The organism is Chromobacterium sphagni (assembly GCF_001855575.1).
Taxonomy (GTDB): Bacteria; Pseudomonadota; Gammaproteobacteria; order Burkholderiales; family Chromobacteriaceae; genus Chromobacterium; species Chromobacterium sphagni.
Genome location: NZ_MKCS01000004.1, coordinates 55,711 through 163,981, shown reverse-complemented (window position 1 = coordinate 163,981; position 108,271 = coordinate 55,711). Strand labels below are relative to the sequence as shown.

Sequence of the window (108,271 nt, the reverse complement as noted above, 5' to 3'; positions counted from 1 at the left end):
CGCCTGAAACTTGACTGTCGCGCCCGACCGCGTCACCTGCCCCCGGCCTGGGCTATGGCACAGCCTGCGGCAATCCGCTGTCGCTCCGCAGCGACAGCGGCCTCCTCCCCCAGTTTGTTTGAATGAATCCGCCTCTGCGGCCATCGCCGAAATTCAGCGCAATCCCCCGCGCGCCAAATCCGGTCGAACGCAAGCCAAGCCGAGATTAATGTAAAAAATCAACCCCTGGTAAAAATCACACCCGGCAAGCTTTTCAAACCGGCTCTCACACGGGAATCAAACACTTACGCCCAACAGTCGAGTCGAGCTTTTACACCAATACAAACAAAGAAAGTAAACACTCATTTTGAATTAACAATTCAAAACACAAAGCGCGCTCCGGATAAAACCAAGCTAATACAATTCGGTCACTCTAAATACAACGCAGCCAGCATAGGCTGCCCGGCTTTTAGCATAAACGCAGCATAAAGCATGAAAAAATGTCATGCTCTGCCAGTTAATAACAAGTGAATCGTCCGTCCGGAGCACACCGCATGTCGACCCCCACATCCGCCAAGCCCAACCGCCTGCCTTTAATCATTGCCGCCGTCGCCGTTCTGGGGGGCGGCTGGTGGTGGCATCAGCACAGCCAAAGCGCAAAGGAAGCCGCCGCCAACGCCAAGGGCGGCGCGCCGATGGCGGTGGGCGTGGCTACGGCAAGAACCATGGATGCGCCGCTGCAGCTAAATGCACTGGGCACCGTCAACTCCACCTACACCGTCACCGTGCACAGCCGGGTGGATGGCCAACTGGAAAAGGTCCACTTTGAAGAAGGCCAGTTGGTCAAACAGGGCCAGTTGCTGGCCGAACTGGACCCGCGCCCCTATCTGGCGGCGCTGACCCAGGCCCAGGGCCAGTTGCTGCGCGACCAGGCCTTGCTGCAGAACGCCCAACTGGACCTGGCCCGCTACCGCCAGTTGCTGGGACAGAACTCCATCGCCAAGCAGCAGGTGGACACCCAGGAGGCACTGGTGAAACAGTATCAAGGCACCGTCAAGCTGGATCAGGGCGCGGTGGACAACGCCAAGCTGCAGCTGGACTACAGTCGTATCATCGCGCCGGTCGGCGGCCGCGTCGGCCTGCGCCAGGTTGACCCGGGCAACATCGTGCACGCCAGCGACGCCAACGGCGTGGTCATCATCACCCAGACCCAGCCGATCAACGTGGTATTCGCCATCCCGGAAGTCAGCCTGTCGCAGGTGCTGCAGGCCGCCGCCAACGACAAACGGCTGAGCGTGGAAGCGTGGGACCGCGACAACCGCCACAAGCTGGCCGACGGCAAGCTGCTGGCGATGGATAACCAGCTCAACACCAGCACCGGCACCATCAATATCAAGGCCAAGTTCGCCAACGAGAAACAGCAGCTGTTCCCCAACCAGTTCGTCAACGTCAACCTGCAGCTGGGCGTGCGCAAGGACGCGGTGGTGGTGCCGACCGTGGCGGTGCAACTGGGCAAGGTGGGCAACTACGTGTACACGGTGGGCGCCGATTCCACCGTCAGCATCAGCAAGATCAAGGTGGGCCCGGCCTCCGGCGACAACACCATCATCGAGCAGGGCTTGCAGGCCGGCCAGCAGGTGGTGATAGACGGCGTGGACAAGCTGCGCAACGGCGCCAAGGTCAAGGTGATAGACCGTGCCGCCCAGACCCGCGAAGCGGCTGCCGCCGCCAGCGAAAGCAAGCCGCATCGCAAGCACGGCGCCACCGGAGACTGGGGCAAACGTCACGCCTCGGCCGCCAACTAAGCGCAAGGACACGGCATGAATCCCTCTCGTCCGTTCATCCTGCGGCCGGTCGCCACCACCTTGCTGATGGTGGCCATCCTGCTGACCGGCCTGGTGGCCTGGCGCATGCTGCCGGTTTCGGCGCTGCCCGAAGTCGACTACCCCACCATCCAGGTAGTCACCCTCTATCCCGGCGCCAGCCCGGACGTGATGACGTCCTCGGTCACTGCGCCGCTGGAGCGCCAGTTCGGCCAGATGCCGGGCCTGTCGCAGATGTCCTCGTCCAGTTCCGGCGGCGCCTCGGTGATCACGCTGCAGTTCAGCCTGGACCTGACGCTGGACGTGGCCGAGCAGGAAGTGCAGGCGGCGATCAACGCCGCCGGCAACCTGCTGCCGGCCGACCTGCCCAGTCCTCCGATCTACAACAAAGTCAATCCGGCCGACACCCCCATCCTCACCATCTCGGTCAGCTCGCCCACCCTGCCGCTGACCAAGCTTGAGGACATGGTGGACACCCGGCTGGCGCAGAAGCTGTCGCAGGTGCCCGGCGTGGGCCTGGTCAGCATCAGCGGCGGCCAGCGTCCGGCCGTGCGCATCCAGAGCAATCCCAAGGCGCTGGCCTCGCGCGGACTGACGCTGGAAGACGTGCGCACCGCCATCGGCAACGCCAACGTCAACCAGGCCAAGGGCAGCTTCGACGGCCCGCTGCAGGCGTCCACCGTCGATGGCAACGACCAGCTGCAATCGGCGGAAGAATACAAGAACGTCGTCGTCGCCTATCAGAACGGCGCGCCGGTGCGCGTCAAGGACGTGGCCCGAGTGGTGGATTCGGCGGAAAACGTGCGCCTGGCCGCCTGGGCCGGCACCACGCCGGCCGTCATTCTCAACGTGCAGCGCCAGCCGGGCGCCAACGTGATCCAGGTCACCGACCGCATCAAGGCTCTGCTGCCCCAGCTCAAGTCCACCCTGCCCGGCTCGGTGGACGTGGCGGTGCTGAGCGACCGCACCGTCACCATCCGCGCCTCGGTGGAGGATGTGGAGTTCGAGCTGATGCTGGCCATCGGTCTGGTGGTGATGGTGATCTTCGTGTTCCTGCGCAACGTGCCGGCCACCATCATTCCCGCCGTCGCGGTGCCGCTGTCGCTGGTGGGCACCTTCGGCGTGATGTATCTGACCGGCTTCTCCATCAACAATCTGACGCTGATGGCTTTGACCATCGCCACCGGCTTCGTGGTGGACGACGCCATCGTGATGATCGAGAACATCGCCCGCTACATCGAAGAGGGCGAGCAGCCGCTGGCCGCGGCGCTGAAAGGCTCCAAGCAGATCGGCTTCACCATCATCTCGCTGACCATCTCGCTGATCGCGGTGTTGATTCCGCTGCTGTTCATGGGCGATGTGGTGGGCCGGCTGTTCCGCGAGTTCGCCATCACGCTGGCGGTGTCCATCCTGATTTCCGCCTTCATCTCGCTGACGCTGACGCCGATGATGTGCGCGCGCCTGCTCAAGCATGTGCCGGAAGAAAAACAGGGCCGCTTCTACCACGCCAGCGGCAAGTTCTTCGACGACATCATCGCCCGCTACGGCAAAATGCTCAGTTGGGTGCTGGACCGGCAGAAGACCACGCTGCTGGTGGCCGTGGCCACGCTGGCGTTGACGGCGGCGCTATATGTCTACGTGCCCAAGGGCTTCTTTCCGCTGCAGGACACCAGTTCGATCCAGGGCATCAGCGAGGCCTCGCAGTCCATTTCCTTCAGCGCGATGGCCGACCGCCAGGAAAAACTGGCCGAGGCGCTGCTGAAAGACCCGGCGGTGGAAAGCCTGTCGTCGTTCATCGGCGTCGACGGCACCAACACCACGCTCAACAGCGGCCGCCTGCTGATCAACCTCAAGCCCAAGGGCGAGCGCGACGACATCCGCACCGTGCTGGCGCGGCTGCAGCAGCGCGCCGACGAGATGCCCGGCATGGCGCTGTACCTGCAGGCGGTGCAGGACCTGACCATAGACGCCCGCGTCAGCCGCACCCAGTACCAGTTCACGCTGCAAGCCACCAGCCAGGACGACCTGTCCACCTGGGTGCCCAAGCTGGTGCACCGGCTGCAGCAGGAGCCGTCGCTGGCCGACGTCGCGAGCGACCTGCAGGACAAGGGCCTGCAAGCCTACGTCAACATCAACCGCGACACCGCCTCGCGCCTGGGCGTCACCACCGCCGCGGTGGACAACGCCCTGTACGACGCCTTCGGCCAACGGCTGATCTCCACCATCTTCACCCAGACCAACCAGTACCGCGTGGTGCTGGAGGTGGACCCGCAGCACCAGCGCGATCCGCTGTCGCTGAAAGGCATCTACGTGCCCACCGCCGCCGGCGGCCCGGTGCCGCTGGACGCGGTGGCGACGATTGAAGAGCGCTCCACTTCGCTGGCGATCAACCACCTGGGCCAGTTCCCCACCGCCACCATCTCCTTCAACTTGAAGCAGGGCGCGTCGCTGGGCGAAGCGGTGGAGGCCATCCGCCAGGCGGAAGCCGACCTGGGCCTGCCGGCCAGCATGGACACCAAGTTCCAGGGCGCGGCAATGGCCTTCCAGGCCTCGCTCAGCAACACGCTGTGGCTGATCCTGGCGGCCATCGTCACCATGTACATCGTGCTGGGCGTGCTGTACGAGAGCTATATCCACCCGATCACCATCCTGTCCACCCTGCCCTCCGCCGGCATCGGCGCGCTGTTGGCGCTGATGCTGTCCGGCACCGATCTGTCGGTAATCGCCATCATCGGCATCATCCTGCTGATCGGCATCGTCAAGAAGAACGCGATCATGATGATCGACTTCGCGCTGGAGGCGGAGCGGGAGCAAGGCATGCCGCCGCGCGAGGCCATCTACCAGGCCTGCCTGTTGCGCTTCCGGCCGATTTTGATGACGACGATGGCGGCGCTGTTGGGCGCGCTGCCGCTGATGGTGGGCGGCGGCATGGGCTCGGAATTGCGCGAACCGCTGGGCATCACCATGGTGGGCGGCCTGATGGTCAGCCAGGTGCTGACGCTGTTCACCACCCCGGTGATCTACTTGGCCTTCGACCGCCTGGCGCGCCGCTTCGGCCGCAAGGACAAGCCGGAGCTGGTGGAAGAGGCGGAAGCATGATCCCGTCGGCCCCCTTCATCCGCCGCCCGGTGGCCACCACGCTGTTGACGCTGGCCATACTGCTGGCCGGCCTGCTGGCCTTCAAGCTGCTGCCGGTGTCGCCGTTGCCGCAGGTCGACTTCCCCACCATCTCGGTGTCGGCCAAACTGCCCGGCGCCAGCCCGGAGACGATGGCCGCCACCGTGGCCACGCCGCTGGAGCGGGCGCTGGGCCGCATCGCCGGCATCACCGAGATGACATCCACCAGTTCGCTGGGCTCCACCAACATCACACTGCAGTTCGATCTGGACCGCGACATCAACGGCGCGGCGCGCGACGTGCAGGCGGCGATCAACGCCGCCCACTCGCTGCTGCCCACCGGCATGCCGTCCAACCCCACCTACCGCAAGGTGAACCCCGCCGACGCGCCGATCATGATCATGGCGCTGACCTCGGACTCGCTGACCCGCGGCCAGATGTACGACGCCGCCGATTCCATCCTGGGCCAGAAGCTGTCTCAGGTGGACGGCATAGGCAACGTCATCATCGGCGGCGGCGCCCAGCCGGCGGTGCGGGTGGAAATGAACCCGATGCAGCTGAACCACTACGGCATCGGCATGGAGACGGTGCGCGCCGCCATCACCAGCACCAACGCCAACCGGCCCAAGGGCTTTCTGGAAAACGAGGACCGCCACTGGCAGGTGCAGGCCAACGACCAGGCCGGCAAGGCCAGCGACTACCTGCCGCTGATCGTCAGCTATCAAAACGGCAACGCGGTGCGCATCTCCGACGTGGCCGAGGTCAAGGATTCGGTGGTGGACCTGCGCAACGCCGGCATGCTGGCCAAGCAGCCGGCGGTGATGCTGATCCTGTTCCGCCAGCCCGGCGCCAACATCATCGACACCGTGGACCGGGTCAAGGCGCTGCTGCCCAAGCTGCAGGCCTCCATCCCCGCCGCGATCAAGATCAACGAGGTGATGGACCGCACCCCCACCATCCGCGCCTCGCTCAGCGAAGTGGAGCGCTCGCTGGTAATCTCCATCGGCCTGGTGATCCTGGTGGTGTTCGTGTTCCTGCGCAGCGGCCGCGCCACCGCCATCCCGGCCATCACCGTGCCGGTATCGCTGGTGGGCACCTTCGCGGTGATGTACCTGGCCGGCTTCTCGCTGAACAACCTCAGCCTGATGGCGCTGACCATCGCCACCGGCTTCGTGGTGGACGACACCATCGTGGTGCTGGAAAACATCTCGCGCCATATCGAAGACGGCATGAAGCCGTTCCAGGCGGCGCTGCAGGGCGCGCGCGAGGTGGGCTTCACCGTGTTGTCGATGAGCATCTCGCTGATCGCGGTGTTCATCCCCATCCTGCTGATGGGCGGCATCATCGGCCGGCTGTTCCGCGAATTCGCCGTCACGCTGTCGGTGGCGATCCTGGTGTCGCTGGTGGTGTCGCTGACCACCACGCCGATGCTGTGCGCGCGCTGGCTGAAGGCGCATGACGAAAACCATAAGCCGGGCCGGCTGTTCCAATGGAGCGAGCGCATATTCGACGCCATGCTGGACGGCTACCGCCGCTCGCTGAGCTGGGCGTTGCGCCACAGCAAGCTGATGATGGCCATCCTAGCAGCCACCATCGCGCTCAACGTCTTCCTATACATCGTAGTGGCCAAGGGCTTCTTCCCGCAGCAGGACACCGGCCGCCTCACCGGCATGATCAAGGCCGACCAAAGCATCTCCTTCCAGGCGATGCAGGTGAAGCTGCAGCGTTTCATCAACGTGGTCAGCCAGGATCCGGCGGTAGACAAGGTGGTAGGCTTCACCGGCGGCGGCCAGCGCAACACCGCCAACATGTTCGTCAGCCTGAAGCCGCTGTCCGAGCGCCAGGACAACGCCGATCAGGTGATCGCGCGGCTGCGAAAAAAACTGGCCGGGGAATCCGGCGCCACGCTCTATCTGCAGTCGGTTCAGGACATTCGCATCGGCGGCCGCGCCAGCAACGCGCAGTACCAGTACACGCTGCAAGGCGACGACCTGAATGAATTGCGCGAATGGACGCCCAAGGTGCAACTGGCGCTGAACAAGATCCCCTTCCTGGCCGATCTGAACAGCGACCAAGAGGTGAAAGGCCTGCAAACTTCGCTGGTCTTCGACCGCAACGCGATGGCGCGGCTGGGTCTGACCCAGTCGCAAGTGGATTCGGTGCTGAACGACGCCTTCGGCCAGCGCCAGGTCTCCACCATCTACAACGCGCTCAACCAGTACCACGTGGTGCTGGAGGTGGCGCCGGAATACTGGCAAAGCCCGGAAGCCCTGCGCAACATCTACCTGCAGACGCCGGGCGGCCAGCCCACGCCGCTGTCGGCCTTCGCCAGCTGGAAACCGACCAACACCTCGCTGTCGGTCAACCACCAGAGCCAGTTCGCCGCCACCACCATCTCGTTCAACCTGCCGCCCGGCAAATCGCTGTCCGACGCCACCGCCGCCATCGACGCCGCGCTGGCCGACACCGGCCTGCCCAGCAGCATACACGCCAGCTTCCAGGGCACGGCCAAATCGTTCCAGGCCTCGCTGGACAGCCAGCCCATGCTGATCCTGGCGGCGCTGGTGGCGGTATACATCGTGCTGGGCATGCTGTACGAAAGCGTGGTGCATCCGATCACCATCATCTCCACCCTGCCCTCAGCCGGCGTGGGCGCGCTGCTGGCCTTGATGGCCACCGGCGGCGAGTTCAACATCATCGCGCTGATCGGCATCCTGCTCTTGATCGGCATCGTCAAGAAGAACGCCATCATGATGATTGATTTCGCGCTCTCCGCCGAGCGCGAGCACCATCTGCCGCCGGAAGAAGCCATCCTGCAGGCCTGCCTGCTGCGCTTCCGCCCCATCATGATGACCACGCTGGCGGCGCTGTTCGGCGCGCTGCCGCTGGCGCTGGGCCACGGCGACGGCGCCGAGATGCGCACCCCGCTGGGCATTTCCATCGTCGGCGGCCTGCTACTCAGCCAGCTGTTGACGCTGTACACCACCCCGATTGTTTACCTGTACCTGGATCGTTTCCGCCTGTGGTGCCTGAAATGGCGCGGCAGCTTCGGCAACGCGCTATCCGGCGGCAGCAAGGAATGATAGCCATGACGAAAACAACAATATCGCTGAAACACACGCTGTGCGGCGCGCTGTGCGCCGCCACGCTGGCCGGCTGCGCGGTCGGCCCGGATTACGTCAAGCCCAAGATGGAGGTTCCGGCCGCGTACAAGGAAGATGGCCGCTGGAAACCGGCGCAGCCGCAGGATGAAAGCCCGCGCGGCAACTGGTGGGAGGTTTACCAGGACGCCACGCTGAACCGGCTGATGGACACGCTCAACCAGCAAAGCCCCACCATCGCCCAGGCCGAGGCGCAATACCGCCAGGCCCAGGCCCTGCTCAGGCAGGCCGAGGCCGGACTGTATCCGTCGCTGTCGGCCAACGCCTCGCAAAGCCGCGGCGTCTCCTCCCCCGGCGTCACCAGCGCCACCGGCTACACGCTTGGCCTGAACGCCAGCTGGGAGGTCGACGTCTGGGGCGCGGTACGTCGCGATGTGGAAGCCGGCCAGGCCAAGCAGGCATCCAGCGCCGCGCAACTGGCCGCCACCCGCCTGAGCAGCCAGGCTCAGCTAGCCACCGCCTACCTGCAGCTGGTGGTAGCCGATGTGCAGCTCTCCAAACTCACGGACAGCGCAAAGCTGCTGGCGCAAACGCTGCAATTGACCCGCAACCAGTACGCCGTCGGCATCGTTGGCGACGACGCGGTGGCCTCGGCGGAAAGCCAGTGGAAAACCGCCCAGGCGGTAGTGGTGGACAAGCGGCTCACCCGCGCCCAGCTGGAACACTCCATCGCCGCGGCGCTCGGACAGCCGCCGGCCAGCTTCACCCTGCCGGCGGCCAGCCAACCGCCTCGCCTACCGCAAATCCCCGCCGGCCTGCCTTCCACCCTGCTGGAGCGCCGGCCCGACATCGCCGCCGCCGAACGCAACGCGGCCGCCGCCAATGCCCAGATCGGCATAGCAAAGGCCGCCTTCTTCCCCACCCTGACCCTGGGCGCCAGCGGCGGCTACCACAGCCCCAGCTTCGCCGACTGGATCAGCCTGCCCAACCGCGTCTGGTCTATCGGCCCGCAATTGGCGCTGACCCTATTCGACGCCGGCCTGCGCAAGGCCCAGACCGATCAGGCGATAGCCAGCTACGACGCCAGCGTGGCCAGCTACCGCCAAACCGTGCTGGCGGCATTCCAGGGCGTGGAAGACAATCTGTCCGCGCAAAGCCTGCTGCAGCAGGAGGCGGACATGCAGGCCGCGGCGCTGAATGCTGCCGCGCGGGCGGAAACCATCACCCTAAACCAGTATCAGGCCGGCACCGTCGCCTACCTGAACGTGCTGTCGGCGCAGAACAGCCGAATCAACGCGGAAAACAATCTGTGGAACGTGAAGAATCGCCAGTACGCAAGTAGCGTAGCGCTGATCGCCGCGCTGGGCGGCAGCTGGTAATTCCGCCCCGCCAATAGAAAAAACCGGGCATCCGCCCGGTTTTTTCTTTGCCGAACCATGCAGCATGGTTACTGCCGCGACAGACCCTGCCTCACCGCCGCCCAGAAACCGGCGTCTTCCATGCCCAGCGCGTAGGTGGAAGTGCCGCCCAAGCCATAGGCATTGACCAAGCTGGCCTTCAGCGCCACGCTGCGGCTGTTTTCCGTCCAGACGGTATGCTGGCCGCTGCCATCCCTGGCGATGTAGGCGAAATTGACGGAATTGGCGCCGGCATCATAGCGCGGCTTGACGCCATACTGGTTGATCAAGGCCTGGGTCTTGCTCCAGTACAGCTGCTGGCCGCTGTTATCCGCCTTCCAGTCGTAACCGTAAGCCGGAATGCCATTCAGTATCTTGCCCGGCACCACCAGCGACACCGCATAGTCCAGATCGTTTTCCATCCAGTCCGACCCCGCCACCGGACCTGGGGCCCAGGTGGGGATCGCTTCGTCGTAAGTCATGATCTGCAAGTAGTCGGCGGCTGCGCCCAAGGCTCGCAGATCGTAGCCGTAATTGGCCTCATGGTTGAAATCCTTGGCCGAGAACGCAGGCACGCTGACGATCAGCTTCAATCCCTTGGCGTGCAATGCCCGGCCCAGCGCTTGGATGAAGTTGCTGAAATTGTTGCGGTCGCCCTGAGCCACCGCTTCAAAGTCGATATTGATGCCGGCAAAGCCATTGGCCTGGGCGAATTTCACCAGGTTGGCCACCGACGGGTTCAGCGCGGTGGTGGACACCGCATGGGCGATATCCGCGCTCCAGTCGCCATCCACATTGGAAACGCAGCCGTAGGCGGCGATTTTCTTGGATCGGAGGAAGGAGAGCGCGTTGGTCGGCGCGTCCGCGCCGTTACCGGTGATCACGCCGTCCTTGGTGATGTTGTAGAAATCTACCGATGCGGCATTGAAATTCGAGTAGTACTTGGTCAACGCCGCGTAATTGCCCGGATAATCGGAGTAGTAGGTCAGCACCATCGGAGCCGCCATGGCCGCTGCGGACGAGAAAGCCAAGCCAGCCAGCAAAACAGCAATCGTTTTTTTCATGCATCCACCTTGAAATATTTCATAGCCAATCCTTTGCATTCAGCATGGCCGGCAATCGTTGACTTACAACCGTCCACACTCTACCGCTGCAACTTTAAATATTTCCTAAACAGCGTCCCACAATAATACTAAGTACTTATCAAAAATCAAGCCACCTGCCGCAATTTCCTCCAACAACCTCACCCCGTATTCGCCGCGTAGTCCTCTCTTTCCCTAGCCTTTCCTAGCTTCGCGCCGGGATTGCCAATCCGCGCTCAACCGCCGGCCGCTCGACGAAAGCTTGCAACACCCGCTGCACATTGGCAAAATCGGCAAAGCTCACCAACTCGCCGGCATCGTAAAAACCCACCAGATTGCGCACCCACGGCCAAATGGCGATGTCGGCGATGGTGTAGTCGTCGCCCATGATCCAGCAGCGGCCCGCCAGCCGCCCCTCCAGCACCTGCAGCAAACGCTTCGCCTCGGCCACATACCGGTCGCGCGGGCGCTTGTCCTCGTAGTCCTTGCCGGCAAACTTGTGGAAGAAGCCCACTTGGCCGAACATCGGCCCCACGCCGCCCATCTGGAACATCAGCCACTGGATGGCCTCGTAACGCGCGGCCGGGTCCTTGGGCAGCAACTGGCCGGTCTTGTCGGCCAGGTAGATGAGAATGGCGCCGGACTCGAACAATCCCAGCGGTTTGCCGCCCGGACCGTCGGGATCGAGTATCGCCGGGATTTTATTGTTCGGATTCAAGGACAGGAATTCGGGCGACAACTGATCATTGCGTTCGAAGCTGACCAGATGCGCCTCGTAGGGCAGCCCAGTCTCCTCCAACATGATGGAAACCTTGACGCCATTGGGCGTCGGCAACGAGTACAACTGCAGTTGATCAGGATGCTGCGCCGGCCATTTGCCGGTGATTGGGAAAGCAGACAGATCTGCCATGGCGTTATCCTTTGAGAAACGGCAAGACGCTCACTATACCCGCATGGCATCCTTGCGTCTTCCGCTTCGCCGCGCCGTACATCCCATGAGGATGCCGCTCCAGCAGTGGCGACGAACGGAGGCGCCCAGCTCGGGATGGCTCGCGCCTCGCCGCGGGTATATCATTGGGGCTTTGCGCAATGCGGCGGCGCTTCGCTGCCGCCACGGCTGAACACACAGGACAATTCCCTTGATGAACGTTACCCTCTCTCCCTCCATCAATGTCGGCAACCAGGCGCCGTTCACGCTGTTCGGCGGCATCAACGTGCTGGAGTCTCGCGACCTTGCCCTGCGCTCGGCGGAAGAATATGTCCGCGTCACCCAGAAGCTAGGCATTCCCTATGTGTTCAAGGGCAGTTTCGACAAGGCCAACCGCTCCTCCATCCACTCCTACCGCGGCCCCGGCCTGGAAGAGGGGATGAAAATCCTGCAGGCGGTGAAGGACGCCTTCGGCGTACCGGTGATCACCGACGTGCACGAGCCCTGGCAAGCCGCGCCGGTGGCGGAAGTGGCCGATATCCTGCAACTGCCGGCCTTCCTCGCCCGCCAGACCGACCTGGTGGTGGCGCTGGCCAAGACCGGCCGGGTGATCAACATCAAAAAACCGCAGTTCATGAGCCCGCCGCAGATTCAGAACGTGGTGGAAAAGTTTGTCGAGGCCGGCAATGAACAGCTGATCCTGTGCGATCGCGGCACCTGCCTGGGATACGACAACCTGGTGGTGGACATGCTGGGCTTTGGCGTAATGAAGAAAGTGACCGGCAACCGCCCGGTGATCTTCGACGTCACCCACTCGCTGCAACAGCGCGAAGCCGGCGCCGCCGCTTCCGGCGGCCGCCGCGAACAGGTGGCGGAACTGGCGCGGGCCGGCATGGCTGTCGGACTGGCCGGTCTGTTCCTCGAAGCACATCCGGACCCAGCCCAAGCCAAGTGCGACGGCCCGAGCGCGCTGCCGCTGCATCTGCTGGAACCTTTCCTGGCCGACCTCAAGGCTCTGGACGATCTGATCAAGTCGTTCGCTCCGTTGCAGGTGAGCTGATACAGCGCACCAGCACCGACAGCAGCCGTAAAAATGGCGCAGCTCCCGACTAGGACTGCGCCATTTCTTGTGGCCAGCGCTGCTGAGCCATCCGGCCGTCAGCGCCGGGGAAACCACCAGCTGCGCCGGAAAGCATCGCGGATGCGGGATTGCTCCAAGTCGCCCGTTTCCATCTGACGCGCAATCAGCGCATAGCGCAGCGCCAGCACCACGCCGGTGGCGGCCGCCATCACCAGATTGTACGCCAACAGATAAGGCAAACCCTTGATCAGCGCCAGAGTGGCCAACAACGGGCAGCACGCAGTGCAATACCAGATCAGCCTGGATGTCCTGGCAGCAACAAGGCGGATGGCCTCGTGATTGGCCGGCCTGGCCCAGGCGACAAAGCCGCCCTCTCTCTGCCCAGGCAAAGCCGAACGGCGGATGGCTGCCAAAGTCTTGAACGGCGCCAGCAGCGGGCTGATGATGAATCCAAAAAAGCGCATATCGATTCCCTGCAAGATTAAGATTGTTCGCCGCCTCTCCGCCGACCTCGATCAATCAGCGGGATTTTCCTCTGACACAAACAACTGGTTTCCGTCCACGCCAAACAATTTGGCGATGTCCCCCTCGGCAAGTTGGCCATCCCGGACTCCGGCCCGAAGAGGCGCCGGCGGAATATAGGCGGCGCGGCCATCGGGATCATGCGCGGCACGATTGATCGACATGAAGAATTGCTGCAAATCTGTCTGGCTCAACTCATCCTCCACCACCACTCCATGGCGACGATCCCGTCGCCCTGCTCCCGCAGCGCCGCGCGCCCGCACGCTGGCATAGGCTCGGCTGACCTGCTGCTTGCGTAATCTTCGCAGCTGGCTATAGGCACTTTCTTCCTTTTCAAAGCACCGGCGTTCTCGTTCGTATTGCCGCGCCTCTACCATGCGACGACGATCATCCCGATACGATTGCCAGGCAAGACAACCGGCCACAATGGCGACGATGGCGAAAGGGAAGCTCAATGGGCTGGCCACGACCGCCGCCAACAAGCCAAAACCCGCAGCGCCACCGGCCAACAATCGAGTCTGCAGCGATTGCGGCGCGTGGCGCGGCCCAAACTCCCGTGACAGCAAGGGGTCAGGCGCTAGCGGCACTCCCAGACAACGTTGCAATTCCGCCAGTCGGCAGGATGCCCTGCCGCGCCTCCTCGCATGCCCCCTATCTCCCCCCACGACGGCCTCGCCCATATTACCTCTAAATTGTTATATTAAAATATCAATCATAATAAACAAATTCTATCCTTGCCAATAACGAATGCGTCCGGTGTCAATATGAACGAAACCCTTGCCAGGATAATAACCCACTCCACCGGCCCGCAATGCGGCTGACATTTGCCACAGCTGGGTAGTGGTGAGTCCGCGCACCCGCACATCCGCCGCCTTGCCATAAGTGTGCATCGAATTTTTGACCGCACCTTCGATGCCGCGATTGCGCGCCGGATTGCGATACCCCGATGTCACCACCAGCGGCTCATACACGCCGTTGGCCAGATACCAGCTCTGTATCGCGTACAACATGTTGAGCAAACCCAGGTCGATCTGCCTCACTTCGCCCGCCACCACATCGCGCAATAGATTGCAGGCTTCGATATAGCCATCGCGCAACCAGCCTTGCTGCGGATGCCACAATAAGATGCGATGTCGCTCAGCAGTGGCCTGACGATGAATGACCACCTCGCGCGGACGCTCCCAAATTGCGGCAAAAGGATTTCCCGCCAGCCCCCGAGCCGCCAGCACCTCGGCATCGGACCTGTCGGCCAATGCGGACAAGCCGGAAAGCGCCAGAAACGCCCCGCCAGCCTGCCGCAGGAAACCGCGCCGGGACAAATCCGGCAATGCGATGGGCTTAATCACGGCTAAATCGCCAAAGAGGATGTAGGCTTCTTGGGAACACGGGCATCCTTCATGACATCCGCAGGCGACTCTCCATTCAGCAAGCGCTTCACCAGCCCCTGCTCGGCCTCGCCCAACGCGCCCATTCTGCGTTCAACCCGCTCCGCCAATCCCTTGGCGCCATGCGCTTCCTCCAGCGCCACATTGATCATCAGGTCCTTGCGGTACTTCGCATTGCCACGCATCTGGAAAAAGTCCAGCAAATTGCGATCCACATTCACGCTCTCCGGCTTTGCCTGCGAAGCTTGCTGCATGGCCGCCATTTTCTGCATTTCCCTGGGCGCCACCGGCGTAACATCGGCAGGACGAATGGCCATGTCGACCACCTCGCGGGTCAGGCTGGTATGGCCGGCAACCGCCGCACGGCGCACTGCGGCAGCATCCAGCGCCGTGATGGGCGCGCTGCTCATCGGAAACAGCGTGGACAAAGGCATCGCGCCCAGCGCATCCTGCTGCTTGAGGGCCTCGGCGCGCAAAAAGAATTTGGCGACATTGCTCTCCGTCATGGACGCGGGAGGTGCCCCATCCAGAAAGGCATGCTGCTTCCACTCATCGAAGCGTTCCCGCATTGACGCAGGCACTTCGCCTCTGAAATAGCTAGTCCGCAATTCCTCCGGCAGAACGGCCGCAAGTTGACGCTCATACACAGGTATGTTTACCGTAGACATCTATCACACCCTTTTGCGTTAGACCCGATCATTACCGAATAACACCTTGCTCTTTCAGGGCCGGCATTTCACCGGTGGCGACTTGCTCCATTCTGGATAACAGTTGCAACAACTTCGCTAGGCTGGCCACGCCAGACACCGACAGGCTGGGCATCGCGCTTTGCTGCAGCATGGTCGCCTCGGCCTCGCCTTTTGCCGCAACGAAATTCACCACCGGATCACGATCTGGCGAGTGATTCTTGGAAAAACCAACCACCACAAATACCTGATCCTCAGGCAGCCTGCCATTCTGACGCGCAACGCCCTCCTGCATCAGACAGATTTCGTCGCCGGAAACAATGCGCTTCATATAAGCGACATAACGGCGCACCTCGGCAAGGCTCATGACTCCAGCGGGCAGAAACTGCGGCATGCAGCGCTTTGCCAAACTGGACGCGATTGTCGCCGTGTCAGCGACAACATACACTGAAGCGGCGGCAAAAGCCTTCTTCAGCTTTGCCCAATACCCAGCCACCAGGAATACGCGACCGTCATCGTACATTTTCTTGTCCCTTCACTTGGCTGTCGCGAGCAGTCCAAAACTCTTGGCACCAAGGCCAGGAGATTGCTGTTTCTTTTAGTTTCATTACTATTAGAGTGTACCACAAGGCCACAAAAAGTCATTTCCCTGGAGTGCAAGCAGTTATTAAGCGCATCAGAGCAAAGATTTTCGCGCTGGCTGCGCGCCCGCCCCCAAGCCAAGACAAGGACATTCCCAAACATGGCGCCAACGCGGCAAGGCCGCCGCTCGGACCAGTCCACTCAAGAGGCAAACAGACAAATCAAAAGTCGACCACGCAATGGGGCCGGCCCGTCCCGACGGACACGCCCGACAAGCCTTTGAAGGCTCCCGCCATTATTTATGCGATCGTATTGTCATGCATTGCCGCCTGCAGCTTGCCGATCGTCTCATCCACCCATAACAGGAAATCCCGTATGCTGATAACCAGCTCCTGAAACTCCTCGGCCAGGGCCGGGTCATTGAGATCCTTGGCAGTCCAGTACGCCATGGTTTCGAGGCTGTTCGCCAGATGCCCCCTGATCCGCACGCCCTGCACCAAATCATTGGCCTGCTCCTGGCTCAACACCCCGGCGTGCGTTGCCTCATCGATCAAGTTGGCCAATAGCAAGGTTTTCTGTGCAATATCCTTGAGTACCGCTTGAATTTTTCTCATATGAACTCTTTTCCGCCCTTCGCGCCTCGTTAAAAGCCAACTGCCCGGTCAACGCAAGCCTCCCTCCACTCCGCGCGGCCCATACCGGACTAGCCACGCCCTTCGCCAACCCTGCGCATTAGGCGGCAAGAATAACATACTGTATAAATTTGTTATAGTTTAATACATATTATAGTACTATTTTTTAAAGGAAAATCACTCCATAGGACAGGGGGAAAAGCTCAATAAATTATCAAATTCCAATTTAAATCAATAACATACAAAACAATCCATCGACCCCAATGACAGCACGGCAAAACTGCAACACCGCGCTTGCCAACATCATCCACAGATGCAGAAATTTCTTGCTGCTCGTCAATACAAAAACATATACTATAGTTAGTATTATGATGAACTTTATTTTAATGCCCAAGTAAAATCGCATCTACAAAAGCCCCACCTCACGGGATGACCCTCGCCAGTCCGCGAGCAACTCAGGCATCGCTCAGCCACACCGACGGCGAGGCATGGCACACCGCATTCAGGAGATATCGATGACTTACAACAACTCACACTCCACGGCATCGGCTGAACACACCACGGAGGTTGTGCTGAATCTAGAGGACCGCAACCATTTCCTCCACATCGCCCATGAAGCTCAACGCGAAGTGACAAATGAACAGCAAAGCTCAGCCCCAACACGCAAAACCAGTCTCGACCATCAAACCCCACACCCCAAGAACGCAATATGATCTCTTGGCCACAATGATCAGAAATTATCCATGCGCCCGCAAAACGCACTTGAAAACTATCGACTTCAATGCCTTGCAGTCAGAATGCTCGAGCAGGCGGCTCTGGATATGGCGACCCACCTTCGAAGCCCTGACGAAGCTGGCATCACCAAACAAGAGCGCTACATGAGAAACCAGGCGGCAAGCCATCGGCTGGATGCGGAAAGGTGGCTATGCAATAACACCGAACAGGCGGATGGCCTGAATTTTCTGCTCTGCTCTGCCGTCATCGGGGATCACCTGAAACTGGACAGCCTACCCACCGATGAAATAGCCCGGTGCATACGAAAAGCAGTCATGCGGACCCCCAGCGAAATGGCATTGATCCTGAGTAATCTGCGTAGACAGATGATGAGCGAAACAGCCACCGCCGAATAGGCATCCGCTTCGACACCTCATGGAATATTTTGGCAAAATGAATACGAAAAAACTGAAGATATTTGATTACGATCCAGCGTTTCTCTATGCAGAAAAACCTGCCCTCACCCCATATCAGGTACGCCACCGGGGCAAGCCCGTCGCCGGTTCTGCCATCTTGCCCCATGGCACATTTGTTCTGATTGATCAACTCAATGGTTTTCTTTCATTGAAACATTTGGTCGTCAGAGCTTTCCTGCATCAAGAAGATCGGGAACTAAGCACAAGAGCCCTAGTCAGTGAACATCATGAACATCAAGATAAAAAATGGCACAGCTGCATTATTCAGCAAAAAGACGTAATCCAGGACTTTGGTTGCTACTCAAGCTATATCTCGCGAGCAGAAAATACCCAATGGCATGAAACTCTGCTGCGATATCAATCACAATGGCATGGCTCGCTTGACATGATACGACTGATTGAATTCCTGAAAAGCACCAATCCACCGACAACTCGAAATGCAATCCATGCCGCCGAGAACCAGCTGAATCACTGGTATCAACTTGCCGCCAGGGCCATTCACCATCTCGCGCCTCAAAACATGCCATATGCCTAATCAGCAACAAAGCTCCGTGCAATTCAAACGCACCAACCAGTTTTTACGCGCCACGTATGGCAATTTCCGGATTGAGCTATTCTCATCGGAATCATTTAAAAATACCATAATCATAAATATAGAAGTATTTGACGAGAATGGAATTTTCCAAAACTCTCTTGAAAAAAAGGCGGAATTCAGCACGCTGGATGCCGCCTTCATGATCGCCCACGGCACAACGGAAGATCTGCTGATGATACTTCACCGCTGCCAGCAACTAGCTTTGGGGGCCATTCACACCAGATCAAGCATAGGCCACAAGTCGGACGCCACGCTGACCGGGCTGAAAGAAACATTATCCCTCCCTTGGGGCATTGGCATCTGACGGCGCACCATTATCGTCTTGCCCGATAAAAAAACCCTCCACCAATAGCAGAGGGTTTTCGTTTGGGATGCGGGCATCTAGCCGCACGCACCGAGTAGAGTCAGTCGCGATTGCCGCCAAAGGCCAACAGCAGTTGCAGCAGACTGGTAAACAGGTTGTAGATACTGATGTAGATGGACAAGGCAGCGGAGATATAGCTGGTCTCGCCGCCATCCACCACCATCTTGACCTGCCACAGAATCATCAGCGAACTGAACAGGGCGAAAGCCGCGGACAGCATCAGTTGGAACGCAGGCATGCGCAGGAACAGGTTGGCCACAATCGCCACCATCAGCACGATACCGCCTACCATCAAGAAATTGCCCAGGCCACTCAGATCGCGCTTGGTGGTGGTGGCGATGCCCGCCATCACAAAGAAAACCACCGAAGTGGCCGCGCCGGCAGTCATGATCAACTGGCTACCGTTGGTGAACTTCAGTGCAAACTGCAGCAAGGGCCCCAGCAGCACGCCCATCATGAAGGTGAAGCCCAGCATCAGGAACACGCCAGCCGAGCTGTAACGGTTTTTCTCGATGGCGAACACCAAACCGTAGAAAACCGCCATGATCAGTAGCATGCCGATGATCGGGCTGCCTGCCAGGAAGGCGAAACTCATGTGGGTGCCCACAATGGCGCCCATCACGGTCGGGATCATCGACAGGCCCAGCAGGCCGTAGGTATTGCGCAGAACCTTATGGCGTACATCCGCCATAGGGGTCGATTGATAGGCCGTTTGAAAGTCCGGGTGCATGTGAAACTCTCCTGAGTTGGTTGTTCTGTAGAAACGCTTGGAATTGTAAGCAAGAGACCATGCCAAAGGGAATAAGTTTCCGCCATCCACCAAACACTTGTCTTGGCCGGGCACTTAGGTTAACATCAGGTCCTCTTCTAGCCAGAAGGTGGGTGGCAATATCCCCATTTTCAAGCCCTGAAGGATGCGAGAGTGGCGGAATTGGTAGACGCACTGGATTTAGGTTCCAGCGCCGCAAGGCGTGAGAGTTCGAGTCTCTCCTTTCGCACCAACCTAAAAGTTCTAAGTCCCCTCAAAACACCGCCCCCCCCATACAGAATAAGGCTTTTAAGCCAGCTCTAGCGGTTTACAAAATCAATATCCTACGCACTTTTACACCGTTTTCCGCTATAGTTTGTCCCACCAGTGACTCAGGAATGGCCGCCTACGAACAGCGCGGCGACAAATGGCGCGCCAAAGTGCGCAAAGCCGGCGCCATCCAAAAACGGAAACATTTAAGCGAAAATCTGACGCCGTTGCCTGGGCAACGAAGCGTGAAGCTGACATTGAGGCCGGGAAAGTGGGATTGATCCCGAACAAGTCCTTCGCTGAATTGCCAAAACGGTATGCGGACGAGGTCAGCATCAACAAGCGCGGCGCCCGTTGGGAGCAGATGCGCATCGCCATGCTCATCCGGGAGTACACGCAGCTTTGCGAGACTCGCCTTCCTGACCTGGGGCCGGAAACTTTCGCAGCCGCGCCTGCAATTGGTCAGCCCTCGCGCCGCAGCAGCACATGGATGCGTCGCGCGCCGTAGCGAATGCGCGTGGCGGCGATCTCGCAAATCCGCTGGCGCTCCGCACGGTCATCGCGGGATCGGGGTCGATAAAAATAGGTGCCTTGCCGCAGTTGAATGACGGCAGTCGCGCGGCGAATGCTGACGCGGTAGGCGGCGATCAGGAAGTTGGCCAGCTCGCGTCTGCGAGCCGGCTTCACAGCTTTTTTTGGATAAAGTCCTGCAGCATCTGCTTGTCCAGGCTCAGGTCGGCGACCATGCGCTTGAGCCGAGCGTTCTCTTCTTCCAACTGCTTGAAGCGGCGCAGCTCGCCGACGCCGAGACCGCCGTATTTCTTCTTCCAGTTGTAGAAAGTGGCCTCGGAGACGCCCATCTTGCGCCAGACCTCGTCGACGCTGGTGCCCGACTCCGCCTGGCGCAAGGCGAAGGCGATCTGTTCTTCGGTGAACTTCGATTTCTTCATGACAAATCTCCTGCCCGGATGGGCTTAAATTTGCCAGAAATCTCTACTTTTCGCCGCTACGTTTTTGCGGGAGGAGGTCATGATTTCTCGCTTGAGCAAAGCACATTCTGGCACCTGCTGATCATAAAAAAACCACCAAATATCATCCACACGACCATTTACCGACTTGCCAAGCTTATCGTGGACTTCCTTTGACAACACCATGCTGCCAGCGCTAGCTGTTTGATGTTTCCTTCAATTCATATGGCTCAAGCGTGTAGCCACAATACCGTTCCTACGTACACGCCGATAGCAATGATGCTGAGGCATGTACCGCAGGCGATCATGCTGGCGGAGCGACCACTCTTCATGTAGTGGGTCTCAAGTACAATGATATTGGCTGCCGGTGGCAAAAGCCCGATCAGGTACAGAGCTGGTTTGTTCTCGGTGACCAAGGTTATGTCGTAATGCTCGCAGACCAAGATAAACAAACTGGTCAGGGCCGACACAGTCAAGAGGCGTGCCACGAACGGTAGCAACGCTTTTTTGAAGTCAGCGGTTTTCAGTGGCGTCGCCGATAGCCAGATACCAAGTATTGCCATACCAAGGAAACCCATCAGGAATTTTAGCAAGTCGTATATAGGCTTGGCGTAGTGTTCAATCTGTCCACCAAAGGGGATGCAGGCGAGTCCCAGCAGCAGCGCCCATACAGGTGGGGCCTGTATTGTTTGACGAAGACGGGTCTTCAGGTCTTGGCCATGGGCCATGAGGCCTACGCCTACTGAGTTGCCGAACAGAGAGCTGCCCACATAGGCGGCGATGATGACCATCGCCGCTCCGTCGCCAAACAAGGTGCTGGCGATAGGGAGGCCTAGCCATCCGATGTTCAGGTAGCAGAAACACAGATTCTTCACTGGGTCGCGGGTAAAAACCCGGCTCAGTAGCAGCATCAGCCCCATCATGGCGATCATGCCGAGCATGATGGCAAAGACACCGGACCGATGCGTGGCAATGTTGTAGATAATGACCGATGGAATCACCCATTTGGTTAACATCGCAGATGCACGTCCCTTGATTTCAAACGGGACTCGGCTTAGCCCAAGCCCAACCAAGAGGTATAAGAGAGGAGCGAAGAGCGAAATTGACATGTCAAATACCTACCGAGTTCTTTTTGGTCATCTCAATGGCCCATTGCCTGGCCCAGTGCCCTGCACAACGTGCATTGAACCAAAATGCATTTGTTGAGAACAAACTTCCCTTGTTCAAAGGCCCCAAGCTATACAGCCCTGGTACTGGCTTGCCGTTCACCTGACATTGGAAGGTCAGCGGATGAATATCTATGCCGCCGCAAGGATGGGCCTCGATGAGTTGCTGTTCCGTTAGGTTGCGCAGCAAAGGTGAGTCGATCAAATCTAGCCGATTGGTACCCCCAGTACCATCTACCAAGTTCTGGGCACGAATGGTTTTCCCGGAAGTGGTTTCCAAGACGAACTGGCCATTTTCCCAATACGGTGAATTTTTCCCCTGATGGATGTGCAGACGCTGCTCTCTGGCTGCAGCAGCCAGTTCCGCGATGACTTCATAAGGAATAGGATGCCGCCAAGCCGCCCAACCCGCACCGTAATTAATGTTGAAGGAAATTCGGTCTTCAATTGGCATAGAACGCCAGAGTTTATGCATGTACGGTCTGGTAGATACCAGGATATCTTGATAAGGCAAATCCGCTGCCTGGGATCTCTCCATCAGATATTCAAAATATTGTGCTGGCCTGTGTTCTCGCAGAATCTGCATTGCCGGTATCCGCTCACCGCCATCCGGCAAGCGCTTGCATTCTTGTTTGAGTGTTTTCAGAAAGTACTGCAGCCGAACGGAGCCATTCTGCTCTTTCAGCAATGTGGTCCAATTCAGAACTACCGGTATGTAACGGTTTTCTTTGGTCAGGCAGGTGGGGGCAAAGCCCTGTCTCGAGAAAAGATGGATCTCGTTATTTTTCCCTTGGTTCAAGGAGCGGAATGCATCAACAGCAGTCAGGCCCGAACCTGCAACCAAAACCGGCCCTCCCTTGACCTTGGAAAATTTAGTGTGGTGATCGATAAAACCAGGCTGTTCCGACAGTTGCCTAAAGTTGGTTCCATGCAAAGAACCTAGACAAAGCATAATTTTATGCGCTGTTACAGTTTTGCCGCTCTCGCTGCGTAGTTGGTAGCCAGGAGTTTGAGCTGTTACCACTTGAACCGTTTCGTGAAACTCTTCGATTTCCAACAAACCGGAACGAGCAATGTCCTGATAAGTCTCCTGCAAGAATTTGGAATAGACCAACCGATTGGGATAGAGCTCGTTGGCGTTGCCCTTGGCGTTCATCCAGTGGGCGAATCCGACAGGTTCACTGTTGGAAACGGAAAGCATGCTGGGGGGGGTATTGACTTTATGGATAACGTCAGCATCTCCGAATGCGTGCCCACGGGCAAAAGCTGCTCGGGGACTGAATAGGGCAATCCGTGGGGCTCTTAGCCCGGATGCGTAAACTTCATCCTGAATTTGTTTGAGAAGGCTAACTCCAGTCGCTCCAAACCCGACAATGGCAAGATCAAACAATTGCAATCCTAACGACATAAATTGGGTGCGTATTCTATTTGCAAAAAATATCATCGTCAATTAAGTTGATGCAACTTTGGACTTGAAATGATGTGGGCGCACACGCCAATTTGGACCGCCCCGGGCTGGACTGTCCCGGGTACCGTAGACAAATTTCTGCCTCACGCCGAAGCCCTTTCAAAAGCCTCGGGGCTGATGCCGCCCAGGTAACTATGGCGGCGGGTTCGATTGTAAAAAACTTCGATGTAATCGAATACATCTGACTTGGCCAAGTCGCGGGTTTTGTAAATCCGTTTGCGGATACGCTCCTTCTTCAGACTGCTGAAGAAGGACTCAGCTACGGCGTTATCCCAGCAATTGCCACGTCGGCTCATGCTGGGTTCAAGGTCGTGGGAGACGCAGAAACGGTGCCAGTCATCACTGCCATATTGCGACCCTTGGTCCGAATGAACCAGCACGCGACCAGTCGGCTTGCGCCGCCACAGCGCCATCAGCAGGGCGTCCAGCGCCAATTCGCGGTTCAATGTCGGTTTCATCGACCAGCCCACCACCTTGCGTGAGAACAAGTCGATCACCACCGCTAGATAAAGCCAGCCCTGCCAGGTGCGGATGTAGGTAATGTCCGTTACCCAAGCTTGGTCAGGCTGTGATGTCGTGAATTCACGGTTCAGATGGTTGGGGGCCAACAAAGAGGGGCGCCCTGCAATGGGCCGTGGGGCTTTATAGCCGCGCTGAGCCTTGATTCTGTGTTGCCGCATGATTCTGGCGACACGATGCTTGCCACACTGCTCGCCGATTTCGCGCAGGTCACCCAGAACGCGGCGAGATCCATATACCCCACCACTGGCCCGCCACGAGTCACGAATCAGAGCCAGTAATCTAGCATCTTCCTTGGCGTGGTCGGACTCGGGGCGATGTAGCCATTGATAGAAGCCGGCGCGGGCAACTTGCAACAAACGACACATGGTCGTCAGTGGCCAGGCATGACGATGCTCGTTCATGAAGCGGTACTTCACTCGGACTCCCTGGCAAAGTACCGCGCGGCTTTTTTTAGAATATCTCGCTCTTCTTCTGTGCGCCGCAGTTGCGCCTTCAGGCGAAGGATTTCGCTCTTGGCCTCGATCAGCTCGGCAGCCTGTTTCTCCGAGTTATCCGGACTGACTGCTTTCACCCATTTGTACAGGCTGTGGCTGGAACCCCCAAGCCGAGCAGAAACTTCGGCTACGGAGTAGCCACGCTCGGTGACTTGTTTGACGGCTTCCTCTTTGAATTCTGGGGTGAAACGCGGTGTGCTCATGGACATCCTCCTATGCTCAAATCATAAGGCAGGAATGCCTACAGGAGCCGGGGCAGTCCACAAAGCGCTTTGCGCCGGCCAAGAAAACCGGGCTTCAGCAACAATGAATCGCGACCTCCTCAAAACTACGCACTAAAATTCACCCCGTATACAAGGCGAAAATGGCGACTGGTTCAACTCTGGGCGCCGACAGCCGCCCATCAGCGCCAACACATGCCGGATAGTCGCGCCGAATACGGGAGTTATTAGTCGAAAAGAGAGGAATCTCATGGGCATCGTCACCACAACTGAGCAGCTGGGCCGCATTGTTCAGGAACACCGCGCCTATACCCACCCGATATTCCAGCACTGGTCGCATGCCGCGCCGAATGCGGAAGAATGCGCAGCGTTGCTCCACCAAATATTGACGCTATGCGCCGCCACCCGCCCCGGACAAGCCTTCCCAACGGCGCTGGAAGCCATCGGCCTGGTCCGCCAGGCTCAGTTGATGGACGAGATCGCGCTCTCCAGGCAAGGAAATGGCGCGGAGCTTGCCAGAATGGCCGGCCACATTGTCAACCGCAGCGGCATGCATGCCAAATTTGCCGATATCGAAGACCAGCAGCAACTGGAAGCCGGCCTGCGGGATGCATCGAACAGGCTGTTGGGCGATCAGCCCGGCTATGAGCATGCCACCGGCCTCATGCAGCAGACACGCCGCGCCATGGCCGCTTTCCAGCGCCGCGCGCGCAGCGATTTCGATTCCAGCATGCGGAATCTGGGCACCGCCTTCGCGCTGGAGATCATCTTCAATCGCTCGCTGATACCCGGCGCAAAACAGGCCCTGGTGGACGCCGGACACTACGGCGTCAAGCTGGACGACCCGGAGATGCGCTATCTGCGGAACCACTGGAAAGAGGGTGGCGGCGAAAGCCGCGACGAGCACTGCGCTCGCGAAGCTCTGGCCGCCACCTTGACGGCAACAACCGCTCCGCTGATTCTGGAAGGCATGCTGGATTTTCTCGATTCGCTGGCGGAGTTATGGGATGCGCTGGACCAAAGCCTGCTGCACTCCCGCGCCAGCAACACGGCATAGCCGCCGCATTCCGGAGAGGCTCCGCCTGACGGCAGGGCCATGACAGCGCGCCTAGCGCACGCACACCAGCGAGCACGCCTTCATAGCCACCGGATTGGGGTTGCGGACCGTCTTGACATACTTGCTCGCCCGGCAACTGCCATCCATCTCGAAAACATACTCCTCCAGCACCGGATATTGCTGGTCGGACACATGGGCGGTCACCGCCTGCAGCGCATGTCCGCTCAGCCCACCGATCTCCTGCTCGGCAAACCCGCCGCCACCAACGATATCGATCTGATACATCCATCTGGCGCCATCGAAGCGCCTGATCCTGTCTTCCTCGCCCGACACCTGCGTCAGCGAGTGACTGCCATCCGACGCGGTCACCACGCACTCGCCCGAGCAATGATAAACACCGCCGATATCGCGCAGCTCGCCGCATTTTCCCGCGCCAAGGACAAGATCGTCGGCCCAGGCAGGCGCTGCGCAAAATTGCGCAGCCAGCAGCAACGCCGCGCCCCACCCCGCATGTCGGTTCATAAGCCCTCCTCAACAGCCTGAGACTCACTCCGCCCATTCATTCAACATGACAAAACAATGAACTGAGAACCTCAAGAAAGACAAAGCCATGCCTGCAGAACCAGGCGACGGGCCTGCCACCATCAACAGCATGCCGCGACTGGCACGTCGTTTCCATCTACAACGGGAAGGCAGCTGCCTGACACAGATCCCGCCCACCAATTCCCGCATGGACGTCACCCAGGCCAGACCAACGCTGGGGCAGCCTGGCGCGGAAACCCTGCTGTACAGTGGATGCAGTTTCAGGCCGAGACAAGACGACACCGCCATCTCCCCCCAGGCAAGGCCAAGCCAGCCCGGACTCAGAGCGGAAACTCCGCCTCCACCTCGTTGCCGCCGCCGCGGTAGACCAAGCTCGAACACAAAGCGTGCACCATCGCCACGCCGCGGCCATGAGGATGGCTGTATTGATTCCGTCTGAGCCGCTCCATCAGCGAGTGGTGATCGAACCCCTCTCCGCTGTCGCTCAGCCGGATATAAATGCAGTCTTTCCGCTCGTCGCGTCGACGCTCGAGCAGCAATGCTATCCTCCCTTCCTGCAAGGCATTCAGACGCTCTCGCCGCAGCACAAAATAGCGTTCGTAACCGTCTTGCTGATCCTTGATCTTGGAGTCCAGCCGCAATACGCCGTGATCCAGCGCATTGTTGAACAATTCGGAGATAATCAGCAGCACCTGCTTGAACTGCCGGCCGCGCAGGCCCAGCTGGTTCAGCCAGCCAATCAGCAAGGGGATGGACTGATCGCGGCGCAGCTCCGCCGCATTGAATTCCAGCCTCACCTGCCAACTGGACAGCTGGCCGCCGTCGTCGCGCCCCACATGATCGGCAACCCGCCCCAATACCGCGTTCACGCCGGCCTCAAGGCGAATCACCCCCAACGAGATGTCGTCCCGATTCTTGGCGCCCGCCAGGTGCTCCAGCACCGCCAGCCGTATCGCATCCAAAGGCGCGCCCTCTCCCGCCCGCGACAACGAGTCCAGCACGCCCCGGTTGCCAAACTGCTCGCCTCGGCTGTCCTCGGCCTCCGTCAGGCCATCGGAACACACCACCAATTGTCCGGTCTGCTCCCAAAAATAGGACTCGCTACCCCAGCGGAACGCCTCCGCATCGAAAATGCCCAATGGCGGATATTGCGACTTCCATTCCTTGAGCAAGGTGCCGTCGTCGGCAACGAACATCACGCAGGGGATGCCGCCGTTCCACACCTCGATGCAACCCAGCTCCCAATCTATGGTGATTAAGGCGGCGGCGACAAAGCGGCCTATCGGCAACAGGCGGTTCAGCTTGGCGTTGATCTCCCGCGCCATTGCGGTAAGGGGAAAACCGCGCCGAGCCATCGCGTAGAAGATGTCCACCGCCGGCAGGCAAGCCAGCGCGGCGGACAGCCCGTGGCCGGTGCTGTCCGCCAGCATGAGGCATAACTGGCCGGTGGGAGACAGCGCGCGCGCCAGCACATCGCCGCTGAACTGCTCGGCCGACAGCTGCCAACTGGAAACGCCGGGCAAATCCTGCTCCTCACTGCCGACTATGCTGTCCAGAACGTGCTTGGCGAAAAGTTGCTCGCGCTCGTTGACGTTGTAGTAGCTGAGCAGTTTTTTCGAATCCGCCGAAATCCGGCTCTGCATCTCGCAGATGCGCTGCATCACGCGGATCTTGGCCGCCAGCATGGTGAGGTTGATCGGCTTGGCCAGATAATCGTCGGCGCCGATGTCCAGGCTGCTGATATGCGCCTCCTCGTCGCTGCGAGCGCTGAGAAAAATGATGGGCAGCCAACGGTCGCTGCAAAACTGGCGGATCTGCCGCGTAGCCTCGTACCCGTCCATCACCGGCATCATCATGTCCATCAGAATCATGTCCGGCAATTGCCGACGGCACTGCTCCACGGCCTGCTGGCCGTTCTCGGCATACCAGACAGCATGCCCAAGCTCTTCTATCACCAGCCCCATCAGCAGGCGGGTCGGCTCCACATCTTCGGCTACCAACACAGTAAAAGCGGGTTCCATCGCTGCGTCCTGATGATGAAAATGTCAAAAACCCCGCTCAAACGGTCGATTCAGCGGCGGCCAGATGGCCATCTTGCGGAGCCTTGGATTCCTGGGGCCGGAATGGCAAGACAACCAACAACTCCAGGCTGCGAGCGCCGCCATCCGCCATAAAATGAAAAATGGATTGTCCGTCCAGCCAAGGATGCTAAAACCCTTAACTGCGATATGGCGCATCAAGACACCCATGTCAAACGAACGGGAGCAAAAACCTCCTGGCATGCCATAATTAGCCGCCATATCCTGCAAAGCCTATCCTTGCAGCCTCCCATGGCTGCCACGACCTCCATGCAATGCCGACAACATGGATTGGGTTTTGTTGCATAGCCCCGCCGTCCGTTGCGGTATGCTGAGTCGATGAACACCGCAACGCCCCAGAACAAGAAGGCCAAGCAGCGTTACACAACCACGAACTGGCATGACTACGATGCAGCTCTGGCCGCACGCGGATCGCTGCTGGTCTAGCTCGACAAAGACATGCAATGGCTGGCCCAACCAGCCGGCAACAACGGCCGGCCTGCCAAAACTTAACCTCATGACCAAGAGCGCTGAGTTGCCGGGCCCAAACGTAGTGAACCTGGAAGACGTTCATTTCATTCTGTTCAATCTGCCATTGCGGCAGGCTCTGGGGATGGTGCAAAGCCTGCTGCAATTAGCTGGACTGACTGGCCGGTGCCGGATCACTCCACCGCATGCCGTCGCCAGCGCACCTTGCAGGTCAAGATCGGCTATCGCCGCAGCAACGGCCCGCTGCATCTGCTGATCGATAGCACCGGCATCCCGTTTCTCGGCGAAGGCGAGTGGAAACGCAAAAAGCACGGCGCCGAATATGGTCGGCAGTGGCGCAAGGCACACCTGGGCATTGACGCCGAAACGCTGGAAATCCGAGCTGTCGAGGTGACCGGCAACGGCGTGGGCGACGCGCCGACACTGCCGGAGTTGTGAATGCAGCTGGCGGATGAGCCGGCTGCCACGGCGACGCTGGATGGCGCCGATGACGCACAGGGTTGTTACGCTGCGCTGTTTGGCCGAGAGATCATGCCGATGATTCCGCCGCGCAAGAATGCCAAGCCGTCGAAGTCGAAAATCACCGGCAGCGAGGTGCGCAACGCCGCGATCGCGGCGTGCAAACGCTTGGGGCGGCGAATCTGGAAGCATTGGAGCGGCTATCACCGCCGCAGTCTGGTGGAAACGAAGATGCACGGTTTCAAGCGACCGTGTAGCCGGGTGATGGCGCGCACCTTTGATCGACAGGTGGCGGAACTGCAAGTGCGCGCAGCGTTATTGAACCATTTTACCGCTCTGGGCCGCCCCCCCGAAGACCGTGGTGGTGGCAGCGATGAACTGAATTCGCCTTGGGCAAGGGGACACTCGTTCTTGGGCGGGGCAACAAAGCCCATATGCAATACTAATGCACAAACAATGCAATCAAGATAATGATGGGAATAGGTATGCCCAGAAACAACAGAAGTAGCGAACGCATAACTATCCCCTCCCGAAAATAAGTGTCTGGTTTATTGATTCAGCGGTCGCGATGCCGCCCTCCGTAGGTGGCCGCCAGACTGGCAAAAAACGCTCCTATCAATAGTGAAATAAACAGCCAAAGCGCTACATAGGCAGATGCCTTGCGTGCTTTTTCAGCCGCTTCCTTCGCCATAGTTTCTGCATTGCTTAAGGCGGTCTGCATACGAGCATAGGTGTTTTTCACCCGTATTTCGGCGTCTTGCTGACTAAGATCAGTACGCTGGGCGACCAATTGACCAACATAGCGCACATCCGCAGCAGGTAGCGCATCGCCTCTTACCAAGCTGTTCATGAAGATTCCACCCACTTCGGCAATTGGTCTCGCTGTTTCAGGGTTAGACGCAGAGTCAAGTTGTCTCGAAACAGGTTTTGCGCCCCGACGGAATAGAGAATCCAGAAGATAAACCGTCGATCCTTGCCCAGCGCCGCTGGGCCCCGCCATCTGGAGTGTGGGTATTGTCGAGGCACCGACGGCAGTCGCGGCCACGCCGACGCCATTGTTGATAATCGATCCAATCACTGACGTCAGCAGCGTTGCCGTTATCAGAGCGGCTAGCGCCCACGCTAGAAAACCATGCGCGGTATCGCGGAAATAGACCTCGTTGGTATGCCCGGAAACCCATTTTGTCCTCAACCTGCCGGCGAGGTAGCCCCCCATGCCGGAGGCGAGCAGTTGGGAGATAGTGATCCAGATAATTGCTGAGACGCCGAAGGTAGTTGCGGTAACGCCGCTATAGGCCCATGGTGAGACGGTGGAAAGCTCCAGTCCGGCGCCAAGAAGCAGTAGGATGAGGGATAGCGCCGCTGTGGCAACTGCGCCGGCCACAATGGCACCCCAGGATACGGCGCTGGGGGTGGATATTGCTGGGCTATTCTCTAGGGCTATCGTATTGTCGATATAGCCGCTCTGTTCGTTTGGCTTATTCATGATGGTCTCGAGGTAAATTTCACAACTCGCCAAATTGCGGCGCACTTGGGAGGAATGTCACAACCAGACCTTGATGCATCGGCAAAAAAGTGTCTGTGCGTTACCACACATGGCACATTGGACTGTCCCAGCTCCTATAGGCATTCCTGTCTTCAGACCTTTCCTAACTTTTTAACACATTCTCTTGCCAGGTTTTCTTTAAACACCTTAATCAACAAGCATATATCTTGCTTGGCTAATTTACTCGGCCATCCCTCCCTGGTTTCTGCTATTACTTTTCGACACTTAACTCGGGCAACAATTAAGATATGGAGTTTATGCTCGTCTGTCTGCCTGGCTTGTGCCACCTTTAAGAGATTGTCTACGCGACGAAGTAAAGAAGGGCTGATATCTTTTCCTTTTTCAGAAATCAATCTTAGCATTTGAGTTAGTGCGTCGATGAAAGTATTATCTTCAATCAACATTAATTCCTCTCAAGTAGTGTTCCGCAAATTTTATAGTGCGTATCACCCACCTGAAAATAAGACTAATCTTAAAAATACTTTGTTAATGGTATGGACGCTCCCTTCCTGACCAGGGCAATCGCACCTTCACGTCATAAAGGCGACATGCCCAGCAACTCGGCCAACGCGTCATCACCCCAGCCTGCCCGTTTGCGCCGCACCCGCATGCTTTTCTTGGCCTGATACGGCGAGCTGCGCAGCAGGTTGAGCGCAAATTTCAGCAGCAGCGCAAAATTCTGCGGTCCATGATCTTCGTGCAATGGGCAGTTATCTTCCCGAAAATCACATCCAGACACCAATGCAGGCCATTTTTGATCGCCCAATGACGGCGCACCGCCTGCGCCAGCTCTTCCGCGCTCAACGCGCGCGACGACAAATAATAGCGCTGCTCCAGCGCCGATTGTCCGCGACCATCCAGCCGCACCGAATCCACGCGGCCCACTGTTTGGCAACTGGGCCAGGCCTGAGCATCGACAATGCCTTCCTCCGGGGCAATCACGACATGTTGCAACACCGTGCGGCCATGCCCCTTTTGCGCGCTGGCCACTCGCTCGGTGGGATGGTCATGCAGCGCGCACGCTACGGCCTGGCGCAGCTTGGGCTGGTTCTCCTTCACCGCCAGCAAATAGTCCGCTTTACGCGCCACGATGGTCTGGGCCACCTCTTTACTGGCAGCCCATCGCATCCAGGCTGACCAGACAGCCCTCCACATCCAGCGCAGCCAGCAACGCCAGTATCGCAGTGATTTCATTGCTTTTGTCAGCAACTTTCTCCTGCCCCAGCGCCAAGCTCAGTTCAGTTCATTAGCGAAGGCACTGACCATGTGCACCGGGCTGTGCGCGCCGCGAGCGGTGCCACGCAGGCATTTGCCATCGATGGCGATCTGCTGGAACGAGCCCAGCAGTCCTTGCGTCCAGCTACGGAAGGCGTTCTCGAACTGCTTGGGATCCAGCAGTCGGAACATGCGGTTGATGGTATCGTGAGAAGGAATGCCGTTCTTCAACGGCAGGAAGCGCCGCAGCCAAGCCTCCTTGACCTCCGCCCACTCGACCACCTCCACAAAACTCTCCGCCCCCGCGAAGATGGCGCACACGGCAATCACCAAAATTTCGTCCAACGGATGGGCAATGTAGCGCCCGGTTCTCGGCTCAGGCACCTCGGCCAAATGTTCCATCAACGTCCTCATCCCGGTAAAACCCGGGAGTTCACCTCAAGTCTGGGCAGGTTGGCAAGTCTGTTTATTTATGACAAGAAGGTGAGATTGCCCTGATGCACATGTGGCTTGCTCAAAAAATAAAATTAAGTCTTTGGTTTAATCTTCCTAATATATACAACTTCGACTCTATCACCAAAAACACCACCAAAGAATTCACCAACTCTGAGCTTGATTTCGAAATCCTCATTTTTCGGTGTATAAACCTGCAGCACAATCCTAACAGGCCAAACCATCTTATTTGATGTCACGACTTTAACAACACAGCCGGGGTAATTCTTTTGCAACCATTCGCGGGCCATCTCTCGCGCAACTCTATCCCTTCGCCCCATCTCAAAATAGATACCATACACAGCAAATGGAATGATAAATAAAACTGGAATTACATTCTGCATCAACATCCCCGGCCACCTTGCTATAACTTTGCGCGCCCAAAGCGCCGGGCTGTCACTCTTTCACCCAGCAACTTGAAGCAATGCATCTTGGTTTCGACCAAGCTGCGGCGATGGTAGCCACTCCAGCGTTTCCAGATAGCCCTGCCCAATCGCTTGGTGGCCCGCAGAATCTCGTTTCGAGCCAGCACACCCGGCGAACTTCCTTTCCACCGCCGCGCATTCTTGCGCATCGGGATGCACCCGATTGCGCCTCGCGCGGCAATCGCCTCATGACATGCCTTGGTATCGAAAGCCCCGTCGCCACTCACGCAGGCTATCGGCTCATCGACCGGGATTTGCGCCAATAGCGAAGGCAGCATTTGCGCATCGCCCTGGCGCTTGTCTGTCACCTCCATGGCGCGGATTTGCAGGGTTTTCGCATCGATGCCCAGATGCACCTTGCGCCATTGCCGGCGATACTCCGCGCCGTGTTTCTTAGTTTTCCACTCGCCTTCGCCCAGCATTTTGATCCCAGTGCTATCCACCAGCAGATGCAGCGCGCCTGAGCTTTTCTGGTAGGGAATCTTGACCTGCAGCGTCTGCTGCCGCTGTAGTCGGGGATGCTCCAGTCCAGGCCCGCCAGCTTGAACAGGCTTTGAATGAAACCGATGGTTTGCCGCAACGCCAATCCAAACAGTTTTTTGATGGTCAGACAGAATTGAATGGCGGCATCGCTATAGGACTGCGCTCGGCCTCGCTTTCCCTGCGGTTTTGCCTGCCACATCAAGCTTGTGTCGAGCCAGATGGACAGGGAGCCGCGCAGGATCAGCGCTTGGTTGTAGGCTTTCCAGTTGGTGGTTCGGTAGCATTTCGGAACGGGCTTGGGCATGCCGCTATCTTAACCAAGCCGCTGCGTTGGCAGATTTTTGCACAGAGCTGGTTGGCAAGTCTGTTTGTTTATGACAAAAAGCTGCGATTGCCCTGCTTCCTGACCGGGTAGTCCAATGAAATAGTGCAAACAGGCATGCAGGTCGATGGAGTCATCCTGATAGTCGCTAGCTGATGAAGAAAATCTGGCCCGGACTGTGGAAGCTGCCAGCGGCAGGATGGCAGGCTGTTGCGAGATAGCGAATAGGAGATTGGTGATCATGAGTGTCGGCAATTTTGAATTTGCACGAATTCAAATCACGCCATGACCTAACACTTGCCGCCAACAAGCATGTTGATAGGCAGTCGACATATGCGGGCCGCAGGCCAGGCTACAGGGCTGCGAACAGCTCTATCATCCGGTATAGTAATCCTCAAGCCTCCTCCCCCAGCAAGCCCAGCAAAACAAATAGGGGGTACAACTGGGGTACCAAATAACTGGCCAATCAATTGAATCCAGTTAAATCAAGGATTTAAGCTGAATATGCTATTAATGATCGACAACTACGACTCCTTCACCTACAACTTGGTCCAGTATTTCGGCGAGCTGGGACAAGAGGTGAAAGTGTTCCGCAATGACGAAATCACCATACAGCAGATCGAAGCGCTGCAACCGCAATATCTGGTGGTATCCCCCGGCCCCTGCACGCCCAACGAAGCCGGCGTGTCCGTGCCCGCCATCCTGCACTTCGCCGGCAAGCTGCCCATCATGGGCGTCTGCCTGGGCCACCAGGGCATAGGCCAAGCCTTTGGCGGCAAGGTAGTGCACGCCAAACAGCTGATGCACGGCAAGGTGTCCCCGGTGATGCACCACGATATTGGCATGTTCCGCGGCCTGCCCAATCCGGTCACTTGCACCCGTTACCACTCGCTGGTGATAGAGCGCGAATCGCTGCCGGACTGCCTGGAGATCACCGCCTGGACCGACGACGGCGAAATCATGGGAGTGCGCCACAAGACGCTGCCCATCGAAGGCGTGCAGTTCCACCCGGAATCCATCCTCACCGAGCACGGCCACCGCATGTTGGGCAATTTCCTGAAGGAATTCGCCTGATGCCGGGGCGGTTGACGCTGATCCTCGCCCTGCTGGCCTCGCCGGCATGGGCTGGCGCGCTGGACGACTGCAGCCGAACCCAGGCCGACACCCAGGCCATCGCCTCCTGCCTGAAACAACGCCACGCCGACATCCACCAGCAACTGATCGCACAGGAAGACAAGACTCTGGCGGCGATGCGCCAACTGGACCGCGCCACAGATAACCGCTTTCATGCTGCCCGCGCGTTGCGCCGCGCCCAGCAGACTTACCAGGCGTATCTCCAGCAGCAGTGCGACTGGCTGGCGGCCAGCCACGCCAGCGGTAATGGCGCCGACCGCGCCCGCCTGGCCTGCGAAATCGACCTGGACACGCAAAGGCTGACCGACCTCGCCCGTCAAGGCACATAGGAATCCATCATCATGATCAGCCCGCAAGTGGCACTGAACCGTCTGATCGACGGCAATGAACTGTTTTACGACGAGATGCTGGACATCATGCGCCAGATCATGCGCGGCGAGCTATCGCCGGCGCAGACCGCGGCCATCCTCATCGGCCTCCGGGTCAAGGTGGAGTCGGTGTCCGAAATCGCCGCGGCGGCCACCGTGATGCGCGAATTCGCCACCCCCGTCCCGGTGGCCGACCGCAGCCATCTGGTCGACACCTGCGGCACTGGCGGCGACAAATCACACACTTTCAACATCTCCACCACCGCGGCCTTTGCTGCCGCCGCCGCCGGGGCTCGCGTCGCCAAGCATGGCGGCCGATCGGTATCGTCCAGTTCTGGCAGCGCCGATGTGCTGGAGCGGCTGGGCGTCAACCTGGCGCTTACGCCGGAACAGGCCGGCCGTTGCATCGACGAAATCGGCCTTGGCTTCATGTTCGCGCCCAACCACCACAGCGCGATGAAACATGTTGCGCCGATACGCAAGGAACTGGGCGCGCGCACCATCTTCAACATTCTGGGGCCGCTGACTAACCCGGCCAATGCCGACAAGCAGCTGATGGGTGTGTTCCACCCCGACCTGGTCGGCATCCAGTCACGGGTGCTGAAACAGCTTGGCAGCCAGCACGTGATGATAGTGCATGGCTGCGACGGCCTGGACGAATTGACACTATCCGGCCCCACCATGGTGGCCGAACTGAAAAACGGCGAGATACTGGAATATCAGCTGGAGCCGGAGGAGTTCGGCCTGATGCGCTGCGAGCTGAAAGACCTGCGCGCCGACACCGCGGAACAATCCCGGCTGCGCCTGCTGTCGGTGCTGAACGGGGAGCCGGGCCCGGCCCGCGACATCGTGCTGTTCAATGCCGGGGCCGCGATATATACCGCCGATATCGCCCCAAGCCTGGCCGACGGTGTTACCATGGCGCGCGAAGCGTTGGACAGCGGCAAGGCGCGCCAAAAGCTGGACCAGCTGGTTGCCCTGAGCCGGCAACTTGGCAGCTGAATCCCGACAAGACGGCGGCCAATCAAGACGGTGCCGCCCTTCAAACACTATCGACCGTAACAAACCATCATGAACAAACTATCCAAAGACATCTTCAAAGCCTATGACATCCGCGGCATCGTCGGCAAAACCCTGACCGCCGCCGTTGCGCACCAGATTGGCCAGGCAGTGGGGTCGGAAGCGCTTGCCCGCAAGGTGCAGGCCATAGTGGTGGGGCGTGATGGTCGGCTGTCCGGCCCTGAACTGTGCGAAGCGCTGGCGAACGGCATCCGCGCCGCGGGGGTGGACGTCATCGACGTGGGCCGCGTGGCCACTCCCATGCTGTATTTCGCCGCCCACCAGTTGGGCACCCTATCCGGCGTGATGGTCACCGGTAGCCACAATCCGCCTGACTACAACGGCTTCAAGATGATGTTGGCCGGCGACACGCTGGCCGGCGACGACATCCAGAAGCTGTACCAGCGCATTGTCGACGGCGATCTCAGCCAGGGCGAAGGCGGCTATCGCACCGAGGATGTCGCTGAAGCCTACTTCGAACGCATCACCTCGGACATCAAGCTGGAGCGCCCGATGAACATCGTGGTGGACTGCGGCAATGGCGTGGCAGGTGCCTTCGCCCCGCTGCTGTACCGCCGCCTGGGATGCAAGGTGCGCGAGCTGTTCTGCGATGTGGACGGCAACTTCCCCAACCACCACCCGGATCCGGCCAAGCCAGAAAACTTGAAAGACGTGATCGAAGCGCTGCAAAAGACCGACGCCGAGATCGGTCTGGCCTTCGATGGCGACGGCGACCGCCTGGGCGTGGTCACCAAGAACGGCAACATCATCTGGCCGGACCGCCAGCTGATGCTGTATGCCGCCGACGTGCTGGAGCGCAATCCCAAGGCCAAGATCATCTTCGATGTGAAGTCCACCCGTCTGCTCAAACCTTGGATCAAGCAAAACGGCGGCGTGCCGGTGATGGCGCGCACCGGTCACAGCTTCATCAAGGCCAAGATCAAGGAAACCGGCGCGCTACTGGCCGGCGAGATGAGCGGCCACGTGTTCTTCAAGGAGCGCTGGTACGGCTTCGACGACGGCATCTACACCGGCGCCCGCCTGCTGGAAGTGCTGTCGCGGGTGGAGGATCCGAGCGAGCTGCTGAACGCCCTGCCCAACGCGGTATCCACCCCTGAGCTAAACCTCAAAATGGCGAAGGAAGGCGAAAACCACGCGCTGATCGCCAAGTTGCAGGAATCGGCCAAATTCGACGGCGCCGAAGAGGTCAATACCCTCGACGGCCTGCGAGTGGAGTACAAGGACGGCTTCGGCCTGGCCCGCGCCTCCAACACCACCCCGGTGATCGTGCTGCGCTTCGAGGCCGACACCGAAGAGGCCCTGGAGAGGATCAAAGGCGACTTCCGCCGCGTGCTGGGCACCGCCACCAGCGCCAAGCTGCCGTTCTGAACCTGAACGCCGCAGGATGAAATACCAGGGGACATGGGCCAACCATGTCCTCCTTGCATTGAAAGGAAACCCATGTACCAACAGGCTGCCAGCCACTTCACCACCGTGCGCGACCTGCTGCGCTTCGCCGTATCGCGTTTCAACGAAGCCGAACTCACCTACGGCCATGGCACCCACAACGCCCACGACGAAGCGGCCTACTTGATCCTGACCGCGCTGCAACTGCCGATCGAACAGCTTGACCCCTATCTGGACGCCAAGCTTCTGCCGTCCGAGATAGCGGAAGTGCTGGAATTGATCCGCCGCCGCGCCGAAGAGCATGTTCCGGTGGCCTACCTCACCCACGAGGCCTGGCAGGGCGAATTCAGCTTCTACGTCGACGAGCGCGTGCTGGTGCCGCGCTCCTTCATCTATGAACTCCTGGGCGAACCGCTGGAGCCATGGATCGAACACCCGGAACTGGTACACCGCGCGCTGGACCTGTGTACCGGCTCCGGTTGCCTGGCCATCCAGCTGGCCCACCACTACCCCGATGCCGAAGTCGACGCGGTGGACATCTCGCTGGACGCGCTGGAAGTGGCGTCGATCAATGTCGAGCATTACGGCCTGCAAGACCGGATCAACCTGATCCATACCGACATGTTCGAGGGCATAGAGGACAAGTACGACCTGATTATCTCCAACCCTCCCTATGTCGACGCCGAATCGGTGGAGACGCTGCCCGAGGAATACCTGCACGAACCGGAAATCGCGCTGGGCTCGGGCGAGGATGGTCTGGACGCCACCCGCGAGATCCTGCGCCGCGCGCCGGACTTCCTCAACGAGCGCGGCGTGCTGATGGTGGAGATCGGCCACAACCGCGACATGCTGGAAGAGTGCTTCCCCACCCTGCCCTTCATGTGGATGGAAACCCAGAGCGGCGACGGCTTCGTCTTCCTGCTGACGCGCGAAGATTTGGTATCAGCTAAAATCTAAACAGACCGAAAAGCCGCCAAACTAAAGGGTTTGGCGGCTTTTTTCATTCCATCCCGGTTCGGGCTGGAACAGTGACAACCTGGGGTGTCGCGGGGTACATTTGGGGGAACAACAGGGGGTATCTGAAAAAATACCCCGTTCTTCCGAGGTGAACACATGCCGCTAACAAAGCTGGAAATCGACCGGATCACGCCAGGCGAAAAACAAGTGAAAGTCACGGATGGCCAGGGCCTTTACTTGCTGGTCATGCCCAATGCCGCAAAATACTGGCGCCTGAAATACCGTTTTGCAGGCAAGGAAAAGGTTCTTGCCCTGGGTGTCTATCCAGAAGTGTCGCTCAAGGAAGCGCGGCTGAAGCGAGACGAGGCACGCCGCCTGCTGGCTCAGGGAGAAGACCCTGGCGAACAAAAAAAGAAGAACGCACGCAAGCAACTGGTCGAAGCCTCCTCCACCTTCCAAGCCGTCGCCCAGGAATGGTGGAACAAAATGTCTGCGGAATGGGCGCCCACTCATGCAACCGGGGTCTGGCGCTCACTGGAAATCCACCTCTTCCCCAAGCTTGGCGACCGTCCGATCCGTGACATCAGCGCAATGGACTTGCTGCTCGTCCTGCAATCTGTTGAAAAACAGGGACTGCACGACACGGCAAACCGACTTCGTGAACGCTGCAATGCCATCTGGCGAAGAGCGGTCAAAACAGGCCGGGCCGCGGCCAACCCTGCTGCAGACCTTGCTGGCGAACTGATCACCCCCATCACAAAGCCACAGCCATCCTTAACGCGCGAGGAGTTGCCAGCCTTCCTCGTCGCCTTGGGCACTAACGAACACATCTCGCTGCAAACCAAATACTTGATCAAGCTCGTCATGATCTGCTTCACCCGGATAGGTGAAACGGTCCAGGCGAAATGGGATGACTTCGATCTGGATAAAGCCATTTGGACCATCCCGCCGGAGACCCGAAAGCTGAAGCGAGTGCTCAAAGCCGCCGCCGCACCCCACATCGTCCCTCTTCCTTCTCAAGCGGTAGACATCCTAAGGCAGTTGCACATGCACCGTGTAGAGGGAAATGATTTCGTCTTCCCCAGTTTCTTCTATCGCGGCCGGCATATGAGCAAAGCCACACTGCTCAAGGCATTCGAACGCATGGGGTATAGCGGCAAAAATACGGAAAATGGGCATGTAGTCACCCACGGCTTCCGCGCCACCGCTTCCACCATTCTGAATGAAGCCGGCTTCAACCCCGATGCCATCGAGCGGCAGCTGTCTCACAAGGAACCAAACCAAGTACGGGCCGCCTACAATCGCGCTCAATACATGGAAGAGCGCCGGACAATGCTGCAAAGCTGGGCCGACTACCTCGACAAAGTCGAACAAGGGGGAGATACCACGCTGCTGGCTGCCATGCATGCATAGCGCGCATGAAAGCGCATGAGCCAGGGGCGGCCCGCCATCCGGCGATAGCACCGCATGGCGGGCCTTTGTGGGCCGTTCATGCAGGTGCATGATTTCCCGCACATGAAGCGCGGGGGCGAGGCGGGGCTTCGATTGCGCGCGCAGGGTGCTGGCAACCCTTCCTGCCTGGTTTGCCAGGGGGATACATAAGCCTTTTCACATATAATGCGCCCTTTGCCTGCCACTTCCATGAAGCGAATCATCCGCCTCGGCGACCCGACCGACCACGGTGGGAACGTCGTCAGCGCCAGCAGCACAACAACCATGTTTGGCAAAGCCGTCGCGCTGGTTGGCGACTCCGTCAGTTGCCCGAAGCAAGGCCACGTCAACTGCACCATCGTAGAAGGCGACCCATCATGGACGATAGGCGGCAAAGGTGTCGCCCTGGAGGGCCATAAAGTCAGCTGCGGCGCGACCCTCATCAGCACCATGGGCGAGGTGGGCCGAAATTATGAGGGCAGCGGATCGGCGTCAACAGGAGCTTCCACCGCTGGGACTGCGGCTGCGGCTGCGGCCGCCGCTACCGCTCTTGCTGCGGCGGCGACCACTGTCGCAGCCTTTGACGAACAAATCCGTTTCTTCACGGCTGATCGCAATGCCCTGGCCGATACCCGTTACAAACTGACGCTTGAAGACGGAAGTACCGTCGAAGGGACAACCGACTCAGCCGGCAAGACAGAGCGGATCGCGACCGATAAAGCCACTGCCATTACCTGCGCCGAGTTCTACCCGGACACCGTCTACAGCTGCGCCTGCCAGATTGAACACATGTGCGAGACTGGAGGCCGCGGACCCGCGCCGGCTCTAAAAGCTGACCTCAGCGGCATCAAAACAAACCCGCAGGCTATTGGTTCATCTACGGTAAATCACACGCTGCCCAAGGCAACGGACACGCGGGGCATGACGCCAGGCGAGATTGCGATGGCGCGGACCGTCTTCAAGAACTCGCTGGATTACAGCAAGGTCAAAATCCACCGCGGTGGCTTGTTCGGCCAGCCAAATCGTTCAGGAAACGCAATGACGCCCAAGGGTGAAATACACTTCCCTGACGACTCTTTCCGGCCTGACTTCTCGATAGAAAGTGATAGCGATAAGGTATGGTTCATCCACGAAATGACCCACGTCTGGCAGTACCAACTTGGCTACAACGTGGTATTCGGTGGGGCGGTGATTGGCATGAAAGGCGGGTATTCGGATGATGGCAAGCGCGGTCCCTCACCCGCCTACCGCTATAACCTCGCAGGCCAAGATAAGGGTAAGGCCATGCCAGACTTCAATATGGAACAGCAAGGAGAGCTGGTTTCACACTATTTCGGAGCAACCCAACTTGGCATAGATAGGGACGCCAATGCTTTGGCGCGAGCACTCGGTGGCTTCTTGACGAACCCGGCAAACCCTAGTCTCCTACCAGCAACAACAAAGATTGAATCATGATGAAATTACTACTTCTGGCAGGGCTGATACTGGCTGGTAACTCTTGGGCCATGTCCAAGCCTTACGACGCTGAGGCCACCGCTGTAATGAAAGACGGCAAGCCTTGCTTCTACTTGAAAACGCCGATAGAAGGTGACACACCCGACTACCTAAAAGGGCAAGGAGTATCTGCCGAAGTTTTCAATGAAACACAACATCGCTATATGTGGAAGTCTTGGTACAAAACCACGCTGAAAACGCCGCCTACATCACCACAGACATGCATTTCTTACGGTACAAAATCGCCAGACAAAAACCGGATGCTGGCCCTGCCACTGACCAACGACACCGCCTATATCTTCGACATGTTTGGCGAGTACGGCCGGAACCGACTCTACTTCTGCATCAAGAAGGACGCCCAAGGGAAAGACTACCTGTCCAAGTCTGGCCCGCAGGCGAACTGTTCGACTGACCCGCTATAACTCGCTGGGAGCCAACGCATCAAGGCACCCTGTAGCCCCACAAAAAAGCCCCGCATCGCGGGGCTTAGTTTTGGATCCTCTGTTCGCTCACGCCTGGGAAGCCAAAACACGGCTCAAACTGAGCTACTTTCTACTGAGCCGATCATAAGAAAAACAGGTGCGTCTACTCGCCCCCATCTGGGTCGCTAGCGCGGCCTCTTGCACGCTGACGAAGTCCAGCATTGATATGCTGGGCCAAGATACACCTTGCATAGCTCATGGATACGGGCGCAGTGCCAATCGTAGAGATCACTGCGCGCCACACTCCATTCACAATCCTACCCACAGGCAATGATTTGGCACTGCCTTGGAAAGGTGGGTCAAATAGGAACATCAACCCAGGCACGGTGGGCAGCTCAAACAGAACTGGCTCACGTCCCTGAATCAACTTGATTTCAGCAGGTTCAAGCAGCAGTTCTACTTGCCAATGATCTAGTTCAAAATCCAGTGACCTTGATATTTCCAACCACATATAGTGCCGACCTTCCTGTAGAAGTAAGACTTTTCCACCGAAATATCGATCAGCGCGAGTTGCATCTGCCTGCTCTGTTTAAGAGTCAAAAACAGAGAAAGGCAACGCAACGCCTCCAAACCCAGCGCTCTGGTGTCAGGCCATTGCAACAGAAAAATAATCGACTCTATAGTGACATCATCGACCATGGCTGGCTCCTTGTCTCCTCTTTGTTTCTTAGTAGCACCACTTAGCATCGACCGCTTGAAATATCTGCCTAAATTTTATAACTTTCCGTACAGGCACCAGCCTGGTGTAACATGAGGAAAGGTATCAAATGCAAATTATGTTTGAAGGTGGGCTATTTAAAGCTGATGGATACCAAAGTTTCCTAAACCAGCAAGGCCCAACAGAACTTTATACTTTAACTAAAGAGAATCTCTCATTTTCCTTAGAAATTACACGATCTGCCTCAAACCCGATCACCGACAAGAAAGGTCAAGTCCTTATCCAATCCGCCCCCTCCGGCCTACTAGTTAAAATATTTGAAGTCAACCCAACATCAGAAAATAGTAAACATGTTTTAAGAGGAAGCATTTTTATGGGCCATCCCATGGGACATCTCGATATCGCGGACTATGCCTCGGATGTACTGCGCCATGACGAGTAACACCGTTATAGACAAACTAAAGCCCCGCCGTTGCGGGGCTTCATCTTTGACATGCAACACGCTCACGTCTGCATAGCCAGCGCATACGGTCCAAACTGGATCACCTTCTCCCCTGCCCACTCGTTGACCTCCTCCAGCCGCATCATCAGCGGCTTGATTTCGTTTTCATAGAACACGCTGGCCGCCTTGTTGGCGTCGCCGAAGCCGCCGGTATTACTGGGGATGACACCCATCAGCTGCGGCGGCACCCGGTGCGCCGCCAGCACGTCGTCGCGTGTGATGTTCTTGATGTTCAAGAACTCGTCCTTGGCCGCCACCTCCGCCAGCGGAATGATCTGTATCCCGTCCTTCTTGCCGTTGGGCGCGTACATGAACACGTTCCGGAAATTGCCCGGTCCCTTGCTGTCCTTCAGCGCCTTGCGCATCGCGTCGACGTCCTCCTCTTTTTGCGCGGGGTCCGTCATGTACATGATGAAACCGGCGTGACTGCCATTCAGGTAATACTTGCGGCGGAACAGCGTGGCCGACTCGTTCAGCCAGGCCGATTGCAGCGCGGCCAGATATTCCGGCAGGCCGTACACCTCCTGATTGATATCCGGCTCCAGCAGGTGGAACACCTCGCCCAGCGCCTGCTCTTGATCATAGCCCGGCACCCACCAGAAGCCGGCCAGGTCCTTGGCGCGCCGCACGTACTTGGCCAGCGCCGGCTTCAGCTCCAGCACCCCGCCCAGGCGGTGGCGCCGCTTTTCCAGATAGCCGTTGCCGAACACCAAGAAGTCCATCACCAGGCTGGCGAACGCCGCCCGGCTCAGCAGCGGATGGGGCTGAAACGTCGAGACCAGCACATTGCGCTTCACCGCCAAGGCGCTGGCGTGGTGGACGTTGGCCCGCAGGCTGCGCGCCAGGCCGTCCCAGGCGATGGGCGGCTCATACCATTTGCCGGCGTCAGTGCATTGCAAGTAATCCATGATCTCGCGCCGGTCCAGCATCGGCACCGGCTCGCCGAAGCTGAACGCCTGCATGCTGCCGGCCTCCGCCGGCGCGGCGGCCATCGTGGTGGATCGGACGGCGGGTTTCTTGTGGCGTCGGGACATTAGCAGAACTCCATGAAGCTGGAGTTAGCCGCGGTGGCCCCCTCCAGCGGTTCGTTGAATAGGGCGTGCATGGTTGCCCACGCCAGATCGGCGTGGCTGGTTTCTTCCGAGCGGCCGGCGGCGAAGGTGATGGCGCGGCCGCTGGCGGTGGTGGTTTTCTTGATCGCCAGGAAGCTGGCGGCAATGTCGTTGTGGCTGGCGTCGAACTGGAGCCGGCCATTGTGGATCACGTCCAAGGCTTTCAGCACCAGGCGGGTTTTCACCTCCGGGCTGTACTGGAACCCTACCGCGTCCGGGCGGAACTGCTTCACCAGCTGGAACACCCCGGTCCCTAGGCCGGTGGTGTCGATGCCGATATAAGCCACGTTGAAGCGCTGGCACTGCTGACGGATGAAATCCGCCTGGCCGGCAAAGTCCATGCCCTTGAACTGCGAGCGCTCCAGCACGCGGAACGGGCCGCCCGGCGCGGCCGGCGGCGCCAGCACAACCAGCGCGGCGCTGTCGCCGGTATGGCTCGGGTCATAGCCCAGCCAGACCGGACGGTTGCCGAATGGCCGCGCGGCGAACGGCTTGTAGTCGTCCCACTCGTCCCAGGCATCCACCATGCAGCGTTGCAGCGCCGCGAACGAGAACACGCTGGCGCCGTCGTCGATGAACTGGCACATGAACAGCTGCAAGAACTCTTCCGGGCTGTACTCCAGCCGCAGCTGGTCCACATCGAACAGATCGCAGCCGCCGGCCAGCGCATCCAAGATGGTGACGATCTGGCGCCAGCGGCCATCCGGCCCGCGCCCGCCGCCGGCCAGAGCGTGATGCGAGACATCGAGCCGGATGTGTTCGGCCTTGGGCCGGCCCTTGTTGAACGCCTCGCCGGTCCAGACCCGGTATGCCTCGTGCGACATGGCCGAAGGGGTGGAGAAGTAGGTCTGGCGGTATTGCTTCTGCGAGGCCATCGCGCTGGCCAGCTTGCGCAGTTCCAGAAAGCGCGGAATCCAGAAGTATTCATCGACATACAGATCGCCATGGCGGCCCTGGGCGGTGCGGCTGTTGGTCCCTAGGAAGCTGAGTTCCGCGCCGTTGCCAAGCTTGATTACCTCGCCCTTCAGCTCAACGCCGGCCACCTCTTTGACGAAGTCCACGATGTAGCTGCGGAACTGGAACGCCTGGGCCTTGGACGCGGATAGGAAAATCTGATTGCGGCCGGTCTCCAGCGCGGTAATCAGCGCCTCATGCGCAAAGTAATAGGTGGCGCCGATCTGGCGGGATTTCAGAATGTCGCGGATGCGCTCGGTTTGGCCGGCGCGATACCAGTTCTTCTGGTAGCCGTACATCCGGTCCATGAACGCCGCCACCAGCTGGGCTTGCATCTCCTCGCTGATCGCGTTTTTTTCGGGCGGCTTCTTCGGCCCGGCATTGCGCGCGGCGATGTTCGGGTTCAAATCGGTTTCGCGCCCGGTCTGCTGATACTTGCCCACCCGCGCCAGCCGCTCCACCTGGCGGCCGAGCAGATCGATTTCCTTGAAGTCCTTTCCCTCTTTGTCCTCTTTCAGGATCAGCTGCTGCATCCGCGTTTCGATGGTGGAAGCGATGCGGTCGGCCGGGTCGGAATCGTCCCAGGCGTCGCGCCGTTTCCAGCTATGCACCGTCGCCGGCTTCACGCCCACATGCTCGGCAATGCGCGCAATGCGCCAGCCCTGCCAGTAGAGCGCGCGCGCCACTCGGCGCGGGTCCATATCGTCGGGAATCGGGAGTTTTGAGTTCATGCCGGGCAGTGTGCCGCGCGCCGGCCAGCCTTTCGCCGCCTGCCGGTTGTGCCGGTTCGCCACACAACAGCCACCGATGGCGGGCCGCCCGCGAGGGCCGGATTATGGGCGCATCGCCACCACCGACACCCTCGTAAGGACACCCGACACATGGCAAGAGCAAAGAAATTCCGCGTCGCCACCGAAGGCGCCACCACCGACGGCCGCAACATCGAACGCAGCTGGCTGGAACAGATCGCCGCCAACTACAACCCAGCCACCTACGGCGCCCGCGTCAACATGGAACACATCAAGGCCTACACCACGGATAGCCCGTTCAAGCGCTATGGCGACGTGCTGGAAGTCTCCACCGAAGAAGTAGACGGCAAGCTGGCGCTATTCGCCGTGATTGATCCCACCGACGAACTGGTGGCGATGAATAAGGCCCGGCAGAAGGTGTACTGCTCCATCGAAGTGAACCCCAACTTTGCCGACTCTGGCGAAGCGTATCTGGTGGGCCTTGCCGTCACCGACGACCCAGCCAGCCTGGGCTGCGAGATGCTGCAATTCTGCGCCAACGCCAAAGCCAGCCCGCTGGCGCGCTACAAGCAGCAGCCGGCAAACCTGTTCACCGAGGCGATGGAATTCACGCTGGAGCTGGAAGAAGAGAACAAGCCCAGCCTCAACCTGTTCGCCAGGGTCAAGGAACTGCTGGCCGGCAAGGGCAAGACCGACGCCGCCCAATTCGCCGACATCGGCCAGGCGGTAGAGACCGTTGCCGCGTCTCAACGCGACCTGCTGGACAAGTTCGCCACCCTGGGCCACCAGCAGGGGGAACTCCAATCCGTCAAAACCCAGCTGGCCACCCTCAGCGCCAACCACGCCGCACTGGTGCAGAAACTCAGCCAGCAGCCCAGCACCCAGCCGCGCACCACCGCCACCGGCGGCAACGCCGAAGTCGTCACCGACTGCTAAGCCCCCCAACACTACACCGGAGCCAAAATGAAGAACGCAACCCGCAACGCCTTTGACCAGCTGCTGGACCAGATCGCCAAGCTGAACCATGTCAGCGCCGACGCCGTCACCAAGACCTTCGCCGTCAATCCGTCCGTCCAGCAGAAGCTGGAAAACCGCATCCAAGAAACCAGCGAGTTCCTGACCCGCATCAACATCATCGGCGTGGACGAGCAGGAAGGCGAAAAGCTGGGCCTGGGCCTGATGGGCACCGTGGCCGGCCGCACCAAGGTGACGCCGACCAACCCGCGCCGCCCGCGCAACCTGACCGACCTGAACAGCCAGCGCTACCGCTGCGAGCAAACCGAGTTCGACACCGCCATCCCGTATGCGCAAATCGACATGTGGGCCAAGTTCCCGGACTTCCAGACGCGCATCCGCGACCTGATCGTCAAGCAGCAAGGCTTGGACCGCATGATGATCGGTTTCAACGGCGTCGCCGCGGCGCCGCAGACTGACCGCGACAAATTCCCGCTGCTGCAGGACGTCAACAAGGGCTGGCTGCAGCAGTACCGCGACAACGCCAAGGCGCGCGTCATGGCCAGCGGCGACAAGAAAGACGGCAAGGTGCTGGTGGGCCATGGCGGCGACTACGCCAACCTCGACGCGCTGGTGATGGACGCCGTGGCCAGCCTGATCGACCCGACCCTGCAAGGCCACCCCGACTTGGTGGTGATCCTGGGCCGCGACCTGCTGCATGACAAGTATTTCCCCATCGTCAATCAAGACCAAAAACCGACCGAGCAACTGGCCGCCGACATCGTCATCAGCCAGAAACGCATCGGCAATCTGCCGGCCGTTACCGTGCCCTTCTTCCCCGCCAGCACCATGCTGATTACCACGCTGGCCAATCTGTCGATCTACTTCCAGAACGGCAGCCGCCGCCGCCATCTGCGCGAAGAGCCGGACTTCAATCAGGTGGCCAACTACGAGAGCAGCAACGACGCCTACGTGGTGGAGCGCTACGAGGCCGGCTGCGTGATTGAAAACATCGAGCAGCTGCCGCCCCCGCCGCCGCAAGCAAAGGACGAGGCCGACAAATGACCAGCCCCGCCCGCGCCCACTTCCTGCGCGTGACGGCGGCCGAGGCTTCGGCTTCGGCCGCCGGCGGGCTGGAACACTGCACCGGCTATGAGCTGATGCTGCACAAGCTGGCCGAGGACCGCCGCCGCCTGAAACAGGTGCAGTCGATGGAACGCAAGGCCGAGGTCAAGCGCGAGATCCTGCCCGACTACCTGCCGTGGGTGGAGGGCGCGCTGTCCGGCGGCAAGGGCCAGCCCGATGAAGTGCTGGTGACGGTGATGCTGTGGCGCATCGACGCCGGCGACTACGGCGGCGCGCTGGACATCGCCGAGTACGTGCTGGCGCACGGCCTGCCGCTGCCCGACCGGTTCAATCGCACCACCGCCACCACCATCGCCGAGGAAATCGCCGACGCCGCCAAGCGCGCCCGCGTTGGCGGCGAGTCTTTTGCTTGCCAGGTGCTGACCTACACCGCCGAGCTGACCGACGGCCACGACATGCCCGACCAAGTGCGCGCCAAGTTGCACAAGGAAAGCGGTCTGGCCATCGAGGCCGCCGACCCGGCCGCGGCGCTGGAACATCTACGCCGCGCCCAGCAGCTGGACGGCAACGCCGGCGTCAAAAAAGACATCGAGCGCGTCATCCGCACCCTGAAAAACACTGTCCCGCCGCCCGATGGCGGCGAGGCATAACCGAGCGACCCCGCGCGACTGACGGCAGGGGGTGGACGCCAGGCATTGCGCCGACTGAAGGGGTGAGGGATAAACCCACCAGATAGTAACGTGATAATCGGGACCAGCTGGGATGATACGGGAAGATGATGGATGGCAGTTTGGAAATCTATTTCACGTATTGCAAAGGGTGGTGAGCCGGTCGGCCCACCACTTTCAGCCGAACATGTCGCCCTGGCGGCTCTCTATTTCCTCGCGCCGGACGGCCTTCACGATCTTGTAAATCCACTGCAGGCTGACACCGTATTTGCGTGCCAGGTCGCCGTGGTTGTCTCCGGTGAACTCCTCGAATATCTTCCGGTCCCGCTTCGACAACCTGACCGACAGCCCCATCGGAAAGTAGATGTTCTGTCCGCCCCAGTGCGCCGCCATTCGATTGGCGATCTCGCTGCCCAGTTGCTCACCGATTTCCCGTTCAATGCTGGCCAGCTCCTGCAGAGCCTCGGCGATGTGGTCGGCCAGATCGGACAGCAGCTCCGGGCCTTTGCTGCGGGTATGGATGGGCTTCATGCTTTCTCCTTCGCCTTGAGGGTGGCGGTCAGACCTTCCCAGGCGCTCAACATTGGCTCGAACGTCTTGCGCGCCATGGCCGTAGCCATCCGCTGGTTTAGCTCGTTGCGCTGCGTAGCTGTCAGCGGAAGGTGTTGCACCTCGGCCGCCAGCTTCTGTACCAAATCGGGCAGCGAACGCATCGCCCACTTCTTCAATGATTCGATCACCTGCTCCAGTTGATCTCCGGCCAGCCACTGCATAGCATCGCGCCCGGTAATCCGCTTTACATACGCGGCCAGCGCGCTCTCGGCGGGGTTCTTGACCACGCCGATCTGATGCAGAAACAACCACAGCGCGCGTATCTTCTTGTGCTGCTCGTCCTGAGCCAGCGGACGCGACTGAGTGGCGGGCTGCGCTTTGGAACGCACCTTGAATCCGCTGCGCTTCAGGTATTCCAACACCTGGTTTAGCTCTGGAACGGCCAGGTCAGCCGCGGATGCCTTCTTTCCAATCCGCTGGAGAATGGCTCGGTAGCTGTCGTCATCCAGGGCCAGATCACGCTTGGCTACGTGGATCAGGCGGATCAATCGCTGTCGGTCTTGAGTCTTTGCGTTCATCGTTGGCTGCTCATCAGTACCCGGCAACCACGCCGGGCAGACCGCACACATATTTCTATGTGCGCGGTTTCGCTTTATGCGGCGGCGTCCTTCAGCGCCTTGGCCGGGGAGAACTTGGGCGCGCGCTTGGCGGCGATCTGGATGGCTTCGCCGGTTTTTGGATTGCGGCCGGTCTTAGCTGCGCGCTGGGTGGTACCAAACTTGCCGAGGTCAGAGATCGTCAGCTCGCCACCCGCCCTCACGGTATCCAGCACCGCGGTGGTTAGCGCATTGAGAACGGATTCGGCTTGCTTGTTGGTGACATCCGCGTGGGCGGCCAGGTGTTTGATCAGGTCTTGCTTGGTCATGGTTTGCTCCTTGCGGGTAAAAGAAATTGTCAAAGCGGCGTAGTGTTTAATCCGCTCGCACATCGCTTGCGGTCTCTTTGGCCTCCCGCAATATCTGGGCGATTGGCTGCGCACTCGTTCCTGCGATAAGGGCCATCACGACTGAACGACCATCTGCCAGCTCCATTTCCACGATGTCGAACTGGTTGTTAACCGTGGCTTCAGCTTCTTCAAACACATCTCGCAGCGTGGTTTTGTCCCACTCAAACGGGTTAATCAGCTTGCCCATCCGAATCCTCCTCGATCTCTTCTTCTCTGACGGTAAATGGCAGCGTTCCCAGCTTCTGCAGAGCGATCTCAATGCCTAGACGAAGCCCCTTGGCTATGTCACTACCAGCCGAGACTTCCAAATCGTTCAGCCTGAGGTCTACTGTGCGGTTCTCGGTAATGAGCCGCAGCTGAGCGACTTGGCCCGCATGCCATTCCTGCAATTGCTCCACAAAACCAATGAACTCTTGATCATCTGTCTGCATCTCACACCCCCGCCAAATCCAGCCGTACCGCTTCGAACTTGCCAGTGCCTTCGCTGCGCCGTTCGATGCGGACATAGGCCTTGGAGCACTGCACCCGAACCGATTCGGATAGCGCCCGCATCGCGCGCTGCCACTTCTCGTCCTGGATGTCGAGCCGTCGCAAGCCCAGCACTCGGCCAGTCGAGATGTTGCCGGCCTTGTCGGTCTGAAAGGCGTCGGCAATCAGCGCCTTCACCTCCGGCCGTGCGTCCTCGGTCCATTCGTGGACGCATTCATCAATCAGCGCCTTGGCCGCCTGCAGGCCTTCATCAAATGTCAGCGTGTCGGCGATGGCCCGCAGTACGCGAGTATTGCCGTCAAAGCTGGTCAGGGTGACATTGCCCTTTTGCCCGCCGACATCGGCCTGGTAGCGTTCGGCCGACAGGCTGACAAACGCCTCAATGTCGGCGAACAAGCCAGCCTTGAATTGGGCCAGTTGGTCTTGCATGGCCACGGCTTTCTGCAGCGCCTCGGCGACAAACTCGTCGCGGGCGATGTCTATCGGCTTGATGATGCTGATCGGCACCAGCCGGCCCTTGCCGTCCTGCTTGTACCCTTCGGGGATAGCGTTCATTCCTCACTCCTCAGTCCTACCAATCGTTTCACCTTGGCCAACTCGGCCCGGTTTCTTTCCAGCCATTCCGGCGTCAGCGGCACCTCGTCCGCAGCCCGCCAAAATCGTCTGGGCGACAATGTCGGCGGCGGCGGTTCGGGGCCGGGCATCTCCTCCGCGTGAGCGGCCGGCCCCTCTGTCTCCATCTCGGCCGGGGCGGATACTTCCGCCTGGGCAGCCACCTGGCACTGCTGCAGCTCGTCCTGGTAGTCCAGCCAGACGATCTGCCTGGCCTGCTTGCGGTCGGTGCCCATCGCCACCAGTCGCTCCACCTCCTCGGCCAGACGCTGCTTGGTAGCAGCGTCCAGCTCGGGCGCGGCTGGCTTCAGCATGCAGCCTCGGCCTGCAACAGCTGGCGCTTGCCGTTGATCATCTGCCGCGCCATTCGGTACAGCTGGCGCCACGCCGGGCGATTGGCCGGGGCGGACATCACCAGCATTTCCTGCTCCCATGCCGCCGTATCAAACGGCACGCTGGTATCGATCCGCTCCTCGCGCTCGAACCGCACCGAGTAGATATCCGCCACCAGCTCCAGAGCGGCCGGGCTGGCGCGGGTGATTTCGATGAAGCTGCGGCCGGCTGCCGAGGCGCGGGTGATGTTTGCAGAGGTGTATTGCGCGATGCGTTGCAACGAGGCCACTTCGCGATTCAGGTTCATGACTGGCTCCTTGAATTTTGAGTAACGGGGTCAGTTCCCCATCTCCGTCCAAACAATCCGGCATCCGCCCAGCTCAAACTGCCCCTGGCGGTACGGGCCAAAGTAGGTATCCCGGCCAAAGCTGAAGTACACGGCCTCGCCGTTTTCAATCATCCGGCGGCAGTTGCCGCAGGTCTGGATATTGATGGTCGGCCGGGTCGGGGTGTTCAGCTCCACCGACACCACCGTGAAATTGTTCTGGGTCAGCGCCTCTATGGCAGAGGCAACCTTCAGCGCGCCGGCCATCATCTGGGCATTGAACGGCGGGCGCCTGGCCTGAATCGGGGCGGTTTGCATCTCACACCTCCCGCACTACGTCGGCAGTCACCAACGGGGCGCCGATCTCGGCGGCCAGGTTCATGCACGCGGTCAGCAAATTGCCGATAGCCAGCGGGTACAACAGGGATACGGATTCCGGCCGGTCCAGCCGCTTGGTGTTGATGGTCAGCCTGGCGCGTAGCGCGTTGATGCCGCCTTCGTCGATCACTTCCGCCACCGGCTTGTTCAGCCGCTCCAGCTTGAACTTCAGGTACTCCTCCAGGCGTGCGCCTTCCAGCGGCGCCAGCTCCACCATCTCGCAGCGCTGCACCACCTCGCGCACTGCCGCGTCGCGCTCGGACAGTTTCAGCTTCAGTTCCGGCTGGCCAATCAAGATGATGGACAGCAGCTTCTTGAAACCCTGCTCCAGCTCGAAGAAGCGCTTCAAATGCTTGAGAGTCGCGATGGGTAGGGAATGCGCCTCATCAATCACCAGGCAGTGGCGGTACCCTGCGGCATGGCTTCCGCGCAGGGCCTTGTGCAGTTGGGCAAAGCGGGCCTCGGGGCTGCTCTTGGGCTTCTCCAGCGGGGCCACGGCGGCCATGATGGCCTCGGCGAGGTGTGTCGACTTGAGCGTTTTGCCTTGCTTGTCGTTGTCCTCCATCGCCAACACGTAGGGCTTGATGATCTGGATCGGCTGGGCCTCGCGCTGAATGCGGTCCTCCAGATCGCGCAGCAGCGTGGTCTTGCCGGCGCCGGACTCCGCCACCACCGCCAGCAGGCCGCCGTGCTTGGCCGTCTGCAACATGGCTTCCCGCACGTAGCGGATGTCCGGGCTGATGAACATGTCCTCGTTGGACTGAATGGCGTCATCTGCAAACGGGTCGCGGAACAGGCTGAAATGTTTGCGAGTGGCGGGCAGCAAAGTCTGTTTGCGTAGTAACATGGTTTCCTCCTGGTTGGATTCCTGGTCGGTTTTCGTCTGGGAGACCGAGCGGGCCGCGTTGGCGCGCGGCTCGCTCACCTCTTCAAATACGCCTTCGATGTCCCCATCGCTGGCGCCATGCGCCTGCAGATAGCGGCGGATGCTCTTCTGCAGGTCAACTTCATCCAGGCTCTTGGGCCACTCGCCGTGATTGACGATCTGGGCCACGGTGGCCTGGGAGACATTCAAGTGCTCAGCCAGGTCAGCCTGCTTACGGCCCACCTTTTGCAGCACGCTCTTCAGCTTCAACATGACTTGCTCCTCTATGCCGACTTCACCACGCGAAGCGGCGTCTTGGTGCCCGCTGCCGGGCTGGTCAGCTCGGCCACAATGGCGGCGAGCTGGTCTTCGGGTACGCCGGCCGTATAGCGCTGGGCCAGCCATTGGAAACGGTCTTGCGTCCATTCGCCGCCGGCCGCGGTGACGCGCTGCTTTAGCTGCTTGGCGGCTTCAATCAGGGTTAGCGGCGGGTATTCGATAGCCGGCGCGGCCAGCGCGTGCTCGGTGCCGCGGCGCGGCAGATAGGCCGGCAACTCGATGTCCTGCAGATAGCTGTGGGTGTTCAGCGCGCCGTCGAACGGTGTCGCCTTCTTGGCTCGCGCGGCCTTGACCTCCTCGGCGCTCATGCCTGGGTAGGCCTGGCCATCCATGGCGCTGGCGGCATGCTCTATCGCAGTCTGCGGCATCGACTGGTACGCTTCGCCGATCACCGGGGCCGACAGCAGCTGGCCATAGGCGTCGTAACCGCGCTCCGGCTCCACCTGGTAGACGCGGTCGGCGCCGTTGTAGACCGACACCGTTACCTGAATGGCGCAGTCGCCGAACACCATGGCGTTGACGCGCACCTCGTCGCCCACGTTGACCCCGTCCAAGCCGCGCAGGCTGTAGGCTGCGGTGCGTTCGGCCTGCGGATGCTTGAACGAAATGGTCAGGTCAGGGCGAACCTTGCGGGTCTCCTCCTTGGCCGTCATGAACGCTTTGCACACCTCCACCGGGGGCAGCAACAGCAGCTGTTGCGGCTGGATCAACTGCCACAGGTCGATGCGCGCAATGGCGTCGGCCAAGCCGGTGCGACGCAGCCGGCTGTCCTGGCCGGGAATCAGGTTGGCATTCCAGGCCCGGCTCCAGGCGAAGGCGGCCCGGTTCAGCTGCTCGATGCTTTCCACCGGCTCAAAGCGCAGCCGGCTCTCGAACTGGGTTTCGACGATGTTGTTGGCGCCTTCCACGCCGCCCTTGACGCGGGCTTGGCCGGCCTGGTGTTCCAGCGTCTCCACGCCCAGGGCACGGCACAGGTTCTTGATGGCGGCCGAGGTGTTGGCGCTGCCCTTGTCCCACAACAGGAAGCGCGGCAGACCCTGGAACAGCCGGCCCGGCTGCTCGCCCCAGGCGAACATCAGGAACTCGAACAACTTGTGCTGGTTCTCGCCGGCCGATTCGCAGTACCAGGGCACGATCACGCCGCTGGCCTTGTCGTACAGCACATAGCGCCACACCTTGAACTTCACCTTGGCGAAGTTTTCCAGCTTGTTCTTGTAGAAATCGCGGTCCCGCATGATGTGCTGACGCCCCTTCAGGTAGTACACCAGGCACAGCGACGGGTCGATTTCGTGGGTGTGGTTGGGATGTGGCGCGCGCAGCGCCTGCACCGGGTCCGCGCAGCGCTGGGCGGCCACGTTCAGCTTGCGGTCGCGGATCAGGCGGTTCAGTTGGCTGTTGCTCACTTTCAGCTCAATGCCGTTCTGCTCCAGCATCCCGCGCGCGGTGGTGGTGAACAGCGTCTGCTTGCCGTTGTCGCGGATGGCCTCGCGCTGCACCGCGCCCAGCATCACCAGGGCGTCCTCTGCCACCACGGTGCTGCCTTTGTCAGCGCGCGGCTTGCGGCCGGACTGCCAGCCCACAGCCTGCTTTAACTGGCGGTAAACCGTCTGCGGCGACCAGCCCAGGAATACCGCCGCCTCTTGCACCAGCGCGGTTTGCTCGCCGTGCCGCGCCGCGTCCAGCTTGCCTGCCAGGCCGCGCAATACCTCGCGTATTTCCGGTGTCATGGACATGGCCGTCTCCCTTACGCCTCGCTGCCTTCGGTCAGGACATTCCGGCGGGCGTCCTCAATGTCCGCGGCGAAGCGGCGGCCCAGCTCGTCGCGCAGCTCTGCCGCCAGCATGGCGGTGCGGGTAACGGCGTCGTCCAGGTGCAGCAGCACCGCGCGCACCTCAGGCGGCAGCGGCGCCGGCATTTCCGGGTCATAGTCGGGGGCCTGGGTGATTTCAGAGGTCAGCCAGGCATCCAGCGCCTGCACCGCTTCCAGGTGCTTGGCGATGGCGGCATCCAGCACCGATTGCCGCTGGGTGATTTCCTGCTGGAACGGCGCCACGCGCTTGTCCCAGGGGAGCGTCTTCAAGGGGTTGGAGAGTTTGGCCACTTCCTCGGTCAGCTGGTCTATCTTGCTGCTCTTGTCCTGCAGCACTCGCGACCGCGCCTCCAGGTTCGCCTCGGCCTCTTCCACACGCTGCGCCAGCGCCTCTTTTTCCTTGGTGTGCTTGGCAATGATCTCCTCGGCCAGCTCCACGAACGACTCCTTATCGCCGGCCTTGGCCACTTCGATCAGCGCAGTTTTTTGGTCTTCCGGCAACTTTCGGAACTGGCGCAGCTCCCGGTAGCCGATGCCCATGCGGGACATACTTTCCAGGGCTTCCTCGCCGAAGGTTCGAAGGTTGGCGATGTCCTGATTCGCCTTTTCATCCGAAACGCCAAGCAGGCCGCAGAACTCTTGCCATGTGCCTTGCAACTCCAAACCGTTTGGACTTTTCTTGCCTGCCAATGCCCGGTACAGCTTGTTTTCCTTGACGTAGGCCAGTTTGGAACTCCAAACCGTTTGGGAAAACTTGCCAAATGCCTCGGCCATTTGAGCCTGGCCAAGCAGCTGATTGACGAGGTCGCGCTCTTCGCCATAGCTCGCTTGAGCGATGGCCATCACGTTCGCGGCGTCCACTACGTCCTGGCGCAGCTCAACGGCTGGGGCGATTGCGGGGGTTTCTGTGGTTTTGGTGCGTGCCATGCGGGGAACTCCTCTTATCGTTCAAGCGTGATGCTGGTGGTTAGTTCATCCAGCCGGCTGCGGGCGGCTTCCAGGCTGCGCAGGATCGCCACCGCGTGCTGGGCCAGCCGGACCGAGGGACGGATGCGACCGGTTTCGGGGATGCGTTCCGCGAAGCCCGCTTCTTCCAGCGTGGCCACGTAGCGGGTGATGCTGGACGGCGACAGGTCGGTGGCCTTGGCCAGCTCACCCGGTGTCAGGCCGTGGGCAAAATGGCTTAGCAGCACCGTCAGCACGTCCAGCACCTTCTCGGAGCTTTTATTGGTTTGCGCGCTCATGGGTTCAGCTCCAGTTCCGGCTGCAGGTGCCGTTTGACGTTGCGGTGGTGCCAGGCCAAGCCCTCCAGTCCCTGCTGCAGCGCGGCCAGCGTGTCGGCCTCCTGGCCTTTGCCGGCATGAAACTGCAACAGCAGGCCGACCGCATCATTCAGGGTCTGCTGAAGTACTTGGATGTCCTCGGCCGAGGCATTGCGGCCGGTGGGCATGTCGATCAGCAGGTAGCCGCCGCTGGCAGCCAGCCAGCGGGTGGCGTAGTTGATGCCGCATACGGCCTCATAGGCGCGAACCAGGCAGATCGGCATGCGGCCGTTTTGAATCCACTTGTAAAGCGTCCAGTGGTCGGCCAGGCCCATCCGTTCGGCGATCCGCTCCACCGACAGGTTGTGCTTTTCCTTGGCGTAGTCCTTGCACAGCTCCAGCGCGTGGCGCAGCGAGCTGGGCTGCAGGCGCTTCCAGTTTCGGCGGCTCATTGGAATGCCCTCCAGGGCCGACATTCCAAACAAAATGGCGTTTTGCAACTGGTGCAACGGGTTTGCGCCGCATAGCATGAACAGCGGATAATCCACGAAAGGAAGCAAACCATGACGATGGACCTGGAAACCCGGCTGCAAGCGCAAATCACCGCGCAGAACCTGATGATTGAGGCGCTGCTGGATGCCGCCATCCGGGCGGGCCAATTGGACCCGCGCTCGCTGGTCGATAAGCTGGAACAATTCATCTCCGCGCCCAAGGCCAGCGTTGCGGACCCTGACGAGATCGCTGCGGTAATGAGTGAAGTGGATGCGTGGGCAGACATGATCAGTGGCCGTTACTTGGAGGTTAAGGACAGCTCGCCGGAGCGCAGTCTGCGGTAAACCTGCTGCACGCTGATGCCCAGGTACGGAGACAGGCGTTCCGCCTCTTCGTGTTGCGCGGCAGTTAGCTCTAGCCTCTGCCGTAAAGCCGACTGAGCGCGTAGCGAGGTCAGGGATTCAGGCAGAAACAGCGCGTCGATGCTGGTTTGGATGGCGCCGGGTTCGTGTGAATCAGTAAGTAGTGACTTAGTCATGGCGGGCCTCACGCTGCGACGCGGCGACGGGACTGAGCCAAGGCATTGGCCGGGTCGGTGCAGATTTCACCAGCCTTGATGCCCAACTTGACTGCGATCTCATGAGCTTGGCCGCGCACGCACTTCTTGCGGCCGCCCAAGACTTCAAAAACCAGGTTGGGCGAGAACTTGTTGGCGATGGCCCATTGGGTAATAGAAATCCCTTTGTCCTGAAGCTCCTTGCGAGCCTGGGCTGGGGTACGTAGTTGCATGGTTAGCTCCTATTCAAGGGGCGGCGGCGCTTGGGAGAGTGCCGCTTAAGTTGCCGTTCGTGGTGGGACGGTGTGAGTTGAGTATTGTGCAGAAATCTGCACATGTCAACATTATTTTGAGTGGAGATTTGCACTTTGATTGAGTTGAGACTCAAAGAAGAGCGTGAACGTCTCGGCCTTACGCAAGAGGTTTTTGCAGATAAGGCAGGCGCGAAGAGGCGTACTCTTGTCGACTGGGAAAAAGGGGTTTCATCTCCAACAGCCGTACAGCTGGCAGCTTTGGCGGCAGCTGGCGTTGATGTGCAATATGTCCTTCTAGGCCAACGCCAAGGCCAGGGCATAGGCGAATCCGCTGTCCATCAAGCGGTGCTGGACGCGATCGATTTGCTGTCGTTGGAAAAGAAGGTGGATGCCAACCAGTTGGCCAAAGCCGTCACGAAACTAGCCCTTAGGTCAGTGCCAGTTAGTACAGTCCCGTGCGATGATAATGCCAAGGGAATTGTCGTGAGTGGTTCTGGCAACCGGGTGGCTGGCCAGAATTACCGCGAGTATCACGGTGCGAAAGGCAGCAAGGACGATGAAGACCGAGGGCAGTAACAATCGAGTAGCCCAGAACGACTACAACGAGCAAAACATTAACGGGGATATCACCAATCAATCCCCGTTTTTCAATAATAATAACGTGATTAATCTCCACGTTGACCGTAGTGGAGAAGAGTTGCTCTCAGGGGAACTGCTAACACTCCAACAACAAAATGAAATACGGGATTTAGTACGGCAACTTGCCAATGCCAGCGGACGTGACATGGAAAAAGTATGGCGCAGCTTTTCCAACCAGTTCCACGGCAAGATGTACAAAGACTTGCCGATTGAGTGGTTCCGAGAAGCCTATAGCTGGCTAAAGAAAGAAATTTACGCTGCAGAACACAAGGCCAGCAAAAAAACGGCCAATGATGTAGCCGCGCCATCTTATAGCGCTTATACGCAGCCGGCTCTCAGGTATAAGACTGTTTGCGAGGATTGCGTGGCCAGTGCCCAGGCATTAAGCGAAGCGCAGCGCAGTGTGAAAGTTTTGATTGCCATCAGTGTGCTGGCAATAGGGATTTCAATTTCCCTAGGCTATCTAAGCCATACTTCATCAGCCCAGGCCAGCGCGCTTAAGGCGCAGTTGCAGAGTCAGCAGCATGAGTGCAACTACCAAGGCCAAATGTATCGGCTGGGCAGCATTATCGACTTTCCAAATGCGCCAGACATCCAGTGTTTAGCAGGCCAGAATGGTCAAGTGGCATATTGGCAACCATTGCACGTTGCCCATAAGCTGCGCAAACGCTGAGTCTGTTCCCAGATGCCGTACTGTTGCGGTATTCGTATGAAACCTAACCTGCTGCGTTCATCAGCAGGTTTCCTAATACTACTCATGTCGGGAGAGGTCCATGTCTATGGTGGCAAGTATTTTTGGGCTGATCGGCTTGTTTTTTTCACTGATAGCGATCATTGGCACGGTTGCCCCATCCTTATTCAAAGGAAAAAAAACGGAGGAAGTGCCAAAGCGGCTTCACTTTTTGCTGGGTGGGGGAATGCTGTCATTAGTTGCGCTAGTAGCAGCAGGTTTTTTCGCCCCGGAAGGCGCTTCAACGGCATCCACTCTCCAGGAATCGACGGCACCTACTGTTGCATCTGCTCCCAGTCAGAAAAAGCTCACACAAGTTGAAGCAAAGCAAGCCATACCAGAGCATGTCAAGCCGATGGGGCTGACCGAAGCCCGGCAGTTTGCCAAAGGCACTTTGCGGGTGATCAATGAAGCGGAACAGTCGTTAATTGATGGTATTCAGTTAGGAGATGGCACTGGCATCATCAAACATGTGCAGAAGCCACTGCAAGCAGAGCTTGAACGTTGGCCGACCTTGATAGAGCGTCAGCCTGATGATCAACGTGAGCATTTTGCATATTGCCAAGATGCCGCGCTACAGCTCCAGTCGCTGTCTTATTCGGCGACGCGAGAGAGAACTGTAGAGAGTACGAAATACCTGCGTAAGGATGAAGCGGCTTATCACAAGGCCAAGCAGAAGTGTGAGCAACAGCTTCGCGCAACGGATAGTCAAATCAAATCGGCTGTCGCCGCAGAAGATGCTGAGCTGAAAAAGAAATTCGGCGGACGAGAATGCTTGACTGTGTATGACGTTGATAAGCAAACCGGGCAAATAGTAGAGCAAGCCAAACCTGCGCATTGCAAGAAATCAACCTAGCAAGCCATTTCTGCCCTGTAAGTCCATGCTTTAAAGCGCATTAAACGCCCCTCCAAACATGCCACCCCACAATGGGTGGCATGTTTCATTTTGACAGGAGGGAACCATGCCCAGCCGCAAGATCGAAGACCTTCACCCGGACCTGCAGCCGCTTTGCCGGACGTTCCTGCAGCGCTGCCAGGCTGCCGGCCTCGACATCCTCATCACCTGCACCTGGCGCTCGCCGGCCGAGCAGGACCAGCTCTACGCCCAGGGCCGTAACGGCAATCCTGGCCCGCGCGTCACCAATGCCAAAGGCGGCCAGTCCGAACACAACGTGATGATCAACGGCAAGCCCGCCGCGCGCGCCTTCGACATCGTCCCGCTGGTGAATGGCAAGCCGATGTGGGAAGACCGGCACCCCGCTTGGCAAACCGCCGGCCGCATCGGCATGGAGCTGGGCCTCAACTGGTACGGCCGCCCAGGCGCGCCGTTCCGCGAATTTCCGCACTTCGCTCTGGCGCGGGGATACCAATGACCCTGGCCGACCTCTTCACCAATCCGACCACAGGGCGACTCAGCCATAGCAAGCTGTGGGCCAATGTGGCCTGCGCGGCCGCCACCGGCATGTTCGTTTACCAAGGCGTGGCCGGCACGCTGACCGCCGAGGTCTGGCTGATCTACCTGGGCGTGGTGGGCGGCTACTCCGCGGCTCGCAGCTGGATCGCCACCAAGCGCGACAGCAAGGAGGCCAACAATGCTTAGCGCCAGCCCCTTGCTGCTCAATGTCCTGCGCGTAGCACTGTGCGGCGTCACCCTGGGCGTGGCGGGTTTCGTCGGTTACGGCAGCGGCCAAGGCCAAGCCACCCGCGTCTACGAGGCCAAGATGGCCAAGCAAGAAGCCGCGCACGCTGCCGAGCTGCTGCAGAAGGCAGAGAAACAAAGCCAGGCGCTGGCGGCGGCCAATGCAGAGCAAGCGCGCTTGACCGACCTGGCCCACCAGGTGGGCTGGCAGCTGTTGCAAACCCAGGGCCAGCTGGCGCGCAGCCAGGTCCAACTCAAGGAAAGGATAGCCGATGCGACTCGCAACGATGGCCAGGCTTGGACTGGCCTTGGTCCTGACAGCCTGCGGCTCTACCGCGCCGCCCTCGGCTATCCCGAACGTGATCCGGGTCTGCCCGCAGCCGACGCCGGAAATGCTGGTGAAGCCAGCCAAGCCGGCGCCGCCGAGCGCGGGCTACCGCCCGCAGACTTACTGAACCACGCCGCCGATTACGGCCGCTGGTGCCAGGAGCTGGAAACCCGCGTGGATGGTTTCATCCGGCTGTACCAGGAGGCCAGCCATGGATGAGTTTGACCGCGCCCAGGAACTGGAGGCGCTGTATCTGGCGGCATCTCTGGCGGCTCAGGCCGCCGCCAGCCGGCCGCTGGGCGCCAGCCTGTCGCAGTGCGACGACTGCGGCGAGCCCATCCCGGAAGCGCGCCGCTTGGCAGCGCCAGGCTGCACCCGCTGCATGGACTGCCAGGCCCGCGCGGAACAACGAAAACGGGGTGGCCTATGACCATCCAGATGGAGCTGGGCATGGTGGTAACGCTAATCCTGGCCTTTCTGGGCTTTCTGTTTGGCGCCGGCAAGATGTTGCTGGCGCAGATCGACCAGCGGCAGAGCGAGCGCGACGCCAAGCAAGAGGCGCAGATCGCCGCGCTGCTGGCCCAGATCGCCAAGGAGGCAGAGAGCGTGCATCGCCTGGAGCGGGACTTTCTGAAGTTCCAGGCAGACCTGCCGCTGTCCTATGTCCGCCGCGAAGACTATGTCCGCAACCAGACCGTGATTGAGGCCAAGTTGGATGCCGTGGCGCTCAAGATCGAGAACATCCAACTGAAAGGTGCTCAACGATGATCGACCAGGCCAAGGTGCGCCGGGAAAGCTTGCGCTGGTATCTGCTGCTGGCGCTGAACAATGCTCGGCCCGAGGAGGTGTGCGAGGACGTGATCCAGATGACCATGCGCGCCATCTACCCGGATGTGACGCCGCTGGAAGTCCGCAAGGAGCTGGACTACCTGGCAGACCGCGCGCTGGTGAAGCTGCGCAAGGAGCCTTCTGGCCGCTGGTGGGGCGACCTGACCCGCTACGGTGTGGACATTGCCGAGTACACCATAGACTGCGCGCCGGGCATCGCCCGTCCGGCGCAGTACTGGAGCCAGTGACATGGCCCGTCGCAACAGCGTAGAACAGCTGCCGACAGCCGTGCGCGACTGGCTGGACAAGGCCTTGATGGACGGCAACTTCAGCGGCTACCAGCTGCTGGAGGGGGCATTGCGCGACAAGGGCTTCGCCATCAGCAAATCAGCCATCCACCGCTACGGCCAGAAGATCGAGCGCCGCTTCGCCGCCATCAAGGCCAGTACCGAGGCCGCCCGCTTGCTGACCGAAGGCGCGGCGGACGACCAGGACGCCCGCTCCGAGGCGGTGATCGCCCTGGTGCAAACCGAGATGTTCGAGTCCATCGTCAGCCTGCAGGAAGCCAACGAGGAAGACACCAAGCCGGAAGACCGCATCGCGCTGCTATCCAAGGCCGCCAAGAACATCGCCACGCTTGCCCGCGCCAGCGTCAATCAGAAGCGCTTCCGCCTGGACGAGCAGGCCCGCATCGAGCGCGAGGCCCGCACCAAGCTGCTGGCCGAGCAGGAGGAAAAGCTGGAAGCGCTGCGCGGCGCCGATGGCATGAGCGAGCAGATGGAGTCCCGTATCCGTCGCATTCTGCTGGGTAAAGAATGATGGCACAGCCACCGCTCAAGCCGTTGGGCACGCCGCGCAAGATTGACCTGGCCGAAGAGCTGGAGCTGGCCGGCGTGGTGGTGCCGCAAGACGTGTCCGATGCCATCCCGGCCGAACAACCGGTGTTTCTGCCGTACCAGCAGCGCTGGTTTGAAGACGAAGCCCAGATCATGTTCGCGGAGAAGAGCCGCCGCACCGGCCTGACCTGGGCCGAGGCCGGCCGCAACGTGGTCAAGGCGGCGCGGCCACGCCGTCGCCAGGGCTGCAATACCTTCTACGTCGGCAGCAAGAAGGAAATGGCGCTGGAGTACATCGCCGCCTGCGCCTTGTTCGCCAAGGCCTTCAACGAGCTGGCCCAGGCTGATGTCTACGAGCAAAGCTTCTGGGATGAGGGCCGGCAGGAGGAAATCCTCGCGTACATGATCCGCTTCCCCAAGAGCGGTTTCAAAATCCAGGCGCTGTCCAGCCGGCCATCCAACCTGCGCGGCCTGCAGGGCGATGTGGTGATTGACGAGGCGGCCTTCCATGACTCGCTGGAGGAGCTGCTGAAAGCGGCGCTGGCACTGACCATGTGGGGCAACAAGGTGCGGCTGATCAGCACCCACAACGGCGTCGAAAACCTGTTCAATCAGTACATCCAGGAGGCGCGCGAGGGGCGCAAGGACTACAGCATTCACCGTATCACCCTGGATGACGCCATCGCCGACGGCCTGTACAAGCGCATCTGCTACGTTACCGGCCAGACCTGGTCGCCGGAAGCGGAAAAGAAATGGCGCGACGACCTGTACCGCAACGCGCCCAATACCGAATCCGCTGATGAAGAATATGGCTGCATCCCGAAGAACAGCGGCGGCGCCTGGCTGTCCAGGGCGCTGATCGAATCGCGCATGTCGGCGGACACGCCGGTACTGCGCTATGCCTGCCCGAATGGCTTCGAGCTGCTGTCCGATCACGTCCGCCATGCCGAGTGCAGCGACTGGTTGGAGGCCAAGCTGGCGCCGCTGCTGGCTGCTCTGCCCGCCGATGCCATCAGCTTCAATGGCGAGGACTTCGGCCGCACGGGCGACTTGTCCGTGCATGTGCCGCTGATCCAGCAGCAAAACCTCGTTCGGCGGGTGCCGTTCATCCTGGAGCTGCGCAATGTGCCGTTTCGCCAGCAAGAACAGATCGCCTTCTACCTGATGGACCGCTTGCCACGCTTCATGGGCGGCGCCTTCGACGCCCGCGGCAACGGCCATTCCTTGGCCGAGTTCGCCATGCAGCGCTACGGCGCCAGCCGCATCCAGCAGGTGATGTTGACCGAGAGTTGGTATCGCGAGCACATGCCGCCGCTGAAGGCCGCGCTGGAAGACGGTGACCTGGTGGATTTGCCCAAGGACGCAGACATCCTGGCTGACTTGCGCGCTGTCCAGGTGGTCAAGGGCGTGCCGCGCATCCCGGATGCGCGCACCACTGGCGAAGACAAGGGCAAGCGCCACGGCGACGCCGCGGTGGCCATCGCTTTGGCCTACTACGCCAGCCGCGAACTCAACAAAGGCCCGGTGGCAGTGAAGTCCCGCCGCCGCCGCGCCGCCACCCGCATCACACAGGGGTACGCATGAAAGCAAAGGGCATGTGGGTCAGCCCCACCGAGTTCGTCCAGTTCGGCGAGCCGCGCCAGTCGCTGTCCAGCCAGATCGCCACCCGCTCCAAGAGCATCGACTTCTACGGCCTGGGCATGTATCTGCCCAACCCGGACCCGGTGCTGAAAGCGTTGGGCAAGGACATCAAGGTCTACCGCGAGCTGCGCGCCGACGCCCATGTGGGCGGCTGCATCCGGCGCCGCAAGGCGGCGGTAAAGGCGCTGGAGTGGGGGCTGGACCGCGGCGCGTCCAAAAGCCGGGTAGCCAAGTCGATCACCGACATCTTCAACGACCTCAACCTGTCACGGATCATCGGCGAGATGCTGGACGCCATGCTCTACGGCTACCAGCCGATGGAGATCATGTGGGGCAAGGTGGGCAGCTACCTGGTGCCGGTGGACATCGTGGGCAAGCCGGCCGACTGGTTTGTCTTTGACGAAGACAACCAGCTGCGCCTGCGCACCAAGCAAGCCCCGCTCAAAGGCGAGGAGCTGCCCGAGCGCAAGTTCCTGGTGCCGCGCCAGGATGCCAGCTACGACAATCCCTACGGCTTCGCCGATCTGTCCATGTGCTTCTGGCCTACCACCTTCAAAAAAGGCGGCCTCAAATTCTGGGTGCAGTTCACCGAGAAGTACGGTTCGCCCTGGTTGGTCGGCAAACATCCACGCTCGGCCAGTACCCAGGAAACCGACCTGTTGCTGGACAGCCTGGAAGCCATGGTGCAGGACGCGGTGGCAGTCGTCCCGGATGACTCCTCCGTGGAGATCAAGGAGGCCGCCAACGGCGCCAACAATGCCGACGTCTACGAGCGGCTGCTGCACTTCTGCCGCTCCGAGGTCTCCATCGCGCTGCTGGGTCAAAACCAGACCACCGAGGCCAGCGCCAACCGCGCCTCGGCCCAGGCCGGGCTGGAGGTGACGCGCGACATCCGCGATGGTGACAAGGAGGTGATCGAGGAGGCGCTGAACCAGCTGGTGCGCTGGGTTTGCGAGCTGAACTTCAACGGCGGCGACCGCCCGCGCTTTGAGATGTGGGAGCAGGAGCAGGTGGACGAAGTCCAGGCCGGCCGCGACGAGAAGCTGACCCGCGCCGGCGCCCAGTTCACTTCCGCCTATTTCAAGCGCGCCTACAACCTGCAGGACGGCGACCTGGTGGAAACCAACAAGCCAGAGGCCACGACCAGCGCCGAGTTTGCCGAAGCCGACGAAGAAGCGCCGGACCAGGATGCGCTGGACGCGGCGCTGGATGCGCTGTCGGCCAACGAGCTGCAGGCGGACACCGCCGCTATGCTGCAGCCGCTGTTCGACCGCATCCAGGCCGGCGCGCAGCCGGATGAGCTGCTGGGCAGTCTGGCCGAGCTATACCCTGACATGGACGCCAGCGGCCTGCAGGAGCGCTTGGCCCGCGCCATCTTCACCGCCAAAGTCTGGGGGCGGCTGCATGGCTGACTTCGACCTCGCGTACTGCATGAAACTGCCCCCGGAAAAGGCCATCCAGTACCTGAAGAACAAGGGCTACGCCATTACCTGGGACTGGGAGGAGCTGTGGCAGGACGCCCAGGCCCAGGCGTTCACGGTGGCCAAGGTGTCGCGGCTGGACATCCTGCAGGACATCCGCGACGCCGTGGAGAAGGCGCTGGCCGAGGGCAAGACCTTTGCCTGGTTCAAGAAAGAGCTGACGCCGGTCCTCAAGGCCAAGGGCTGGTGGGGCAAACAGGAAGTGCTGGACGAAGACACTGGCGAAGTGCGCGAGGTGCAGCTGGGCAGCCCCAGGCGGCTGGAGACCATCTACCGCACCAACCTGCAGACCGCGTACATGGCCGGCCGTTGGCAGACCCAGATCGAAAACGTGGCCGACCGGCCGTACTGGATGTATGTCGCCATCCGGGACAGCAAGACCCGCCCCAGCCATCGCGCCCTACACGGCAAGGTGTTTCGCTACGACGACCCGTTCTGGCAGTCCTATTACACGCCGAACGGCTGGGGCTGCCGCTGCCGCATCGTCGCGCTGTCGGCCGATGATCTGAAGGCGCGCGGCATCCAGGTTGAGTCCTCGGCCGGCCGGCTGGGCACTGCGCTGCGCACGGTATCCGAGCGAACCGGCGAGCAACGAGAGGTGGCCACCTTCCGCAGCATTGACCCGGTGACCCGGCGCGAGGTCAGCATTTCGCCGGACGTAGGCTGGAGCTACAACCCCGGCGCCGCGGCCTGGACGCCAGACCTGGCGCGCTATACCGGTGACCTGGCCAAGCTGGCCAACAAGGAGCTAAGAGCATGAGCGACTTCGTCAGCATCGTCATCCAGGACGACCAGGTACAACGCGCGCTGCGCCGGCTGGAGTCATCTGTGGCTGACATGACGCCGGCCATGCGCGCCATCGCCGCCTCGTTGGCGTTCATCACCGAGGAAAACTTCGAGGCCGAGGGGCGGCCGAGCTGGACGCCCAGCCAGCGCGCCAGCCGGGACGGCGGCGTGACGCTGCAAGACCGCGGCCAGCTGGCGGCTTCGGTGGTCACCGACTATGACCCGCACTCCTCGGTCATCGGCAGCAATCTGCCATATGCGCGCATCCAGCATCTGGGCGGCCAGGCCGGCCGCAACCAGGCGGTGGAGCTGGAGGCGCGGCCGTACCTGCCGATGAACGAGGACGGCGAGCTGCAGCCAGAGGCCGGCGAGGCTGTCATCGGCGCCGTGATGCGCCACCTGCAACATGCGGCGGCTGGCTGACCGTTTTTATAAGAGCATGTTCGGCATATCCCTTGCGGGTGCATGGGGCACCAGCCCCAGCCCGTATTTGGGAGACCTGCATGAGGTTGGTAATAGCAGTAACTGGCGGCGTGGTGGTGTTGGCTGCGTTGACCAAGTGGCGTTGGCTCTGGGTGTTGGCAGTGTTGCTGTGGTTCGAGTTGCTGGCGATGGCGCCAGACTAAGCCAAATCTCCCCTGCGGTGTAGAAGCCGCAGGGCCGGTTTTTTATTTTCCTGCGCCCGATGATGGCCCACAGCTGGCGTAGTGAAGGTGTAAAGCTTTATAAAGGCTTTACTGATTGGAGATGAGGCCCACTGGTTCCCTGCGAGTGAGGTCGACCACGATAGCGCTTAACGACTAAGGAAGTGATCCATCATGAGCAAGACAGGCAAGGTCTTTGTCGAGGTAAAAAAAGAACGGCAGATGATCATGTACTCAGAGCTTTGGCATGCAAGTGATTGTGTATTGGAAAAAGCGCGCCAGAATCCAGAGGGTTCGTCATGGCAATTTCTCTCGTCAATACTATTGACTGCCTTTGCCTTTGAGGCCTACCAAAACCATATAGGACCTTGCCTGTTTGCTCATTGGGAGCATCTTGATCGACTCTCGCCACTTGCTAAATTTGATTTGATCATTGATCGGCTTGAGATAAGTGTGCCGAATGCGAAAGGTGGGCGTCCTTGGCAGACACTGAGTGAACTATTCAAATTCCGCAACACAATTGCACATGGCCGATCCAAGAGCCTTGAAAAGAGTGACACAAAGACCACTGACGCTTACCTGGATGGTTTCCATGATGAGTTGTTGGATGATTGGGAGCTACGTATCAGAAGTGATGAATTTGCGCTACGCTGCCGAGAGGATGTTGAAGCCCTGCTACGTATCATTCATAAACAGTTGCCTGGAGAGCCAGAAAGGCTCTTTGCTTTTGGGTCGGGCTTTCATTCAGCAACAGTCAAACCCGGTAGCCCGCGTTAATCCATTCTTGACTCGGCGAAACTTTAAAGCCGATTAAACGTCCCGCCCGCTGACGCCGTTCACCATGACGGCATGAACGCGACCCAATCCCTGCACATATTCAAGTCCGGCCGCCAGACAGCGATGTCTGGCGACGTGCTGGACTTTTCCGAGTCCGACCTCGCGGCCTGTGCCCGCGCTTACGATCCGGCCCTGCATGAGGCACCCATCGTCATCGGTCATCCCAGGCACGACGCGCCGGCCTATGGCTGGGTGAAGTCTCTTGCCGCCAGCGGCATCGACCTTTTGGCCGAGCCGCACCAAGTGGACCCGGCATTCGCCGAACAGGTGGCAACCGGCCGCCACAAGAAAATCTCCGCCTCTTTCTACCGTCCCGACTCGCCGAACAACCCGGTGCCCGGCGTCTACTACCTGCGCCATGTCGGTTTCCTGGGCGCGCAGCCGCCCGCCGTGAAGGGGCTGCGTCCGGTGGAGTTCGGCGAGGCCGACGACGACGTGGTCGAGTTCGGCGACTGGGGCGACGTCCAGAACGCCAGCCTCTGGCGCCGCATGCGCGAGTGGCTGATCAGCCAGTTCGGCCTCGATGCCGCCGACAAGGTCATTCCCGACTATGCCGTGGCCAGCCTGGAGGACGACGCCCGCCAGGATGACTCCTCTTCCTCTTCCTTTGCCGATCCATCCCAACCCAAGGAGACCCCTGAAGTGACCCCTGAACAGCAAGCCGCCCTGGAGGCGGAAAACGCCAGGCTGAAGCAGCAACTGGCGACGGCCGCGGCCGAGAAGAAGGCCACGGCCGCGGTTGCGCGCCACAGCGAACACCTGGCCTATGCCGAGCAGTTGATCGGCGAAGGCAAGTTGGTGCCGAAACACAAGGACGCCGTGGTGGCTTTCCTGGACTTTGCGGACGGTGAAGCCTCCGTCGAGTTCGGCGAGGGCGATGCCAAGCAAGCGCTGGCCAGCGCCTTCAAAGGCTTCCTGGGCGACATGCCGAAGGTGATCGATTTCAGCGAGGCCGCTACCAAGGACAAGGCTAACCAGTGGGAGCAGGACGGCTCGCTGGAGTTTGGCGAGCGCGCCGATCCGGAGCGGCTGCAGTTGCACAACCGAGCCACCGCCCTGGCCACCGAGAAGGGCATTCCCTACGAGCAGGCCGTGCGCCAGTTGCTGAAATCCCGTCCCAACTGATAAGGAGCCGCCATGAGCGACCGTTTGAAGAAACTCCGGGTGGTCGACCCGGTACTGACCAGCCTGGCGCGCGGCTACCGCAACGCGCAATACATTGGCGAGAGCTTGTTTCCAATTGCGCCGATGGACAAGGAGGCCGGCATCATCCCGCTGTTCGGCAAAGAAGCCTTCATGCTGTGGGAAACCGAACGCGCCATCCGCGGCCGCACCAATGTGATGATCGCCGACGACCCGAACACCCTGGACGTGGTACTGCGCGAGCATGACCTGTCCTATCCGGTGGACTATCGCGAGCAAGCCGAATCGATGTTCAACGAAGAGGCCAAGGCCGCCAAGCGGGTCAAAGACGCTATCGACCTGCGGCGCGAAGTGGCCGCCGCCATCCTGGCGCAAAACCCCAAGACCTATCTGCCCGGCGCCAAGGTGGCGCTGTCCGGCTCCAGCAAATGGGCAAACAGCGGCGGCGACCCGATCAAGGACGTGGAAGACGGCAAGGAAGTCATCCGCCAACGCACCGGCATGCGCCCCAATACTGGCGTCATCGGCGCTGCCACCTACGCCACGTTGAAATTCCACAAGGGGCTGGCTGCGGCCCTCGGCACTCAAGAGCGCAAGCTGATCACGCTGGAGCATTTGAAGGCGCTGTGGGGTGTCGAGGACATCTTTATCGGCGAAGCGCTGGCATCGGACGGCCGCAGCGCGACGGGCGATATCTGGGGCGACAACGTGGTGCTGGCCTACGTGGCCAAGCCCGCAGCCGGCACCGATGGCGACGCCGACATCCCGTCCTTCGGCTACACCCTGCGCAAGCGCAACATGCCGGAAACCGATAAGTACGACGGCGAAGGCGGCAAGGTGCGTTACGTCCGGCACACCGATATCTACAAGCTGGTGGTGGTCGGCGCCGATGCCGGCTATCTGATCGCCGACGTGGCGTGACGGAGGGCATATGCCGATCTATCGCATTCAGGGCATCGCCCTGCAGCACGACGGAGAACTGTTGGCGGAAGGCCAGACCATCGAGTTGGACGAACCACAGTCGTCTCCCTGGCTGGTGGAGGTAAAAACCACCCTGGCCAGCGGGCAGAAGGCCGATAGCAATACCGACCAGCAGGCCAACACCGAGGGCGAAGACACGCTGCCTGCAGGCGACACCGCCAAAGCGGGCAAGAAAGGAGAAGGCAAATGAGAGGACAGAACGTGGTTTTGACCCTGTCGGTGCTGGCCGCGGCTGACCTGCAGGCGCGCCGCTTTGTCGGCCTAGACGGCAAGACCTGCGGCGACGGCGCCAAGGCGCTGGGCGTGGTGGAGGTGGACACCGAGGCCGACAACATGGCGCCGGCCAACGTGCTGGGCGCCATCCTGGTGGAGGCTGGCGGCGCCATTGCGGCCGGCGCAGACGTGCAGTCGAACGCCGCTGGCCAGGCTGTGGCCAAGGCGGCCGGCCAGGCCAGCGGCATCGCCCTGGACGCCGCCTCCGCGGCTGGCGACGTGATCCGCATCTTGCGGGGCATCTGACATGCGCTACTGCACCCTGGCCGACCTGCAGCTGGCCATCCCCCAGGCCACGCTGGTTCAGCTCACCAACGACGCCCCCACCGACTACCACATGGCGCCGGAGCCGAACCTGGCCGTGGTGGAGGAAGCGGTGCGCCAGGCCGAGGAGCTGGTGGATGCGCATCTGCGCGGCCGCTATGTGCTGCCGCTGGCCACGGTGCCATCGGTGATCAAGGACAACACCGTTAACCTGGCGCGGCATTGGCTGTATGCGCGGCGGCCGGAGGGGAACGAGCTGCCGGATGCTGTCACCCGCACCTACAAGGCGGCGCTGCAGATCCTGGAATCCATCCGCGACGGCAAGCTGACCATAGGCTTGCCCACCGGAGAAGCCGCGCCGGAGCCGGGCGAGGTGAAGGTCCGGGCGCGGCGGCAGCTGTTCAGCGCATCGATGCTGGAGCGTTACCGCTGATGGGCTCCACCGTCGAGATCATCGACGCCCTAGTGGCGCGGCTGCAGGCCAGGCTGCCCGGTCTACTGGTCGAGTACTTCCCGGAGCGGCCGGCCGAGTATCGGCTCAATCACCCGGCCGGCGCGCTGCTGGTCAGCTACCTGAGCAGCCAGTTTGGCGCCCCGGTGGATGCCGGCGCGGTGGTTCAGCCGCGCACGCTCAAGCTGTCGGTGACAGTGGTGCTGCGGCAGCTGAATGGCCGCACAGGCGCGGTGGCGGTGCTGGACGACGTCCGCCGCGCGCTGGTGGGTTACCGGCTGCCGGATTGCCGCAAGCTGCAGGCCGCGGGCGAGCGCTTCCTGGGGCAATCCGCAGGCCTGTGGCAATACGCCGCCGACTTCACCGCCCAGGCCATGCAGATTGAGGATGCTGACTCTGACGCCGACCCTCGGCTCACCCAAGTCAATCATGAGGAACAACCATGAAATACCTGTATTCCGGTCCCGTAAGCGGGGTCACCCTGCAAGTCGACGGCGCCGCCCGCGAGGTGATGTTCTACCCCGGCTGCGAGGTGGACCTGCCGGAAAGCAACGAATACACCCAGACGCTTCAGGCGCTGGACTACCTGGTGGCAGTGGATGGCCAGGCCAGACCGGGACGGACTGCCTCGCGCAGCACCCCCAGTGATGAAACCGTAGGCAAGGGAGCCTAAGCATGGCTGCAAACTATCTGCATGGAGTGGAAACGATTGAGGTCGAGCGCGGCCCGCGCCCGGTGCGTACCGTCAAGTCGGCGGTGATCGGGCTGATTGGCACGGCTCCGGTTGGCGCCATCAATACGCCGGTACTGAGCTTGTCGGAGAAGGATGCCGCCGGTTTCGGTCCGCAGCTGCCGGGCTTCACCATCCCCCAGGCGCTGGACGCGATTTACGACCACGGCGCCGGCACTGTCATTGTGATCAATGTGCTGGACCCGGCGATTCACAAAAGCAGCGCTGCTGGCGAGAACGTTACCCTGGACAAGGCCACCGACCGGGCAATGCTGGCGCGCGGCGCCATCAGCAACCTGGTGCTGAGAAGCGCGGATGGCAACGCCACCTATGCCGAAGGCGCCGACTACACCGTTAACGCCATGACCGGCGAGGTGCTGCGCGTCAAAGGGGGCAAGATCGCGGTGGCTGCCAGCCTCAAGGCGGCCTATGACTACGCCGACCCGGCCAAGGTGACGCTGGCCGACATCCTCGGCACCATCAATGCGGCCGGTGTTCGCACGGGGTTGAAAGCGTTGAAGGATACGTACAACCTGTTTGGCTTCTTCGCCAAAATCCTGATCGCGCCGGCCTTCTGCACGCAGAACTCGGTGGCCGCCGAGTTGATCGCCATGGCTGGCCAGCTCGGTGCCGTGGCGTACCTGGATGCGCCGATTGGCACCACTTACGCCCAGGCGCTGGCCGGCCGAGGCCCGGCCGGCACCATCAACTTCAACACCTCCAGCGACCGCGCGCGCCTGTGCTATCCGCACGTCAAGGTGTACGACCCGATCACGAACGCGGAACGACTGGAGCCGCTGTCGGCACGCGCCGCCGGCCTGCGCGCCAAGGTGGACATCGATAAGGGGTTCTGGTGGTCCAGCTCCAACCAGGAGCTGGCTGGAATCACCGGGGTGGAACGGCAGCTGTCGGCAATGATCGACGACCCGCAGTCCGAGGTGAACTTGCTCAACGAACAAGGCATCACCACGGTGTTTTCCAGCTATGGGTCCGGCTACCGTCTATGGGGCAACCGTACCGCAGCCTGGCCCACCGTCAGCCACATGCGCAACTTTGAAAACGTGCGCCGTACCGGCGACGTGATCAACGAGTCGATCCGCTACTTCAGCCAGCAGTTCATCGACATGCCGCTCAACCAGGCCACCATCGACGCACTGGTGGAGTCGGTAAACGGCTACGGCCGCAAGCTGATCGGCGACGGCGCCTTGCTGGGCTTCAAAGCCTGGTTCGACCCGGCACGCAACGAGCAGACCGAGCTGGCCAACGGCCATTTGCTGATCAGCTACAAGTACACGGTGCCGCCGCCGCTGGAGCGCCTGACCTTTGAAACCGAGATCACCTCGGAATACCTGCTGAGCCTGAAGGGGGGTAACTGACCATGGCGGGCAAAATTGAAATCAACCGCATCACCAACGCCAACATCTATGTCAACGGCGCCTCGCTTCTCGGCCGGGCCGACGAGGTGAAGCTGCCGGACGTGTCGGCCATCATGCAGGAACACAAGGCGCTGGGCATGGTCGGCAAGATTGAGCTGCCGGCCGGCTTCGACAAGCTGGAAGGCGAGATCAAGTGGAACTCGTTGTACAAGGACGTGGCCAAGACGATGGCCAATCCGTTCAAGGCAGCACAGCTGCAATGCCGGTCCAGCATTGAAACCTACGGTGCCCAGGGCCGCCTGCAGGAGGTCAGTCTGGTGACCTACCTGACCGTGATGTTCAAGAAGAACCCGCTGGGCACCTTCAAGCAGCATGAGAATGCCGAATTCAGCTCGGCCTTCGCCGCCACCTACATCAAGCAGGTGATCGACGGCGAGGAGGTGCTGGAGCTGGACTACCTGGCGAACATCTTCCGGGTGGGAGGCGAGGACATGCTGTCCGTCTACCGGAGCAACATCGGTGGCTGACCGCTGCACCACATGAGAAAGGCCCGCTTTGCGGGCCTTTCTTCATTTCACTTGGGCGGATTGCCAGCTCAGGCCGGAGGCTGAGCAACGAAATAGAAGCCAGCGAAGCTGCAAACAATGCAGACAGCAAATAGTGCGAGTACGGCGATCCGGTAGGCCTTCGATGTCCAGACCCGCTTCATCATTCCCAGGGCAAACAAGGGGATGACCAGCAGATTGAAAATACCCATCCAGGTCGTATCATTCAGTAGCCCCCACTTGGTGAAGAACAGCAAGGCAAAGTCTTTCATTTGTTGAATTCCATAAAGTTCCAGCGGTAAAGCTCAAAGGCTTTCAGGGCATCGCTGCTGCGGTTTCCCGTCTTGAAGTTCCTGTAATCCCAGCCTGATTTTGCCCTGGTGTACTCCCCGGTTTCAACCGGGAGGCCACCATAGGCGGTTTGCTGTGGGTCGGCAATGTTCTTGCCTACGGCGCGGTAAATCCACGTCATAGGCCAGTGGATAGTGTTGTTTGAGTTGCCCTGATATATATGGATGGAAGCTGGATTTACGGCAGATACCACTTGGATGTGGTGAGCGCGGCCGCCGTTTACTGCGCCTTTGGCATCGTGAGCCAGTGCCAGGATATCACCAGGTCGCAACGCTTCAGCCACGCTCACCTTAACGGTATTGACCCCGACCCTCTGCATGTCCGGTGCGCCGTAGGTCAGCATGGCCATTTCCGCGAAGCCCCACATGTCGCTGACGTAGCGATCATGCTCGTCAGCCTTATACAGCTCCATGTTGCGATAGGTGCGTACATCGGTCTTTAGCTTCACCGGCAGGCCCTTGGACGCGGCATACTGCGCCAACACCCGGATGGCGAAGTCCTCACAGGTAAACCTGTCCTGAGCCACAGCGCCATCCTTGGTCCAGTACTGCTCGTTGCGCAGAATTTCCACGATGGCCGGCACGCTGCTCTGGAAGTCCGCAATATCGCTGTCCGTCCATTTGCGGGTGGTTTTCCAGAACACCTTCATCTTGACGACGTGAGGCTGGGTGTCGCTCTTGTGTGTGAGCTTGGCGACGATTTGGTCTACTGCGTCCACGCTTACTCCTTGAACAGATGCAGGACAATCTTTTGCGCGGCCTGGCCGCCAATAATCTCGGTCTTGCCGGCGGCGGAAGTGGTAACGGCTGAGATCGTGCCATCGGGCATTTCCAGATGGACGGGCAGATCGGTCAGTGGCTGGCCATCCTGGTCAACAACCTGAAAGTGCTGGTTGAATGCCTCCGGCGGGTGAGGTTTGCCGATGGCCATCGCCTGGTCGGCGGCTGCGCCGCCTCCAGTGCTGGCCACGCCGCTACCCTCATAGCTGCGCGTCACATTACTGAGGGTGGAAATCAGCGTTGCACCACAGCTGACCTTGTGGCCGTCCAGCGCGATGCCTTTTCCATCGATTGTCCAAGACGGATCGCCTTCCACGATGGTGCAGTTGACGTGGCCTTGCTTCGGGCAAGTGACAGAGTCGCCTACCACGGCGACAGCCTTGCCGAACATGGTGGTGGTACTGGAAGCGCTGACCACCCTGCCGCCGTGGCTGGTGGGGTCGCCCAATCGAATAACGGGTTTCATAGCTGCAAAATCAGGCAAAGCGCGCACATTAGCATAGCTGCTTGACGCTTTCTCCTGGCTATATGTGCAAATGCCTTTCTTTAAAGCCGTTTAACGGCTATCCCAGCTCACTCCGACGACAATCCATCGCGTAGTAACCGTTCAATCCACACGAAGGATGTCAGATGGAAATCAAGCTGCAATACCCGTTCACCAACGCTGCCGGCCAACGTATCGAAACCCTGACCGTGTCCCGCTTGAAGCGGGCCGACCTTAAAGCGGCCAGCCGCTACAGCAAAGATGACGCTGACCAGGAGGACTTCTTGTTTTCCCGCATGACCAGTTTGACGCTGGAGGATATCGACCAGTTGGACATTGCGGATAGCAAGGTGTTGGCAGACCGATTTCGCGAGATGGTGGGCATCGGAGAAGAGCCTGGGCGAGCTTGATGCGTTCCTGCTGACTGTGCTGCAAATACAGCCCTCGGAAATCGACGGCCTGGATATGGAGGACTACTGGCGGTGGATGGGCGAGGCAGAGCGCGAACTTAAACGCCGGCAGGCCCGCTTGCAGCAGGCTTTTTCGTGAAGTCGGCAAACAAAAGGCCGCCGGAGGATCGGCGGCCTGTCTGGCAAAAACCGGGTTATCGCTGGGAGCGTCCAGGACGCATCGCTCGGGCGAAGATGCCGAAAATCAGTGCGACTACTGGTAGTCCCCATGCGACAAGGGGCGCAATGAATAGCGCGGCCAGTAGCAACAGCAAAACAAAGCCGAGCAGATTTCCGTCAGACAGCGACCATGCCCACCAAACGGCAATCATGCAGGCGATGACAGCGCCAACAAGTTGGACAATTTCAGCGGTGGTTTCGCCGATGTCACGGGTATCGGTTTTCATAGGCCGCAGTATAGCGAGGACGGTTTCAGATGGCGAACAACATGCTGGTCAGTGTAGCAATTGGCGCGGTGCTGCAAGGCTCCTACCTGGCCGCTTTCGCAGGCGCCAAGCGCTCAATGGAAGTGCTGGACGCCACAACCAAACAGCTCAAAGGCCAACAGGATGCCCTGGGCCAGGCGATGAAGCGCGCCATGGGCACCCTGAGCGACGGCAGCCTGGCTGCATTGAACCGTGATTATGAGAGGCTGGGCCGAGCGGTGGACGCGCTGCGGCTGAAGCAGGAAAAGCTGGCCGCCAGCATGGCTCGTGGTGGCGAATTGAAGGCGGCACGGCAAGAAAGCTGGTCCGGGATGAAGGAAAGCGCGGCCACCGCCGTGGCGGTAGGAGCGCCTATCTTCGGCTCGGCGAAGCAGGCTGCAAAGTTCGAGGCCGGCCTGCGCGACATCACCATCACCGGCAACCTGACCAAGCAGCAAGAGCTGCAGGTCGGCGCAGCAATTCGCCAGGCGGCACTTACCACCAATCAGGGGCACGCTGCGATCCTGGACGGTGTGGGTACCTTGGTCGCGGCCGGCATGGACGCCCAGGAGGCCGGCAAGCGCTCCAAACTGCTTGGCCGCGTCTCCACCGCCACCAATGCCGACATGAAGGACGTGGCAAGCATGGTGTACAGCTTCACCGAAACGCTGGGCATCAAGACCGAGGACGGGCTGAAGGAGGCATTCAACCGCGCGGCGTATGGTGGCAAGCTGGGCCGTTTCGAACTGAAGGACATGGCGAAGGCGCTGCCCGAGATGACTGCCGCGTTTGCGGCCAAAGGCATCAAGGGGCAGCAGGCGGTTACTCAGATCGTGGCCAGCCTGGAGGTTGGCCGCGAGGGAGCCGGATCAGGCGACGAAGCCGTGACCAACCTGCGCAACTGGCTGTCACACATGAATGCCAAGCCGACCATAGACGCTTACAAGAAGGCCGGCGTCGATTACCAGGGCAGCATGCAGAACCTGGTGGCTGGCGGCTTCTCTAGCTATGAGGCGTCTCTGGAGATTGCCAACAACTTCATCAAAGGCAAGGGCGACGGCTTCATGAAGCAGTGGAAGGCCGCAGGCGCCAAGGGCGACCAGGAGGCCCAGCGCAAGTTGATGGAATCGTTCGGCCTGAACGAGGTGTTCCAAGACATCCAGACCATCAACCACCTGCTTTCCATGCGTCAAGGCTGGGACAAGTACAAAGAAAACAAGCAGAAAATGGGCAGCGAGGAGGCGTTGGGCAGCAAAGATAAGCCAAGCACCATCGACGTCGACTATGCCAAGCGTGTGGAGACGGCGGAAAAAGCTTGGCAGCGCTTCTCCACGCAAGTCACAGACGTGGCCATCACCATAGGCAATACCCTGTTGCCGTCCATTTCCAGCACCCTGGACGAGCTAACGCCGGTCATCAAGAGTTTCGGTGCCTGGGCTGAGCAGAACCCTGGCATGCTGCGCGGCATTATTGGCATGGTCGGCGGCGTGGTCGCTCTACGTACTGCGCTGTTCGGACTGAAGTTCCTGGGCAACTTCATGTTCCTGGCCCCGGCCAACTCGGTGGCAACCGCCTGGACGGTACTTTCCACCCGCGTCACGCTGATCAAGGCATTGCTGGCTGGCGGTTCGTCGCGCTTCTCTCTGCTGCTGCAGTTTTTCGGCATGAGCGCTGAGCGTGCCGGTCGGCTGACTGCGGTGCTGGGGAAACTTGGCGGCGGTGCGGTGCGTCTGGGGCGTCTGCTCGGCAGCAGTTTGTTGACTGTCGGCCGCACGGTGTTGTGGCTGGGCCGCGCAGTAATGATGAACCCGATTGGCCTGGCCGTGATGGCAATAGCGGGGGCGGCATACCTGATCTATCGCTATTGGGAGCCGATCAAGGCGTTTTTCGGCAAAGTGTGGTCGGCGGTGGACGGAGTGTTCAAGCGCTACCCGATCCTGAACTACATCTTCCCCATCATCGGCATCCCGCGTCTGATCATCGCCAACTGGAGCCGCATCAAAACCTTCTTTAGCGGGCTGTGGGAAGGCATCAAGCAATCCATGACCAGCTTGTGGGGGTGGATGAAGATGAAGGTGGCCAGCTGGATTGTGTTCTGGTTGCCGGTGATCCGCTTTGCCGGTGAGCTGCCTGGCAAATTCCTGACCGCTGGCAAAGACCTGGTGATGGGGCTGGTCAATGGCATCAAGGCCAAGATCGGCGCCGCCAAAGAGGCCATCGTCGGTCTTGGCAAGGACATCAAGGGCTGGTTTGCCAGCACGCTGGGCATCAAGTCCCCCAGCCGTGTCTTCATGGGCTTTGGCGACAACATTGCCCAGGGCGCGGCCATCGGCATAGACCGTAGCGCCGGCGGCGCCGTCCGCGCCTCCGGGGCGATGGCCAAAGCCACCGCCAACGCTTGGGGCAAGCCGCGGCTGCAGACGCCGGCTATCCAGGACCAGGCGCAGGCTCTTCAGACGATGCAACTGCGCGGCCGCGATGTCGGGCCGACCCGCATCGAGACGTTCCAGCGGCTGCAGGCTGGCGAGCGCGGTAACGCGGTGCCGGCCGGTAAGGCGCCGCAGCCGATGGCAATCCACTTCAACCCGGTCATCCACTTGCCGGCCGGCACGCCGGAAGCCACCAAGGGCGCGCTGCAAGAGACCTTGAAACTATCCATTCATGAGCTGGAACAGATGATCCGCCGCATCATGGCGCAACAGGACCGGAGGGCATACAACTGATGTTTGCGCTATTGGGCGAGGTCCAGTTTGACCTCATCACGTATTTCGATGGCTTCGAGTCGCAGTTCGGCGCGGACTATGCCGAGCATGCCCTGATCGACGGCAAGCCACGCCTGCAGCACATAGGCGACAAGCTGGACGAAATCCGCATCCAGCTGTCCTTCCATAGCCAGTACTGCGACCCGGAGCAGGAGCTGCTGAAGCTGCGCAGCGCGCTCGCGGCGCACCAGGCCATGGCCCTGGTGCTAGGCAATGGCGATTACAAGGGCTGGTTCGTCCTGACTGATGTGACCGCCACCAGCAAACAGACCGACAAGGCTGGCACGCTGATAGCCATGGACGCCAACATCACGCTGCGCGAGTTCGTTGGAGACAAGAAAGCTCCGCTGGCGCCACCTGCTGTCCAGCCCAAATCCCCGCCGGTTGCTGCTACGGCCTCCCTGGCCGCCAACAAATTGAAGGCGGCGGCCGGCTCGGTGCGCGACAACATCCGCCAGATGGTGGCCTATGCCAACCAGGCGCAGGCAGCGATGAAGACGGCGCAGGACTCGACCCAGCTCGCCCAACAGCTGCGCAGCAATCCACAGGCGGCCTTGGGGCGGGTGCCGGGCCTGCTGACCAATGCGAAGCAGGCGGCAGCGCCGCTGCAGAAGATGCTGCCCTCGCTGAACGAGCTAAGCGGCCAGTTGCCGGAAGCCGCCGTCATCGCCCGCGCCAGCAGCAATGCGCTGGGTGCCATCCTCAGTGTTCAGGACACGCTGTCATCGACCAATGCCAGCAACGTCTCCGGCAAGCTGGATGTGGCGGGCGGCTACCTGGGCGCCGCCAGCAGCGCGCTGGAGTCCGCCTCACCAGCCATCAGCAAGCTGGCCGGCAAAGTCATCACGAGGGCCATCTGATGTTTCTGACCCACGTCACCACCCAGGGCGAGCGCTGGGACCAACTGGCCAGCCGCTATTACGGCGATCCGCTGGCCTATGAGCGCATCATCACCGCCAATCCCCATATCCCCTTAGTCACCACGCTGCCGAGCGGACTGGTGCTGTCCATTCCCGTGATCGAGCAGGCCGATCTGGCCGAGGAGCTGCCACTATGGATGCGATGAGCAATGCCCAGGCCAAGGTGCCGCATCCGGTATTTCAGCTGGCCTATGGCCAGCACAGCATCACCAGCGACATCTCCCCGTATGTGCTGTCGGTTACCTATACCGATTACCTGTCGGGCCAGTCCGACGAGCTGGAGGTGGAATTGGAGGACAGCGACGGCCGCTGGATTCGCGCCTGGTATCCCGGCCATGGCGACCAGTTGACGCTCAAGATCGGCTATGCCGGCGAGCCGCTGCTGCCTTGTGGCGGCTTTGAAATTGACGAGATTGAATTCGCCTTCCCACCGACCACGGTGTCCATCCGCGCGCTGGCTACCGGCGTCAAGAAGTTGGTCCGCTCCCGAGTCGGCCGCGCATATGAAAACACCACCCTGGCGGCCATTGCCCAGCGTATCGCCAAACGCAACCACCTCACGCTGACTGGCAAAGTCCGCGACATCCGCATTGACCGGGTGACTCAGTACCAGGAGCGTGATGTCGCGTTCCTGACTCGGCTGGCGCGGGAGTTCGGTTACGCGTTCAAGATCGTTGGCAGCAAGCTGGTTTTCAGCGAACTGGCGGACCTGCGCGACGGCCAGCCGGTGATGACGCTGCGGCCTGGCGATCTGATATCGATCCGACTGCGGGACAAGATCAAGGAGATTTACCAGGAGGCAAAGCTCAAGCACCACAACCCCAAGACCAAGAAGCTGGTGGTATATGGCGTCAAGAATGGCGAGGTGGCGGCTACAGGCCACACCACGACGACGGCCAAGTCTGGCAAGAACCCAAGCAGCAGCGACTCGCTGAAGATGTCGGGTCGCGCCTCATCCCGTGCGACGGCCCAGGCGAAGGTGCAAGCAGCGCTGGATCAGAGCAACCTGGAGCAGACCGCCGGTAGCCTGACCTTGCCGGGCACGCCGCGCTTGGTGGCCGGCAGCACCTTTGACCTGGTCGACTGCGGGAAGCTATCCGGCCGTTACCTGGTGGAGTCTGCGCGCCACAGGATAGACCGCAGTGGCGGCTACACCACCGACCTGGAGGTCAAGCGCGCCGCCCTGGCCGTGCAGCAAGGCAAAGGAACGGCGGGCAAGAAGCCGGCATCAGGCTTGAAGGTGTACGGGATAAAGGACAACCAGGTGCAGGTGGTTGGCACCACGCCGCAGAAGGGCAAGAAGAAATGAACTTGGAGACCCTGGAAGAGTTCGGCGCCACGGTGAGGTTTGGCACCGTCAGCGCCAGCAAGCCCGGCTTTGCCCGCGTGCGCCTGCCGGACCTCGACAATATGCGCACCATGTGGCTGCCGATAGCGTATGCCAAGACCCAGGACGACAAAGCCTGCTGGACCTACGATAGCGGCGAACAGGTGGCGGTATTGCTGGACGCGCGCGGAGAGGACGGCGTAATCCTGGGCGCGGTGTACTCCGAGGCGGACACGCCGCCTACCAGCAGCCCGGACAAGTTCATGGTGCGCTTCAAGGATGGCGCGCTACTGGAGTATGACCGGGCCAGCCATGTATTGATCGTGTCCGGCGTGCAAAAAGTGGTGGTTGAGGCAAGCGCCACTGTCCTGGTGCAGGCTGGGGCCAAGGTAACCGTCGACGCACCGGATACCGAGTTCAGTGGCAATGTCCTGGTGAAGGGCAAACTGGTGGGGCAAGGCGGGATGGCGATCTCGGGCGGGGGTGGTGCCAGCGTAGCCGGCGACATGAAGGTGGATGGGAATATGAGCGCCAGCGGTACTATTATGGATGCCGGAGGAAACTCCAACCATCATTCACATTGAGTTGAGGGCATATTTTGGAAAGTATCGAGTACCGAGGGTTCATGATCTGGTTTGCCGGATATCGGCATGCGGATGCTTCATGGGGAGTGCGTTACTTCGTTGGTCGTCACACTAACGAAGGGGTCCGAGAAGTACCGTTCTCGCTTGATCGTTCATACCACTCAAGCGAGGATGCTAAAGAGCATGCTTTGATCGCAGCTCACCAAAAAATAGATCGCTACCTTGACGGAGCTGATCAGTCTTTGGCCATTCTTTTCTAGAATTAATCCCCTTTAAAGTCCCCCGGCCGGGGCATGCGGCACCATAGCATGCATGACTCGGCTATCTGACTCCCTTCACTGGCAACCCGCACTGCACCGCCCCGACTTGGTCGAGGCGGAAGCGGATATCGACCAGGCCATCCGAATCATCCTCACCACGCCCAAGGGCAGCGACCCATTGCGGCCGGACTTCGGCTCCAACGTCCACCTCTATCTCGACAACCCCGTTGATCAGGCCGTGCCGCACCTGGTGCGCGAGAGCGTCGAGGCCATCCGGCAATGGGAACCACGTTGCCAGCTGGTCAAGGTCTCACCGCTATTTGATGGCTCGCGCATCACCTTGCGCGTGACCTGGCGTCTGGCCAACGGCGTGCAACACATCACGGAGCTGCCGCTATGACCTTGCCCGAACCCAACTTTATCGCCCGCGACCCGGACGCCATTACCACCGAAATCATCGCGCAGTATGAGCAGCTGTCGGGCAAAACGCTGTACCCGGCCCAGGTGGAGCGGCTGCTGATCGACGTAATCGCCTACCGCGAGTCCCTGGTGCGCATCGGCATCCAGGAGGCAGCGAAGCAAAACCTGGTGGCCTATGCCCGCGCGCCGATGCTGGACTACCTGGGCCAGCTGGTGGGCGTGACCCGACTGCCGGCGCAACCGGCCCGCACCACGTTGCGCTTTACTGTGGACGCGGCGCAGGCCAACAGCTTGTTGATCCCCGCCGGCACCCGCGTAGAAAGCGGCGACGGCGCCGTCACCTTCGCCACCGACGACGATGTGAGCCTGCCGGCCGGCCGCTTATCGGTCGATGCCGCCGCCACATGCCAAGAGCCTGGCACTGCCGGAAATGGCTGGCAGAGCGGGCAAATTGCCAGCTTGATGGATGACCTGGGTGATGTGGATGTGGGAGTCGCCAATATTGCGACCGCGTCTGGTGGCATCGACGAGGAAGAGGACGAACGACTGCGCGAGCGGGTCACGCTGGCGCCCGAGTCGTTTTCCAATGCGGGTAGCAGCCAGGCGTACCGCTTCCATGCGCTGCGCGCCCACCAAAGCATTGTGGATGTGGCGGTGCTGTCGCCTCGGCCGGGCGTAGTGCAACTGTACCCGTTGCTGGCCACTGGGCTACCCAATGCCGAGATGCTGGCGCTGGTGCAGGCAACCTGCTCGTCCGAGCGGGTGCGGCCGTTGACCGACCGGGTGGAGGCGCTGGCGCCGGCCGCCGTGGACTACATCATCGAGGCACAGCTGAAGCTGTACAGCAAGGTGGATGCGGCCAACGTGCGGGTACAGGCCCAGCGCGGTGCCGAAGCCTTCGCGGCCAAGAACGCGGCAACTCTGGGCCGGGATATCGTGCCGAGCCAGGTCATCGCCGCGCTACAGGTCGACGGCGTCTACGAGGTCAATCTGACCAGCCCGCAACGGTTGGCGCTGGCCGCGCACCAGTGGGCACGCTGCACCGCAATCAAGCTCGCCATCACGGAGGCCACCAATGGCTGACCTACCGTTGCCGCCATCGCTGGCGGGCGATGCCCGCAGCCAGGTGTTGGCCAAGCTGGCGGCCCGGATCAGCGATGTCGATCTCTCGGCATTACTGGTCTACCTGGCGGACACCGTCAGCGCCTCCGCGCTGCCGCACTTGGCCGAGCAATTCAGCCTGGTCGGAGATGGCTGGGAACTGGCCGAGTCCGACGACGCGCGCCGCGCGTTGATCAAGAGCGCTATCGAGCTGCACCGCTACAAGGGAACGCCCTGGGCGGTCCGCGAGGTAGTGCGGCGCCTGGACATGGGCGAGGCCACGCTGCTTGAGGGCTTATCCGGCCAGCGCCGCGACGGTTTCATCCAGCGCAATGGCTTCTATGTCCATGGCGACCCGGATGCCTGGGCCAAGTACCGCGTGTTACTGCAGAGACCGATCACCAACGACCAGGCCGACCAGCTGCGCGCCGCGCTGACCGCGTATGCGCCGGCTCGCTGCCACCTAGCCAGCCTGGAGTACCAGGCCGTAGCCAATCGCCACAACGGCGCCATCCACCGTAATCGTCAATTCAACCGAGGGAGTGCCTGATGGCCAATTTGCAGGAAAAACCCGTCTGGGAGACGGGCATCTATCAGCTGGAAACCTCCGACCCCGTGCTGGCCGGGCCGGATGGTATCGACAACCTGCAGGGCAAACAGCTGGCCAACCGCACCGCCTACCTGAAGAAGCAGGTGGACGACCTGGTCTCCGGTGCGTTGACTGCCGAGTACGCCGACCGCCTCAAAACCTCGCGGACCTTGGCCATGACAGGCGATGGAGCCTGGAGTGTGAACTTTGACGGCAACGACAATGTCAGTGCCGCCATGACGCTGGCCAATACCGGCGTAGCTGCGGGCAACTACGGCATGGTAACGGTGGACGCCAAGGGGCGTATCACCAGCGGCCGGCAGATGGCGGCAGCGGACGTGCCGGCACTGGACTGGAGCAAGATCGCCAGCGGCCGGCCGTCAACGCTGGATGGTTACGGCATCGCCATCGCCAGCCAGGCAGAGGCTGAAGCCGGCAGCGACAACAGCCTGGCAATGACGCCGCTGAAGGTGGCGCAGGCATTGAATGCCGTTGGCCTGGCTGGCCGCGCCAAGAACATCACCAGCGGCTCGCTGCAAACCATTCGCCCCAACGGCCTATATCACGTGAATGCCGTCGGGCAGGTTGCCGACGCGCCGGTAAAATGCAATGGCATGCTGCTAACCCACTTCCTCAACGACCAATGGGGCAATCAGGTCTACTGGATGTGGGGCGGCGACACGTATGAGCAGCGGCTGGAAAACGGCATCTGGAAACCCTGGGTCAAGAGTCTGAAAGCCGGGCGGCAAAGCACGCTGGCCGAATACGGCATCACCGACGCCGCCACCAAGGCCGAGCTGCAAGCGGCTATCAGTAACGTCATCGCCGGCGCACCGGGCGCCCTGGACACCCTGCAAGAGCTGGCGGCCGCGCTGGACAATGACGCCAGTTTTGCGGCCAACCTGACCAAGAAGCTGGCCACCAAGGCCGACAAGGCCGCCACGCTGGACGGTTATGGCATCGCCGATGCATTGCCACTGCGGGCGGACATTGCATCGGCGGTAGATCTGGACACCCTCACTATCACCGGCATTTACCACAATCCCGCCAACGATAATGCGATCAAGGGCAAGAATTGGCCCTGCCCACAGGCCGGCCAACTGACCGTGAGGGCGACCGGCGAGATGGTCTATCACACCTATCAGGCGTTTGCCGATGGGGGATTCTGGCACCGCTGCCGCTATCAGGGCCGCTGGACTGTGTGGCGCCAGCTGGCGGATGCCGCCACCACGCAGGATGGCATCACCGCCGCCGCGCCGCCTGGGCAGATTGCCTATTTCGCCCGCGACACGCCGCCGCCGGGCTGGATCATCTGCAACGGCGCGCAGGATGTATCGCGCGCAACCTACGCCGCACTGTTTGCGGCCATTGGTGAGCGATTCGGCGCTGGCGATGGCAAAACCACATTCGGCGTGCCAGATCTACGCGGCGAGTTTATCCGCGGCTGGGATGCTGGGGGCGGTGTGGACGTCGCCGGCCGCAGTTTTGGTAGCCGCCAGGCCTCTCAGAATCTGGCACACGATCACGCCATCCCGACACCGGCAGGCAATATTGCCGGCCAGGACACTGTCCTCGTGGACAATGGCGGCGCGCCGCTGGATTTGGGCGCGCGGCAGGCGTCAAATGAATTGTTGGGAGAGTGGAACGGCAGCGGCAGGTATTTGCGCTACGCGACATACAGCACCGGCGGCAACGAATCCCGGCCCCGCAACGTCGCGCTGCTGGCCTGCATCAAAGTCTGAGGGGGTACCAATGAACGAACAAAAAATAGTGTATTGCTACAGCGCCGCGACCGGCGAATGCACCGGGCAAACCACGGCGCAACGCTCGCCGCTGGATGTGGACGAGGTCTATCTGATTCCCGCCTGGGCGGCAGAAGCTGCCCCTCCGGCGGCCGGCCCGCGCCACGCGGCCGCCTGGCGCGCGGCCGACGGCAGCATCCCCGCCCATTGCATCCTGGGTGGCGGCTGGCAGCTGCTGCCGGATTGGCGCGGCGTGCCGCTGTGGGATACCGCCACGGCGCAGCCGATTGTCGCGCAGTTGGGTGACACGCCGGAGACGCTGGGCGCCACCGAGCTGCCGCCGCCGCCGTTTGGCGTGTGGGATGGCATGAGCTGGAGCGTTGACCAGGTCGCCGAGTTGGCCGCACAGCGTGCCGCAGTCGAAACGGAAATCGCCGCGCGGCGCGGCCAGGCCGATGCGGCCATTGTGCCGCTGCATGATGCGGCTGACCTGGGCATGGCGACGCCAGCCGAGTCCGTGCTGCTGGCAGCCTGGCGGCGCTACCGGGTGGAGCTGTCCCGAGTGTCGAATCAGCCAGGCTTTCCGAACCAAATTGATTGGCCGCTGATCCCGGCATAGTGCAGAAAACAGCAGTCGAGCAGGTGTTGGAGCACCCGCTCGACTAGCTGACCCGCAGAGCAGACCTGCAAGTCATCCCAAGGCTGTCATTGCCGTTGGCCAACGGTGAAACAAGCCTATCGGGATATTTCGCATCAGGAAAGAGTCTTGCAGATGTTACAAATCACAGCAGCACCCATCGTTCCATGGATTGGCGGCAAGCGCCGTCTGGCCAAGCACATCCTTCCTCTGTTTCCCGAGCATATCTGCTATGTCGAACCCTTCTGCGGCGCGGCCGCGCTCTATTTCCTGAAGGAACCGGTCAAGGTAGAGGTAATCAACGACGTCAACGGGGAGCTGGTCAACCTTTACCGAGTCGTACGCCACCACATGGAAGAGTTTGTCCGGCAATTCAAATGGTCGCTGACATCGCGGCAAATCTTCAAGTGGTTGCAGATCACCCCGGAGGAGACGCTGACCGACATCCAGCGGGCTGCCAGGTTCTTCTACCTCCAGAAGATGGCCTTCGGCGGCAAGGTGGACAACCAAAGCTTCGGGACGGCCACCACCAGTCCCCCCAAGCTCAACCTGTTGCGCCTAGAAGAAGACTTGTCTGCCGCCCACCTACGCCTGAGCCGCACCTATATCGAAAACTTGGACTGGACTGACTGCATCAAGAAGTACGACCGGGAGCACACGCTGGTCTACTGCGACCCGCCATACTGGGGCACTGAGGGCTATGGCGTAGACTTCGGTTTGCACCAGTATCAGCGCATGGCAGAACTGGCCAAATCGATGAAGGGGCGGATGATCATCTCGGTCAATGACATCCCAGAGATGCGCCAGGCTTTTGATGGGCTGAGCATGGAGCGAGTAGACATTGCCTACACGGTGGGTGGCGCCGGCCGCAGCAAGGACAAGAAGGGGGAACTGATCATCCGTAACTGGTGATCGTCCACCGAAAGAGCGAAGGGGCCAGCCGGCCCCTTCGTGTGGGAAGTGAAATTCTTTTGCGGATGCTGGAAAATGGGTTGATCACCATTTATCGCGCAAAATGGCGCACAGTTTTCGCGCCGCGCTTCAGCCGACAGCCGAAGCCCCCTCCACCGTCACCCAGCCCAGGACACACAATGATCATCAACAGCACTGCCCCGGCCACCGCTGCGCCCATCGCCAACGATGACCAGCCGATCAAGGCCGCTTACTTCTGGCCGGAGATCGACCCGGCCCACGCCCGCGCCGCCATGCGGCTGGACGGCACCGTCACCGCGCCGCGGCTGCGCCATGCGCTGGTGGAGGCCGTCGCCGGCGTCAATCAAGAGCTGAGCGGCTGGCGGCAAATCCGCACCGCCGCCGGCGCCAGCCAGCTAGCCGAGGTGGCGGCCGAACAGATCGACGGCGAGTCGGTGCTGATGCAACGCTGGCGCCGCGCGGTCTACGCCACCGCCGCCGCCGAGCTGGCCGAACGCTACCGCAGCTTTGACACCACCGGCGCCGGCCGCCAACGCGCCGACGATCTGGACAGCACCGCCGACGACCTGCGCGCCGATGCCCGCGCCGCCATCCGCGCCATTTTGGCGGTGGGCCGCGCCACGGTGGAGCTGATCTGATGCGCGCCATCCGCGCCGACCAGGGCGACACCGTGGACGCCATCGCCTGGCGCGCCTACGGCACAACCCGCGGCGTGGTGGAGCGGATTCTCAGCGCCAACCCCGGACTGGCCGACCTGGGCGCGGTGCTGCCCATGGGAACGCTGGTGCAGCTGCCCGACTTGCCGACCGACCCCGCGCCGGCGCAAACCCTCATCAACCTATGGGACTGAATCACATGGCCGAACCCGTAAGCAGTACCGCCACCACCGCCACCCTGGCCGCCGTCGCCGGGCTGGCCCTGTTCCCCGGCATCGACGCCGCCACCGTTTTGGGAGCCTTCGCCGGCGCCGCGGTGTTCGTGCTGAGTTCCGACAGCCTGGGCCTGGCCAAGCGCGCGATGTTCTTCATTGCCAGCTTCATCGCCGGTTGTCTGGCCGCCGCCTCCGTCGCCGGCCTGCTGGCCAAATGGATGCCGATCGAGGCGAGCCCCGGCGTCGGCGCGCTGATCGCCGCCGCCCTAGCCGTCAAGGTCTTGCTGTACCTGATCCGCCTGGCCGACGACCCGGCCAAGGCGTTGCGCACGCTGAAAGGGGGCGGCCAATGATCGCCCATGCCCACATCGTGCTGGCCGTCGCCCTTGCCCTGGTCCTGCTGGCCTTCCAGCGCGGCGACAGCCAGCACCGCCCCATTGCCAGCCTGTTGGCTTACCTGCTGATCGTCGCCGCCGGCGCGGTGGCGGTGCTGCACCTGTTCGGCCTGCCGCAGCTGGCCGACGGCCCGCAGCTGTTTCTCAACGCCGTATGGCTGCTGGCGTTGCTGGCCCAGCGCGGCAACGTGGTGGAGCTGTTCCGCGCCAGCGGCCCGCGCCAATCGCGGCTGGCCATCCTGCTGAGGAGGGAGACATGGATCTGATCTTGAAGAAGGGCGACCACGGCCAGGCGGTGCAAGACCTGCAAGCCCAGCTCCGCGCCCAGGGCGCAGCGCTGGCGATAGATGGCTGGTTTGGCGAAGCCACCGAAACCGCCATCGCCCAGGCGCAGCGCCGCGCCGGGCTGGTGGTGGACGGCATCGCCGGCCGCAAGACCTTGGCGGCGCTGCGCGGCGTACGCGACCCGCGCCGGCTGACCGAAGCCGACCTGCAGGCCGCCGCCGCCCGCCTGGGCGTGGCGCTGGCCAGCATCAAGGCTATCCACGCGGTGGAGTCGCGCGGCAGCGGATTTCAGGCCGATGGCCGGCCCGTCATCCTGCTGGAACGGCATGTCGCCTACCAGCGCGCCGGCGTCGCCCACCAAGATGCGGCACAGCTGGCCACCCGTTATCCGGCCATCTGCAATCCCGCCCGCGGCGGCTACGCCGGCGGCGCGGCCGAGTGGGTGCGCTTCGCCAGCCTGGCGGCGGTGGCCGGCGACCTTGTCGCCATCGAGTCTTGCAGCTGGGGGCTATTCCAGATCATGGGCTATCACTGGCAGCGGCTGGGCTACGCCAGCGCCGCAACATTCCGCGCCGCGATGGAATCGGGCGAGGCCGCCCAGCTGGAAGCCTTCGCCCGTTTCATCGAAGCCGAGCCGGCGCTGCTCAAGGCCCTGCAGGCCAAGCGCTGGGCCGACGTGGCCAAGCTCTACAACGGCCCGGCCTACAAGGAAAACCTCTACGACAGCAAGCTGGCGGCGGCCTACGCCCGCGCGGAAAGGCTGAGCGCATGATGGCCGCCCTCGCCCGCCGCTTCGCCGGCACTCTGCTGATCGCGCTGGCGCTGCTCGCCGGCTTCACACTGTGGCAGCAGCGCGACCAGCTCCAGCGCCAGGCCGCAGAGCTGGCCACCGCCACGCAAGACAGCGCCCGCTTGGCCACGCTCAACCAGCTGCAAGCCGAGCAGCTGGCGGCCCAGGCTATCGACATCAAGTTGCAGGCCGCCGCCAGCCGCGAGCTGGCCGAACAGGTGACCGCCCTATCCCGCAAACACGCCGCCGCCGCGGCCAAACTGGAGGCCGCCATCCATGCCACGCCTGCCGCCGCTGCCTGGGGCAGCGCTGCTATTCCTGCTGACCTTGCCCGCCTGTTCGACACCACCGCGCCAGCCGGCGCCGCGCCCGCTGCTGCTGCAACGCTGCCCGGCGGTGACGGCCTGTCCGCTGCCGGCGCTGGCGCCAACCACCAACCAGCAACTGGCCGACAGCTGGCAGCAGCACCGGGCGGCGCTTGAATCCTGCGCCGCGCAGATCGATCACATCATCCATTGCCAACAGAACACGCCATGACCGATTTCTACGACCGCGCCCAGGCGCTGGAACAACTCCAGCGCGATGCCGCGCTGGCCCGCCAGCTCGCCAACATCACCCACCGCGCCAGCCTCAGCCATTGCGAGGATTGCGCCGAGCCGATACCCGACGCCCGCCAGCGCATCGTCGCCGGCTGCTCGCGCTGCGTGCAGTGCCAACAGGAATTCGAACGCTATGAACAAGCCCGCTAGCCTGCGCCAGGCGCTGGAAGCGGCGCTGCCGGAGCTGCGCGACAACCCCGACCGGCTGCTGATGTTCATTGAAGATGGCGGCATCGTCGCCGCCCCCGGCCGGCTGTCGTTCGGCTATCGCTACACCGTCAAACTGATCGTCACCGACTACGCCGGCCACCTCGACCAGCTCATCATCCCGCTGCGCGGCTGGATCGAAGCCAACGAGCCGCCGCTGATCCAGAACCCGGAACGGCTGGAAAAAGGATTCCGCTTTGAAGCCGAGCTGACCAGCCTAGCCGCGATGGATGTAGAGATCACGCTCCAACTGACCGAAGGGGTCAAAGTTCAGACAGAGGCAGACGGCAGCATTACCGCCACCCACCGCGGCGAGCCGCCCGAGCCATGGGCCTGGGATATCACGGTGAAAAATGAACATGATGCAGCTTGAAACCGAGCTGTCCGGCCTGTTGCAGCGGGTGGAGCCGGCGGCCCGCCGCGCGCTGGCTCGCGACATCGCCAAAGCGCTGCGCGCCAGCCAGCAGCAACGCATCCGCGACCAGCTCAACCCGGACGGCAGCGAGTTCACGCCACGCAAGCCGCAATTCCGCGCAAAGAAGGGCAAAATCCGCCGCCAGATGTTCAGCAAGTTGCGCGCCGCCAAGTGGCTGAAGGTGGAAGCCACCACCAACGGCGCCGCCGTTGCTTTCGTCGGCCAGGTGGAACGCATCGCCCGCGTCCATCAATACGGCCTGCGCGACCGCGTCAGCCGGCGCAGCCGCCGCGAAACGCAATATCCGGCGCGCGAGCTGCTGGGCTTCGCCGCCGCCGATATCGAAGTTATCCGCGACCAGATGCTGGCCCATCTATCCAAGTAACACCCGCCACAAGGAAGCACCATGCAACACACGCAAATCAGTCTACGCAATACCAATTGCATCAAGATCAACCTGCATAGCAGCCCGCTCAAAAAAAGTGGGGGCGCTTTTTGGAAAAGCGCCCCCACTTTTGCATCAAACTTAACTCAAAAAATACTTAAAAAATTCAATACAGCACGCCCCTGGACGATTTCCCCCATCATAAATTAAGGTCAATCCTCAAAGTACACCGTCAAGCAGAGTCGAACAGATTCACTATCGGAAACTTGACTCCTTTGCCGTTCTTGCCATAGCCATCATACTTCGTAGGATCAACAATATGGCCAAAATCTTCAGCGCCAATTCCAGCATTAGCTGCATACTGCTTAGCTTGGCGCTCTATCAGTGGAAGGTTTTTTTTCATTTCCTCAACTGAATCAGAATACCTAGCCTTGACATCAGGATCTGTCGTTGTATCAGCTATTTTCTGGAATGCGATGATATTGGACTGAACCGTGCCAATAACTGACATTCGCTCATTGTAAGCTACCGCATATCCCATTGGCCCCATGATCGGCTCCTAAGCATCACGCATTGAATTGACAATGGTTAATTGTAGCTCAGAAAGGCAACTTGGGAGAGCTTGGGAACAGCTTGTAAGTGCTTATACTGACATCAACCACACCCACACCGGTGTAAGGATTGAACGACGTCAGCTTACCTTGGCAATTCAGATATGTTGAATACTCATAATTCAACGGTGTAATTGTCAGCTTCGGAATAGAAAGCTGAGTACGGGGGTCAATATTGGATACAAAGCTAATCTCACACCCAGGAGCATTACTCGTCACACCAGTCAAAGGCTTACTACGGTAAATGATATCCACACTGTCAATGCCAATGTTTGCCGGCAACAAAGAGTATACATAGGTTGACACTGTGCTTTTTGCTGGCAGTGTCGCCGGAAGATGCGGACTGAACGACATATAGTCCTTGCCTTCCTTTTCAAGATAGAACGGATCGCTAATATTTTTAATATTGACGGTTACTGCCGCGCACGCGGCGCTGGAAATCCCAAGAACTAATAAACCAGCAATGAGCTTTCTCAACATCTCAACACTCCAAAATTTTATTAATCTGAGATTCGATTTTCACGTCACTTATGACAGGTGGTAACTGACAAAATGATCAGTATCACAATCTAGTCAGTTGTGAGGGTTCACCACACAACACCCACCCCGCGACACCCCATGCCGGCCCGTGCAAACTGCCCGGCATGGACGATTACGCAGACCTCTCCCGCCGCATTGAGTCGCTGATCCGCCTGGGCACCATCGCCCAGGTGGATCACGACGCCGAGCGCGTGCGCGTGCAATCCGGCGACCTCACCAGCCACTGGCTACCCTGGCTCGCGCCGCGCGCTGGCCAGACCCGCGACTGGAACCCGCCCACCGAGGGCGAGCAGGTGATATTGCTCTGTCCCAGCGGCGACCCGGCGACCGCCATTGTGCTGCTGGGCCTGTATTCCGATCAGCGGCCGGCGCCCTCCCACAGCCCCGACGAACATTTGCGCGTCTACCCGGACGGCGCCCGCATCCTCTACAACCACGCCGCCGGCGCGCTCAGCGTGTCCGGCATCCAGACCGCCACGGTGCAGGCCGCCGTACTCGTCACCGTGAGTTGCCCGGAAACCGTCATCACCGGCAACGTCACGATCCTGGGCCGCTTGACCGTGCTGGGCGACGTGATAGCCAGGGCGAAAGCTACCGTGTCCGGCCTGTTCAGTTACCTCGCCGGCATGGCGGGATCGGGCGGCGCCGGCGGCGCGTCCACCACCATCAGCGGCAACATCAACCATAGCGGCGGCGCGTTGTCGTCCAACGGCGTGACGCTGCACAGCCACACCCACCCCGACCCGCACGGCGGCAATACGGAGCCACCCCGATGAGCAGCTACACCGGCATGGACGCCGCTACCGGCCGCGCCATCCACGATGACGACCACATCCGCCAATCCATCGCCCGCATCCTCACCACCCCGCGCGGCTCGCGCATCGAGCGGCGCGAGTTCGGCAGCATCCTGCCGGACCTGATCGACCGCCCGCTAAACGGCAAGACCCGCATGCAGGCGATGGCCACCACCGTCATGGCGCTGGCCGCCTGGGAGCCGCGGATAGAACTGACACGCGTCCTCTTGCAGACCGGAACCGGCGCCGCGGCTGGCGCGCTGACCATCGACATCGACGCCAGGCGCCGGGCCGGCGGCCAGCCGCTGCAATTTGCCATTCCCTTGAGGAGCTGACCGCATGGCCATAGACCTGACCCGCCTGCCCGCGCCGACCATCGTGGATGCCATCGATTACGAAACTCTGCTTGAGGCCTACAAATCCGGTTTTCTTGCGCGGGTCCCGCCTGAGCAGCGCGCGAGCTACGCCGCCGCGCTGCAACTGGAAAGCGAGCCGATCACCATGGCGCTGCAGCTGGCCAGCTACCGCGAAATGCTGCTGCGCCAGCGCGTCAACGAAGCCGCCCGCGCCAGCCTGCTGGCCTACGCCGCCGGCGCCGATCTCGACAACCGCGCCGCAGACTACGGCGTGCAGCGGCTGCTGATCCAGCCAGCCAACCCGGACGTCACCCCGCCAACCGAGGCGCTATGGGAAGACGACAGCCGGCTGCGCTATCGCTGCCAGATGGCGCTGGAAGGGCTGGCCAGCGGCGGGCCGCGCGGCGCGTACTTGTTTCATGCCTTGAGCGCCAGCGCCGAGGTGCTGGATGCCGATGTGGATACCCCGGCCGGCGGCGTGGTGCGGGTGTGGCTGCTGGGCCGTGACGGCATCGCCAGCCCAGCGCTATGCGATACCGTCGCCGCCGCGTTGAGCGCCGAGGACGTGCGTCCGCTGTGCGACACGGTGCAGGTCTGCGCCAGCCAGCCGCTGGCATTCGCTATCGATGCCCGCATCCTGTACCAGCCTGGCGGCGAGGCCGCCAGCGGCGGACTGGCCGGCGCCCGCGACCGACTGGACCGGATGCTTGCCGAGCGCCGCAAAATCGGCGGCAGCGTGCCGCGCTCCGCCATTGACGCCGCATTGCATGTGCCAGGCGTGGACCGTGTCAGCATCGCCAGTCCGGCGGCGGACGTGCTGTGCGGCGTTGGCCAGTTTCCCGACTGCGCCGCCATCACGGTGACGCCGCAATGAGCCGCCAACTGCTGCCGCCCAACCGCACGCCGCTTGAAGCCGCGCTGGCCGATGCCTGCGCGCTGACGCTGGACCCATCGCCGATTCGTGGCCTGGCCGACAGCCGCCGCTGCCCGGCGCCGCTGCTGCCCTGGCTGGCGTGGTCCCGCAGCGTGGCAAACTTCGACGCCGCCGCCACCGAGGAGCAACAACGCGCCCTGATTGCCTCCTCCGTCGCCGTCCACCGCCGCAAGGGAACCCTCTCGGCTGTGCGCCAGGTGTTCCGCGACCTCGGTCTGGGCGAAGTGCGAATCAACGAGGGCAACCACCACTACCAGGCAGACGGCGAACTGGTGGCCGATGGCTTCGGCACCGCAGGCGATCCCGCCGGCTGGCCTGAATACCGGGTGCAGATCGACAAGATGCTGAGCCTGGAGCAGGCCGCCGCTGCCCGCAGAATTCTCAATGATGTGGCCCCGGCACGTTGCGTGCTGTGGGGCTTGGACTTCACCGGCGCCACACTGATCGCCAACGGCTACGCCAGCGCCAACGGCGCCTATACCGCAGGAGTGATACGAACATGACAGCCCTTCCCATCCCCGCTACGCCCGGTTGGCCCGGCGTCACCCGCTACGAGGTAACGGAGCGATTGCTGGGCGGCGACGGCGGCCCGCTCAACCGTGCGCCGTCCGAGTTGCTGGAGCGCACCGAGTACCTGAAGAAGCAGATAGACGACATCGTGTCCGGCGCGCTGGTGGCCGAGTACGCCGACCGCCTCAAGACCCCGCGCAACCTCGCCATGACCGGGGATGGTAGCTGGAGCGTGACGTTCGACGGCAGCGGCAATGTCAGCGGCGCGCTGACGCTGGCAAACAGCGGCGTGACCGCCGGTAGTTACGGCATGGTGACGGTGGATGCGAAAGGCCGCGTGGCAGCTGGGCGACAGATGACGGCGGCGGACGTGCCAGCGCTGGACTGGAACAAGATTGCCAGCGGCAAGCCATCCACCCTCGCCGGCTACGGCATCGCCGACGCCGCCAGCAAGGCCGAATTGCAAGCCGCCATTGATGGCGTGGTGGCCGGTGCGCCCGGCGCGCTCAACACCCTGCAAAAGCTGGCGACGGCACTGGACAATGACGCCAGCTTCGCCGCCAACCTGACCAAGAAGCTGGCCGGCAAAGCCGACAAAGCCAGCACCTTGGCTGGCTACGGCATCACCGACGCCGCCACCAAGGCCGAGCTGCAAGCGGCTATCAGTAACGTCATCGCCGGCGCACCGGGCGCCCTGGACACCCTGCAAGAGCTGGCGGCCGCGCTGGACAATGACGCCAGTTTTGCGGCCAACCTGACCAAGAAGCTGGCCACCAAGGCCGACAAGGCCGCCACGCTGGACGGTTATGGCATCGCCGATGCATTGCCACTGCGGGCGGATATTGCATCGGCGGTAGATCTGGACACCCTCACTATCACCGGCATTTACCACAATCCCGCCAACGATAATGCGATCAAGGGCAAGAATTGGCCCTGCCCACAGGCCGGCCAACTGACCGTGAGGGCGACCGGCGAGATGGTCTATCACACCTATCAGGCGTTTGCCGATGGGGGATTCTGGCACCGCTGCCGCTATCAGGGCCGCTGGACTGTGTGGCGCCAGCTGGCGGATGCCGCCACCACGCAGGATGGCATCACCGCCGCCGCGCCGCCTGGGCAGATTGCCTATTTCGCCCGCGACACGCCGCCGCCGGGCTGGATCATCTGCAACGGCGCGCAGGATGTATCGCGCGCAACCTACGCCGCACTGTTTGCGGCCATTGGTGAGCGATTCGGCGCTGGCGATGGCAAAACCACATTCGGCGTGCCAGATCTACGCGGCGAGTTTATCCGCGGCTGGGATGCTGGGGGCGGTGTAGACGTCGCCGGCCGCAGTTTTGGTAGCCGCCAGGCCTCTCAGAATCTGGCACACGATCACGCCATCCCGACACCGGCAGGCAATATTGCCGGCCAGGACACTGTCCTCGTGGACAATGGCGGCGCGCCGCTGGATTTGGGCGCGCGGCAGGCGTCAAATGAATTGTTGGGAGAGTGGAACGGCAGCGGCAGGTATTTGCGTTACGCGACATACAGCACCGGCGGCAACGAGTCCCGGCCCCGCAACGTCGCGCTGCTGGCCTGCATCAAAGTCTGAGGGGGTACCAATGAACGAACAAAAAATAGTGTATTGCTACAGCGCCGCGACCGGCGAATGCACCGGGCAAACCACGGCGCAACGCTCGCCGCTGGATGTGGACGAGGTCTATCTGATTCCCGCCTGGGCGGCAGAAGCTGCCCCTCCGGCGGCCGGCCCGCGCCACGCGGCCGCCTGGCGCGCGGCCGACGGCAGCATCCCCGCCCATTGCATCCTGGGTGGCGGCTGGCAGCTGCTGCCGGATTGGCGCGGCGTGCCGCTGTGGGACACCGCCACGGCGCAGCCGATTGCCGCGCAGCTGGGCGACACGCCGGAGGCGCTGGGCGCGACCGAGCTGGCGCCGCCACCGTTTGGCGTGTGGGATGGCGCGGGTTGGAGCGTTGACCACGCCGCCGCGTTGGCCGCACAGCGTGCCGCAGTCGAAACGGAAATCGCCGCGCGGCGCGGCCAGGCCGATGCGGCCATTGTGCCGCTGCATGATGCGGCTGACCTGGGCATGGCGACGCCAGCTGAAGCCGAACTGTTGGCCGCCTGGCGGCGCTACCGGGTGGAGCTGTCCCGCGTGCCGCAGCAGCCAGGCTACCCGGCCGCAGTCAATTGGCCGGCACCGCCAGCCGCACTATGACAAAGCCCCGCATTCGCGGGGCTGTTTGTTTATGCCGCCTTGCCTTGCGGCGGTGGCCGTTTGCCGATCTGATCGACTTCAAATCTCAGGGCGGCGACGGCCGCATCCGAGATAAACCCAATCGATGGGTCATCGTGATGGGATGCCAGGGTGTGGCCGATTTTATCTAGGCAGCAACAGAGATTTTCTAGGGTGTCACGCGGCGAGGTTCCAATAAGGGGATTCAAATGAATAGCTTCAGAGCGATTGCGCATTTTCTTGCCTTTTAGTTTTTGCTTTTGGGTGAAAAATTCCAAAACAGTATTTTTATGGAATTTCTCGCGGCTGCATATTGGCTTAATCGCTAATACGCTGCATAACATCAGGCAAAAATATGTGCGCGATGAGTAAGCGGGCATCCAGCCGCTTGTCTCCCGCCGCCGGCTTAAGCCCCAGTTTTTTCATGGAATTTTCGATATGGGCGCGGATGGTGCGCTCGCTGATGTCCAGCATTTCCGCCGCCCGGCGGTGGCTTTTCCCAGCGGCGATAAGTAAAACTACGGATACCTCGGAATCGGATAGCTGGCCCAATTGCCGGGCCTGCACGCTGTCGCGCAATGCCGCATCCGCCAACAGCTCGCGCAAATCCACAGCCATCCCGGCCCGCATATGCAGCGGCACATCCTGCCGGGCTATTTTCTCCAGCATGCTCAACAACGACAGCATATCCCTCTCGTCCGCTTGTTCCAGAAATTGATGGACCAAGGCGGAGACGGGAAACGGCATGAGCAATTACGTGAAAATACGGATTATTTCATCCTAGGTTGTGCCGTCCTTCCACACAACAAGCGTCAGCTGACCAGACAGATTTAGCGCGGCAACATGCTCAGAACCTCACCCGGAGACTGAGACATGCCCCAGGATTACCACCACGGCGTGCGCGTGCTTGAAATCGCCAACGGCACGCGCCCCATTCGCACGATTTCCACCGCCGTCATTGGCATGGTCTGCACCGCAGACGATGCCGACCCGGCCGCCTTCCCGCTCGACACCGCGGTACTGATCACCGATGTTCAGCGCGCCATCGGCCAGGCCGGCAGCAAAGGCACGCTGGCCGCCAGCCTCGACGCCATCGCCGACAACGCCAGCCCGCTGGTGGTGGTGGTGCGGATCAAGACCGGCAAGGACGAGGCCGAGCAAAACGGCCTCGTCATCGGCACCACCACCGCGGCCGGCCAATACACCGGCCTGAAAGCGTTGTTGTCTGCCCAGCAGCGCGTCGGCGTGCGTCCGCGCATCTTGGGCGCGCCCGGCCTGGACACGCTGCCGGTTGCCACCGAACTGGCGGCCATCGCCGTCAAGCTGCGCGCCATGGCCTATATCAGCGCCTGGGGCTGCAAGACCAAGGAAGACGTCGCCGCCTACCGCGCCAACTTTGGCCAGCGCGAGCTGATGCTGATCTGGCCGGACTTCCTGGTTTGGGATAGCGCCGCCGGCAAGGATGCCATCGCGCCGGCCACCGCCCACGCGCTGGGCCTGCGCGCCGCGCTGGACGAGTCCGAAGGCTGGCACAAGACGCTTTCCAACGTCGTGGTGCAAGGCGTCAGCGGCATCAGCCGCGATGTGTATTGGGACTTGCAGCACCCGGCCACCGACGCCGGCTACCTCAACGAAAAAGGCATCACCACCCTGATCCGCCGCGAAGGCTTCCGCTTTTGGGGAAGCCGCAATTGCTCCAGCGACCCGCAGTTCCCATTCGAGTCGTCCACCCGCACCGCCCAGGTGCTGGCCGACACCATCGCCGAGGCCCATATGTGGGCGATGGACAAGCCGCTGACGCCGGTACTGGTGAAAGACATCGTGGAGGGCATCAACGCCAAGGGCCGCGAGCTGGTGACGGCCGGCTATCTGCTGGGCTTCCGCGCCTGGTACGACGAGAGCGCCAACGACAAGGAAGGACTAAAGACCGGCAAGCTGGCCATCGACTACGAATACACCGAAGTTCCGCCGCTGGAAAACCTCACCTTCCGCCAGCGCATCACCGACCGCTACCTGATGGATTTCGCCGACCAGGTCAACCGCTAACCCCAGGAGAACCCCATGGCAGGACTGCCGCGCACCCTGCGCAAATTCAACGTATTCAACAACCGCAAAAGCTTTGTCGCCGAATGTCTGGAAATGAAGCTGCCCAAGCTCGCCATGAAGACCGAGGAGTACCGCGGCGCCGGCATGATCGGTTCCGTCGATCTGCTCAAGGGCATCGACAAGCTGGAAATGGAACACACCTACAGCGGGCCGGTTGAAGAAATCGTCGCCAGCTTCGGCGCCGACAAACACGACGCGTCAGAACTGCGCTGGATGGGCAGTTATGCCGATGAAAGCGACGGCAGCGACCACGCGGTGGAAGTCGTCGCGCGCGGCCGCCACAACGAGCTGGACCTGGGCGACGCCAAGGCCGGCGACAACGGCAGCTTCAAAGTAAAAACCAGCCTCAGCTATTTCAAGCTGGTGGTAAACGGCAAGGAATGGATGGAGCTGGATGTGGTGAACGACGTGTTCAAAGTCATGGGCGTGGACCGCCAGGCCCAGCACCGCAAAAACGTAGGTCTGTAACTCACCCTCACGGCCTGCCGCCGGCGGGCCGACACACTCCATAGGAATCATCATGAGCGAAAACATCATCACCCTGGACACCCCGATCAAGCGCGGCGACAGCGAAATCACCGCCATCGAGCTGCGCAAGCCCGGCGCCGGCGAGCTGCGCGGCATCAAGCTGTCCGACCTCCTGCAGATGGACGTCAGCGCGCTACACAAAGTGCTGCCGCGCATCACCAGCCCGGCGCTGAACGAGCAAGACGTCACCAAGATGGACGTGGCGGACTTCACCGAATGCGCCTCGATGGTGGCGGCTTTTTTGCTGAAGAAATCGGAACAGCAGGATATCCCATCTCCGCAAGCGTAGACGACGCCATCGCCGACATTGCTACCGTGTTCCACTGGCCGCCCGCCGCCTATGACGCCATGCCGCTGGCCGAGCTGGCCAGCTGGCGCGAGCGCGCCCGCCTTCGATCAGGAAACGCCGACGAATGAGCAAGCTAAAACTGGAAGTCGTCCTCGCCGCCGTGGACAAGCTGACCCGGCCCTTGAAACAAGCGATGGCCGGCAACAAGGAGCTGGCGCGCGCCGTGAAGGAAAGCCGCGACCAGCTCAAGGCGCTGCAAGCCACCCAGGGCAGCATTGACGCCTTCCGCAAGCTGACGAAAGAAAGCAAGGATGTTGGCCAAAACCTGACGGGCGCGCGCCAGCGCCTGGAGGAAGTGCGCAAGCAGATGCAACAGACCGGCGGCGCCAGCGACAAGCTGGCCCGCCAGTTCGCCGCCGCCGAGCGCGCGGTGGACAAGCTCGCCATTGCTCACCGCAAAAAGCTGGATGCAGCCCGCGCCGCATCCAGCGCCATGCAGCGCGAAGGCATCGACACCCGCCAACTCTCCGCCACCGAAGCCAGCCTGGCCGGCAAGATCGCCGCCACCAATGCCGCGCTGGCGACACGGGAGGCGGCGCTGGGCCGTGTCGCCGGCCGGCAGCGCCAGTTGAACGAGGCCCAGCAGCGCTATAGCCGTCAATTGGAGGCACGCGACAAGGTGGTCGGCGGCAGTGCCGCTACCGTCGCCACCGGAGCGGCCATCGGTGCGCCTGCGGTCAAGATGGTGGCCGACTTCAGCAGTTTCGAAGACGCCATGCTGGGCGTGGCCAAGCAGGTGGATGGCGCGCGCGATGACAATGGCCGACTGACCGCCACCTATTACCAGATGGGCGACGCCATCAAGGCTATGGCCGAGAAAATCCCGATGGCCACCACCGAGATAGCCGCGCTGGTGGAGGGCAGCGCGCGGATGGGCATTCAGGGCAAAGACAATCTGCTGGAGTTTGCCCGCGTCGCCGCCCTAGCCTCGACCGCGTTTGACCTGCCGGCGGACCAGCTATCCGAAGACATGGGTAAGATCGCCAACATCTACAAAGTCCCAATCAAGGACATCCAACAACTGGGCGACGTCATCAACTACCTGGATGACAATGCGCAGTCCAAGGGCGCCGACATCATCAATGTGATGCAGCGCATCGCTGGCAGTGTCGGCAGCATGAACTACAAGGAAGCCGCGGCGCTTGGCTCCACCTTCTTGTCGCTAGGATCATCGCCGGAGATCGCCGCCACCGCCACCAAGGCCATGGTGCGCGAGCTGCAAATTGCCGAGAAGCAGCCCAAGCGTTTCCAAAAGGGGCTGAAAGAGCTGAGCCTCAGCGCCAAGGCGATAGAAGCGCAAATGGCGAAGGACTCCACCGGCACCATCCTGAAGGTGATGGAGGCGGTCAATAAACTGCCCAAAACCAAACAAATGGGCGTGATGGTGGATCTGTTCGGCAAGGAATACGGCGATGACGCCGCCAAGCTGGCCGACAACCTGGGCGAATACCGCAAGCAGTTGCAACTGGTGAACGAGGCCAAGGCCAAGGGCAGCATGCAGCGTGAAGGCGATGCCAAGAGCGACACCCTGTCCGCGCAGTGGCAGATGACGAAAACCCGGCTGTTCAATCAGTCATCCGCCATGGGCCAGGCGCTGCGCCAGCCGCTGATGGACATCATGAGCGCCACGGCGGACATCCTGCAGCGTATCTCCGGCTGGACCAAGGCCAACCCGGCGCTGGCTGCCACGCTGGTGAGGATCGCCGCAGCCGTGTCCGTGCTGCTGGCCGTGGTGGGCACGCTGGGCTTGGCGATTGCCGCCGTACTCGGCCCGCTCGCGCTGGCCCGCCTCAGCCTGTCCACCTTGGGCATTCGCGCCGGCGGCCTGGCCGCGCGCTTCGGCGGGCTGGGCGGCGCGGCCGGCAAGACTGGCCATGCGATGAAGGCAGGCTGGGCCACCGCGGCGAAAGCGGCCAAGGGCGCCGGCCAGGTCATCGCCACCGCCTGGAGCAATTCCAACCCGCGCGAGCCGTTGAAACGGCTGTGGGAAATGACCAAGGGGCTGAAAACCACCCTGCCGGCGGCGATGCGCGCCAGCATCAGCAAAAGCCGCGAACTGGCCAGCAACGTCAGCAACAAGTTCAAGGCCGGCAAGCTCGCCGTCTATAAGTACACCGCCGCACTGTGGCGCGCCGTTGCCGCCCAGCTGGCGCTGGCGCGCGCCAGCGCAGGGTCAAAACTCGGCGCGGTAACGCAGTACGTCAAAACCCGTGGCGTCAAAGGCATGGCTTGGGATGGCGTCAAGGGCGGCGGCAAGCTGATTGGCGGCGGTCTGGCTGCCGCCGGGTCCGGCGCGGTGAGCGCCATCATGGGCATTGGCCAGGCGCTGATATTCGTCGGCCGCTTGGCCATGGCCAACCCCATCGGTCTAGTCATTGGCCTGGCCGCCCTGCTCATCTACAAGTATTGGGAACCAATCAAGGCATGGTTCAGCGGCTTTTGGGAGGGGCTGAAAGAAGGGCTGGCGCCGTTGGGGGCGATATTCGATCAAGTCTTTGCCGCCATCGGCCCGGCGCTGGAACCGTTGCGCCCGGTATGGGACTGGCTGGTCGGCGCATTCAAGACCGCATGGGAATGGGTATCCAAGTTGTTGGGACCAGTGGACGCCAGCAAGGAAAGCCTGGACAAGGCCGCCGGCGCCGGCAAGGGCTTCGGCAAAATGTTGGCGGGGCTGATCGTCATCGGCGCGGAGCTGGCCGCCAAGTTCGTGACAGTGGGCCTGGACATCATGTCCGGCATCGTCAGCGGCATCAAAAAGGGCATCGTGTGGGTCAAGGACGCCATCCTGGGCGTGGGCGAGCTGTTGCCGGAATGGCTGCGCAAGAAGCTGGACATCCATTCGCCGTCCCGCGTGTTCGCCACCATCGGTGGCTACACCATGGCCGGGCTGGAACAGGGTATCGACAAAGGCCAGGCCGGGCCGCTGGCCGCCGTGCAGTCCGCGGCGAAGAAGATCACCGCCGCCGGCGCCGGCATGGTGCTGGCCACCGCGCCGGCGATGGCCGGCCAGCTGGACACCCGCCCGCCGCTGCGCGCCCATGCGCCGGCCGTCGCTGCGCCGGCCAGCTTCAACATCACCATTCACGCCGCGCCCGGCATGAACGAGCAGCAGCTGGCCGCGCTGGTGCAACGCCAAGTAGCGCAGGCGCTGGCCAATGCCCAAAACCAACAAGCCGCGCGCCAGCGCAGCCGCCTGGGAGACTTCGACTAAATGCTATCCCTTGGCCCGATCAAATTGCCGATGATGGCGCTGGGGCTGTTCGTCTTCATGATGGACACCTTGCCCTATCAGGATTTCAAACAGCGCTACGGCTGGCGCTGGCCGTCCAATAGCCGCGTCGGCGCGCGGCCGTCCTATCAGTTCCTGGGCGTGGACGAGGAAACCATTACCCTGTCCGGCAGGCTAATGCCGGAGCTGACCGGCGGCGACACCGCGCTATCCCTGCTCAAGCTGATGGCGGACCAGGGCAAAGCCTGGCCGCTGATCGAAGGCACCGGCACCATATACGGCTTCTTCGTGGTGGAAAGCCTGGAGGTTTCCCGACAAGAGTTTTTCAGCGACGGCAAGGCGCGCTGCATCGACTTCACCCTGTCGCTGAAACGCACCGACGACAGCCTGCTGGACGCCCTGGGCGCGCTCACCCGCAGCGTGCTGGAGCTGGCGGCATGAGCCTGATAGACGACGCGGCCGGCGCCGGTGGCCAGCTCTACCAACAGGGCGCCGACATGCTGGGCGGCGTCGGTGACATGTTGGGCGACACCCTGGGCGGCATCGGCGGCGCGCTAGGCCAGCCCAAGCGGCCGGCCTGCCGCATCGTGCTATCCGGCAAAGACATCACCGCCAAGCTGGAGCCGCGGCTGATCAGCCTGAGCCTGACCGACAACCGCGGATTCGAGGCGGACCAGCTAGATATCGTGCTGGACGACAGCGACGGCAAGCTGGACATCCCGGAACGCGGCGTCACCGTCAGCGTGGCCATCGGCTGGGCCGGCCAGGCGCTGGTGGACAAGGGCAGCTACATCGTTGACGAGGTGGAACACACCGGGGCGCCGGACACCCTCACGCTACGCGCCCGCGCCACCGATCTGCGCGCCGGCATCGCCACCAAGCGGGAAAAGAGCTGGCACAAAACCACCGTGGGCGCCATCGTGCAGGCCATCGCCAAAGCCAACGGCCTGACGCCGGCCATCCCCGCCTGGCTGGCCAGGCAGAAGGTGGAGCATATCGACCAGACCAGCGAGAGCGACGCCAATCTGCTGACCCGCCTAGCCAAGCAGTACGACGCCATCGCCACCGTGAAGGCCGGTCGGCTGATCTTCTGCAAAGCCGGCGACGCCGAAACCGTCACCGGCCGCCCCTTCCCCGCCTGCCTGATCAGCCGCCGGAGCGGCGATAACCACCGCTTCAATGTCGCCGACCGCAACGCCTATACCGCCGTCAAAGCCTACTGGCATGACGTGCGCGGCGCGAAAAAGGGCGAGGTGATCGTGGACGCGAACACCAAGTTTGAACGCCGCGCCACCGTCACCAAGCTCGGCCGCAAGAGCAAGCGCACCAAGCTGACGGCGATACAGCAGAAAGGGATGGAGCCGAGCAGCCAAAACGTGAAGGTGCTGCGCCATGTCTACGTCAGCGAGGCGACTGCCCTGCAAGGTGCCAAGGCCGCCTGGCAAAAGCTGCAGCGCGGCGTAGCGGAATTCTCCATCACCCTGGCCGAAGGCTGCCCGGAGCTATTCCCCGAGCTGCCGGCCCAGGTGCAAGGCTTCAAGCCCGTCATCGACGCCACCGGCTGGGTATTGAAGAAAGTCACCCACCAGCTGGGAGACGGCGGCTACACCACGGCGCTGGAGCTGGAGGCAAGGCTGAAAAGTATCGACTAACTTAATGAAACTTCTTTATGGGTTTTCCAAATCGAAATTGACATCTGAGTGCAACTCAGAACGGAATCAATATTTAGATACTGAAGCACCTAATGCAGGACCATGACAAAACCTGCCAATTAGTACAGTATAATACATACACTTACAGCATAATCAAACAGCATGATCTATAAAAGTTCAGGGGTATCAATCCCACATGACTTTTCCAACTATTCTTAAGGATTTACCATGGCCTATGCTCAGTGGGTGGCAATTACGATTGTTCCTGACAACTATACAGTTACTATCAAAAATGTGGCCCATTCCTGGGGTAAGTTCTATGCAGAAGGCAATAAAGACGAGGAAATTCCAGCCAGTCAAATCGAAGGCCAAGTAATTACTGAAGACGACACTTACACAATCTATGCTTGTGGCCGTGAAAATGCCTCATCTGGCACTGAGGGGTCTTTTGATATTTATGATGGATCAACCAAGGTTGGCACATATACTTGGGATTGTCCCTGGGGATCAAAAGAAAATAGTTCAAACTTCAGCCCTGCCGGCGCTCAGCCTCCCTATAACCGCTACATCACTGAGCCATCTGGCGCGAATTTGGACAGCGGAGCGCTGGGCAATGTGACCCTTGAAACCATGAAGAAAAAACGTCAAAAACAAGCGTGAACCCCCAAAAAAACCACACAGATTGGTTATGAAAATTGCCGTTAACTTTTACAAGTTAACGGCAATTTTCATTTGACACACCCCAATACCATAAAAGCTGTGCCCAATCGGATTGATCGTCACCACCTCAGCATCTTCTGTCACACACCAACCCATAAAACCAACCATCCAAATCACTGGCAGGGTATTGAAGATGATCACGCATCAGCTGGCAGTGGCGGCTACACCACCGCGCTGGAGCTGGAGGAGCGGCTGGAAGATGTGGTCGGATGACAAATAACCCCAGAGTTATTGACACACCACCCTCTCAGAGTTATAGTAACCCCATCAACAACGAAACAAGGGGCAGGATGAATAGTCGGGAGTTCATAAGGATGCTGATGGATGACGGGTGGTTTGAAGTTGCCTGCAAGGGTAGTCACCACCAGTTCAAGCATCCCACCAAACCCGGCCGAGTAACAGTCAAGCATCCCACCAAAGATTACAAAATCGGAACGTGGAATAGCATGCTGAAACAAGCCGGATTGAAGTGATGAAGCAGCCAGCCCCGCAAGGGGTTGGCTTTCCTGCCAAGCATCAGCCCGCTACAACCAAGGGAACCAAGACCATGTTGTTTCCAATCGCCATCGAGCCGGGCGACGCCGACCACGCCTACGGCGTGATCGTGCCAGATATCCCAGGGTGCTTCTCCGCGGGTGATACCCTGGATGAAGCCATGAGCAGCGCAAAAGAGGCCATCGACCTGCACCTGGAGGGGCTGGACGAGGACGACGCCATCATCCCCACTGCTGGGACGGTGCAGGCCCACTCCGCCAATCCTGAGTACCAGGGCTTTATCTGGGCAGTGGTGGAGGTGGACATTACCCGCTATTTGGGCAAGGCCACCAAGATCAATGTCACGCTCCCGGCAAACTTGATCCGCCGCATTGATGACTTTGTTGGCGCCCATCCTGAGTACGACAGTCGCTCCGGCTTCCTGGCTCGGTCCGCGCTGAAGGAACTTCAGCAGTCCGCATAGGGCTGTCCACCATCGCCAGTGGATAACCCTGTGCGCAACCGCCGCCAGGGCAATGAAAAAGCGCCTCTTGCTGGAGGCGCTTATTTTTTGGGCGGAAGTTGTATCGGGGAGCGGCACAACAGAGCGGCCGACCGCCAGGCCGCCGGCGCGGCTACAGTAGGCGCATCCAAATGCCGGAGCGCTCACATGGACTTTAGCCGCCTGAACCAATATGCCGCCCTGTCCGACGATGACTTGAACGAAGCCATCGCCGCCAGCTACTGGCGCATCCCCGACGAAGTGCGGGACGCGCCCTACTTCCATCATCCCAACTACTGCCGCGACTGGTTCGAGTCGGCCAAGATCGTGTCGGACATCGCCATGAATCGGGGCGATGAGGTGCGGGACGCTTTCGATGCTGCCTTGTCCTGTTTGGTCAGCGGCAGCACCCGCCCGCATAAAGTCCTGTTGATCAGCGCACCGCGTGAGGTCTGCATGGCGGCGTTATTTGCAACACACTGGACTTCCAGGTGATTTCACCTATGCGCCCCTACTCGTTATAATTTTAAGCGAAGTTCACATCTTCATCGGGTAACTCGCCTGTTTGGAGTAATGCACCAAGCGCAGCCGCATTTAAAATCCAGACGCCTTTCTCCCTTGCCTGTTCAACTTTAGAAGGACCGGCATTCGGGCCACCGCAAAGATATGACAAAGACTGCGTAACTGACTTAACAACTGTCATGCCGTTACTACTTGCCAACGCTTCAAGTCTATCTCTCTCGGCTTGGCTATATCCAGTGAATAGAATCTGAGGTCCGATATGTGAAACCATCTTCGGTTTTGGTGGCGGTGGGGCTATTGAATCGGGGTCTGTCAGCATTGCTTTGACATTGCCATAGTATTCAACCACTCGGTCCTTTCGAAAAGTACGAGGCCCAGCGGGGGTGGTGGCGACAAGATAACGACCTTGCTCTTTCCAGTTACTCAGCTCGTATTTTTCTTCAACTCCATCAGCCTTGCGATATAGAAATGACAGGTTGATTACGGCTGGACTGCTGCTGATTTCTTTTCCTGCTCCGGCTTGAGAACCTACATAATCCAAGTCAGCTTCCGCACGCATCTTTTCGATTCGTACTGCTGACTCATTCAGGATGGGATTAAGCCTTGCAAGGTTCCCATCTTGAAGTG

At 60.9% G+C, this 108,271-nt stretch carries 135 protein-coding genes, 1 tRNA gene, 1 other RNA gene and 4 pseudogenes (2 of these 141 running past the window's edge); 92 read left to right on the top strand and 49 right to left on the bottom strand.

The genetic code is table 11. The features are described 5' to 3' along the window. The 5 genes from BI347_RS24885 to BI347_RS21315 all read left to right on the top strand — a co-directional run. A protein-coding gene (locus BI347_RS24885; RefSeq protein ID WP_275638922.1) for a hypothetical protein crosses the window boundary here: on the top strand, positions 1-14 show its end. Its footprint begins 112 nt before the window's first position; 14 of the gene's 126 nt are visible here — the last part of the coding sequence; the start codon falls outside the window, past its left edge; it ends in the stop codon at positions 12-14. 519 nt (positions 15-533) lie between these two features. Then, complete coding sequence (locus tag BI347_RS21330; RefSeq protein ID WP_071114893.1) at positions 534-1,784, top strand: MdtA/MuxA family multidrug efflux RND transporter periplasmic adaptor subunit; 1,251 nt, start codon at positions 534-536, stop codon at positions 1,782-1,784. A 15-nt stretch (positions 1,785-1,799) separates the two neighbouring features. Further along, positions 1,800-4,901, top strand: a complete 3,102-nt coding sequence (locus BI347_RS21325) for an MdtB/MuxB family multidrug efflux RND transporter permease subunit (RefSeq protein WP_071117028.1) — start codon at positions 1,800-1,802, stop codon at positions 4,899-4,901. Continuing rightward, positions 4,898-8,002 (top strand): multidrug efflux RND transporter permease subunit, encoded by a 3,105-nt coding sequence (locus tag BI347_RS21320; RefSeq protein ID WP_071117027.1) that lies wholly within the window; start codon positions 4,898-4,900, stop codon positions 8,000-8,002. Before BI347_RS21325 ends, BI347_RS21320 begins: the two co-directional genes overlap by 4 nt. Before the next feature lie 5 nt (positions 8,003-8,007). Continuing rightward, positions 8,008-9,399: an efflux transporter outer membrane subunit gene (locus tag BI347_RS21315; RefSeq protein WP_071117026.1), complete on the top strand. Its 1,392-nt coding sequence runs from the start codon at positions 8,008-8,010 to the stop codon at positions 9,397-9,399. Positions 9,400-9,467: 68 nt separating this feature from the next. Here BI347_RS21315 and BI347_RS21310 read toward each other — a convergent pair whose 3' ends face one another. Together BI347_RS21310 and BI347_RS21305 are read right to left on the bottom strand one after the other, a co-directional pair. After that, a complete protein-coding gene (locus BI347_RS21310; protein ID WP_239690977.1) occupies positions 9,468-10,481 on the bottom strand; it encodes a glycosyl hydrolase family 18 protein in 1,014 nt (337 codons plus the stop codon). Positions 10,482-10,704: 223 nt separating this feature from the next. Beyond that, entirely contained in the window at positions 10,705-11,409 is a 705-nt protein-coding gene (locus tag BI347_RS21305) for a glutathione S-transferase N-terminal domain-containing protein (protein WP_071117025.1), read from the bottom strand. A gap of 232 nt (positions 11,410-11,641) precedes the next feature. On the opposite strand from BI347_RS21305, the gene kdsA reads away from it, so the two are divergent. Continuing rightward, positions 11,642-12,487 carry a 3-deoxy-8-phosphooctulonate synthase gene (gene kdsA / locus BI347_RS21300; protein ID WP_071117024.1) on the top strand — a complete coding sequence of 282 codons (846 nt, stop codon included), beginning with the start codon at positions 11,642-11,644 and terminating at the stop codon, positions 12,485-12,487. Between the two features lie 98 nt (positions 12,488-12,585). Here the strand turns inward: kdsA and BI347_RS21295 are convergent, their stop codons facing one another. The 6 genes from BI347_RS21295 to BI347_RS21270 all read right to left on the bottom strand — a co-directional run bounded on the left by BI347_RS21295 (position 12,586) and on the right by BI347_RS21270 (position 16,297). Continuing rightward, complete coding sequence (locus BI347_RS21295) at positions 12,586-12,972, bottom strand: hypothetical protein (protein WP_071117023.1); 387 nt, start codon at positions 12,970-12,972, stop codon at positions 12,586-12,588. A 51-nt stretch (positions 12,973-13,023) separates the two neighbouring features. Then, the gene (locus tag BI347_RS21290) at positions 13,024-13,542 is read right to left on the bottom strand and encodes a hypothetical protein (RefSeq protein ID WP_071117022.1); all 519 of its coding nucleotides are present in this window, start codon (positions 13,540-13,542) and stop codon (positions 13,024-13,026) included. Between the two features lie 216 nt (positions 13,543-13,758). Further along, positions 13,759-14,376, bottom strand: a complete 618-nt coding sequence (locus tag BI347_RS21285) for a YcbK family protein (protein WP_158020835.1) — start codon at positions 14,374-14,376, stop codon at positions 13,759-13,761. A gap of 2 nt (positions 14,377-14,378) precedes the next feature. Beyond that, a complete protein-coding gene (locus BI347_RS21280) occupies positions 14,379-15,083 on the bottom strand; it encodes a hypothetical protein (RefSeq protein WP_139167008.1) in 705 nt (234 codons plus the stop codon). Between the two features lie 31 nt (positions 15,084-15,114). Next, positions 15,115-15,624: a hypothetical protein gene (locus BI347_RS21275; protein ID WP_071113332.1), complete on the bottom strand. Its 510-nt coding sequence runs from the start codon at positions 15,622-15,624 to the stop codon at positions 15,115-15,117. A gap of 358 nt (positions 15,625-15,982) precedes the next feature. Beyond that, complete coding sequence (locus BI347_RS21270; protein WP_071113331.1) at positions 15,983-16,297, bottom strand: hypothetical protein; 315 nt, start codon at positions 16,295-16,297, stop codon at positions 15,983-15,985. A 533-nt stretch (positions 16,298-16,830) separates the two neighbouring features. Here BI347_RS21270 and BI347_RS23800 point away from each other — a divergent pair. From BI347_RS23800 to BI347_RS21255, 4 genes are read left to right on the top strand one after another with little or no spacing between them, the layout of a single operon-like run. Next, on the top strand, positions 16,831-17,028 hold the full coding sequence (locus BI347_RS23800) for a hypothetical protein (RefSeq protein WP_139167007.1): 198 nt from the start codon (positions 16,831-16,833) through the stop codon (positions 17,026-17,028). Between the two features lie 30 nt (positions 17,029-17,058). After that, complete coding sequence (locus tag BI347_RS21260; protein WP_139167006.1) at positions 17,059-17,445, top strand: hypothetical protein; 387 nt, start codon at positions 17,059-17,061, stop codon at positions 17,443-17,445. A 19-nt stretch (positions 17,446-17,464) separates the two neighbouring features. After that, positions 17,465-18,040 (top strand): hypothetical protein, encoded by a 576-nt coding sequence (locus BI347_RS23795; RefSeq protein ID WP_139167286.1) that lies wholly within the window; start codon positions 17,465-17,467, stop codon positions 18,038-18,040. A 16-nt stretch (positions 18,041-18,056) separates the two neighbouring features. After that, complete coding sequence (locus BI347_RS21255) at positions 18,057-18,404, top strand: hypothetical protein (RefSeq protein ID WP_139167004.1); 348 nt, start codon at positions 18,057-18,059, stop codon at positions 18,402-18,404. A 100-nt stretch (positions 18,405-18,504) separates the two neighbouring features. On the opposite strand, the gene BI347_RS21250 is transcribed toward BI347_RS21255, so the two are convergent. After that, complete coding sequence (locus tag BI347_RS21250; RefSeq protein ID WP_071113327.1) at positions 18,505-19,194, bottom strand: Bax inhibitor-1/YccA family protein; 690 nt, start codon at positions 19,192-19,194, stop codon at positions 18,505-18,507. 186 nt (positions 19,195-19,380) lie between these two features. Here BI347_RS21250 and BI347_RS21245 point away from each other — a divergent pair. Then, a tRNA-Leu gene (locus BI347_RS21245) sits at positions 19,381-19,465 on the top strand. A gap of 145 nt (positions 19,466-19,610) precedes the next feature. Next, a complete protein-coding gene (locus BI347_RS24065; RefSeq protein WP_158020834.1) occupies positions 19,611-19,763 on the top strand; it encodes a hypothetical protein in 153 nt (50 codons plus the stop codon). Positions 19,764-19,947: 184 nt separating this feature from the next. On the opposite strand, the pseudogene BI347_RS24725 reads toward BI347_RS24065, so the two are convergent. From BI347_RS24725 to BI347_RS21215, 4 genes and pseudogenes are all read right to left on the bottom strand, one after another. After that, a pseudogene (locus tag BI347_RS24725) lies at positions 19,948-20,432 on the bottom strand (transposase); the annotation flags it as partial. 248 nt (positions 20,433-20,680) lie between these two features. Further along, positions 20,681-21,559, bottom strand: coding sequence for an AEC family transporter (locus BI347_RS21225; protein WP_071113323.1), 879 nt, complete (start codon positions 21,557-21,559; stop codon positions 20,681-20,683). 1 nt (position 21,560) lies between these two features. Continuing rightward, positions 21,561-23,006 (bottom strand): FAD/NAD(P)-binding protein, encoded by a 1,446-nt coding sequence (locus BI347_RS21220; RefSeq protein ID WP_158020833.1) that lies wholly within the window; start codon positions 23,004-23,006, stop codon positions 21,561-21,563. Between the two features lie 161 nt (positions 23,007-23,167). Beyond that, positions 23,168-24,303 (bottom strand): IS3 family transposase gene (locus tag BI347_RS21215; protein ID WP_204378093.1). Its coding sequence is split into 2 segments (ribosomal slippage): positions 23,168-24,051 and positions 24,051-24,303, totalling 1,137 coding nucleotides; the frame shifts between segments, so codons are not numbered across the junction. Between the two features lie 268 nt (positions 24,304-24,571). Between BI347_RS21215 and BI347_RS21205 the strand changes: the two genes are divergently transcribed. Further along, positions 24,572-25,378, top strand: a complete 807-nt coding sequence (locus BI347_RS21205; RefSeq protein WP_071113319.1) for a hypothetical protein — start codon at positions 24,572-24,574, stop codon at positions 25,376-25,378. Between the two features lie 51 nt (positions 25,379-25,429). On the opposite strand, the gene BI347_RS21200 is transcribed toward BI347_RS21205, so the two are convergent. Both BI347_RS21200 and BI347_RS21195 read right to left on the bottom strand, forming a co-directional pair. Continuing rightward, positions 25,430-25,900 (bottom strand): hypothetical protein, encoded by a 471-nt coding sequence (locus BI347_RS21200; protein ID WP_071113318.1) that lies wholly within the window; start codon positions 25,898-25,900, stop codon positions 25,430-25,432. A 341-nt stretch (positions 25,901-26,241) separates the two neighbouring features. Then, on the bottom strand, positions 26,242-27,942 hold the full coding sequence (locus BI347_RS21195) for a SpoIIE family protein phosphatase (protein WP_071117020.1): 1,701 nt from the start codon (positions 27,940-27,942) through the stop codon (positions 26,242-26,244). Positions 27,943-28,338: 396 nt separating this feature from the next. On the opposite strand from BI347_RS21195, the pseudogene BI347_RS23125 reads away from it, so the two are divergent. Then, positions 28,339-29,295 (top strand): annotated as a pseudogene (locus BI347_RS23125) (IS5 family transposase); the annotation flags it as partial. A gap of 208 nt (positions 29,296-29,503) precedes the next feature. Here BI347_RS23125 and BI347_RS21180 read toward each other — a convergent pair. The 6 genes and pseudogenes from BI347_RS21180 to BI347_RS23780 form a co-directional block, all read right to left on the bottom strand. Continuing rightward, entirely contained in the window at positions 29,504-30,433 is a 930-nt protein-coding gene (locus BI347_RS21180) for a hypothetical protein (RefSeq protein WP_071113316.1), read from the bottom strand. A 152-nt stretch (positions 30,434-30,585) separates the two neighbouring features. After that, positions 30,586-30,897, bottom strand: coding sequence for a hypothetical protein (locus BI347_RS23790; RefSeq protein WP_139167003.1), 312 nt, complete (start codon positions 30,895-30,897; stop codon positions 30,586-30,588). A gap of 256 nt (positions 30,898-31,153) precedes the next feature. Next, positions 31,154-32,110, bottom strand: a pseudogene (locus tag BI347_RS21175) (ISAs1 family transposase). A 125-nt stretch (positions 32,111-32,235) separates the two neighbouring features. Next, positions 32,236-32,550, bottom strand: coding sequence for a hypothetical protein (locus BI347_RS23785; protein ID WP_139167002.1), 315 nt, complete (start codon positions 32,548-32,550; stop codon positions 32,236-32,238). 26 nt (positions 32,551-32,576) lie between these two features. Then, positions 32,577-33,412: pseudogene (locus BI347_RS23120) on the bottom strand (IS5 family transposase); the annotation flags it as partial. Between the two features lie 9 nt (positions 33,413-33,421). Then, the gene (locus tag BI347_RS23780; RefSeq protein WP_139167284.1) at positions 33,422-33,673 is read right to left on the bottom strand and encodes a hypothetical protein; all 252 of its coding nucleotides are present in this window, start codon (positions 33,671-33,673) and stop codon (positions 33,422-33,424) included. 261 nt (positions 33,674-33,934) lie between these two features. Here BI347_RS23780 and BI347_RS21165 point away from each other — a divergent pair, with 261 nt between their 5' ends. The 8 genes from BI347_RS21165 to BI347_RS21130 all read left to right on the top strand — a co-directional run bounded on the left by BI347_RS21165 (position 33,935) and on the right by BI347_RS21130 (position 41,702). Continuing rightward, on the top strand, positions 33,935-34,504 hold the full coding sequence (locus BI347_RS21165) for an aminodeoxychorismate/anthranilate synthase component II (protein WP_071117016.1): 570 nt from the start codon (positions 33,935-33,937) through the stop codon (positions 34,502-34,504). Next, complete coding sequence (locus BI347_RS21160; RefSeq protein WP_071117015.1) at positions 34,504-34,893, top strand: lysozyme inhibitor LprI family protein; 390 nt, start codon at positions 34,504-34,506, stop codon at positions 34,891-34,893. Before BI347_RS21165 ends, BI347_RS21160 begins: the two co-directional genes overlap by 1 nt. Before the next feature lie 12 nt (positions 34,894-34,905). After that, positions 34,906-35,934: an anthranilate phosphoribosyltransferase gene (gene trpD, locus BI347_RS21155; RefSeq protein WP_071113311.1), complete on the top strand. Its 1,029-nt coding sequence runs from the start codon at positions 34,906-34,908 to the stop codon at positions 35,932-35,934. 69 nt (positions 35,935-36,003) lie between these two features. After that, positions 36,004-37,380, top strand: coding sequence for a phosphomannomutase/phosphoglucomutase (locus BI347_RS21150; protein WP_071113310.1), 1,377 nt, complete (start codon positions 36,004-36,006; stop codon positions 37,378-37,380). Between the two features lie 72 nt (positions 37,381-37,452). After that, entirely contained in the window at positions 37,453-38,355 is a 903-nt protein-coding gene (gene prmB / locus BI347_RS21145) for a 50S ribosomal protein L3 N(5)-glutamine methyltransferase (RefSeq protein ID WP_071113309.1), read from the top strand. A 156-nt stretch (positions 38,356-38,511) separates the two neighbouring features. After that, complete coding sequence (locus BI347_RS21140) at positions 38,512-39,768, top strand: tyrosine-type recombinase/integrase (protein WP_071113308.1); 1,257 nt, start codon at positions 38,512-38,514, stop codon at positions 39,766-39,768. A gap of 228 nt (positions 39,769-39,996) precedes the next feature. Then, the gene (locus tag BI347_RS23115) at positions 39,997-41,241 is read left to right on the top strand and encodes a PAAR domain-containing protein (protein WP_083339101.1); all 1,245 of its coding nucleotides are present in this window, start codon (positions 39,997-39,999) and stop codon (positions 41,239-41,241) included. After that, a complete protein-coding gene (locus tag BI347_RS21130) occupies positions 41,238-41,702 on the top strand; it encodes a hypothetical protein (protein ID WP_139167000.1) in 465 nt (154 codons plus the stop codon). The genes BI347_RS23115 and BI347_RS21130 overlap by 4 nt, the downstream gene beginning before the upstream one ends. A gap of 471 nt (positions 41,703-42,173) precedes the next feature. Here BI347_RS21130 and BI347_RS21125 read toward each other — a convergent pair whose 3' ends face one another. Continuing rightward, positions 42,174-42,401, bottom strand: a complete 228-nt coding sequence (locus tag BI347_RS21125) for a hypothetical protein (RefSeq protein ID WP_071113306.1) — start codon at positions 42,399-42,401, stop codon at positions 42,174-42,176. 128 nt (positions 42,402-42,529) lie between these two features. Here BI347_RS21125 and BI347_RS23775 point away from each other — a divergent pair, with 128 nt between their 5' ends. Then, a complete protein-coding gene (locus tag BI347_RS23775) occupies positions 42,530-42,862 on the top strand; it encodes a hypothetical protein (RefSeq protein WP_139166999.1) in 333 nt (110 codons plus the stop codon). A 62-nt stretch (positions 42,863-42,924) separates the two neighbouring features. Here BI347_RS23775 and BI347_RS21120 read toward each other — a convergent pair whose 3' ends face one another. Both BI347_RS21120 and BI347_RS21115 read right to left on the bottom strand, forming a co-directional pair. After that, a complete protein-coding gene (locus tag BI347_RS21120; RefSeq protein ID WP_071112871.1) occupies positions 42,925-43,956 on the bottom strand; it encodes a phage portal protein in 1,032 nt (343 codons plus the stop codon). Then, positions 43,956-45,719 (bottom strand): terminase ATPase subunit family protein, encoded by a 1,764-nt coding sequence (locus tag BI347_RS21115; RefSeq protein WP_071117175.1) that lies wholly within the window; start codon positions 45,717-45,719, stop codon positions 43,956-43,958. The genes BI347_RS21120 and BI347_RS21115 overlap by 1 nt, the downstream gene beginning before the upstream one ends. A gap of 150 nt (positions 45,720-45,869) precedes the next feature. On the opposite strand from BI347_RS21115, the gene BI347_RS21110 reads away from it, so the two are divergent. Genes BI347_RS21110 through BI347_RS21100 form a run of 3 tightly spaced genes read left to right on the top strand, consistent with a single transcriptional unit; the run spans position 45,870 to position 48,427 of the window. Beyond that, positions 45,870-46,673: a GPO family capsid scaffolding protein gene (locus BI347_RS21110; RefSeq protein WP_071117014.1), complete on the top strand. Its 804-nt coding sequence runs from the start codon at positions 45,870-45,872 to the stop codon at positions 46,671-46,673. Positions 46,674-46,700: 27 nt separating this feature from the next. After that, positions 46,701-47,756, top strand: a complete 1,056-nt coding sequence (locus BI347_RS21105) for a phage major capsid protein, P2 family (protein ID WP_071117013.1) — start codon at positions 46,701-46,703, stop codon at positions 47,754-47,756. Beyond that, a complete protein-coding gene (locus tag BI347_RS21100; protein ID WP_071113201.1) occupies positions 47,753-48,427 on the top strand; it encodes a phage terminase small subunit in 675 nt (224 codons plus the stop codon). The genes BI347_RS21105 and BI347_RS21100 overlap by 4 nt, the downstream gene beginning before the upstream one ends. Positions 48,428-48,622: 195 nt before the next feature. On the opposite strand, the gene BI347_RS21095 is transcribed toward BI347_RS21100, so the two are convergent. The 15 genes from BI347_RS21095 to BI347_RS21025 all read right to left on the bottom strand — a co-directional run bounded on the left by BI347_RS21095 (position 48,623) and on the right by BI347_RS21025 (position 56,868). Continuing rightward, the gene (locus BI347_RS21095) at positions 48,623-48,976 is read right to left on the bottom strand and encodes a Mor transcription activator family protein (RefSeq protein WP_043580017.1); all 354 of its coding nucleotides are present in this window, start codon (positions 48,974-48,976) and stop codon (positions 48,623-48,625) included. Continuing rightward, a complete protein-coding gene (locus tag BI347_RS21090) occupies positions 48,973-49,575 on the bottom strand; it encodes a gp16 family protein (RefSeq protein ID WP_083339100.1) in 603 nt (200 codons plus the stop codon). The genes BI347_RS21095 and BI347_RS21090 overlap by 4 nt, the downstream gene beginning before the upstream one ends. After that, an RNA gene (locus tag BI347_RS21085) (hammerhead ribozyme type II) lies at positions 49,576-49,650 on the bottom strand. Beyond that, complete coding sequence (locus BI347_RS21080) at positions 49,650-49,922, bottom strand: HU family DNA-binding protein (protein ID WP_071117011.1); 273 nt, start codon at positions 49,920-49,922, stop codon at positions 49,650-49,652. Before BI347_RS21080 ends, BI347_RS21085 begins: the two co-directional genes overlap by 1 nt. A 46-nt stretch (positions 49,923-49,968) precedes the next feature. Further along, positions 49,969-50,190, bottom strand: a complete 222-nt coding sequence (locus BI347_RS21075) for a hypothetical protein (protein WP_071117010.1) — start codon at positions 50,188-50,190, stop codon at positions 49,969-49,971. After that, positions 50,174-50,434: a hypothetical protein gene (locus tag BI347_RS21070; RefSeq protein WP_071117009.1), complete on the bottom strand. Its 261-nt coding sequence runs from the start codon at positions 50,432-50,434 to the stop codon at positions 50,174-50,176. The genes BI347_RS21075 and BI347_RS21070 overlap by 17 nt, the downstream gene beginning before the upstream one ends. Position 50,435: 1 nt before the next feature. Beyond that, positions 50,436-51,047, bottom strand: coding sequence for a DUF3164 family protein (locus BI347_RS21065; protein WP_043580010.1), 612 nt, complete (start codon positions 51,045-51,047; stop codon positions 50,436-50,438). Continuing rightward, positions 51,044-51,418 (bottom strand): hypothetical protein, encoded by a 375-nt coding sequence (locus BI347_RS21060; protein ID WP_071117008.1) that lies wholly within the window; start codon positions 51,416-51,418, stop codon positions 51,044-51,046. Before BI347_RS21060 ends, BI347_RS21065 begins: the two co-directional genes overlap by 4 nt. After that, complete coding sequence (locus BI347_RS21055) at positions 51,412-51,744, bottom strand: hypothetical protein (RefSeq protein ID WP_071117007.1); 333 nt, start codon at positions 51,742-51,744, stop codon at positions 51,412-51,414. The genes BI347_RS21060 and BI347_RS21055 overlap by 7 nt, the downstream gene beginning before the upstream one ends. A 30-nt stretch (positions 51,745-51,774) precedes the next feature. Further along, positions 51,775-52,080, bottom strand: coding sequence for a hypothetical protein (locus BI347_RS21050; protein ID WP_083339099.1), 306 nt, complete (start codon positions 52,078-52,080; stop codon positions 51,775-51,777). Position 52,081: 1 nt separating this feature from the next. Then, the gene (locus BI347_RS21045; protein ID WP_071117006.1) at positions 52,082-53,278 is read right to left on the bottom strand and encodes an ExeA family protein; all 1,197 of its coding nucleotides are present in this window, start codon (positions 53,276-53,278) and stop codon (positions 52,082-52,084) included. Positions 53,279-53,289: 11 nt separating this feature from the next. After that, positions 53,290-55,077: a DDE-type integrase/transposase/recombinase gene (locus BI347_RS21040; protein ID WP_071117005.1), complete on the bottom strand. Its 1,788-nt coding sequence runs from the start codon at positions 55,075-55,077 to the stop codon at positions 53,290-53,292. 11 nt (positions 55,078-55,088) lie between these two features. Next, complete coding sequence (locus BI347_RS21035) at positions 55,089-56,081, bottom strand: hypothetical protein (protein ID WP_047257761.1); 993 nt, start codon at positions 56,079-56,081, stop codon at positions 55,089-55,091. A 14-nt stretch (positions 56,082-56,095) separates the two neighbouring features. Next, complete coding sequence (locus BI347_RS21030) at positions 56,096-56,398, bottom strand: helix-turn-helix domain-containing protein (protein ID WP_071117004.1); 303 nt, start codon at positions 56,396-56,398, stop codon at positions 56,096-56,098. Next, positions 56,395-56,868: a hypothetical protein gene (locus BI347_RS21025; RefSeq protein WP_071117173.1), complete on the bottom strand. Its 474-nt coding sequence runs from the start codon at positions 56,866-56,868 to the stop codon at positions 56,395-56,397. Before BI347_RS21025 ends, BI347_RS21030 begins: the two co-directional genes overlap by 4 nt. A 111-nt stretch (positions 56,869-56,979) precedes the next feature. On the opposite strand from BI347_RS21025, the gene BI347_RS21020 reads away from it, so the two are divergent. Continuing rightward, positions 56,980-57,252, top strand: coding sequence for a hypothetical protein (locus tag BI347_RS21020; protein ID WP_047257759.1), 273 nt, complete (start codon positions 56,980-56,982; stop codon positions 57,250-57,252). A 202-nt stretch (positions 57,253-57,454) separates the two neighbouring features. On the opposite strand, the gene BI347_RS21015 is transcribed toward BI347_RS21020, so the two are convergent. Beyond that, entirely contained in the window at positions 57,455-57,697 is a 243-nt protein-coding gene (locus tag BI347_RS21015; RefSeq protein ID WP_047257758.1) for a DNA-binding protein, read from the bottom strand. A 135-nt stretch (positions 57,698-57,832) separates the two neighbouring features. Here BI347_RS21015 and BI347_RS21010 point away from each other — a divergent pair, with 135 nt between their 5' ends. From BI347_RS21010 to BI347_RS20895, 25 genes are all read left to right on the top strand, one after another. Then, positions 57,833-58,294, top strand: a complete 462-nt coding sequence (locus tag BI347_RS21010; RefSeq protein WP_052941626.1) for a helix-turn-helix transcriptional regulator — start codon at positions 57,833-57,835, stop codon at positions 58,292-58,294. Beyond that, positions 58,275-59,030, top strand: coding sequence for a hypothetical protein (locus BI347_RS21005; protein WP_071117003.1), 756 nt, complete (start codon positions 58,275-58,277; stop codon positions 59,028-59,030). Before BI347_RS21010 ends, BI347_RS21005 begins: the two co-directional genes overlap by 20 nt. Positions 59,031-59,130: 100 nt before the next feature. After that, positions 59,131-59,943: a hypothetical protein gene (locus tag BI347_RS21000; protein ID WP_071117002.1), complete on the top strand. Its 813-nt coding sequence runs from the start codon at positions 59,131-59,133 to the stop codon at positions 59,941-59,943. A gap of 106 nt (positions 59,944-60,049) precedes the next feature. Continuing rightward, complete coding sequence (locus tag BI347_RS20995) at positions 60,050-60,460, top strand: M15 family metallopeptidase (RefSeq protein WP_047257755.1); 411 nt, start codon at positions 60,050-60,052, stop codon at positions 60,458-60,460. Beyond that, positions 60,457-60,687, top strand: coding sequence for a hypothetical protein (locus BI347_RS20990; RefSeq protein WP_047257754.1), 231 nt, complete (start codon positions 60,457-60,459; stop codon positions 60,685-60,687). Before BI347_RS20995 ends, BI347_RS20990 begins: the two co-directional genes overlap by 4 nt. Next, positions 60,680-61,273 (top strand): hypothetical protein, encoded by a 594-nt coding sequence (locus tag BI347_RS20985; RefSeq protein WP_071117001.1) that lies wholly within the window; start codon positions 60,680-60,682, stop codon positions 61,271-61,273. The genes BI347_RS20990 and BI347_RS20985 overlap by 8 nt, the downstream gene beginning before the upstream one ends. Further along, complete coding sequence (locus BI347_RS20980) at positions 61,266-61,484, top strand: TraR/DksA family transcriptional regulator (RefSeq protein WP_047257752.1); 219 nt, start codon at positions 61,266-61,268, stop codon at positions 61,482-61,484. The genes BI347_RS20985 and BI347_RS20980 overlap by 8 nt, the downstream gene beginning before the upstream one ends. Then, entirely contained in the window at positions 61,481-61,822 is a 342-nt protein-coding gene (locus tag BI347_RS20975) for a hypothetical protein (protein WP_043579971.1), read from the top strand. Before BI347_RS20980 ends, BI347_RS20975 begins: the two co-directional genes overlap by 4 nt. Next, positions 61,819-62,130 carry a hypothetical protein gene (locus BI347_RS20970; RefSeq protein ID WP_043579969.1) on the top strand — a complete coding sequence of 104 codons (312 nt, stop codon included), beginning with the start codon at positions 61,819-61,821 and terminating at the stop codon, positions 62,128-62,130. The genes BI347_RS20975 and BI347_RS20970 overlap by 4 nt, the downstream gene beginning before the upstream one ends. A gap of 1 nt (position 62,131) precedes the next feature. After that, complete coding sequence (locus tag BI347_RS20965) at positions 62,132-62,701, top strand: DUF3486 family protein (RefSeq protein WP_071117000.1); 570 nt, start codon at positions 62,132-62,134, stop codon at positions 62,699-62,701. After that, entirely contained in the window at positions 62,698-64,302 is a 1,605-nt protein-coding gene (locus BI347_RS20960) for a hypothetical protein (RefSeq protein ID WP_338032402.1), read from the top strand. Before BI347_RS20965 ends, BI347_RS20960 begins: the two co-directional genes overlap by 4 nt. Further along, positions 64,299-65,771, top strand: a complete 1,473-nt coding sequence (locus tag BI347_RS20955; RefSeq protein ID WP_071116999.1) for a DUF935 domain-containing protein — start codon at positions 64,299-64,301, stop codon at positions 65,769-65,771. Before BI347_RS20960 ends, BI347_RS20955 begins: the two co-directional genes overlap by 4 nt. A gap of 19 nt (positions 65,772-65,790) precedes the next feature. Continuing rightward, positions 65,791-66,600, top strand: coding sequence for a phage head morphogenesis protein (locus BI347_RS20950; protein WP_239690976.1), 810 nt, complete (start codon positions 65,791-65,793; stop codon positions 66,598-66,600). Continuing rightward, positions 66,597-67,049 (top strand): phage virion morphogenesis protein, encoded by a 453-nt coding sequence (locus BI347_RS20945; protein WP_071116997.1) that lies wholly within the window; start codon positions 66,597-66,599, stop codon positions 67,047-67,049. The genes BI347_RS20950 and BI347_RS20945 overlap by 4 nt, the downstream gene beginning before the upstream one ends. 80 nt (positions 67,050-67,129) lie before the next feature. Then, positions 67,130-67,252 carry a hypothetical protein gene (locus BI347_RS24880; protein ID WP_275638877.1) on the top strand — a complete coding sequence of 41 codons (123 nt, stop codon included), beginning with the start codon at positions 67,130-67,132 and terminating at the stop codon, positions 67,250-67,252. Positions 67,253-67,444: 192 nt separating this feature from the next. After that, positions 67,445-68,047, top strand: a complete 603-nt coding sequence (locus BI347_RS23770) for a hypothetical protein (protein WP_139167283.1) — start codon at positions 67,445-67,447, stop codon at positions 68,045-68,047. A gap of 72 nt (positions 68,048-68,119) precedes the next feature. Further along, positions 68,120-69,232 carry a peptidase gene (locus BI347_RS20935; RefSeq protein WP_071116995.1) on the top strand — a complete coding sequence of 371 codons (1,113 nt, stop codon included), beginning with the start codon at positions 68,120-68,122 and terminating at the stop codon, positions 69,230-69,232. A gap of 12 nt (positions 69,233-69,244) precedes the next feature. Beyond that, a complete protein-coding gene (locus tag BI347_RS20930; RefSeq protein WP_071116994.1) occupies positions 69,245-70,171 on the top strand; it encodes a major capsid protein in 927 nt (308 codons plus the stop codon). Between the two features lie 10 nt (positions 70,172-70,181). After that, complete coding sequence (locus BI347_RS20925; protein ID WP_071116993.1) at positions 70,182-70,421, top strand: hypothetical protein; 240 nt, start codon at positions 70,182-70,184, stop codon at positions 70,419-70,421. Continuing rightward, positions 70,418-70,750 carry a capsid cement protein gene (locus BI347_RS20920; RefSeq protein ID WP_071116992.1) on the top strand — a complete coding sequence of 111 codons (333 nt, stop codon included), beginning with the start codon at positions 70,418-70,420 and terminating at the stop codon, positions 70,748-70,750. The genes BI347_RS20925 and BI347_RS20920 overlap by 4 nt, the downstream gene beginning before the upstream one ends. A 1-nt stretch (position 70,751) precedes the next feature. Beyond that, on the top strand, positions 70,752-71,201 hold the full coding sequence (locus BI347_RS20915; protein WP_071116991.1) for a gp436 family protein: 450 nt from the start codon (positions 70,752-70,754) through the stop codon (positions 71,199-71,201). Beyond that, positions 71,201-71,665 carry a Gp37 family protein gene (locus BI347_RS20910; protein ID WP_071116990.1) on the top strand — a complete coding sequence of 155 codons (465 nt, stop codon included), beginning with the start codon at positions 71,201-71,203 and terminating at the stop codon, positions 71,663-71,665. The genes BI347_RS20915 and BI347_RS20910 overlap by 1 nt, the downstream gene beginning before the upstream one ends. Beyond that, the gene (locus tag BI347_RS20905) at positions 71,662-71,892 is read left to right on the top strand and encodes a hypothetical protein (protein ID WP_071116989.1); all 231 of its coding nucleotides are present in this window, start codon (positions 71,662-71,664) and stop codon (positions 71,890-71,892) included. The genes BI347_RS20910 and BI347_RS20905 overlap by 4 nt, the downstream gene beginning before the upstream one ends. A gap of 2 nt (positions 71,893-71,894) precedes the next feature. Beyond that, the gene (locus BI347_RS20900; RefSeq protein ID WP_071116988.1) at positions 71,895-73,325 is read left to right on the top strand and encodes a phage tail sheath subtilisin-like domain-containing protein; all 1,431 of its coding nucleotides are present in this window, start codon (positions 71,895-71,897) and stop codon (positions 73,323-73,325) included. A gap of 2 nt (positions 73,326-73,327) precedes the next feature. After that, positions 73,328-73,852: a phage major tail tube protein gene (locus BI347_RS20895; protein WP_047257738.1), complete on the top strand. Its 525-nt coding sequence runs from the start codon at positions 73,328-73,330 to the stop codon at positions 73,850-73,852. A 68-nt stretch (positions 73,853-73,920) separates the two neighbouring features. Here the strand turns inward: BI347_RS20895 and BI347_RS20890 are convergent, their stop codons facing one another. The 3 genes from BI347_RS20890 to BI347_RS23110 are packed head-to-tail and all read right to left on the bottom strand — an operon-like array spanning position 73,921 to position 75,466. After that, positions 73,921-74,142 (bottom strand): hypothetical protein, encoded by a 222-nt coding sequence (locus BI347_RS20890; protein WP_071116987.1) that lies wholly within the window; start codon positions 74,140-74,142, stop codon positions 73,921-73,923. Further along, positions 74,139-74,939: a hypothetical protein gene (locus tag BI347_RS20885; RefSeq protein WP_071116986.1), complete on the bottom strand. Its 801-nt coding sequence runs from the start codon at positions 74,937-74,939 to the stop codon at positions 74,139-74,141. The genes BI347_RS20890 and BI347_RS20885 overlap by 4 nt, the downstream gene beginning before the upstream one ends. A 2-nt stretch (positions 74,940-74,941) precedes the next feature. Further along, positions 74,942-75,466 (bottom strand): PAAR domain-containing protein, encoded by a 525-nt coding sequence (locus BI347_RS23110; protein ID WP_083339097.1) that lies wholly within the window; start codon positions 75,464-75,466, stop codon positions 74,942-74,944. A 164-nt stretch (positions 75,467-75,630) separates the two neighbouring features. On the opposite strand from BI347_RS23110, the gene BI347_RS20875 reads away from it, so the two are divergent. Continuing rightward, complete coding sequence (locus BI347_RS20875) at positions 75,631-75,894, top strand: phage tail assembly protein (protein ID WP_071116985.1); 264 nt, start codon at positions 75,631-75,633, stop codon at positions 75,892-75,894. A 194-nt stretch (positions 75,895-76,088) separates the two neighbouring features. On the opposite strand, the gene BI347_RS20865 is transcribed toward BI347_RS20875, so the two are convergent. Then, positions 76,089-76,340: a hypothetical protein gene (locus BI347_RS20865; RefSeq protein ID WP_071116984.1), complete on the bottom strand. Its 252-nt coding sequence runs from the start codon at positions 76,338-76,340 to the stop codon at positions 76,089-76,091. 29 nt (positions 76,341-76,369) lie between these two features. Here BI347_RS20865 and BI347_RS20860 point away from each other — a divergent pair, with 29 nt between their 5' ends. From BI347_RS20860 to BI347_RS23765, 21 genes are all read left to right on the top strand, one after another. Further along, positions 76,370-79,081, top strand: a complete 2,712-nt coding sequence (locus BI347_RS20860) for a phage tail tape measure protein (RefSeq protein ID WP_071116983.1) — start codon at positions 76,370-76,372, stop codon at positions 79,079-79,081. Next, a complete protein-coding gene (locus tag BI347_RS20855) occupies positions 79,081-79,980 on the top strand; it encodes a phage tail protein (protein ID WP_071116982.1) in 900 nt (299 codons plus the stop codon). The genes BI347_RS20860 and BI347_RS20855 overlap by 1 nt, the downstream gene beginning before the upstream one ends. Then, complete coding sequence (locus BI347_RS20850; RefSeq protein WP_071116981.1) at positions 79,980-80,186, top strand: tail protein X; 207 nt, start codon at positions 79,980-79,982, stop codon at positions 80,184-80,186. Before BI347_RS20855 ends, BI347_RS20850 begins: the two co-directional genes overlap by 1 nt. Further along, on the top strand, positions 80,174-81,349 hold the full coding sequence (locus BI347_RS20845; protein WP_071116980.1) for a phage late control D family protein: 1,176 nt from the start codon (positions 80,174-80,176) through the stop codon (positions 81,347-81,349). Before BI347_RS20850 ends, BI347_RS20845 begins: the two co-directional genes overlap by 13 nt. After that, entirely contained in the window at positions 81,346-81,951 is a 606-nt protein-coding gene (locus BI347_RS20840) for a phage baseplate assembly protein V (RefSeq protein ID WP_071116979.1), read from the top strand. The genes BI347_RS20845 and BI347_RS20840 overlap by 4 nt, the downstream gene beginning before the upstream one ends. 312 nt (positions 81,952-82,263) lie before the next feature. Beyond that, the gene (locus BI347_RS20835) at positions 82,264-82,611 is read left to right on the top strand and encodes a GPW/gp25 family protein (protein WP_071116978.1); all 348 of its coding nucleotides are present in this window, start codon (positions 82,264-82,266) and stop codon (positions 82,609-82,611) included. Further along, complete coding sequence (locus BI347_RS20830) at positions 82,608-83,714, top strand: baseplate assembly protein (protein WP_071116977.1); 1,107 nt, start codon at positions 82,608-82,610, stop codon at positions 83,712-83,714. Before BI347_RS20835 ends, BI347_RS20830 begins: the two co-directional genes overlap by 4 nt. Beyond that, positions 83,707-84,282, top strand: coding sequence for a phage tail protein I (locus BI347_RS20825; protein WP_071116976.1), 576 nt, complete (start codon positions 83,707-83,709; stop codon positions 84,280-84,282). Before BI347_RS20830 ends, BI347_RS20825 begins: the two co-directional genes overlap by 8 nt. After that, the gene (locus BI347_RS20820; RefSeq protein WP_071116975.1) at positions 84,282-86,063 is read left to right on the top strand and encodes a tail fiber protein; all 1,782 of its coding nucleotides are present in this window, start codon (positions 84,282-84,284) and stop codon (positions 86,061-86,063) included. Before BI347_RS20825 ends, BI347_RS20820 begins: the two co-directional genes overlap by 1 nt. Positions 86,064-86,073: 10 nt before the next feature. Then, positions 86,074-86,682: a tail fiber assembly protein gene (locus BI347_RS24060; protein ID WP_071116974.1), complete on the top strand. Its 609-nt coding sequence runs from the start codon at positions 86,074-86,076 to the stop codon at positions 86,680-86,682. 153 nt (positions 86,683-86,835) lie between these two features. Beyond that, complete coding sequence (locus tag BI347_RS20810) at positions 86,836-87,612, top strand: DNA adenine methylase (protein ID WP_071117170.1); 777 nt, start codon at positions 86,836-86,838, stop codon at positions 87,610-87,612. 179 nt (positions 87,613-87,791) lie between these two features. Then, positions 87,792-88,271, top strand: coding sequence for a head completion/stabilization protein (locus BI347_RS20805; RefSeq protein WP_071116973.1), 480 nt, complete (start codon positions 87,792-87,794; stop codon positions 88,269-88,271). After that, positions 88,271-88,483 carry a tail protein X gene (locus BI347_RS20800; protein WP_071113203.1) on the top strand — a complete coding sequence of 71 codons (213 nt, stop codon included), beginning with the start codon at positions 88,271-88,273 and terminating at the stop codon, positions 88,481-88,483. The genes BI347_RS20805 and BI347_RS20800 overlap by 1 nt, the downstream gene beginning before the upstream one ends. 5 nt (positions 88,484-88,488) lie before the next feature. Further along, positions 88,489-88,857, top strand: coding sequence for a putative holin (locus BI347_RS20795; RefSeq protein ID WP_071112975.1), 369 nt, complete (start codon positions 88,489-88,491; stop codon positions 88,855-88,857). Next, positions 88,854-89,165, top strand: coding sequence for a phage holin family protein (locus BI347_RS20790; protein WP_071116972.1), 312 nt, complete (start codon positions 88,854-88,856; stop codon positions 89,163-89,165). The genes BI347_RS20795 and BI347_RS20790 overlap by 4 nt, the downstream gene beginning before the upstream one ends. Next, positions 89,156-89,956 carry an N-acetylmuramidase domain-containing protein gene (locus BI347_RS20785; protein WP_071116971.1) on the top strand — a complete coding sequence of 267 codons (801 nt, stop codon included), beginning with the start codon at positions 89,156-89,158 and terminating at the stop codon, positions 89,954-89,956. The genes BI347_RS20790 and BI347_RS20785 overlap by 10 nt, the downstream gene beginning before the upstream one ends. Before the next feature lie 294 nt (positions 89,957-90,250). Continuing rightward, a complete protein-coding gene (lysC, locus tag BI347_RS25065) occupies positions 90,251-90,511 on the top strand; it encodes an Rz1-like lysis system protein LysC (protein WP_420837181.1) in 261 nt (86 codons plus the stop codon). After that, positions 90,508-90,723, top strand: coding sequence for a TraR/DksA family transcriptional regulator (locus BI347_RS20775; RefSeq protein WP_071112861.1), 216 nt, complete (start codon positions 90,508-90,510; stop codon positions 90,721-90,723). Before lysC ends, BI347_RS20775 begins: the two co-directional genes overlap by 4 nt. Continuing rightward, the gene (locus tag BI347_RS20770; protein WP_071116969.1) at positions 90,707-91,153 is read left to right on the top strand and encodes a phage tail protein; all 447 of its coding nucleotides are present in this window, start codon (positions 90,707-90,709) and stop codon (positions 91,151-91,153) included. The genes BI347_RS20775 and BI347_RS20770 overlap by 17 nt, the downstream gene beginning before the upstream one ends. Continuing rightward, the gene (locus tag BI347_RS20765; protein ID WP_239690975.1) at positions 91,140-91,580 is read left to right on the top strand and encodes a phage virion morphogenesis protein; all 441 of its coding nucleotides are present in this window, start codon (positions 91,140-91,142) and stop codon (positions 91,578-91,580) included. The genes BI347_RS20770 and BI347_RS20765 overlap by 14 nt, the downstream gene beginning before the upstream one ends. 21 nt (positions 91,581-91,601) lie before the next feature. After that, complete coding sequence (locus BI347_RS23765; protein WP_139167282.1) at positions 91,602-91,790, top strand: hypothetical protein; 189 nt, start codon at positions 91,602-91,604, stop codon at positions 91,788-91,790. Positions 91,791-91,812: 22 nt separating this feature from the next. On the opposite strand, the gene BI347_RS23760 is transcribed toward BI347_RS23765, so the two are convergent. Next, positions 91,813-92,130 (bottom strand): hypothetical protein, encoded by a 318-nt coding sequence (locus tag BI347_RS23760; RefSeq protein ID WP_139167281.1) that lies wholly within the window; start codon positions 92,128-92,130, stop codon positions 91,813-91,815. A gap of 49 nt (positions 92,131-92,179) precedes the next feature. After that, the gene (locus tag BI347_RS23755) at positions 92,180-92,671 is read right to left on the bottom strand and encodes a hypothetical protein (RefSeq protein WP_139167280.1); all 492 of its coding nucleotides are present in this window, start codon (positions 92,669-92,671) and stop codon (positions 92,180-92,182) included. Between the two features lie 164 nt (positions 92,672-92,835). On the opposite strand from BI347_RS23755, the gene BI347_RS20760 reads away from it, so the two are divergent. Genes BI347_RS20760 through BI347_RS20735 form a run of 6 tightly spaced genes read left to right on the top strand, consistent with a single transcriptional unit; the run spans position 92,836 to position 97,544 of the window. Next, entirely contained in the window at positions 92,836-93,507 is a 672-nt protein-coding gene (locus tag BI347_RS20760; protein ID WP_071116967.1) for a phage baseplate assembly protein V, read from the top strand. After that, positions 93,504-93,860, top strand: coding sequence for a GPW/gp25 family protein (locus BI347_RS20755; RefSeq protein ID WP_071116966.1), 357 nt, complete (start codon positions 93,504-93,506; stop codon positions 93,858-93,860). The genes BI347_RS20760 and BI347_RS20755 overlap by 4 nt, the downstream gene beginning before the upstream one ends. Positions 93,861-93,864: 4 nt before the next feature. Then, a complete protein-coding gene (locus BI347_RS20750; RefSeq protein WP_071116965.1) occupies positions 93,865-94,755 on the top strand; it encodes a baseplate assembly protein in 891 nt (296 codons plus the stop codon). Next, on the top strand, positions 94,752-95,318 hold the full coding sequence (locus BI347_RS20745; protein ID WP_071112854.1) for a phage tail protein I: 567 nt from the start codon (positions 94,752-94,754) through the stop codon (positions 95,316-95,318). Before BI347_RS20750 ends, BI347_RS20745 begins: the two co-directional genes overlap by 4 nt. Further along, on the top strand, positions 95,315-96,919 hold the full coding sequence (locus BI347_RS20740; RefSeq protein WP_083339096.1) for a tail fiber protein: 1,605 nt from the start codon (positions 95,315-95,317) through the stop codon (positions 96,917-96,919). The genes BI347_RS20745 and BI347_RS20740 overlap by 4 nt, the downstream gene beginning before the upstream one ends. 10 nt (positions 96,920-96,929) lie before the next feature. After that, positions 96,930-97,544, top strand: coding sequence for a tail fiber assembly protein (locus BI347_RS20735; protein WP_071116963.1), 615 nt, complete (start codon positions 96,930-96,932; stop codon positions 97,542-97,544). Positions 97,545-97,573: 29 nt separating this feature from the next. On the opposite strand, the gene BI347_RS23750 is transcribed toward BI347_RS20735, so the two are convergent. Both BI347_RS23750 and BI347_RS20730 read right to left on the bottom strand, forming a co-directional pair. Beyond that, complete coding sequence (locus tag BI347_RS23750; protein WP_139166948.1) at positions 97,574-97,840, bottom strand: hypothetical protein; 267 nt, start codon at positions 97,838-97,840, stop codon at positions 97,574-97,576. 40 nt (positions 97,841-97,880) lie between these two features. After that, positions 97,881-98,249 (bottom strand): helix-turn-helix domain-containing protein, encoded by a 369-nt coding sequence (locus BI347_RS20730; protein WP_158020832.1) that lies wholly within the window; start codon positions 98,247-98,249, stop codon positions 97,881-97,883. A 186-nt stretch (positions 98,250-98,435) separates the two neighbouring features. Here BI347_RS20730 and BI347_RS20725 point away from each other — a divergent pair, with 186 nt between their 5' ends. The 12 genes from BI347_RS20725 to BI347_RS20680 all read left to right on the top strand — a co-directional run bounded on the left by BI347_RS20725 (position 98,436) and on the right by BI347_RS20680 (position 107,617). Beyond that, positions 98,436-99,608 carry a phage tail sheath protein gene (locus BI347_RS20725; protein WP_071116961.1) on the top strand — a complete coding sequence of 391 codons (1,173 nt, stop codon included), beginning with the start codon at positions 98,436-98,438 and terminating at the stop codon, positions 99,606-99,608. A 15-nt stretch (positions 99,609-99,623) separates the two neighbouring features. Next, positions 99,624-100,136 (top strand): phage major tail tube protein, encoded by a 513-nt coding sequence (locus BI347_RS20720; RefSeq protein ID WP_071112849.1) that lies wholly within the window; start codon positions 99,624-99,626, stop codon positions 100,134-100,136. A 52-nt stretch (positions 100,137-100,188) separates the two neighbouring features. Further along, positions 100,189-100,485, top strand: coding sequence for a phage tail assembly protein (locus tag BI347_RS20715; protein WP_071112848.1), 297 nt, complete (start codon positions 100,189-100,191; stop codon positions 100,483-100,485). Beyond that, positions 100,413-100,613 (top strand): GpE family phage tail protein, encoded by a 201-nt coding sequence (locus BI347_RS25060; RefSeq protein WP_071112847.1) that lies wholly within the window; start codon positions 100,413-100,415, stop codon positions 100,611-100,613. The genes BI347_RS20715 and BI347_RS25060 overlap by 73 nt, the downstream gene beginning before the upstream one ends. Then, a complete protein-coding gene (locus BI347_RS20705) occupies positions 100,610-103,756 on the top strand; it encodes a phage tail tape measure protein (protein ID WP_071116960.1) in 3,147 nt (1,048 codons plus the stop codon). The genes BI347_RS25060 and BI347_RS20705 overlap by 4 nt, the downstream gene beginning before the upstream one ends. Next, a complete protein-coding gene (locus BI347_RS20700) occupies positions 103,757-104,215 on the top strand; it encodes a phage tail protein (protein ID WP_204378124.1) in 459 nt (152 codons plus the stop codon). It abuts the gene before it with no gap. After that, a complete protein-coding gene (locus tag BI347_RS20695; protein ID WP_239690974.1) occupies positions 104,212-105,426 on the top strand; it encodes a phage late control D family protein in 1,215 nt (404 codons plus the stop codon). The genes BI347_RS20700 and BI347_RS20695 overlap by 4 nt, the downstream gene beginning before the upstream one ends. A 228-nt stretch (positions 105,427-105,654) precedes the next feature. Continuing rightward, entirely contained in the window at positions 105,655-106,086 is a 432-nt protein-coding gene (locus tag BI347_RS23100) for an aegerolysin family protein (RefSeq protein ID WP_083339094.1), read from the top strand. A 72-nt stretch (positions 106,087-106,158) separates the two neighbouring features. Continuing rightward, complete coding sequence (locus BI347_RS23745) at positions 106,159-106,359, top strand: hypothetical protein (RefSeq protein ID WP_139167279.1); 201 nt, start codon at positions 106,159-106,161, stop codon at positions 106,357-106,359. Next, positions 106,356-106,619 (top strand): type II toxin-antitoxin system HicA family toxin, encoded by a 264-nt coding sequence (locus BI347_RS20690; protein WP_338032401.1) that lies wholly within the window; start codon positions 106,356-106,358, stop codon positions 106,617-106,619. The genes BI347_RS23745 and BI347_RS20690 overlap by 4 nt, the downstream gene beginning before the upstream one ends. Further along, entirely contained in the window at positions 106,619-107,104 is a 486-nt protein-coding gene (locus tag BI347_RS20685; protein WP_239690973.1) for a type II toxin-antitoxin system HicB family antitoxin, read from the top strand. Before BI347_RS20690 ends, BI347_RS20685 begins: the two co-directional genes overlap by 1 nt. 186 nt (positions 107,105-107,290) lie before the next feature. Continuing rightward, positions 107,291-107,617: a hypothetical protein gene (locus BI347_RS20680; RefSeq protein WP_071116959.1), complete on the top strand. Its 327-nt coding sequence runs from the start codon at positions 107,291-107,293 to the stop codon at positions 107,615-107,617. Positions 107,618-107,648: 31 nt separating this feature from the next. On the opposite strand, the gene BI347_RS23740 is transcribed toward BI347_RS20680, so the two are convergent. Continuing rightward, positions 107,649-108,271: the final stretch of a BRCT domain-containing protein gene (locus tag BI347_RS23740; protein WP_139167278.1), read on the bottom strand. Its footprint extends 901 nt past the window's final position; 623 of the gene's 1,524 nt are visible here — the last part of the coding sequence; its start codon lies off the right edge, out of view; the stop codon is at positions 107,649-107,651.

Coding starts and splice junctions, on each gene's coding strand:
- BI347_RS20805 (WP_071116973.1), top strand. CDS start 87,792: ATGATCATCAACAGCACTGCCCCGGCCACCGCTGCGCCCATCGCCAAC.
- BI347_RS21165 (WP_071117016.1), top strand. CDS start 33,935: ATGCTATTAATGATCGACAACTACGACTCCTTCACCTACAACTTGGTC.
- BI347_RS21315 (WP_071117026.1), top strand. CDS start 8,008: ATGACGAAAACAACAATATCGCTGAAACACACGCTGTGCGGCGCGCTG.
- BI347_RS20795 (WP_071112975.1), top strand. CDS start 88,489: ATGGCCGAACCCGTAAGCAGTACCGCCACCACCGCCACCCTGGCCGCC.
- BI347_RS20690 (WP_338032401.1), top strand. CDS start 106,356: ATGACAAATAACCCCAGAGTTATTGACACACCACCCTCTCAGAGTTAT.
- BI347_RS20875 (WP_071116985.1), top strand. CDS start 75,631: ATGGAAATCAAGCTGCAATACCCGTTCACCAACGCTGCCGGCCAACGT.
- BI347_RS20935 (WP_071116995.1), top strand. CDS start 68,120: ATGAACGCGACCCAATCCCTGCACATATTCAAGTCCGGCCGCCAGACA.
- BI347_RS20990 (WP_047257754.1), top strand. CDS start 60,457: ATGACCCTGGCCGACCTCTTCACCAATCCGACCACAGGGCGACTCAGC.
- BI347_RS23760 (WP_139167281.1), bottom strand. CDS start 92,130: ATGGGGCCAATGGGATATGCGGTAGCTTACAATGAGCGAATGTCAGTT.
- BI347_RS21040 (WP_071117005.1), bottom strand. CDS start 55,077: ATGTCCATGACACCGGAAATACGCGAGGTATTGCGCGGCCTGGCAGGC.
- BI347_RS20855 (WP_071116982.1), top strand. CDS start 79,081: ATGTTTGCGCTATTGGGCGAGGTCCAGTTTGACCTCATCACGTATTTC.
- BI347_RS20740 (WP_083339096.1), top strand. CDS start 95,315: ATGACAGCCCTTCCCATCCCCGCTACGCCCGGTTGGCCCGGCGTCACC.
- BI347_RS21250 (WP_071113327.1), bottom strand. CDS start 19,194: ATGCACCCGGACTTTCAAACGGCCTATCAATCGACCCCTATGGCGGAT.
- BI347_RS20685 (WP_239690973.1), top strand. CDS start 106,619: ATGAAGCAGCCAGCCCCGCAAGGGGTTGGCTTTCCTGCCAAGCATCAG.
- BI347_RS20715 (WP_071112848.1), top strand. CDS start 100,189: ATGAGCGAAAACATCATCACCCTGGACACCCCGATCAAGCGCGGCGAC.
- BI347_RS21330 (WP_071114893.1), top strand. CDS start 534: ATGTCGACCCCCACATCCGCCAAGCCCAACCGCCTGCCTTTAATCATT.
- BI347_RS23115 (WP_083339101.1), top strand. CDS start 39,997: ATGAAGCGAATCATCCGCCTCGGCGACCCGACCGACCACGGTGGGAAC.
- BI347_RS21050 (WP_083339099.1), bottom strand. CDS start 52,080: ATGCAAACCGCCCCGATTCAGGCCAGGCGCCCGCCGTTCAATGCCCAG.
- BI347_RS20965 (WP_071117000.1), top strand. CDS start 62,132: ATGGCCCGTCGCAACAGCGTAGAACAGCTGCCGACAGCCGTGCGCGAC.
- BI347_RS21140 (WP_071113308.1), top strand. CDS start 38,512: ATGCCGCTAACAAAGCTGGAAATCGACCGGATCACGCCAGGCGAAAAA.
- BI347_RS20680 (WP_071116959.1), top strand. CDS start 107,291: ATGGACTTTAGCCGCCTGAACCAATATGCCGCCCTGTCCGACGATGAC.
- BI347_RS21125 (WP_071113306.1), bottom strand. CDS start 42,401: ATGGTCGATGATGTCACTATAGAGTCGATTATTTTTCTGTTGCAATGG.
- BI347_RS24065 (WP_158020834.1), top strand. CDS start 19,611: ATGGCCGCCTACGAACAGCGCGGCGACAAATGGCGCGCCAAAGTGCGC.
- BI347_RS20975 (WP_043579971.1), top strand. CDS start 61,481: ATGACCATCCAGATGGAGCTGGGCATGGTGGTAACGCTAATCCTGGCC.
- BI347_RS21280 (WP_139167008.1), bottom strand. CDS start 15,083: ATGTCTACGGTAAACATACCTGTGTATGAGCGTCAACTTGCGGCCGTT.
- BI347_RS20745 (WP_071112854.1), top strand. CDS start 94,752: ATGAGCCGCCAACTGCTGCCGCCCAACCGCACGCCGCTTGAAGCCGCG.
- BI347_RS23100 (WP_083339094.1), top strand. CDS start 105,655: ATGGCCTATGCTCAGTGGGTGGCAATTACGATTGTTCCTGACAACTAT.
- BI347_RS20950 (WP_239690976.1), top strand. CDS start 65,791: ATGAAACTGCCCCCGGAAAAGGCCATCCAGTACCTGAAGAACAAGGGC.
- BI347_RS20925 (WP_071116993.1), top strand. CDS start 70,182: ATGCCGATCTATCGCATTCAGGGCATCGCCCTGCAGCACGACGGAGAA.
- BI347_RS21295 (WP_071117023.1), bottom strand. CDS start 12,972: ATGCGCTTTTTTGGATTCATCATCAGCCCGCTGCTGGCGCCGTTCAAG.
- BI347_RS21310 (WP_239690977.1), bottom strand. CDS start 10,481: ATGAAAAAAACGATTGCTGTTTTGCTGGCTGGCTTGGCTTTCTCGTCC.
- BI347_RS21015 (WP_047257758.1), bottom strand. CDS start 57,697: ATGCAACTACGTACCCCAGCCCAGGCTCGCAAGGAGCTTCAGGACAAA.
- BI347_RS23795 (WP_139167286.1), top strand. CDS start 17,465: ATGGAATATTTTGGCAAAATGAATACGAAAAAACTGAAGATATTTGAT.
- BI347_RS21205 (WP_071113319.1), top strand. CDS start 24,572: ATGGGCATCGTCACCACAACTGAGCAGCTGGGCCGCATTGTTCAGGAA.
- BI347_RS21200 (WP_071113318.1), bottom strand. CDS start 25,900: ATGAACCGACATGCGGGGTGGGGCGCGGCGTTGCTGCTGGCTGCGCAA.
- kdsA (WP_071117024.1), top strand. CDS start 11,642: ATGAACGTTACCCTCTCTCCCTCCATCAATGTCGGCAACCAGGCGCCG.
- BI347_RS20730 (WP_158020832.1), bottom strand. CDS start 98,249: ATGCTGTCGTTGTTGAGCATGCTGGAGAAAATAGCCCGGCAGGATGTG.
- BI347_RS20695 (WP_239690974.1), top strand. CDS start 104,212: ATGAGCCTGATAGACGACGCGGCCGGCGCCGGTGGCCAGCTCTACCAA.
- BI347_RS21070 (WP_071117009.1), bottom strand. CDS start 50,434: ATGCAGACAGATGATCAAGAGTTCATTGGTTTTGTGGAGCAATTGCAG.
- BI347_RS20845 (WP_071116980.1), top strand. CDS start 80,174: ATGGATGCGATGAGCAATGCCCAGGCCAAGGTGCCGCATCCGGTATTT.
- BI347_RS20825 (WP_071116976.1), top strand. CDS start 83,707: ATGGCTGACCTACCGTTGCCGCCATCGCTGGCGGGCGATGCCCGCAGC.
- BI347_RS21090 (WP_083339100.1), bottom strand. CDS start 49,575: ATGAACGCAAAGACTCAAGACCGACAGCGATTGATCCGCCTGATCCAC.
- BI347_RS23765 (WP_139167282.1), top strand. CDS start 91,602: ATGCAACACACGCAAATCAGTCTACGCAATACCAATTGCATCAAGATC.
- BI347_RS20810 (WP_071117170.1), top strand. CDS start 86,836: ATGTTACAAATCACAGCAGCACCCATCGTTCCATGGATTGGCGGCAAG.
- BI347_RS20750 (WP_071116965.1), top strand. CDS start 93,865: ATGGCCATAGACCTGACCCGCCTGCCCGCGCCGACCATCGTGGATGCC.
- BI347_RS21075 (WP_071117010.1), bottom strand. CDS start 50,190: ATGGGCAAGCTGATTAACCCGTTTGAGTGGGACAAAACCACGCTGCGA.
- BI347_RS20790 (WP_071116972.1), top strand. CDS start 88,854: ATGATCGCCCATGCCCACATCGTGCTGGCCGTCGCCCTTGCCCTGGTC.
- BI347_RS20920 (WP_071116992.1), top strand. CDS start 70,418: ATGAGAGGACAGAACGTGGTTTTGACCCTGTCGGTGCTGGCCGCGGCT.
- BI347_RS21105 (WP_071117013.1), top strand. CDS start 46,701: ATGAAGAACGCAACCCGCAACGCCTTTGACCAGCTGCTGGACCAGATC.
- BI347_RS20840 (WP_071116979.1), top strand. CDS start 81,346: ATGAACTTGGAGACCCTGGAAGAGTTCGGCGCCACGGTGAGGTTTGGC.
- BI347_RS21120 (WP_071112871.1), bottom strand. CDS start 43,956: ATGTCCCGACGCCACAAGAAACCCGCCGTCCGATCCACCACGATGGCC.
- BI347_RS20705 (WP_071116960.1), top strand. CDS start 100,610: ATGAGCAAGCTAAAACTGGAAGTCGTCCTCGCCGCCGTGGACAAGCTG.
- BI347_RS20905 (WP_071116989.1), top strand. CDS start 71,662: ATGAAATACCTGTATTCCGGTCCCGTAAGCGGGGTCACCCTGCAAGTC.
- BI347_RS21305 (WP_071117025.1), bottom strand. CDS start 11,409: ATGGCAGATCTGTCTGCTTTCCCAATCACCGGCAAATGGCCGGCGCAG.
- BI347_RS20720 (WP_071112849.1), top strand. CDS start 99,624: ATGGCAGGACTGCCGCGCACCCTGCGCAAATTCAACGTATTCAACAAC.
- BI347_RS21150 (WP_071113310.1), top strand. CDS start 36,004: ATGAACAAACTATCCAAAGACATCTTCAAAGCCTATGACATCCGCGGC.
- BI347_RS20765 (WP_239690975.1), top strand. CDS start 91,140: ATGATGCAGCTTGAAACCGAGCTGTCCGGCCTGTTGCAGCGGGTGGAG.
- BI347_RS23110 (WP_083339097.1), bottom strand. CDS start 75,466: ATGAAACCCGTTATTCGATTGGGCGACCCCACCAGCCACGGCGGCAGG.
- prmB (WP_071113309.1), top strand. CDS start 37,453: ATGTACCAACAGGCTGCCAGCCACTTCACCACCGTGCGCGACCTGCTG.
- BI347_RS20955 (WP_071116999.1), top strand. CDS start 64,299: ATGAAAGCAAAGGGCATGTGGGTCAGCCCCACCGAGTTCGTCCAGTTC.
- BI347_RS21030 (WP_071117004.1), bottom strand. CDS start 56,398: ATGAGCGCGCAAACCAATAAAAGCTCCGAGAAGGTGCTGGACGTGCTG.
- BI347_RS21160 (WP_071117015.1), top strand. CDS start 34,504: ATGCCGGGGCGGTTGACGCTGATCCTCGCCCTGCTGGCCTCGCCGGCA.
- BI347_RS20890 (WP_071116987.1), bottom strand. CDS start 74,142: ATGAAAGACTTTGCCTTGCTGTTCTTCACCAAGTGGGGGCTACTGAAT.
- BI347_RS20865 (WP_071116984.1), bottom strand. CDS start 76,340: ATGAAAACCGATACCCGTGACATCGGCGAAACCACCGCTGAAATTGTC.
- BI347_RS20980 (WP_047257752.1), top strand. CDS start 61,266: ATGGATGAGTTTGACCGCGCCCAGGAACTGGAGGCGCTGTATCTGGCG.
- BI347_RS20960 (WP_338032402.1), top strand. CDS start 62,698: ATGATGGCACAGCCACCGCTCAAGCCGTTGGGCACGCCGCGCAAGATT.
- BI347_RS20760 (WP_071116967.1), top strand. CDS start 92,836: ATGGACGATTACGCAGACCTCTCCCGCCGCATTGAGTCGCTGATCCGC.
- BI347_RS20725 (WP_071116961.1), top strand. CDS start 98,436: ATGCCCCAGGATTACCACCACGGCGTGCGCGTGCTTGAAATCGCCAAC.
- BI347_RS20700 (WP_204378124.1), top strand. CDS start 103,757: ATGCTATCCCTTGGCCCGATCAAATTGCCGATGATGGCGCTGGGGCTG.
- BI347_RS25060 (WP_071112847.1), top strand. CDS start 100,413: ATGCGCCTCGATGGTGGCGGCTTTTTTGCTGAAGAAATCGGAACAGCA.
- BI347_RS21115 (WP_071117175.1), bottom strand. CDS start 45,719: ATGAACTCAAAACTCCCGATTCCCGACGATATGGACCCGCGCCGAGTG.
- BI347_RS21110 (WP_071117014.1), top strand. CDS start 45,870: ATGGCAAGAGCAAAGAAATTCCGCGTCGCCACCGAAGGCGCCACCACC.
- BI347_RS20995 (WP_047257755.1), top strand. CDS start 60,050: ATGCCCAGCCGCAAGATCGAAGACCTTCACCCGGACCTGCAGCCGCTT.
- BI347_RS21325 (WP_071117028.1), top strand. CDS start 1,800: ATGAATCCCTCTCGTCCGTTCATCCTGCGGCCGGTCGCCACCACCTTG.
- BI347_RS20860 (WP_071116983.1), top strand. CDS start 76,370: ATGGCGAACAACATGCTGGTCAGTGTAGCAATTGGCGCGGTGCTGCAA.
- BI347_RS20785 (WP_071116971.1), top strand. CDS start 89,156: ATGGATCTGATCTTGAAGAAGGGCGACCACGGCCAGGCGGTGCAAGAC.
- BI347_RS20775 (WP_071112861.1), top strand. CDS start 90,508: ATGACCGATTTCTACGACCGCGCCCAGGCGCTGGAACAACTCCAGCGC.
- BI347_RS21020 (WP_047257759.1), top strand. CDS start 56,980: ATGACGATGGACCTGGAAACCCGGCTGCAAGCGCAAATCACCGCGCAG.
- BI347_RS20735 (WP_071116963.1), top strand. CDS start 96,930: ATGAACGAACAAAAAATAGTGTATTGCTACAGCGCCGCGACCGGCGAA.
- lysC (WP_420837181.1), top strand. CDS start 90,251: ATGCCACGCCTGCCGCCGCTGCCTGGGGCAGCGCTGCTATTCCTGCTG.
- BI347_RS23770 (WP_139167283.1), top strand. CDS start 67,445: ATGAGCAAGACAGGCAAGGTCTTTGTCGAGGTAAAAAAAGAACGGCAG.
- BI347_RS20910 (WP_071116990.1), top strand. CDS start 71,201: ATGGGCTCCACCGTCGAGATCATCGACGCCCTAGTGGCGCGGCTGCAG.
- BI347_RS21060 (WP_071117008.1), bottom strand. CDS start 51,418: ATGCTGAAGCCAGCCGCGCCCGAGCTGGACGCTGCTACCAAGCAGCGT.
- BI347_RS20900 (WP_071116988.1), top strand. CDS start 71,895: ATGGCTGCAAACTATCTGCATGGAGTGGAAACGATTGAGGTCGAGCGC.
- BI347_RS23785 (WP_139167002.1), bottom strand. CDS start 32,550: ATGTTGATGCAGAATGTAATTCCAGTTTTATTTATCATTCCATTTGCT.
- BI347_RS24060 (WP_071116974.1), top strand. CDS start 86,074: ATGAACGAACAAAAAATAGTGTATTGCTACAGCGCCGCGACCGGCGAA.
- BI347_RS21065 (WP_043580010.1), bottom strand. CDS start 51,047: ATGAACGCTATCCCCGAAGGGTACAAGCAGGACGGCAAGGGCCGGCTG.
- BI347_RS20800 (WP_071113203.1), top strand. CDS start 88,271: ATGCGCGCCATCCGCGCCGACCAGGGCGACACCGTGGACGCCATCGCC.
- BI347_RS21100 (WP_071113201.1), top strand. CDS start 47,753: ATGACCAGCCCCGCCCGCGCCCACTTCCTGCGCGTGACGGCGGCCGAG.
- BI347_RS20945 (WP_071116997.1), top strand. CDS start 66,597: ATGAGCGACTTCGTCAGCATCGTCATCCAGGACGACCAGGTACAACGC.
- BI347_RS21045 (WP_071117006.1), bottom strand. CDS start 53,278: ATGTTGAAGCTGAAGAGCGTGCTGCAAAAGGTGGGCCGTAAGCAGGCT.
- BI347_RS20830 (WP_071116977.1), top strand. CDS start 82,608: ATGACCTTGCCCGAACCCAACTTTATCGCCCGCGACCCGGACGCCATT.
- BI347_RS20970 (WP_043579969.1), top strand. CDS start 61,819: ATGATCGACCAGGCCAAGGTGCGCCGGGAAAGCTTGCGCTGGTATCTG.
- BI347_RS21195 (WP_071117020.1), bottom strand. CDS start 27,942: ATGGAACCCGCTTTTACTGTGTTGGTAGCCGAAGATGTGGAGCCGACC.
- BI347_RS20915 (WP_071116991.1), top strand. CDS start 70,752: ATGCGCTACTGCACCCTGGCCGACCTGCAGCTGGCCATCCCCCAGGCC.
- BI347_RS23780 (WP_139167284.1), bottom strand. CDS start 33,673: ATGATCACCAATCTCCTATTCGCTATCTCGCAACAGCCTGCCATCCTG.
- BI347_RS20755 (WP_071116966.1), top strand. CDS start 93,504: ATGAGCAGCTACACCGGCATGGACGCCGCTACCGGCCGCGCCATCCAC.
- BI347_RS23775 (WP_139166999.1), top strand. CDS start 42,530: ATGCAAATTATGTTTGAAGGTGGGCTATTTAAAGCTGATGGATACCAA.
- BI347_RS24880 (WP_275638877.1), top strand. CDS start 67,130: ATGAGGTTGGTAATAGCAGTAACTGGCGGCGTGGTGGTGTTGGCTGCG.
- BI347_RS21320 (WP_071117027.1), top strand. CDS start 4,898: ATGATCCCGTCGGCCCCCTTCATCCGCCGCCCGGTGGCCACCACGCTG.
- BI347_RS20985 (WP_071117001.1), top strand. CDS start 60,680: ATGCTTAGCGCCAGCCCCTTGCTGCTCAATGTCCTGCGCGTAGCACTG.
- BI347_RS21180 (WP_071113316.1), bottom strand. CDS start 30,433: ATGAATAAGCCAAACGAACAGAGCGGCTATATCGACAATACGATAGCC.
- BI347_RS21005 (WP_071117003.1), top strand. CDS start 58,275: ATGAAGACCGAGGGCAGTAACAATCGAGTAGCCCAGAACGACTACAAC.
- BI347_RS23790 (WP_139167003.1), bottom strand. CDS start 30,897: ATGTTGATTGAAGATAATACTTTCATCGACGCACTAACTCAAATGCTA.
- trpD (WP_071113311.1), top strand. CDS start 34,906: ATGATCAGCCCGCAAGTGGCACTGAACCGTCTGATCGACGGCAATGAA.
- BI347_RS21270 (WP_071113331.1), bottom strand. CDS start 16,297: ATGAGAAAAATTCAAGCGGTACTCAAGGATATTGCACAGAAAACCTTG.
- BI347_RS21225 (WP_071113323.1), bottom strand. CDS start 21,559: ATGTCAATTTCGCTCTTCGCTCCTCTCTTATACCTCTTGGTTGGGCTT.
- BI347_RS20895 (WP_047257738.1), top strand. CDS start 73,328: ATGGCGGGCAAAATTGAAATCAACCGCATCACCAACGCCAACATCTAT.
- BI347_RS20835 (WP_071116978.1), top strand. CDS start 82,264: ATGACTCGGCTATCTGACTCCCTTCACTGGCAACCCGCACTGCACCGC.
- BI347_RS23755 (WP_139167280.1), bottom strand. CDS start 92,671: ATGTTGAGAAAGCTCATTGCTGGTTTATTAGTTCTTGGGATTTCCAGC.
- BI347_RS21260 (WP_139167006.1), top strand. CDS start 17,059: ATGCGCCCGCAAAACGCACTTGAAAACTATCGACTTCAATGCCTTGCA.
- BI347_RS21275 (WP_071113332.1), bottom strand. CDS start 15,624: ATGTACGATGACGGTCGCGTATTCCTGGTGGCTGGGTATTGGGCAAAG.
- BI347_RS21080 (WP_071117011.1), bottom strand. CDS start 49,922: ATGACCAAGCAAGACCTGATCAAACACCTGGCCGCCCACGCGGATGTC.
- BI347_RS20770 (WP_071116969.1), top strand. CDS start 90,707: ATGAACAAGCCCGCTAGCCTGCGCCAGGCGCTGGAAGCGGCGCTGCCG.
- BI347_RS21000 (WP_071117002.1), top strand. CDS start 59,131: ATGTCTATGGTGGCAAGTATTTTTGGGCTGATCGGCTTGTTTTTTTCA.
- BI347_RS21035 (WP_047257761.1), bottom strand. CDS start 56,081: ATGGCACGCACCAAAACCACAGAAACCCCCGCAATCGCCCCAGCCGTT.
- BI347_RS21055 (WP_071117007.1), bottom strand. CDS start 51,744: ATGAACCTGAATCGCGAAGTGGCCTCGTTGCAACGCATCGCGCAATAC.
- BI347_RS21095 (WP_043580017.1), bottom strand. CDS start 48,976: ATGAAGCCCATCCATACCCGCAGCAAAGGCCCGGAGCTGCTGTCCGAT.
- BI347_RS21130 (WP_139167000.1), top strand. CDS start 41,238: ATGATGAAATTACTACTTCTGGCAGGGCTGATACTGGCTGGTAACTCT.
- BI347_RS20930 (WP_071116994.1), top strand. CDS start 69,245: ATGAGCGACCGTTTGAAGAAACTCCGGGTGGTCGACCCGGTACTGACC.
- BI347_RS20820 (WP_071116975.1), top strand. CDS start 84,282: ATGGCCAATTTGCAGGAAAAACCCGTCTGGGAGACGGGCATCTATCAG.
- BI347_RS23800 (WP_139167007.1), top strand. CDS start 16,831: ATGACTTACAACAACTCACACTCCACGGCATCGGCTGAACACACCACG.
- BI347_RS21025 (WP_071117173.1), bottom strand. CDS start 56,868: ATGAGCCGCCGAAACTGGAAGCGCCTGCAGCCCAGCTCGCTGCGCCAC.
- BI347_RS20850 (WP_071116981.1), top strand. CDS start 79,980: ATGTTTCTGACCCACGTCACCACCCAGGGCGAGCGCTGGGACCAACTG.